Below are 85,247 nucleotides of genomic sequence, written 5' to 3'. Positions count from 1 at the left end.
GCGCACCTCGGGCGCGGGCCGTCGCACACCTCGGGCGCGGGCCTCCGCGCGCCTCAGGCGCGGGCCGCCGTACGAAACCCCCGCCCCCGTCTGCGACGATCCCTCCGTGGACTACCCGAACGACCAGGCCCCCGGCGCCCCCGTCCGCTCCGGCATCCCCGAGCACGGGCGCATCCCTAAGTACTACGCGGTCAAGGCGCGCATCGCCGGACTGCTGGAGGAGCTGGGGGAGGGCAGCCTCATCCCCACCGAGCGTGATCTCGCCGAGCGGTACGACGTCGCCCGCGAGACCGTACGGCAGGCCGTGCGGGAGCTGGTGCTGGAGGGGCGGCTCCAGCGGCGGGGCCGGGGGACCGTCGTCGCCGGGCCCAAGCTGGCCCAGCCGCTGTCCCTCGCGAGCTACACCGAGGGCGTGCGCCGCCAGGGCCGTACGCCCGGACGTACGCTCGTCACCCTCGACCGCTTCCCGTGCCCGGAGCCGCTCGCCGCCGAGACCGGGCTCACCCGGGGCGAACCCGTCTGGCACCTGGAGCGCGTGCTGCTCGCCGACGACGAGCGGGTCGGCCTGGAGAGCACCTACGTCGCCGTCGAGCGGGTCCCCGACCTCGACTCCCGCTTCGACCCCGACTCCTCCTTCTACGCCTTCCTCAAAGCCCAGGGCATCGAGTTCGGCGACGCCGACGAGCGCATCGAGACAGTGCTGGCCACCCCCCGTGAGGCCCTGCTCATCGGCACCCCGCCCGCCCTGCCCATGCTGCTGATCCACCGCGTGTCCCGGGACACGGAGGGACGCCCGCTGGAGCGCGTGCGCACCCTGTACCGCGGTGACCGGTTCTCCTTCACCGCACATCTGAACGGCTGAAAACCGCCCAAAATCACCCACCGCCTCCTCCTCTATTATCACGAGAAGATAACGGGTCTAGCCCAAACGTGATGGGTCGTTCACGCTCTCGTTGTCAGCCGGACCCTTCCGGTTACCCGTTCACGAGGAGCGTTGCCGCCGTGAGAGTGACAGTCGTCGGAGCAGGCGTGGTGGGCACCATGCACGCCTGGCAAGCAGTGGAGCGCGGCCATCAGGTCGTCCAGATCGAGCGTGAGGCGGAGGCGCGCGGCGCCTCGCTGCGCAACTTCGGGCAGATCTGGGTCAGCGGGCGCGCCGGTGGAGAAGAACTGGAGACCGCGCTGCGGGCGCGGGAGCTGTGGGAGGGGATCGGCGGGCGCGTGCCCGGGCTCGGCTTCCGGGCCAACGGGTCGCTCACCCCGGTGCGCGGCCCCCTCGAACTCGCCGTCGCCGAGGCCGCCGTGGCCCGCCCGGACGCCGCCGCCCGCGGCTACAAGCTGCTGACCCCCGGCGAGGCGCGGGCCCTCAACCCCGCCCTGCGCGGCGAGTTCACCGCCGCCCTCTACTGCGAGCGCGACGCCGCCGTCGAACCGCGCACCGCCCAACTCGCCCTGCGCGCGGAGCTGCTGAAGTCCCCGAACTACACCTTCCTGCCGGGGCGCGAGGTCCGCGAGGTGGTCGGTGCCGGGGCCGTCCGGGACGACCACGGCGACGTGCACCACGCCGACGCCGTCGTGCTGTGCACCGGCGCCTGGCTCGGCGGACTGGTACGGGAACTGGCCGGGCCCGACCTGCCCGTGCGCCGCGTCCGCCTCCAGATGATGCAGACCGACCCGCTCGGCGAACCGCTCACCACCTCGGTCGCGGACGCCGACAGCTTCCGGTACTACCCGGCCTACGCCTCCTCGGCACTGGACGAGCTGAACGCCCGCCAACCGCAGCCGGAGACCGCCGCCGCGCACAGGATGCAGCTGCTCATGGTGCAGCGCGCCGACGGCGGCCTGACCATCGGCGACACCCACGAGTACGAGCACCCCTTCGCCTTCGACACCGTCGAGGACCCCTACGACCACCTCACCGGCGTGGTCGAGTCCCTGCTCGGCCGCCCGCTGCCGAAGATCCGGCGCCGCTGGGCCGGCGTGTACGCGCAGTGCACCGACACCGGCCGGGTCGTCCACCGGCAGCAGGTGGGCGACGGGGTGTGGCTGGTCACCGGGCCCGGCGGGCGCGGCATGACCTGCTCCCCGGCGATAGCCGAAACAACCGCGAACGAACTGGGCTGGTGAGTACCCCCATGACCGACATCCGACTCGTCGTCCTCGACATGGCCGGCACCACCGTCGCCGACGGCGGCCTCGTCGAGCGCGCCTTCGCCGCCGCCGCTGCCGAACTGGGCGTCGAGCCCGGCTCCGCCGACCACGCCGAGAAGCTCGCCTACGTCCGCGCCACCATGGGCGAGTCCAAGATCTCCGTCTTCCGGCACCTGTTCGGGGACGAGGATCTCGCCCAGCGCGCCAACACCGCCTTCGAGAAGGCGTACGGCGACCTCGTCGACGCAGGGCTCATCGCCCCGATCCCCGGCGCCCGCGAGGCCATCGAGGAACTCGCCGGCAGCGGTCGTACCGTCGTCCTGACCACCGGCTTCGCCCGCGTCACCCAGGACGCCATCCTGGCCGCCCTCGGCTGGCCGGACCTCGTACCGCTCACCCTCTGCCCGGCCGACGCGGGCGGGCGCGGGCGGCCCTTCCCGGACATGGTCCTGGAGGCCTTCGTGCGGACCAAGGCCGCCGAGGACGTCCGGCAGGTCGCCGTCGTCGGCGACACGTCGTACGACGTGCTCAGCGGCGTACGGGCGGGTGCGGGACTGGTCGCAGGCGTCCGCACCGGCGCCCATGGCGACGCCGAGTTCCGGGCCGCCGGCGCCACCCACGTCCTCGACTCCGTCGCCGCCCTGCCCGCCCTGCTCACGGGAGCCCGGTGAGATGGGCATCCGCTTCGACTCCGTCACGGTCGCCTACGACGGCAACGTCGTCCTCGACTCCCTCGACCTGACCGTCGAGCCCGGCGAGGTCATGGCGCTGCTCGGGCCGTCCGGCTCCGGCAAGACCACCGCGCTGCGGGCGGTCGCCGGGTTCGTACGGCCCGCCTCCGGGCGCGTGTTCCTCGGCGACCGGGACGTGACGGACCTGCCGCCGTACCGGCGCGGCATCGGCATGGTGGTCCAGCAGTACGCCCTCTTCCCGCACCTGCGGGTGGACGAGAACGTGGCGTTCGGACTCCGGGCACGGAAGACGCCCAAGGGCGAGATACGGGGGCGGGTCGCCGAGGCGCTGGAGATGACCGGCATGGCCGCCTACGCCCGCCGCTTCCCAAGGGAGCTGTCCGGCGGACAGCAGCAGCGCGTCGCCATCGCCCGCGCGCTCGCCATCCGGCCGGACGTACTGCTCCTGGACGAGCCGCTGTCCGCGCTGGACGCCCAGCTGCGGTCCGGGATGCTGGCCGAACTGGCCCGGCTGCACCGGGAGTTGCCGGACGTGTCGATGCTGTACGTGACCCACGACCAGGTCGAGGCGCTGACGCTGGCGGACCGGATCGCGGTGATGGACGCTGCGAAGCTGCGCGCATGCGGGACGCCGAGGCAGTTGTACCGGGCGCCCACTGACGAGTTCACGGCGTCTTTCGTGGGCGGTGCGAATCTGGTGCCGGTGACCGTGGGGACCGGGGGTGTCTTCTTCGCGGGGACCGAGGTGAAGGTCGACACGGACGGCGTGATCCCCGGTGCATGGGCCACTTTGTGCGTACGGCCGCATCTGGTCGGGCTCGGGGAAGGGCCCAACCAGTTCATCGGCACGGTCACCGAGATTCAATGGCGGGGGGCCACCCATCGGCTGTACGTCAATGTCGACGGGCACACGGTCATGGCCGACCTGCGCGAGCTGAAGAATCCACCTGGCCTCGGTGACTCCGTGAGCCTGCACTTCGCGTCCGAGGACGCGGTGTTGCTGCCCGCAGGAGTCAGCCATGGCTGAGGCCGTACAGAAAGCTCGCGTCGTCCGTGGCCGGTCGCGCAGTTCCCCGCGCCCCTTTGGGGCGCTTGTCTGGGCCCTACCTCCCATAGCCGCCCTAATCCTCTTCTTCCTCTACCCGCTTGCCCTAGTCGTCCAGCAGTCCTTCCACCCCGACACCGGCGGCACCTCCCTCCAGCCCTACGCCGACGTCTTCGCCTCCGAGGGCTTCCGGCACGCGCTGTGGACCACCGTCTGGCTGGCGCTGGCCTCCACGGCCGGCTGTCTGGTCCTCGGGTTCCTGCTGGCGCTGGTCATCGCGTTCGTACCGTTTCCCGGGGCGAAGGCGGTGGCGCGGTTCATCGACGTGTACCTGTCCTTCCCGTCCTTCCTCATCACGCTGGCGCTGCTGTTCATCTACGGCACCACGGGCATCGTCGGTTCCTTCCAGTTCCTGACCACGCCCTGGGGCGTGCTGCTGGCGGAGGTCACCTACTTCACGCCGTTCGTGATGCGGCCGCTGCTCGCCGCCTTCTCCCAGCTCGACACCGCACAGCTGGAGGCGGCCAGTTCGCTCGGTGCCCGCGCGCCGCGGATCGTACGGCGGGTGATCCTGCCGGAGGCGCTGCCCGCGCTCGCGGCCGGCGGGAGCCTCGTCCTGGTGCTGTGCCTCAACGAGTTCGGGATCGTGCTGTTCACCGGTGCGAAAGGGGTCACGACCCTGCCGATGCTCGTCTACAGCAAGGCGATCCTGGAGTCCGACTATCCGGGCGCGTGCGTGGTCGCCGTCGTCAACGTCCTGATCTCCGTGGGGCTGTACGGCCTCTACCGGGTGGTGAGCCGTCGTGCTGGTGCATAGCCGCAAGGCCAAGTGGGCCGTATGGGCGGTGTTCCTGCTGCTCTTCCTGCCCCTCTTCGCCCTGCCCCTCCTCGTCGTCCTCGGCGCCTCCTTCGCCACCCACTGGTCCGGCGTCCTGCCCTCGGGGCTGACCACGGCCCACTACCGCTCCGCCACCCGCGGCGAGGCCCTCCAGGCCCTGACCACCAGCCTGGTCACCGCCGTCACCGCGAGCCTGCTCGCCCTGGCCACCGGCACCTGGGCCGCGCTCGCCGGGGCGGCCCTGAAGAAGCGCCACCGCCGGGTGCTGGACGCGCTGTTCGTGCTGCCGGTCGCCGTGCCCTCGGTCGTGGTGGGACTGTCGGTCCTGGTGGCCTTCTCCCAGCCGCCGCTGCTGCTCAACGGCACCCGGTGGATCGTGATCATCGCCCACACCGTCCTGGTGACCGCCTTCGCCCACCAGTCCGTGTCGGCCGCGATCACCCGCCTCGACCCGGCCTACGAACAGGCCGCCGCCTCCCTCGGCGCCCGCCCCGCCTACGTCCTGTGGCGGGTCCGGCTCCCCCTCCTGCTGCCCTCCCTGACCGCCGCCGCCGGCCTCTGCTTCGCCCTGTCCATGGGCGAGCTGAGCGCCACCATGATGCTCTATCCGCCCGACTGGACCCCGCTTCCCGTCCTGATCTACGCGGCCACCGACCGCGGCGCCCTGTTCACGGGCTCCGCCGTCGCGGTGGTGCTGATGGCCGCGACCCTGCTCGTCCTGTTCGTCGTCTCCCGGGTCCGCACCCGGGCGTCGTACCGCTGATCCGCCCTCCCAACCCGCTTATCCCCGCAAGGAGTTCGCCTCGCCATGCCCAGAAACAGCGTCACGCTCGCCGTAGCCCTCACCCTCCTCGCCACCCCGCTGCTGTCCGCCTGCGGCGGCTCCTCCGCCGCCTCCGACGAGAAGGTCGTCACCGTCTACAGCGCCGACGGCCTCAAGGGCGAGAACGGCGACGGCTGGTACGACAAGGTCTTCGCGGACTTCGAGAAGCAGACCGGGATCAAGGTCAAGTACGTCGAGGGCGGCTCCGGCGAGATGGTGCAGCGCGCCGTCCGCGAGAAGAGCAACCCGCAGGCCGACGTGCTGGTCACCCTCCCGCCGTTCATCCAGCAGGCCGACGGCAAGGGCCTGCTGCAGAAGTACGAGCCGAAGGACTCCGAGCTGGTCAGCGGCGCCGACAAGGCCGTCGACGGCACCTGGACCTCGGTCGTCAACAACTACTTCGGCTTCGTCTACAACAAGAAGGAGCTGAAGCAGGCGCCCAGGACCTGGGACGAGCTGCTCGACGGCAAGTACAAGAACAAGCTCCAGTACTCCACCCCGGGCGTCGCCGGTGACGGCACCGCCGTGCTCATCAAGGCCATCCACGACTTCGGCGGCAAGGAAGCGGCCCTCGCCTACCTGAAGAAGCTCCAGGCCAACAACGTCGGCCCGTCCGCCTCCACCGGCAAGCTCGCCCCCAAGGTCGACAAGGGCGAACTCCTCGTCGCCAACGGGGACGTGCAGATGAACTACGCCCAGTCCAAGGACATGCCCAACCTCGGCATCTGGTTCCCGGCCGGGAAGGACGGCAAGCCCACCACCTTCGCCCTGCCCTACGCGGCCGGCCTGGTCACCAAGGCCCCGCACAGCGAGAACGGCAAGAAGCTGCTCGACTTCATGCTCGCGCAGAAGCAGCAGCAGGAGGTCAGCGAGATCGGCGGCGGCTTCGCCGCCCGCAAGGACGTCAAGGCCACCGACGCCAACGCCGTCGCCCTCGCCAAGCTGATGAACGGCGTGGACTTCTTCCAGCCGGACTGGAACGACATCGACAAGAACCTCACGGCCTACGTCGAGGACTGGAAGTCCGCGACGGGCAGCTGACACACCGCCGTCTCTGGCCGACTGACGAGACGAGAAATGCGAACGCCTGTCCAGTGGTTCGCTGGTCGTGGTGATCGCCGGTCGAATCGTGATCGTGTGTGCGGTGGTCGTACTAAATTCCGATGTCATGAAGCTGGTGGTGCAGGTGAAGCTGCTGCCGACGCCCGTGCAGACGTTGGCACTGGAGGCGACCCTGCGCACCTGCAACCGGGCCGCTACCCACGCCTCGCAGGTTGCCTTCGCCAAGAACCTCAAGGACCGCAACGGCTTGCAGAAGGAGGTGTACGCGGATCTGAAGGCCACCTACGGGCTGTCGGCGCAGCCAGCAGTGCGGGCGGTTAAGAAGGTCGTCGACGCCTACGCCACGCTGAAGGCCAACCTGCGGGCCGGAAACCTGGGCCCGCCCAACTCCAAGCGGTACCGAAAGGCGCTCAGCACGCCGGTCGTCTTCCGCCCGGAGGCGGCCCAGCCGTTCGACGACCGATGCTTGTCATGGCAGTACGACGCACGCACAGTGTCGATCTGGACGGTGGACGGGCGGATGAAGGGGATCCGGTTCGCCTGCTCACCCGGCCAGCTCAAGACCCTCGTGCAGTACCGCAAGGGTGAGAGTGACCTCGTGTGCAGGGGTGGCAAGTGGTTCCTGATCGCCACCTGTGACATCCCCGATCCTGAGGCGTATGAGCCGGCTGACTGGATCGGGGTGGACCGTGGCATCGTCAACCTTGCTACGACCAGTGACGGCACCAACCATCAGGGCCGACGCCTGGGCCGCTATCGGCGCTGGCAGGCTCGCAAACGCTCCGAACTCCAGGCCAAGCAGACCCGCTCGGCCACCCGCCGTCTGGCCCGCCGCGCGAAAAGGGAGAAGCGCCATGCCACGCACGTGAACCACAAGATCAGCAAGGAGATCGTGTCCGTCGCGCAACGCACCGCGCGCGGCATCGCCGTCGAGGCACTCGGCGGGATCCGTGAGCGGGTACGGCTACGCCGCGACCAGCGGGGCACCCTCTCCTCGTGGCCCTTTCACCAGCTTGGACAGCACCTCGCCTACAAAGCCAGGCGGGCTGGAGTGCCGTTCCTGGAGGTGGACGCGCGCCATACCTCGCAGCGATGTCCGCGCTGCGGGCATACCGAGCGGGCCAACCGGTCTGACCGGGACCACTTCTGTTGTCGTCGGTGCGGGCTCGCTGGCCCGGCCGACGTCGTCGCCGGGGTCAACGTGCGCAGCCGTGCACGCTCGGCGTGGGTGTTTGTCACCGCACCCGCACCCGCTCCCTGATACCTGCTGGGGGCTGGGTGGATGCGACCCGTGACCGTCCTGTCGTAGGGGGCAGTCGGGAGCGCGACGAGGTGTTAACGGCCGAGCGGACAGGCTCGGCCGTTCACGGCCGAGAAGGTGACCACCGACGAGTTCTGGACCCAGCGCGACCAGAACCGCGAGTGCAACGTCCGCGCCCGGAACGTGTTCGCGGTCGCCGACGGCGACGAGTGGAGCGACAAGGCCCTCACCGGCACCTTCGACTCCACGCTCGTCAGCCCCGCGTACCCGCTCACCGGCGGCGGCACCGCCACCTTGACCTACACCACCTACTACCGGCAGGAGCCCCCGCAGAAGGGGCCAGTGATCAGTCACTCCTGACCAGGGTCAGGATCAGGCCTTCCTGATTAGGCTGGGGGCGTCGGTACGCCGTGGTTCCGGCGCCCCCGCTTCTTGACCGTACGCACGCAGGAGACGCAAGCACATGGCAGACCGCAAGCCCATCGAGTCGTGGCTCACCGACATGGACGGCGTCCTGATCCACGAAGGGGTGCCGATCCCCGGCGCCGACGCCTTCCTGAAGAAGCTGCGCGAATCCGGGCGGCCCTTCCTGGTGCTGACCAACAACTCCATCTACACCGCCCGTGACCTGCACGCCCGGCTGCGCCGGATGGGCCTGGACGTGCCGGTGGAGAACATCTGGACCTCCGCCCTGGCCACCGCCCAGTTCCTGGACGACCAGCGGCCCGGCGGCAGCGCCTACGTCATCGGCGAGGCGGGCCTGACCACGGCACTGCACGACATCGGCTACATCCTCACCGACCACGAGCCCGACTTCGTGATCCTCGGCGAGACCCGCACCTACTCCTTCGAGGCCCTGACGAAGGCCGTGCGGCTCATCAACGGCGGAGCCCGGTTCATCGCGACCAACCCCGACAACGTAGGCCCCTCCACCGAGGGCGACCTGCCCGCCACCGGCTCGGTCGCCGCCCTGATCACCGCCGCGACCGGCAAGAAGCCGTACTTCGTCGGCAAGCCCAACCCGCTGATGATGCGGGCCGGGCTCAACGCGATCGGCGCCCACTCCGAGACCTCCGCGATGATCGGCGACCGGATGGACACCGACGTCCTCGCGGGCCTGGAGGCCGGGATGCGCACCTTCCTGGTGCTGACCGGCGTCACTCAGCCCGACGACGTCGACCGCTACCCCTTCCGCCCCTCCCAGGTCGTCGACTCCATCGCGGACCTCGTAGACCTCGTCTGAGCAGGGACTTCCAAACCCGGCACCCACCCTGTCCCACCCGTATGGAGCAATCGCGTGCCTCCCCGGGATGCGGAGGCGCGCCGTACGGGGGAGCCTCCCACTGTCTGGAGGTTCACGATGGGCTCAGTTCGCCTCACTCTCTGTACAGGACTCCTGGCCGTCGCCGCCCTGACCCCGGTGGCGTACGCGGCCGACGACGGCCCAGGAGTCACGGTGACCCCGGCCGCCCCGGCCCCGGGCGGCGACGTGTCCCTACGGGTACGCGGCTGCACCGGGGCGCAGGGCACCGCCGCCTCCGCCGCGTTCGTCTCCGACGCCCGGCTGACCGGCAGCCAGGGCACGCTGGCCGGGGAGACCCGCATCCGCACCTCACTGGAGCCGGGCGGCTACGAGGTGCGGATCAGCTGTTCCGGCACGGTCGTCACCGGCCGGATCACCGTCGTGGAGACCTCCTCGGGCCGGGACGGGCTGCCGTCCGACGCCCTCGCCTCGCCTGTCGCCCCGGTCCACGCGGGCGGCGGCGGCACCGCGCACTTCGCCACGGTGGCCACCAGCGGGTCCGCTCCCGGCACCGGCCAGGCGGTGACCGGCCTGGCCCTCGCCGGGGTCGCGGCGGCCGCCGTCGGGCTGCTCAGGGCCCGCCGGAGCCGCGGCACGGACTGAGGGCGTACGGCCGCCATGTCCGACGACCCCGGGCGCACCACCGGCACCGCGCGCCTGCTCACCGCCCTGGCCTGGACGCTCCTGCTGCTCGGGCTGTGGCTGTGGGGCCGGGGCGTGACCGACGTAGCCGAGAGCCCGTCCGGCCCGGGTGACGTGGCCGGACTCGGCACCGAGCGGGTCCGGCTGCCGCCCGCGGCCAAGCCGCTCGGCCCCGCGACCCCGCAGCGCATCGACATCCCCGAACTGGGCGTGCAGGCCCCCGTGACGGCCCGCGGCCTGGACAGCCGGGGCGCCGTCGACCCGCCGCCGTTCGACCAGCCGGGAGTCGTCGGCTGGTACGGCTCCGGGACCGCGCCCGGCGCGGCAGGGGCCGCGCTCATGGTGGGCCACGTCGACACCGAGACCCGGCCCGCCGTCTTCTACAAGCTCAGCACCCTGAAGCCGGGCGAGACGATCCGCGTGGTCCGCTCGGACGGCAAGGTCGCCCACTTCACCATCGACGGCATCCGCGTCCTGGCCCGCGACGACTTCGACGCCCGGCAGGCCTACGGCCCCCACCAGCCGGGCCGCGCCGAACTCCGCCTGATCACCTGCGGCGGCACCTTCGACCGCATCAGCCGCAGCTACACGGCCAACGTGGTGGTCTCCGCGTACCTCACGGGCACCGGTCCCTGACCCTCTGCGCGACCTCGTGAGCGGCGCGGCCGGTATGCCACGATTGGTACGCGGTCGACCAGGCCGGAACGATGCGCCCAGGGGGGAAACGCATGTACGACACCAGGGGGGCCCGCACTTCGGCACGGGCACGGGCGTCCGCGGCGGTGCTGGGGGCGGCACTGCTGCTCGCCGGGTGCTCCTCGTCGGACGGGGACCAGGCCGCCGATCCGGGCGCCGGGATCACTCAACAGCCCAAGTCCGCCGACCCGTTCTGGGTGAACCCGGACGGCACCGCGGCCCGCCAGCTCGCCGCCTACGAGAAGGCCGGCAAGAAGACCGACGCCGCGCAGATCCGCAAGATCGCCGAGCAGCCGGTGGGGGAGTGGATCGGCCCGGAGAACCCCGAGCAGGAGGCCCGCGGCTTCACCGAGGCCGCCGAGAAGTCCGACCGCACGGCCCTGCTCGTCCTCTACGACATCCCGCACCGCGACTGCGGCCAGTACTCCCAGGGCGGCGCGGCCGACGGCGACGCCTACCGCGCCTGGATCGACGGCGTCGCCCGGGGCATCGGCGACCGTCCCGCCACCGTCATCCTCGAACCCGACGCCGTACTCCACCTCGTCGACGGCTGCACCCCGGGCGAGTTCCACGAGGAGCGCTACGACCTCCTGCGGGGCGCCGTCGACAAGCTCAAGTCCCTGAAGAACACGAAGGTCTACCTGGACGCCGGCAACGCCGGCTGGGGCCACCCCGACCAGATCTTCCAGCCCCTCCAGCAGGCCGGCGTCGACCGCGCCGACGGCTTCGCCGTCAACGTCTCCAACTTCTACTCCACCCAGGACTCCATCGCCTACGGCAAACAGCTCTCCGCCAAGGTGGGCGGCAAACACTTCGTCATCGACACCAGCCGCAACGGCAACGGCCCGTACACCGAGGGCGACCCGGCCCAGAAGTGGTGCAACCCGCCCGGCCGGGCGCTGGGCGAGACCCCGACGACAAAGACGGCGGACCCCCTTGTGGACGCCTACCTGTGGGTCAAGCGCCCGGGAGAGTCGGACGGCACGTGCAAGGGGGGCCCGAAGGCGGGGCAGTGGTGGGCGAGTTACGCACTCGCCCTTGCCGGGAACAGCAAATAGCTACGGAACTTTGACCCACTGAGCCTTGGACGGCGTCCCCTGGTCGTCGTCCACGAACAGCATGTACCACCCCGACTGCACCAGATTCCGGCTCTTCGGCACCGTGACCGTGATCTTGTCACCGGACGTCGTGAAGTCCAGGGCGATCGACCGCTGATCCACGTCCGTCACATGGGTCGACGCGCTCGGCCGGATCAGCCGCACCTTCTTGATGCTCGAGGCGTGCTTCGAGGTGAACGTCCCCGAAGCACCCCGGGCGATCGTCTGCGGCCCCCCGCTGAGCGACGGCCGGGAGTCCCGGTACAGATAGGGAGGCGTGTAGATCTCGATCCGCTGCTCGAACTTCCCCGGCTTCGTGTTCGCCTTGTCCGCGTACAGCGAGTCGGACCCGAAGAACATCACCCGCCCGTCCGGCAGCAGGATCGACCCGGAGTGGTAGTTCCGCCCGACCAGCGGATCGGCGACCTGGGTGAAGCTGTTGCTGTCCGGGTGGTACATCCGGGCCTGCAGGATGTTGGAGGCGCCGCGCCCCCGGTAGTCCTCGGAACCCCCCGACACCAGCACGGTGTCGTCGGGCAGGATCGAGGACTGCGGATACCGGGTCCCCTTCTCCAGCTGGGGCCCGTCGACGAAGTGCGGGTTCTGCGCCTTCAGGTCGATGAGCCGCGTCTTCTTGCTGGACAGCTTGGACTCGCCGACCCCGCCGCCGCCGATCACCATGAACTTCTCGTCCTGCGCCGGAGGCAGCAGCACCGTCCCGGCCGTCTCCATCATGTTCGGGTCGCTGAGCCCGGGCAGCTTGGTGAACTTGTTGGTGCCGACGTCCCAGATGCCGGGAACACGGCCCACGTTGTCCGGTCCGTACCCCGCGTTGGCACCCGAGTAGAAGATCTTCCCGTTCTGCATCAGGAACAGCGCCGGGTACGTCGGGAACTGCCGGATCTTCTGGGTGTACGTCCACTTCTTGGTCTTGGGGTCGAAGATCTCGTTCTTCCCCGGGACCAGCTGGCCGATGTCGTCGAGACCGGAGACGCTGAGGATCTTCCCGTCCGACAGGGTCGTGAGCGTCGGGTACCAGCGGGCCTCGTTCATCGGGTCGACCTTGATGTACCGCTCGGCGACCGGGTCGAACTCGTAGGCGTCGCGGATGCCCTGGAAGTCCTTCTTGTCGAGGGCGAGCTTCTGCGCGATGCCGTACGTGTTGCGCGCGTCGGCGCCGGTCAGGCCCTGGATCCGGTAGTTGTCCTGGGTGCCGGTCTCGTACTGGGTGCCGCTGCGCTGCGCCTCGACGTAGATACGGCCGAGCCCGGGGTCGTTGCGCAGGAACGCGCCGGTCTTCGGGTCGAAGACCTTCTTCGCGCGCGGTACGAGCACCGGGTCCTTCGACACGAAGGTCTTGCCGTTCTCCTTGCCGGTGAACTTGGTGCCCGCGGGCAGCGTCATCGGCTTGTCGGGGTTCTCGTTGTGCACGACCATCAGGCCGCCGGCCTTGGTGACGTCGCCCTTGAGCTTCTCGTAGCGCTTCGTCCCGCCCGCGATCAGCAGGTTGCCGTTGGCCAGCTGGGTGTGGCCGGTGCAGAACAGGTCGGCGGGCGTCGGCACCTTCTTGATCGTGCCCTTGACCGGGTCCCAGATCCGGGTGTCGAACTTCTTCTTGTCGAAGTTGTCCTGGTTGTTGCCCGAGCCGGCCACCAGCAGCACCTTGCCGGTGTGCAGGAGCGCCGCGTGGATGGTGTCCTGGCGGTACTCCTCGGGGAAGTCGACGATGTCCCAGTGGCCGTTCGCGGCCTTGTACTCGGGCTTGTTGATCTTGTACTGGTGGTACTGCTCGGTTCCGAAGCGGTAGAGCCACGGCCCGTTCATCCCGGCCAGCGCGAGTACCACCGCCGTGCCTATCGCGAGTCGACGAGCACGACGGCGGCCGGCCTGGTCCTTCATTCCTTACGTCCCCCAAGTCCGCCGAGCGCGATCTGCATGGTCTGTTCGTTGTCCCCCGCGGGGTCACCGCCCGGTCCCCGGGGTGAGGCGGCCCAACTGGGCCGCTGCTGCGGGGCGTGGCCGTGCGGCGCGTGGGCCGCGTACCCGGCGGGCACCGCGTCCTGCGGCTCCGCCGCCGGCCCGGGTGCCGGCGCCCCGGCAGCCGTACCCGCACCGGAAGCCGCCGCCTGCCGGGGCTTCTTCTTCTCCTGCCGCAGTGCGTGCCGCCAGACGAAGATCGGCGAGGCGGTGATCAGCATGGCGAAGACCGCCCACGTGATCATCGCCGGGTGGGAGTGCCCGAACACGAAGCCCGCGGCGAGCGAACCACCGAAGACCAGGATGAAGAACCAGTGGATCCGGAAGGTCCCGAACAGCGTGTCCGGGCTGGCCGAGTCGCCCTTCGGGGTCACGACGAACTTGCTCTTGCGGCGCAGCACCGCGTCCATCAGCGAGCGGGCGTAGATCGGCGCGGACAGCGCCGACATCATCATGCCCGCGACACCGCCGGAGCCCTCCGGCTCGTGCGGGGAGACGTTGTGCCGCCGGTTCCAGATGTACAGGCCGATCTGGAGCGCGGAGGCGTTGCCGTACAGCATCAGCCACACGGTCGGGTCGATGTTCACACCCGAGGCGCCCAGGCCCAGGAACAGCGCGCAACTCAGCGCCGCCAGGATCCAGTTGAGGGCGGACATCGGGTAGAAGATGATCATCATCGTGTAGTTGAAGAGCTTGCCGGGCGGCAGCGACCAGAAGCCCTTCCAGTACTGCTTGAGGATCGTCTCGTACGTTCCCCGGGACCAGCGCATCTGCTGGGTGAAGAAGTCCGTCCAGGCGTTCGGGCCCTCGCCGACGGCGAGGACGTCCGGGGTGTAGACCGACTTCCACTTCCGGCCCGTGGCCGGGTTCTTGGCGCGGTGCATCTCGAACCCGGTGGCCATGTCCTCGGTGATCGAGTCGTACAGCCCGCCGATCTGCTTGATCGCGCTGATCCGCACGGCGTTCGACGTGCCCACGAACATCGGGGCGCCGTAGCGGTTGCCGGCGCGCTGGATGAGGGCGTGGAAGAGGAACTGCTGCGACTCGGCGGCCTTGGTGACGAACGTGTCGAAGTTGCCGTAGACCTGCGGGCCGATGACGAAGCCGACGTCCGGGTCGCGGAAGTAACCGAGCATCCGCTCCAGGTAGTTGGGCAGCGGCACGTGGTCGGTGTCGACGGAGGCGAAGAAGTCGTACTCGCCGCCGTGCGCCTCGAGCCAGGCGTTGTAGTTGCCGTGCTTGGTCTTGGCGCGGTGCGGGCCCTTGGGCTGGTTCCACCGGGCGACGCCCTTGCGGGAGAAGTGGTGGACGCCGAGCCGGGCGCAGACCTCCTTGACGGCGGGGTCGTCGCCCTCGTCCAGCAGCCACACGTGCATCAGGCCCCGGTGGCGCAGCTTGACCGCGGCCTCCAGGGTCTTGGTCACCATCTCCAGCGGCTCCTTGCCGGGCACGAAGGAGGTGAGGAAGGCGACGCGGGTGCCGGTCTCCGGCACGACCGGGACCGGGTCCCGGGCGACCAGCGTGGCGTGCGCGTTCGACAGCACGTTCATGCAGCGGAAGAACTCGATCAGACCGATCGAGACGAGCATGACGATGTCGAGCGCCGGCAGGAAGTCGTAGGCCGGGTAGTCCCGTTCGGTCCAGTGCTCGGGCTGCATGAGCCAGAACAGCAGGACCAGGGAGAGTACCGGGGCCGCGCCCAGCATGAGCGCGGCGCGTATCCGGTGCGGCTCCTGCGAGAGCAGCGAGCGGTACTGCACCTTGTAGGGCTTGCCCGGGTCGGGCTGGGTGAGGGGACCCGCCAGCCGGCTGTAGTGCTCGTAGTCGTATCTCGGCAGGCTCTTCCTGATGCGGCGGAACTGGCCCGTCCGGTGCCCGATCGCACGGAGCTGGGTGGTTTGTGACGGATCGTTGTTCTGTTCGTGGCTCTGCCGGGCGCCCGTCGGCGTCGACGTCATGAGTCATTCCCCCCACACGCAGGTCACCGCGTGTTCGTCGGTCCTTCCGCCGGATCGGGGTCCCCTCGGCCGTCACAGGCGGTTCCATGGTGAGTCACCGTCACCACGTCTTGCTCACCCTATAGACACGGGACCGCGACCTTCCGGTTGCATGATGCCCCCCTCGGCACCGATTCATGAGCGGGGCCCCCTCCCCGCCGGTACGCAACCGCTTTCCCCCCAAGTGCCGCGAATCCGCGGCGTCATGAACAACCAGGGTTCTACGGCGCTCAGCATGATCGCAAGACGCGAAACGCGGTGTTTACCGGTCAAACCCGTTCATTGTGGCGCGCGTGTGGCTCGGGAGGCTCCGGTGCGCCCGTGGGGGAGAGGCGGGCACGGATGTTGCCGAAGTGATCTCTTATGGCCTCCTCCGCCCGTATGGAATCGCCGGACCGGACCGCGTCGAGGATCTCCCGGTGCTGACGGCAGGTGACCCGTGGGTCCTGCGGTACGTCCACCAGATCCCGCTGGACCCGGTGGAACGCGTCCCAGAACGCCTCCAGCACCTCGCTCAGCAGCACGTTGTCCAGCCCCCGGTAGAGGGTGGCGTGAAACGCGCGGTCGGTTTCGGCGAGGCCGCGGCCTTCGGCGGCCTCCCGTTCCATACGGTTCACGAGGCCGTCCAGTTCAACGAGGTCGGACTCCGGCAGCCGCCCGGCCAGCCGCGAGACCAGTCCCGTCTCGACGGCCTCGCGCAGCTCCAGCAGCTGCAGCAGGGAGTCCTCGCCCCGGTAGTGCCCGGCGACCGTACGGAAGGCGAGCCCCTCGATCATCGGGGCGAGCGACATCGGGCCGACGTACGTCCCGAACCCGTGCCGGATCTCCACGATCCCCATCGCCTGGAGCGCCTTCAGCGCCTCCCGTACCGAGTTCCGGCTCGCCCCGAGGAACTCCATCAGCTCGGGCTCGGTCGGTAGCGGGGCGCCCGAGGGCAGCCGCCGGTCGATGATGAGCTTCTTGATCCGCTCCTGGAGGTCACGCGCTGCCATGGCCAGAGGGTAACCGGCCAAACAGCAACAGGCCCCCCGTTCGCACGGGGGGCCTGTTGTCGTCTGTGCGCCGCCAGGGACTCGAACCCCGGACCCGCTGATTAAGAGTCAGCTGCTCTAACCAACTGAGCTAGCGGCGCCTGCTGACGAGAGAACTCTACCTGACCTGGAGGGGTGCTCCCGACCGCGTTCCGATGTCCGGGGGGCGTGGTCGTACGAGCTGTACATCATTCGGACCGTCAACATGCGCACCCGGGCGACAGTTGTGAAACTGATCAACGTGCACATCCGCGGACAAATCCACCCCGAATGTGAGGCAGATCGCATGACCGCTCCGGTGTTCGAGGAAGTCGACCCCGTGAGCGACTGCGGCTGCCCCGGCTGCCTCCGTCACCGGGCGAGTCCCCGCCCGCCCGGCGGCTTCGGCCGTCACCCGGCCGCCCGAGGAGTCGTGGTCGTGGCCGCCGCCGCGTCCGCCCTCGGCGCGGTCCCGCCGGCCGCCGCCCTCGCCGCCCCCCACTCCCCGCCCCGCCCCGGCACCCCCGCGGCGGACGACGGGCCCGACACCCCGCAGGGCCCCAGGGCCCCGCTGCACGGCCCGGCCGGCAAGCCGGTCGAGCCCGGACTCGCCCCGACTCCCGCCACCACCCGGACCAAGATCATCAACCGGGCCAAGATCTGGGTCACCGCGCAGGTGCCGTACAGCATGGACGACTACTGGTCCGACGGTTACCGGCAGGACTGCTCGGGCTATGTCTCCATGGCCTGGGGCCTGACCACCAACGAGTGGACCGGCAGCCTCGACCAGTTCGGGGTGAAGATCACCAAGGAGGAGCTGCAGCCCGGCGACATCCTCCTCTTCCACAACCCGGACAACCCCGAGAAGGGCTCCCACGTCGTGATCTTCGGCGGCTGGTCGGACCACACGCACACCAACTACCTGGTCTACGAGCAGACACCCCCGCACACCCGCCGCCAGCCCACCCCGTACCCCTACTGGACCCACGCCGACAAGTACGTCCCCTACCGCTACAAGGGCGTGACCACCGGCACCGCGGGCGCCGGCAGCAAGACACCGTCGCCCTTCCCGGGCGCCGGGTTCTTCGGCCCCGGCACGCACAACAAGTACGTCACCCAGCTCGGCCGGCTGCTGGCGGCCCGCGGCGCCGGCTCCTACTACCGAGAGGGCCCGGGCCCGGTCTGGGGCGAGGCGGACCGGCAGGCGACCCGGGCGTTCCAGCTGGCCCAGGGCTGGACGGGTGCGGACGCCGACGGGCTGCCCGGCCCCCGCACCTGGAAGCTGCTCGTCTCCGGGCAGGGCAGGAACGTCACCTCCAAAGCGGCCGGATCCACCCGGCCCGCCTCGCACGGGGTGGCCGGCTATCCCGGCCGGAACCTCTTCCGCCCGGGCGCGGAGAACGAGTACGTCACCCAGCTGGGGAAGCAGCTGGTGAAGAAAGGGTTCGGCAGCTTCTACGCCGACGGGCCCGGTCCGAGCTGGAGCGAGGCGGACCGGCGGGCCGTGGAGGCGTTCCAGCGCAGCCAGGGCTGGCGGGGCGGCGCGGCGGACGGCTATCCGGGCCCGGAGACCTGGCGCCGCCTGTTCGCCTAGGCGGGCACCCCGGATCCCACCCCCATCTCATCTCTCTCATTTCTCACTGTCATGACGCATCTGGCGCGGAGGCTGGAGGCACGCATGAGTACGACCACGTCACACACGTCCGAGTCCGAAGAGCAGCCGGAGACCGCCGTGGGCGCGGGAGGCATGGCCACCCGTCCGGCCCGGCTGATCCAGAACGAGGCGACCACCGAGATCCCCGTCCACCTGCTCTTCCGCGACGAGCCCGACCCCGAGTCGGTGCCGGTGCCGCTGAAGCCCGCCGTCGTGGGCCGCCGGCAGGGCACCGGAGAGCAGCCCCGCCTCCGGCGGCCGGTCCCGGCCCGCAGCCGGACGCTGCCGCAGGTCGACCCGGAGCTGGTGGAGCGTCCGGCGCGGGTGCTGCCCGGCCTGGCCGGGGTGCTGGCCGGGACGGGTGGCATCGCGGGGTGCCTGGCCACCTCGTGGTGGGCGGGTGTGCTGCCGCCGCTCGCGGTGGCGGCGCTGCGCCTGCCCGCCTGCACGGGTGCGGGTCTCGGGCCGGCGCAGTGGGCCGCGTACACCGGGGCCGGGGCGCTCGGCGTGCTCGGCTTCGGCGGGCTCGCCCGCGGCCGGACCGGGCAGGCCCGGCTGCTCGGGCTGTTCGGCCGCTACCGCGGGACGGTCCGGCGCACCGGCCTGCTCTGGGTGAACCCGCTGCTGGTCCGCCGCCGGGTGGACGTACGGCTGCGGCACTGGCGCAGCGAGGCGATGCCGGCGGCGGACGCCAACGGGGTGGCGCTGCGGGTCGTCGTCCAGGTGGTGTGGCGGGTGCGGGACACCGCGCGGGCCGTGCTCGGCATCGAGGACCACGAGACCTATCTGCAGGAGTGCGTGGAGGCGGCGCTGGCCCGGGTGCCGGTGGACCTGCCGGGCTCGGCGCGGGGCGGGGTGGCCGCGGCGGGGGAGGCGCTGACCCGGCTGGTGGCGGCGGAGGCGGGGCCGATCGGCCTGGAGGTGTTCTCGGTGCAGCCGCTGCGGGTGGAGTACGCGCCCGAGATCGCCGCGGCGATGCACCGGCGCACCATCGCCGCGCTGGACGCCCGGCAGCGGGCCAGCATGCTCAACTCGGTCGTGGACTCGGTGGAGGACACGGTGACCCGGCTGACCATGCGCGGTCTCGTCGAACTGGACGACTACGAGCGCAAGGTGCTCGTCCGGGATCTGACGGTGGCGTTCTGCTCGGGCCGCAGGGAGCCGATGTGATGGGTATGGACACGTCTTGATATAGACACGGCCAACTAACGGCAATAATCTGAGACTTGGTCTAGACCTACTGCACGGCTCAGCTCAGCTCAGTGAACCTCCCCCACGTTCTCCAGGAGCGGCAGCATGCGCACGAAGACCAGATTCTCGGCGTTATCCGCAGTCGTGCTGGGTGTGGTGACCGCCGGAGCCTTCGCGCTCTCCACCGGCGGTGCCAGCGGGCACGGCTACACCGACCTCCCCATCAGCAGGCAGAAGCTCTGCCAGAACGGCACCGTGACGAACTGCGGCGACATCCAGTGGGAGCCGCAGAGCGTCGAGGGCCCCAAGGGCTTCCCGGCCGCCGGACCCGCCGACGGCCAGATCTGCAACGGCGGCCTGAGCCGCTTCGCCCAGCTCAGCTCGCCGACGGCACCGTCCGGCGCGGCCTGGCCCACCACGAAGGTGACCGGCGGTCAGTCGTACACCTTCCGCTGGCAGTTCACTGCCATGCACGCCACGACGGACTTCAAGTACTACGTCACCAAGCAGGGCTGGAACCAGAACCACGCTCTCGCCCGCTCGGACCTCACCACCACCCCGTTCCTCACCGTCCCCTACAACGGCCAGCGTCCGCCGGCCACCCTCAGCCACAGCGGCACCCTGCCGACCGGGCTGAGCGGCCACCACGTCATCCTCGCGGTGTGGACGATCGCCGACACGGGCAACGCGTTCTACGCCTGCTCCGACGTCACCTTCTGACCCCCGTTCCGTCACGGCACCGAAACTGAGGTTCCCTTGAGGTCAACGGCCCGTCCCGCCGGATAGGTTCCCGCCACGCCGATCGATCGGAGCGGCACATCGACCTCGGGGGAACCTCATGTTCGAACTGTTCTTCTACGCCGTCCCCACCCTCATCATCGCGGGCTGTACGTTCGCCGCGTACCTGCTGGTCCGCCGCGCCCGGAGGCTCGGCAGGACGTGGGCGCAGGGGCTGACGGCCGAGGCGCGCTGCCTGCGGATGTACACCACGACCAGCGGGGGTGGTGGGGACACCTCCGTGCGGACGACCGTGCACCACGTCTACGAGTTCACGACCCGCGAAGGCCGCACGGTCCGATTCGAGGAGGCGGACGGTCCCGCGACCGTGCTCGAGGGCGACTTCGTCACCGTGCGATACCTCCCGGAGCAGCCGCAGCAGGCCACCGCCCTCCCGCCGTCCCGCGGCAAGCTGGCCTTCAGCACCGGCTTCGGGCTGACCTTCCTCGGCGTGGTCACCACCTTCTGCATCGGCTTCATCGTCGTGGCCCACGCGATGTTCTCGGAGTCGGCGGGCCTGCTGCCGTAGCGGCCTCCACATCTGACGCTACGTCAATTACCCTGCGCCCCCATGGAGTCCAGGATGCGCACGGTGGCCGAGCTGGTCGCAGCCCGCTGGGGAGATCACCGGCCGGGACTGTGGTGCGAGGAGCGGGTGCTGACCCACCACGAGGTGGCCGCGGGGGCGGCGGCCCGGGCCGCGCTGCTCGCCGACCTCCTGCCACCAGGCGCCGTCCCGCACATCGGCGTGCTGCTCGACAACACCGAGGAGTTCCCGCTGTGGCTCGGGGCCGCCGCCCTGGCCGGTGCGGCCGTCGCCGGGATCAATCCCACCCGCCGGGGTGCCGAGCTGGCCCGGGACATCCGGCACGTCGAGTGCCCGGTGCTGGTCACCGAGCGGGCTCATCTGCCGTTGCTGGCGGGGCTGGATCTGCCGGGCGTGCGGGTTCTCGTCACTGACGACGACGCGTACGCCGCCCTCCTCGCCCCCTACGCCGACGCCGTACCCGACCCCGCCCGGGCCGCCCCGACCGACCGGATGCTGCTCTACTTCACCTCCGGCTCCACCGGCGCCCCCAAGGCCGCCCTCTGTTCCCAGGGGCGGCTGGCCGCCGCGGGGTATGCGCTGACCGCACAGTTCGGGGTGCGCGCGGGCGACGTGCACTACGTCTGTATGCCGATGTTCCACGGCAACGCGGTGATCGCGGACTGGGCGCCCGCGCTGGCCGCCGGGGCGGGGGTGGCGCTGCGGCGACGGTTCTCGGCGTCCGGGTTTCTGGCGGACGTGCGGCGGTACGAGGCGACGTACTTCACCTATGTCGGGCGGGCGATCCAGTACATCCTCGCCACCGAGGCGCGGCCCGGCGACCGGGACAACCCGTTGCGGATGGGGTTCGGGACGGAGGCCGGGGCGGTGGACGCGGCCGCGTTCGAGCGGCGGTTCGGGGTGCGGCTGGTCGAGGGGTACGGGTCGTCCGAGGGCGGGGCGGCGATCCAGTGGGCGCCGGGGACTCCGGTGGGGGCGGTGGGGCCGGCGGGGCCCGGTCTGGTGGTGCTCGATCCGGGTACGGGGCTGGAGTGTCCGGTGGCCGTCTTCGATGGCGCCGGGCAGCTCCGCAACGGTGACGAGGCCATCGGGGAGCTGGTGAACCAGGGGCGCAATCCCTTCGAGGGGTACTGGCGGAATCCCGCCGCCGAGGCCGAGCGGCGGCGGGGTGGGGCGTACTGGACCGGGGATCTCTTCTATCGGGATGCCGAGGGGTACCTGTACTTCGCCGGCCGCACCGATGATCGGATCCGGGTCGACGGGGAGAATCTGGCCGCCGCGATGATCGAGAACATCCTCGCCCGGTACGAGGGTGCGGTGGCCGTCGCCGTGTACGGGGTGCCTGATCCGGTCACCGGGGATCAGGTCATGGCGACCCTCGCCGGGCGGTTCGATCCGGTCGCCTTCGCTGCGTTCCTGCGAGCCCAGCCCGACCTCGGGACGAAGATGGCGCCCCGGTTCGTGCGGGTGGTGGAGCGGATGCCGGTGACGGCCACCAACAAGATCGAGCGGGCGCGGCTGCGGCGCGAGGGGTTCCGGTGTGCCGACCCGGTGTGGTGGCGGCCGCCGGGGGAGGGCACGTACCGGCGACTGACCAGGGAAGACGTCGAAGGGCCCCTCGCTTCCGCGAAGGGCCCCTCATCTGTGCGCCGCCAGGGACTCGAACCCCGGACCCGCTGATTAAGAGTCAGCTGCTCTAACCAACTGAGCTAGCGGCGCATGACTCTCGCCTTCCGCTCTTCGCGGCCGGCGACGAAGAAAATACTACCTGGTCCGCGGGGGTGGTCGTGACCACCCCGAGGGGCCGCCTAGATCGTCAGGGACAGCAGGACTGGCGCCGCGTTCCGGTTGAGGGCGTCCGCGGCCTGGCGCAGGCGGTGGGCGTGCTCCACCGGCAGGGACAGGGCCAGGCAGCCGACCGACGAGCCCGCGGTGATCGGGACGGCCGCGCAGACCGTGCCGATCGCGTACTCCTGGAGGTCCAGGATCGGCACCGTCGGCGGCTGGGACTCCAGGCGGGAGAGCAGCAGCTTGTCGCTGGTGATGGTGCGCGAGGTGAGGCGGGCCATCTTGTGCCGGGAGAGGTGGTCGCGGCGGCCGTTGTGGTCCAGCTGGGTCAGCAGGCTCTTGCCGACGGCGGTGGCGTGGGCGGAGAAGCGGAAGTCGACCCACTCGTTGACCGCCGGGGTGCTCGGCCCGGCGGCGTACTGGGTGACCTTGACCTCGCCGTCCACGTACCGGCTCATGTACACGGCCGCGCCGACGGAGTCCCGCAGCCGGTCCAGGGTGTGCTGGAGCTTCTCGCGCAGGGCCCGCTCGCGGTCGTGCGCCGAGGTGAGGCGGCGCAGGGTGTCGCCGGTGACGTACGCCCCGTCGGTGATCTGCTCGACGTAGCCCTCGCGGCGCAGCATGCGCAGCAGGGTGGTCAGCCGCTCGGGGCCCAGGCCGGTGCGGCGGGCCAGCTCGGTGTCGGTGACGCCGGCGGGGTGACGCGCCACGGTCTCCAGCACGCGCAGCGCGTCCTGGGCGGAGTGGTATGGGGCGGTCGGCTCGTGCATCAGCGCCACGGTGTTTCCCCCTGCGCTCGCCTGTCTGTGGCCGCTCAGTCCGGTCGGCGGATCGCTACCACGATAACGGGCAAAGGCCCGTTGGGGAGAGGGTGTTGGCGAGATTGTGCCGCACGCCCCCCTCTCCCAACTGCGGTGCAGACCCTCTGGCATATGCCAGGGTCATCACCCAGCGCCCGGACCTCGGCTCTTCCCGATTTCACGCCGTGTAGTCACAACACCGCGCTGAGGAATTCCCGGGTCCGGTCCCGCTCCGGATCGCTGAAGATCTTCTCCGGCGGGCCCGACTCGATCACGCGCCCCGCGTCGAACATCAGTACCTGGTCGGAGATGTCCCGGGCGAAACCCATCTCGTGGGTCACGCAGAGCATGGTGATGTCGGTGGTGCGGGCGATGTCCCTGAGCAGATCAAGGACGCCCGCGACCAGCTCGGGGTCGAGCGCCGAGGTCACCTCGTCCAGCAGCAGCACCCGTGGCCGCATCGCCAGCGCCCGGGCGATCGCCACCCGCTGCTGCTGGCCGCCGGAGAGCCGGGTGGGCCGTGCGTCGCACTTGTCGGCCAGCCCCACCAGGTCCAGCAGCTCCCGTGCCCGCGCCTCGGCCTCGTCCCGGGACATGCCGAGCACCTGCACCGGTGCCTCGGTGATGTTCCGCAGCACGGACATGTTCGGGAACAGGTTGAACTGCTGGAACACCATCCCGATCTTCTTGCGGACCTCCCGGACCTGCTTCTCCGGGGCCGGGAACAGCCGTTCCCCGTCGACGGTGATCGTGCCGTCGTCCGGCTTGGTGAGGGTCATCAGCAGGCGCAGGATCGTCGTCTTGCCGGAGCCGGACGGGCCGATCAGGGTCACATGCCGGCCCGCCTCCACGGAGAGGTCGAGCCCGTCGAGGACCGTGTTGTCCCCGAACCGCTTGGTCACCCCCTCCAGGCGGACCAGCTCGGTCGGATGCGTGTCGGTGACGGTGGGCTGTTTGCTGGTCTCAACGGACAAGGCGTCGCTCCAGGGCTCGCAGAAGAAGGGAGGCCAGGTAGGAGATGAGGACGAAGGCCACACCGATCACGGTGAGCGGCTCGGTGAACTGGAAGTGCTGCTGGGAGAAGAGCCGGGCCCGCCCGAGCATCTCCAGCACGGTGATCACCATCAGCATCGGCGTGTCCTTGAGCATGGCGATCACGTAGTTGCCGAGGGCCGGGACCACCCGGCGGATCGCCTGCGGAAGGATCACCGCGGTCCAGGTCCGGCGCAGGGGCAGGTTCAGCGCCGTCGCCGCCTCCCACTGGCCGGCCGGCACCGCCTCGATACCGGCCCGGTAGACCTGCATCGTGTAGGTCGAGTAGTGCAGGCCGATCGCGAAGACGCCGGTGGCCAGCGCCGAGAAGGTCAGGCCCCACTCGGGCAGCACATAGAACAGGAAGAACAGCTGCACCAGCAGCGGGGTGTTGCGCACGAACTCCGTCACCACCCCGACCGGCCAGCGCACCCACCGGCTCGGCGTCCGCATCAGCAGCGCCCACACCAGGCCGAGGGTGAAGGACAGCAGCGAGCCGAGGGCCAGGGCCTCAAGGGTGACCAGCAGGCCGTCCCAGAAGCGCGGCATGAACTCGCTGACGGCGTTCCAGTCCCACTTCATGCGACTCGACCCCCCACTCCGGTCGTCTGCGCCCGCTTCAGCTCACGCGCCGCCGACTCCGTGCCGGCGTCCTTGCCGACCCCGGCCTTGAGCCGCTTCTCCAGAGAGCGCATCAGGCGGGTCAGCACGAAGGCGATCACGAAGTAGATCAGCAGCACGTACGTGTAGATCTCCGCGCTCTGCTGCAGCGCCAGCCGCACCAGGTTGGCGCTGAAGGTCAGATCGCCCATGCCCATGACCGACACCAGCGCGGTGCCCTTGAGCAGCTCGATCAGCAGGTTGCAGAACGACGGGATCATCTCCGGCACCGCCTGCGGCAGCAGGACCAGCCTGAGCCGCTGCCAGGGCGTGAAGCTCAGCGCGATCCCGCCCTCCTGCTGCGCCGGGTCGACCGCGTTCAGCGCGCCGCGCACGATCTCCGAGCCGTACGCGCCGTACGTCAGCCCGAGCGCCAGCGTGCCCGCCCACATCGGCACCAGCTGCCAGCCGAACGCGACCGGCAGCACGAAGAACACCCAGAAGATCATCACCAGCGCCGAGGTGCCGCGGAACACCTCGGTGTAGAAGCCGGCGAGGAAGCGCACGATCCACAGCCGGTGGGTGCGCGCGACACCGACGACGAAGGACACCGCGCCGGCCAGCAGCGCGCTGAAGACCAGCAGCTGGACGGTGGTCCAGACGCCCTTCAGTACGAGTTCCCAGAGCCCCGAGGTCATCCGCCGCACAGCTCCTTCGCGGTGAGGTCCGTCAGCTCGGCCTTGGTGAAGCCGAAGGGCCGCAGGATGCGGAACAGCTCCCCGCTCTGCCTCAGCTTGCGCAGCTCGACGTTGAAGGCGTCACGCAGCCTCGTCTCGGTGGGCCGGAACGCGAACGCGCCCCCGTCGACGTGCGGTTTGCCCTTGACCAGCGGCGCGAAGGGCTTCGTGGCCTCCGCCTTGGCGGACTTCTTCACCACCTCGCGGGCGGTGAGCGCCGTACCGGCGAAGGCGTCGACGCGCCCGGCCTCGACGGCGTTGAGCCCGGCCACCTGGTCCGGGACGATCAGGATGTCGCTCTCCTTGTACCCGGCCTCCACCGCGTACTGGATCTCGGCGTACCCGGTCCCGGTCGCGAACCTCGCCTTCTTCGCCACCACGTCCCGGTAGGAGTGCAGCCCCTTCGGATTCCCTTTCCGGACGATGAACGAGTCCAGCATCTGGTAGTCCGGGTCGGCGAAGATCACCTGCTGGCAGCGCTCGGGATTGACGTACATCCCGGCGGCCACGACATCGAACTGCTGGGAGTTCAGCCCGGGGATGAGCGAACCGAACTCGGTCGGCACCGGCTGCACCCGGTCCACACCGAGCCGCTTGAAGATCACCTTCGCCAGCTCGGGCGCCTCCCCGGTGAGATGCCCGTTCCGGTCGATGTACCCGAAGGGGATCTCACCGGCGATCCCGAGCCGTACGACCCCCTGCGCGCGCAGCCGGTCGAGCAGGTCGCCGCCCCTGGTGCCGGACGCCGAGGCCACCCGCGTACAGGCCGCGGCACCCAGCACGCCGGCTGCCGTGAGGCCGGCGAGCACCGAGCGCCTGCTGTGTCTGTGTTCCGACCGGATCGTGTGTACGTCGTTCCCAAGTGGTGGAGCCATGGCGGCGCGGCTACCCAAGCGCATCCGTCCTATGCACTCTGGATCCCATGGCCGATCGATTCGTCACCGTCTCGCTCGACAAGCGGGACGCGCACTGCACCGCACGACTGCTGGACGACCGCGCACCCCTGACCTGCGCCGCAGTGTGGGAGGCGCTGCCGCTCGCGGGGGACGTCTTTCACGCCAAGTACGCGCGCAACGAGATCTACGCCCTCTTCCCGCCCTTCGCCTCCACGGAACCCCCACTGGAGAACCCGACGGTCACTCCGATCCCCGGCGACCTCTGCTACTTCTCCTTCGCCGGCACCGAACTGGGCACGAAGGCCTACGGCTACGACCGCGAGGTCCGCCCCGATGCCACCGTCGTCGACCTGGCCCTGTTCTACGAGCGCAACAACCTGCTGCTCAACGGCGACGTGGGCTGGGTGCCCGGGATCGTCTGGGGCCAGGTCGTGACGGGACTGGAGGAGATGGCCGCGGCCTGCAACGACCTGTGGCGCAGCGGGGCGGCGGGGGAGACGCTCAGCTTCCGGAGAGGGTGAGGTCCGCCTCGTACAGGGCGTGGGAGGCCCGGAGCACCAGGTCGTCGCGGTGCCGGGCGGCCACGATCTGCAGCCCGGCCGGCAGCCCGTCGCCGTCGGTGCCCACGGGGACCGTCGCCGCGGGCTGCTGGGTGAGGTTGAAGGGGTAGGTGAACGGCGTCCAGCCGGTCCAGCGCCGGTGGCCGGACCCCTGGGGCACCTCCTCGCCCGCCTCGAACGCCGTGACGGGCAGGGTGGGCGTGACCAGCAGGTCGTACCGCTCGTGGAAGCGGCCCATCCGGCGGCCGAGGTCCATGCGGACGTCCACGGCGGCCAGGTAGTCCAGTGCGCTCGCCTTCGCACCCTGGGCGCAGATCTCGCGCAGGCCGGGGTCGAGCAGCTGCCGCCGGTGCGGCGAGAAGCTCTGGGTGAGCCGGGCCGCGCCGCTGAACCACAGGGTGTGGAAGGCGTGCACCGGGTCGCTGAAGTCCGGGTCGGTCTCCTCGACATAGGCGCCGAGGTCCGCGAGGTGGGCCACCGCCCGCCGCACGGCCGCCGCGACCGCCGGGCGGACGGCCACCTGCCCGCCCAGGGTGGGCGAGTACGCCACCCGGAGCCCGCGCACGCCCCGGTCCAAGGCCGCGGTGAACGACTCCGGGGGCGTGGGCAGCGCCGACCAGTCGCGCGGATCGGGCGTGCCGATGACGTCCAGCATCAGCGCCGCGTCCGCCGCGTCCCGGGTCATCGGGCCGACGTGCGACAGCGTGCCGAACGCGCTCGCCGGATACAGCGGCACCCTGCCGTACGTCGGCTTCAGCCCGAAGATCCCGCAGAACGCGGCCGGGATGCGGATGCTGCCGCCGCCGTCCGTGCCCAGCGACAGCGGGCCCGCGCCGAGCGCGACGGCCGCCGCGCTGCCGCCGCTGGAGCCGCCCGCGGTGCGCGAGGGGTCGTACGGGTTGCGGGTCACGCCGGTCAGCGGGGAGTCGGTGACGCCCTTCCAGCCGTACTCGGGTGTCGTGGTCTTGCCGAGGAAGACCGCGCCGTGCTCACGCAGCCGGGCGACCGAGGGCGCGTCCTCGTCCCAACGGCCCTGCTCGGACACGGTCCTCGAGCCGCGCAGGGTGGGGTGGCCGCGCAGCAGCAGGATGTCCTTCACCGTCACCGGCACCCCGTCCAGCAGTCCGGTGGGCCGGCCGCGCCGCCAGCGCTCCGCCGACTCCCGCGCCCGCGCCAGCGCGTCCTCCTCGGTGAGGCGCACGAACGCGTTCACCTCCGGCTGGATCCGCCGCGCCCGCTCCAGGGCCTGTTCGGTCGCCTCCACGGGACTGAACTCGCCCTTGCGGTAGCCGTCGAGGAGTTGTACGGCGGTCAGGTCGGTGAGCTGCATGCACCCTCCTGGTGGTTCAGTGACCGGGGACGTAGCCGCGCTTCTTGTCGACCACGTTCACCAGTGATCTGCCCGCCGCCCACCGCTCGTACAACTCCACGAACTGAAGGCCGAGTTCATCCCGCCACCCGACCGTGTCGCCGCTCATGTGCGGGGAGACGATCAGCCCCGGCAGCCCCCACAACGGGCTGTCCTCGGGCAGGGGCTCGGCGGTGAAGACGTCCAGGGCCGCGCCGGCGATCCAGCGCCTGCGCAGCGCCTCGGCGAGCGCGTCCTCGTCGACCAGCTGACCGCGGCCGACGTTCACGAAGACCGCCGAGGGCTGCATCACGCCGAACCGGCGGGTGTCGAACATGCCGTACGTCTGCTCGGTCAGCGGTGCGGCGGCGATCACCCAGTCCGCGCGGGCGACCAGCCGGTCGAGATCGCCCGGGCCGTGGATGCCGGTCCGCGGGACCCGCCCGACCAGCGCCGTCGTCACGTCCAGGGCCTTCAGGGTGCGGGCGATGGCCCGGCCGATCGGCCCGGAGCCGACCACGCACGCGCGCGTGCCCGCCACCCGCCGGGTCTCCCGGTGCCGCCAGGTCCGCTCCCGCTGCAGTTCCAGCGTGCGCGGCAGATCCTTGGCGACCGCCAGCACCAGGGCGGCCACGTACTCGGCGATCGGCTGGTCGAAGATCCCGCGCGCGTTGGTCACCACCGTCTCGGAGGCGGCCAGTTCCGGGCACATCAGATGGTCCACGCCCGCGCTCGCCGTGTGCACCCAGCGCGGCCGCGGCCCCGCCCCGGGCCAGGCCTCCCGTACGGCGTGCGAGGTGAAGTCCCACACCAGCAGCACGTCCGCCTCCGGCAGCCGCTCGGCCAGACCGGCCGCGTCGGTGTGCACGATCCGGGCACGGCCGGTGAGGCGGCCGAGCCGGGGTGGCGGGTCGGCGTCCAGGACGAGGAGGGTGGGCTGGGTCAGCGTCATTCGGGGCCGCTCCGGGCGTCTGACATGCGCGGATTGACCACGCTCGCACCGGAACCTACCTTCGTCAACACGGGCGTACCCACCGACCGTTCCTCCGTCGTCTCTCAGCATGAGGACGGTGCCCCTGCCATGGACATCTCCTTTCTCGGCGGCCCCCGCCCCCAGCGCGGTGTCGGAGTGGTCGCCCCCTTCGACTTCGCCCTCGACCGCGAGCTGTGGCGCTGGGTGCCCGACGAGGTGTCGCTGCACCTGACCCGCACCCCGTTCGTGCCGGTCGAGGTCAGCCTGGACCTGGCCCGGCTGGTCAGCGAGCACGAGACCCTCGGCGAGGCGGTGCGCGCGCTGACCGCCGTCGCCCCCGAGGTCGTCGCCTACGCCTGCACCTCGGGCAGCTTCGTCGACGGGATCGCCGGCGAACGGGCGATGTGCGCGGCGATGACCAGAGCCGGCGCGCTGCCCTCGGTGACCACCTCGGGCGCCCTGCTGGAGGCCCTGGCGGAGCTGCGGGTCCGCCGGGTCGCCCTCGTCACCCCGTACACCGTCTCCGTCACCCGGGCCCTCCAGGAGTTCGTCGCCGAGGCCGGCGTGCGGGTCACCGGCTGCGCCTTCATGGGGCTGACCCGGCACATCTGGCAGGTGCCGTACCGGGACGTGGTCGCGATGGCCCGCACCGCGGTCCGCCCCGGCGGCGCCGACGCGCTCTTCATCTCCTGCACCAACCTTCCGACGTACGACGTCATCCCGCAGCTGGAGGCCGAGCTGCGCATCCCCGTGCTGTCGGCCAACCAGGTCACGATGTGGGCGGCGCTGCGCCGGCTGGGTACCCGAGCCGTGGGGCCCTATCAGGCGCTGCTGGACGAGGCCGCGCGGGAATGGCCCGTACTGCCGGAAGAAACGCAGGAACACCAAGAAGGGCCGTCATGACTGCACTCGGACTCCTCTACCCCGGCCACTCCGGCGAGGACGACTACCCACGCATCGAGCAGCTCCTGGGCAGCGACATCCGGGTGGACCTGGTCCACACCGACATCGGCGTGGACGCACACCGGGTGGACGCGCTGCGCGAGATGGGCTCGGCCGAGCGGCTCGCCGCCGGCGTGGCGGAGCTGCGGCTCACCGGCGCGGAGACGGTGGTGTGGGCGTGCACCAGCGGCAGCTTCGTGTACGGCTGGGAGGGCGCCCAGGAGCAGGTGCGGGCGCTGGCCCGGCAGGCCGGGATGCCGGCCTCCTCGACGTCCTTCGCCTTCGTGCACGCGGCCCGGGAGCTGGGGGTACGACGGGTCGCCGTGGGCGCGACCTACCCGGAGGAGGTGACCGCGCTGTTCGCGGACTTCCTGCGGGCCGGGGGGCTCGACGTGGTCGCGGTGCGGTCGTCGGGGATCGTCACGGCGGCGGAGGTCGGGACCTGGGGGGAGGAGGAGGTGCTGACGCTGGCGCGGGCGGCGGACACCTCCGGTGCGCAGGCCGTGTTGCTGCCGGACACGGCGTTGCACACGGCCGCGCACATCGGTCTGCTGGAGAAGGCGTTGTCCAAGCCGGTGCTCACGGCGAACCAGGTGTCGGTGTGGGAGGGGCTGAGGCTGGCGGACCGCCGGGTGAACGCGCCGCGCCTGGGGACGCTGTTCACCAGGGAACCGATCGTGCAGGTCTGACCCGGTCGATCGAGAAGGAATAAGCGGAGACAGCCTCCTGTTATCGCCGAGAACGACAGCTCACGGCCACAACAGGAGGCTCACACCGTGTCGGCAGACGAGATCCGGGGCACGACGCACGGGACCGCCCCCGTCCCCCTCTCCGTACTGGACCTGGTGACCGTCGGTGCGGGCAGTACCGCCACCGACGCGCTGCGCACCAGCGTGGAGCTGTCCCGGTTCGCCGAGTCGCGCGGCTTCCACCGGTACTGGGTGGCCGAGCACCACTCCATACCCGGCGTCGCCTCCTCCTCGCCCGCCGTGATCCTCGCCCACCTCGCCGCCCACACCGACCGCATCCGGCTCGGCTCGGGCGGCGTCATGCTGCCCAACCACGCACCCCTGGTGATCGCCGAGCAGTTCGGCACGCTGGAGGCGATGGCGCCGGGGCGGATCGACCTGGGCCTCGGACGGGCGCCGGGCACGGACGGGGCCACCGCGGCCGCGCTGCGTCGCAGCGACACCCTCAACGAGGGCGCCGACGACTTCCCGGAGCAGCTGGCCGAGCTCACCCGCTTCCTGGACGACGACTTCCCGGACGGGCACCCCTACCGGCGCATCCACGCCATCCCCGGCCCCATCCAGGGGACCAGCCCCGGTGGCGTCCAGTCGCCGCACCGCCCGCCCGTCTGGCTGCTCGGCTCCTCCGGCTTCAGCGCCCGCCTCGCCGGTCTCCTCGGTCTGCCCTTCGCCTTCGCGCACCACTTCTCCGCGCAGAACACCATCCCGGCCCTCGACCTGTACCGGCAGACCTTCCGGCCCTCCGCGGTGCTGGCCGAGCCGTACGCCCTCATCGGCGTCTCCGCCCTCGCCACGGACGACGAGCGGGAGGCCGGCCGGCAGGTGCGGGCGGCCGCGCTGAACATGCTCCGGCTGCGCACCGGCCGCCCGGGCCTGTTCCCCGACCCGGGCGACGCCGAGAAGCACGAGTTCAGCCCGATGGAGGAGGACTTCGTCGCCTCCTGGACCGGCAACATCGTGCACGGCACGGCGGACGAGGTCCGCTCCGGCCTGGACGATCTCCAGAAGCGCACCGGCGCCGACGAGTTGATGCTCACCTCGCACGCCCACCGCGGCGAGCTGCGGCTGCGCTCCTACGAACTGATCGCCGACGCCTACGGCTTGCCCACCACGTAGGCCTGCTCGCCCAGCAGCTCGGAGATACGATCCGGCGGCACCGGACGGGAGTACAGCCAGCCCTGCCCGGTGTCGCAGCCGATCCGGCGCAGCCGCGTGGCCTGCGCCGAGGTCTCCACGCACTCCGCGGTGACGGTCAGGCCGAGGCGGTGGGCCAGCTGGATCATCGCCTCCACGATCACCTCGTCGGCCGGGTTGGGCGGCACGGCCACCGTGCTCTTGTCGCCCTCGTACTGGAAGCCGCGCACGAAGGAGCCGTCCAGCTTCAGCACCGACACCGGCAGCCGGCTCAGATAGGCCAGGTTCGAGTAGCCGGTGCCGAAGTCGTCGATGGCGATGCGGACGCCCATGTCGCTGAGTGCCTGGAGGGCCTGCAGCGGGCGGCCCGCCGAGCCCATCACGGCCGACTCGGTCAGCTCCAGCTGGAGCAGGTGCGGGGCGAGCCCGGTCTCGGCGAGCGTCTCCGCCACGTCCGCCACCAGGTCGGAGTCCCACACCTGGCGTACGGCCACGTTCACGCTGACGAAGATGGGCGGCTCGCCGGGGTGGTCCAGCTGCCAGCGGCGGGCCTGCCGGCAGGCGGTCGCCAGAGCCCAGCGGCCGAGCTGAACGATCGAACCGTCCTCCTCGGCCAATCCGATGAACCGATTCGGCGCCAGTGTGCCGAACTGAGGATGATTCCAGCGGATCAACGCCTCGACCCCGCTCAGTCGTCCGTCCTCCATGCCCACCAACGGCTGGTACTCCAGGGCGAACTCGCCCCGCTCGATGGCCGGGCGGAGGGTGGAGGAGAGGGCCTGACGGGTCACCAGGTGCGCGTTGCGCTCGGGGTCGAACAGGGTCCAGCGGGCCTTGCCGTCCGCCTTCGCCCAGTACAGCGTCGTGTCGGCCGCCTGCATCAGCCCCGTGGCGGTCGTACCGGCCGCGTGCCGTTCCACGACCCCGACGGACGCGGTCAGCGACAGCCGCTGTCCGGCCAGGTCGAAGGGTGCCTCCAGGGCCTTCAGCGCGGACTCGGCGAGGTCGGCGAGCTGCTCGGTGCCGGTGGAGTCCTCGACCAGCAGGGCGAATTCATCGCCGCCGAGCCGGGCCACCAGGGGGGTGCCGGCCCGGGCGTACCCGGTCTCGTCGGCGACCCGGGTCAGCCGCTCGGCGACGGCCGCGAGCAGCCGGTCGCCGACGCGGTGGCCGAGGGTGTCGTTGACGGCCTTGAAGCCGTCCAGGTCCAGGTAGCACAGGCCGATGCGGCCGGTGCCGCTCTGCTCGTACGACTCCGCCTCCAGCGCGGCGGTCAGGCGCTCGAAGAACAGGGTGCGGTTGGGCAGCCGGGTCACCGGGTCGTGCATCTGCAAGTGGCGCAACCGCGCCTGGAGTTCGCGGCGGGCGCCGATGTCGGCGACCGACACGAGGACGCCGGGCCCGCCGTCGGCCAGCGGGGCGACGGTGACCTGCGCCCACACCGAGTGCCCCTCGGGATGCTTCAGCCGGCGGGTGCAGCGCAGCCTGGCCTGCCGGCCGCGCAGGACCTCGCGGTAGGCGTGCCAGGTACGGGCGTCCGAGGCCAGGTCCACCAGATCGGCGGCGACCCGTCCGGTCAGCCCGTCCGGGTCGCCGCCGAGCAGGTCGCCGAAGGCCGCGTTGGCGCTGACGACGAGCCCCTCGCGATCGACGACGGCCATGGAGAGCGGGGCCGCCGCGAAGACACGGTGGTAGATGCCGTGGTCACTGTCTGTGACGGCTGACCGGTCGAGGTCTGCCGCGGGCGTCGGCCCTTCGGAGGTTCCGCTCACCGCTCGCTCCCGCAGTGCACTCGATCTGTGTCCGTGCCGGAAAGTGTGCCGATCATAGAGGCTGGCCCTGGGGCCTTCCAGCCACTCTCCAGTCTCCCGGACAGACCACAGGTTCTGACAGATCGTTTCTGCCCGCACCTGGACGGGTTCTTCAGGCCCCCGACCAGTTGTGACGTTCCGTGAGTGTTTCGGGGTGTCGGCTCTAGGTGCACGCCGGAGCCCAAACGGGCGCACTCACCCTTCTGGTTCAGGCAAACAGGACGAACATCAATGAACTACCACAGTCTGGATTCGGTGTCCCGCGAACCGAATCCGGAGGTCCTTTCGTGCCCAAGCTGCGCAGCACCGCCGCCGTGTTCACCACGATGTCGGCGCTCGCCGCGACCTCGATCCTCACCGGCCCGTCGGTCGCCGAACCCTTCTCGACGGCGCCCTGCGCCCTGCACCGCAGCGAGGCCCACCACTCGGAGGGCGTGGACACCTGGAACCCCGACTACACCCGCCCGACCGGCACGCTCGACGCCGTCATGATCTTCCTGTCCTTCCCGGACGCCACCCCGCGCACCACCCCCGCCGAGCTGGCCGCCGACCACTTCCCGGCCACCAGCCGCTTCTTCGAACAGGCCTCGTACGGCCGGTTCACGCTGCGCCCGCACCCGCTCGGCCACTGGCTGCGCATGCCGCGGCCGTCCGTCTCGTACGCCATGAAGCGCGACTGGAGCCCCGAGAACCGCGCCGCCTATCTGCGCGACGCGTTCGCCGCGGCCGACCGGGAGGTCGACTTCTCCCGCTACGACGTCGTCTACTTCGTCGCCGACCCGGACGCGCCCGGCGTCGACTCGGACGCGACGAAGGTCGTCAACCTCGACACCCCCATGCACGTGGACGGCACGGACGTACGGCGGGTCGTCACGGTCTTCGAGAAGCACCCGCCCGACCGGCTGGTTCTCGCCCATGAGACCGGCCATGTCTTCGACCTCCCCGACCTCTACCACCGCCCGGTCGACGGCAAGGGCGACTGGGACACCTACGTCGGCGACTGGGACCTGATGGGCAGCCAGTTCGGACTGTCCCCGGACCTGTTCGCCTGGCACAAGTGGAAGCTGGGCTGGCTGGATCCGCGCCAGGTGGTGTGCGTGCGGGGTGCGGGGCCGACCCGGCTGACCCTGGAGCCGCTGGCCGCGGGCCCCGGCGTCCCGGTGCAGGGCGCGGCCGGTGCCCCGGCCTTCGGCCTCGGCCATGGCGCGAAGCTGGCGGTCGTGCGCACCGGCGCCGACAGCGTCCTGGCCTTCGAGGCGCGCGGTCCGGTGGGCAACGACCGCGCGGGCTGCCGGCAGGGGGTCCTGGTCTACCGGGTGCGCGGTGGCGCGGAGTCCGGCGGCGGCCCGATCGAGGTGGTGGATGCCCACCCGCACACCGAGGCGTGCTGGGAGAACTCGGTCTACCCGCCCCTGGCCGATGCCCCGGTCTCCCTCGGGGAGAGCTTCACGGTGCCCGGGGAGGGCGTGAAGGTGGAGGTGGAGGGGCGGACGGCGTCCGGCGCCTGGACGGTGAAGATCACGCCGGGGGTGACGGGCTGAGCGCGCGCCTTGCAGGAGCTTTGGTATACGAAAAACGGCGGGCCGGATTCTTTCGAACCGACCCGCCGTCGTCATGTGCGCCGCCAGGGACTCGAACCCCGGACCCGCTGATTAAGAGTCAGCTGCTCTAACCAACTGAGCTAGCGGCGCCTGCTGACGTCGTAGACCTTAGCATCCTGGTCGGCGGGAGGAAAAATCGATATCCGTACGGCCGCACGGGCCGCTCGTACGGCCGCCCAGAGCAGGACCTCGGGGCCCGGCAGCCAGGGATGACGCGTGTCCGGGGCGACCAGCCAGCGGGAGCCGCCCGGGGTGGGGGACTCGTCGCCGGACAGGGACGGGACGGTCACGGCGTCTCCCGTGCCGTGGCAGAGCAGCGGCGGAACCGCCTCCGTGCGGTGGGACCCCCACTCCTCCCAGCTCAGCAGCGAGGGCAGCCGATGGGCCGTGCCAGGGGCGGTGAACAGCAGCATGCGGCCCCGGAACACCGCGACCGGCCCGGACCCCGGACCCTCGTCCCATAAGCGGTCCAGCATGCGGCGCCCGAAGATCGCCGGGGCGCTCACCACGTCGAAGACGGAGCCGCAGGGGAGGACCAGCGGGGCGTCGGGTCGCTCCCGCCACAGGGCGAGCGTGCTTCGCGGATACGTTCCTGCCGAGGCGAGCCACGCGGCTCCGTCGGCGGTGGCACAGGTGACATGCGGTGTGCAGCTCATGACGACTACATGTACCGGCCGTGAGCACGCGGCTCTTCTGGGTTGCGGAAAACCGGGACAGGGGCGGGCGGGGAGGAGTATCTTGCCCGCCTGGCATATGCCAAGCGGGTGACGCGTGGGCTAGACGGGGTCGACGGGGCTCCGGCCCTCGGTGTCGACTCCGCGCAGCAGATCCCGGCCGAACTCCACCATCTTCTTGGCGTAGTCCTCGGTCCACTCCGCCCGCTCGGCGATGTCTGCCGGGGTCAGCCGGTCGAACCGGCGCGGGTCGGCGAGCTGGGCCGCCGCGATGGCCTGGAACTCCACGGCCCGGTCGGCCGCCGCCTGGAAGGCCAGGGCCAGCTCCGTCGCCCGCGCCAGCAGCGCCTGTGGATCCTCCATCGACTCCAGGTCGAAGAAGTGCTCGGGATCGGAGGCCGCCTCCGCGGGCTCGAAGATCAGGGGCGCGGGGCGTAGCCGCGGTTCATGCCGACGCGGCGTGGGCTCCGCCATGTCTCGTCTCCTCCTCGTACGGTCCGGTGGGCGCCGCCTTCAGGTGGTCCACCCTCCATTGTCTCGCGCGGGCGCAAGGGGACCTCGGGTCTGCCCGAAGTCCCGCGTACACACCAAGAAACTCAAGGCCGCCAGCTCACCCGATGTTCCGCCAGATGAGCCAACACCGCGTGATTCGCCTCCCAACCGTCAGGGCTGTATCCATTGGCCGCCTCCGGCGGCGTGCCGGACTCCGTCCGGCGGATGGACGGTGCTGGTTCGTGGCTTGTCGGCCCGGCGCCGTGGGTCCGGTCATGGGCGCCAGCCGACGCGGTGCTCTGCCAGGTGCGCCAACACCGCGTGATTCGCCTCCCAACCGTCAGGAAACTTCACCAGCGTCCCCAGCTGGACCGGCTCTGTGGAGGGGTAGTCGTCCAGGAGGTCGCCTACGCCGGCGCGGCAGACGACGATGCAGGCGTGGCGGTGGCGGGAGGCCAGGACGCACAGGCGGCCGGTCTCCAGGTGGAAGGCGGTGGCGTCGGGGCGGCCGGAGAGCGGGTGGAGGACGACCGTGACGTCGTACTCGCGGCCCTGGAGGCGGTTGGCCGTGTCGACGGTGACATCCGTGACGCCCAGCTCCGCGAGCGCCGAGCGGACCGCCGCCGCCTGGTCGCGGTGGGCCGTGCCGACGGCGATGCGGTCGGGGGTGAGCGGGGAGGGGGCCGGGGAGCGTTCCGAGACGGCGGCGCCTTCGCGGTCCAGCAGGCGCCGTACGACCGTGGCCACCGCCCGGACCGCCTCCGGGTCCGTGCGCGGGGTGTGCCGGCCGGGCAGCTCCAGCAGGCCCCAGCCGGATTCCGCCGCCTCGTCGATCACCCGGTCCGGGCCCGAGCCGTCGGAGGGGACGGCGAAGGCGAGGCGGCGGTCGTCGGGGCCGGTGCCGCTGCGGAACGGGGTGTAGGGGTAGAAGGCGTCCGAGACCAGCGGGGCCGCGGAGGCCGGGAGGCGCCAGGAGACGGGCAGGCGATGCTGGGGCAGGCCCGGGTTGTGCGCCAGGAGGGTGGTGACCGCCGAGGCCGAGGGGTCGTACGACAGGCCCGCCCACTGCTCGCTGCCCACGATCGCGAACGGGTCCAGCTGGCCCGGGTCACCCACGAACAGCGCCCGCTCGAACAGGCCTGCCACGGCCAGCAGGGAGTCCGAGCGCATCTGGTACGCCTCGTCGACGATCGCGTGCCGCCACGGCTCGTCCACCTTGACGTGCGCCCACTTCGCGGCCGTGGACAGGACGACCGGGAGGCCGGCCAGGTCCGCCGCCTTCGCCGACGTGCGGACCTGCGGGAGGTCGTCCAGCGCCTTGTCGTAGGCGTCCGTGTCGCTGCTGTGCAGGCGGCCGACGGGCAGGTCCGGGTTCTTCTCGGCGAGGCGGAGGACGAGGTCGTCCACCTGGGCGTTCGTCTGTGCCACCACCATCAACGGGCGGCCCGCCTCGGCCAGTTCGAGGGCCGCACGGACCACCAGGGTGGACTTGCCGGCGCCGGGCGGGGAGTCGACGACCACACCCCGATCGGTGCCCTGCAGGGTGTCGTGGAGGATCGCGGCCGTGGCGCGGGCGGCAGCGGCTCCGGGGTCGAAGTCGACCGTCGTCACAGCACGTCCTCCTCGGTCGTCGTGTCGGGCGCTTCCGGTACGGCTTCGCCCGGCGGGCCGCCGTGCGTCCACGGGGTCTCCTCCGGGTCGGGCAGCTTCGCGCCGCCGCGCTGCTCGTGCTCGAAGAGGGTGAAGCAGACCGCGTCGCCCTTCTCCGGCACCGAACCGGGCTCGGGCTCCTTGCCCCGGCCCATCTTGTCCACGATCCGGAGGACGAGGACTCCCTCGTCAGGAGAGCCGTCGTATCCGACGAACTCCGCCGCCTGCGGCTTGCCGCCCAGCGAGCGGAAGACCTTCGCGCGCTCCGCCAGATGCGGCCGGTCGTCCGTGCGCACCGTCACCAGCGGGCGCGGGCTGGGCCGCTTGCCCTCGCTGTACGCCAGGACGACATCGGTCACCTCGCCCGCGAAGGCCTCCCCGGCCAGCCGCCGCCCGGCCAGCACCAGCGGGTCGTCCAGCGCCTCCTGCGCCTCCAGCCGGGCCTGCTCGCGCTCGCGCGTGGCCAGCTTGTTCGCCGCCGTCACCGCGTCGTCGCGGCGCGGCTGCGGGGGTTCACCGGCAAGGACCCGGTCGCGGTGGCCGGTGAACGACCAGCGGTCCCGGGTCCACCGCTCCTCGACACGCGCCCCCTCCGGCAGCGCCCGCAGCAGGTCCAGGCCCCGCCAGACCGCGTCCCAGGTGGGCCGGGTGCGGCTTTCGACCAGGTTGCGGATCTCCCGCTCGGCCGCGGTGAGCGCGGCCAGCCGGTCGTCCGCCTGCAGGGCGTCCTCGGCGGCGGCCAGCGCGCCGCGTGCGCGGTCGTAGCGCTCGATGGCCGGGGCCAGGAGCTTGTTGTCGAACGCCGGGTCGGTGGCCGGGCCGGCCGGCGGGCACAGCAGCTGGCCGTCGGCGTCGCGCGCGAGTTCGGCCCGGCGGGCGGCCTCGGCGCCGGTGCTGTCCGAGGCAGGGTCGATCCAGGCGAGCAGCGCGCCCAGGTGCTGGTCCTCCAGGCTGGACTGGCCGGTCGCCCAGTGCCGGGACAGCACGTCGGTCAGGGCCAGGAGCAGCGAGGAACCGGGTACGCGGGCCCGCTCGCCGTAGTGGGTGAGCCAGCGGCCCAGCAGGGGGATGCGGGGCGGCGCGGGGTGGGGCGTCTCCGGGTCCTGTTCGGCGGTGCGGCGGAAGCGCATGGAGCGGCCGAGCAGCCGTACGAAGTCCAGGCCCGCGCGGCTCGGCACGATCAGCTGGGGCGCGTCCGTGCACAGCTCGACCTCGACCTTGACCCGCTTGCCGGACTCCGGGTCGGTCTCCGTGCGCTCGGCCGCCTCGACGGCCTGCGCGTAGGAGTCGAGGTACGGCAGGACGACATCGGCCAGCTCGGCGAGGAACGCGAACCGCAGGTCACGGTCGCGGGGCTGGGGTACGACCAGCAGCCGTGGCGCGTCCCGGTCGGTGCCCACCAGAGCACCGAGCGGGGCGCCTGCCTCGCCGGCGGTGGTGAGCGGCACGAACACCAGGGGGTGCTCGGACAGGTGCCGGTGGCGGACGGTCGCGGCCGGCTGGGCACGTCCGGTGCTGACGGCCTCCAGCCGGGCCAGGGTGGCGATCAGGGACACGGGGCCACCGCCCGGCCGGCCGTGGCGAGTGCCTCCGCGCGCAGGGCCGCCGCCCGGCGCAGCGCGGCCACCGTCGGGTCGTCGGGGTCGCCGCTGTCGCCGCGGGCCGCCGCGAGGACGTCCTCGACCGTGGTCAGGCCGCCCAGCTCGGCCCGCAGGGGGCGGCCGAGGCGGGTCACGGCGTCCGCCGCGCCGGCGCGTTCCCGGCAGTGGAAGGCCAGTTCGCAGGCCGACAGGCACTCGGGCGCGTATGTCGCCGGGACCGTCTCGACGGCCGCCGTCAGCTCCTCGGCCGGGCGGTCCGGTGCGAAGCACACGCCCTCGGGCAGGGCGTCGGCGATCTCCTCGATGCGGGTGAGCCGGGCCAGCTGGCGGGCGGTGACAGCGCGCTGCTTGCGCACGTCCACGGCGGAGGCGGTGGCCAGGTTGGAGAAGTCCTTCGGGCACACCAGCAGCACCCGGTGCCGTACCCGGGGAGCGGGGTGGTCGAGACGGGCCGCGACCTCCTCCAGGGCCAGCACGTACACCGCCGCCTGCCGGGCGGCCGCGCCCACCTTCGCCGGGTCGGCCGAACCGTCCAGCATCGGGAAGGACTTGATCTCCACGACCGTCCAGCTGCCGTCCGGGTGCACCACCACCGCGTCCGGCTCCAGGAACGCGAGCGAGCCCGCCACGTCCAGCGCCAGCATCGGGTGGTCCAGCAGCGTCCAGCCGCCCGCGGCCACGGCCTCACGCAGCGCCAGCGCCGTACGGGCCGTCCGGCCCTCGGGGCCGAGCGCGGACAGGTCGGGGACGGCCGCTCCGGCGGGCGGTTCCGCGCCCGGGTCGAGCCGTGTGTGGACCAGCCGCAGCAGTTCGGCGCCGCCGTCCGCCTTCACCCGTGCCTCGAACGCGTTGCCCCGGGTCAGCGCGAACTGCGACTGCCCGAAGCCGGAGGGCGCGCCCAGCGCGCCGGCCAGCGCCGCCTTGTCCACTCCGGCGCCGTCCAGGATCGCCCGCCTGCGGCACCCGGGGTTCGCGGCGAGCGCCGCGAGGGCGCGCGCGTCCAGGGCCTTGGCCGGTACGTCGGGACCGCGCAGCTCAGCGAGCCGCTGCCGGAGCCTCTTCCCCTGCGTCGCTGGGGGAGCCGTCCGGTTCGGCTGCGGATGCGAGCTGCGACTCGCGCTGCCGTGGAATTCGCTCACCCGCGGAAGTCTGGCATCCGCCACTGACAATCGGGGAACCCGTGCCCGAAGGGACCGCTGGGGTACGGCGCTCGAAGCGGGCCCGCAGCAGATCCGCACCGCGCAGCACGCGCGGCGCGAGCAGCAGGCCCACGCCCATCACCGCGACACCGGCGACCGCGTCCAGGGAGTAGTGGTTGGCGGTGCCCATGACGACGATCGCGGTCACCAGCGGGTAGGCGACGCCGAGGGCCTTCGTGAGGCGGGTGCCGCCGTACCGCCACAGCATGACCCCGCACCACAGCGCCCAGCCGACATGCAGGCTCGGCATCGCCGCGTACTGGTTGGTCATGCCGCCCATGCCGCGCGGCGCGCTGGCCTCGCCGCCCCACCAGCCGTACGAGCTGTACTGGGCCATCGTGTCGACGAAGCCGTGGCCGTCGGCGAGCAGACGAGGCGGGCAGGTGGGCAGCAGGGTGAAGCCGATCAGGCCGATGAACGTGGACGTCATCAGCCAGGTGCGGGCCGCCCGGTAGTGCTCGGCGCGGGCCCGGAACAGCCAGACGAGGATGACGGGCGTGACCAGGTAGTGCAGGGAGGCGTACCAGAAGTCGGCCGGTACGCCGAGCCACGCCTCGCGCGTGAACAGCCGGTTGAGCGGGTGCTCGGCGTTGAGGTACAGGGCCTTCTCGATGCGCAGGATGGCCAGGCCGTGGTCGACGGCGGTGGAGACGTCACCCCGCGCGAGGAGGCGGCCGGCCGAGTAGCAGCCGTAGACCAGCAGGATCAGGGGCAGCTCGGTCCACCACCGCAGCCGGGTTCGCGGGGCCACCTCGGTGCCCGGTGTCTCGGTCTGCGGCATCCGATCGCCCTCCCCCTTCTGCCTGGTGCGCCCCGACGGGCGACCGTGCCACTTTACGGTGTCCATATCCCGGCCATGCGGGCGCTTCAGCCCTCAAAGACGCCGAGATCGCGCGGTGGGTTGCCCCTGCGATGATGGAGGGACCCCTCCCTGCTTCTGGAAAGGTCCCCCATGGCACCGCGCATCCTGCTGGCCCGGCACGGACAGACGGCATGGTCGCTGTCCGGCAAGCACACCGGCAGGACCGATGTGCCGCTCCTGGAGGAGGGCCGGCGCGGGGCCAAGCTGCTCGGCGAGCGGCTGCATCGCCCTCCGCTGGACGGGCTGCCGGGTGTCGAGGTGCGGACCAGTCCGCTGGCACGCGCGCGTGAGACGTGCGAGCTGGCCGGGTTCGGTGAGCGTGCCGAGTCCTGGGACACGCTCATGGAATGGGACTACGGCGCGTACGAGGGCATGACGCCCGCCGAGATCCAGGCCGTGCGGCCGGGGTGGCTGATCTGGCGGGACGGCGTCCCCGAGGGCGAGACCATCGCCGAGGTCACCGCGCGCGCGGACGAGGTCGTGGCCTGGGCCCGCTCGGCCGACCGTGACGTACTGGTCTTCGCCCACGGGCACATCCTGCGGTCCATCGGCGCACGGTGGCTCGGCCTGCCCCTGGACTTCGCGGCCCGCATACGCCTGAACCCGACCTCCCTTTCGATACTGGGCTGGGCCTACGGCGAGCCGGCGATCGAGAGCTGGAACGACTTGGGGCACTTGGCGGGGTAGCCGGTACAGCCCCCGCTCCTACCCCCGCCCGGCCCGCGGCAGCGAAGCATGGCGGTCCAGGAAGTCCGACACCCCCGAAGCCCGCCGATGCGGCAGCAACACCCGTGCCGTCCCCGCCAGCATCGTCTGGATGCGGGAGGACTGGACCTGGTCCAGCAGGGACAGGACGTGCAGCGCGGCGGCGGCCGCCTCGTCGGGGCGGCCCTCGCGGGCCAGGTCGTCGGCGAGTTCGGCGGTGTAGAGGGCGATGTTGCGGGTGAAGTGCGGGTCCTGGAGGTCCGCCGCACGGCGCGCGTGCCGGGACGCGCGCCGCCAGTCGCCCAGCGTCGACCAGCACTGCGCCTCAAGACCCTCCAGCTCGGCCTCTCCGTAGAAGCTCATCCACTCGGCGTCGGCGTCCGAGTGGCCCCGCTCGAAGAGGGCCTGGGCCCGGGCCAGTGCCTGTTCGCAGCCGGTGCGGTCGGCGAGCCCCGCCCAGCCGCCCGCCTCGCGCAGGGCGAGCAGGGACATCAGACGGGGGGAGCCCAGCGGGCGGGCGACGCGCTGGGCGGCCTGCGCGGCGCGCACCGCCTCGCGGGGGCGTCCGGCGTCGCGGGCCAGGAACGCCGTGTTGCAGAACGCGTGGGCCTCCAGACCGGGGTCGCCGGTCATCCGGGCGGTCGCGAGCGCCTCCGCGTAGTGCGAGCGGGCGTCGTCGAAGCGCCCGGAGTCGTGGGCCAGCCAGCCCACGGAGATGGCGAGTTCACCGGCGCCCGAGTGTAGTCGCTCGGCGGTCGTCTGCCGGGTCGCTCCGGCGTCCAGGAGCGCGTAGGCGGCGCGCAGTGGCGCTGCCGCGCGCCGGTACAGGCCGTCCGCGCCGTGCCGGTCGTCGAGCAGCCGGATGCGGCGGACGGCCTCCTCCAGGGCGGCCGCCTCGGGGGTTCCGGCGCGGCGTGGCGGCCGGGCCGCCGCCACGGCGTCGGTGGTGAGCCCCAACGGGCTCAGCGTGGCGGCGGCAACCGTGGCGCCTCCGCCGGTCATGAATGCGCGACGCAGCACGTCGCTCTCCTCGTGGTCCAAGTGGTCGTTCTCGTACGGCTCGTGCGGGTCGTACGGGTTCTGCGGGTCGTACCGGTCCGGTGTGTCATACGGCTCGCACGCCCCCCGCGTCTCAGCGGTGCCGAGCGCCGGGGGCGCCTCCCCGGGCGGACGCGCCGCGCGTCCGCGGACGGAGGAGCGCGGCGCGAAGCCGAGGTCGGTGAGCGTGCGGCCGGGGAACATGTGCAGGAACACCCGTTCGTACGCGTAGTTGGGACAGCGGATCTCACCCGCCTCGACCCTGCCGATGTAGCGCGCGTCACAGCTCACCCGCTCACCGATCTCGCGGGCGGCCCGCCGCACCAGTGCCGCGAACTCGGCCGGTGAGCGCCGGCCGCGCAGCTGCCGGAAGGCGAGGTTCGGCCGGGGTGGCCGTTCGGGCTGTGACGAGGTCTCGGTTGACGACGCCATGGCCGGGTCCTCTCGTGCGAACCGTCGAACCATGCCGGATCCGGAGTGGATTCGGGCTGAGTTGTCCTGTGACACCCTGGTTCCGGCGAGCAAGAACGTACCTGCTGTGTCGGACCCGCCACGCTTTGTTTAGCTACAAACCGGATATCTCATCCATGATCTGCCATGAACTGCCATCCTTTGCGGCGCACTTGCGCCGTAGCCGTTGACGCGCTCGCGCGTTGGACTCCGTGGACTGCAACAGGGCGGCGTGGTGGAGGCCGGCATGGAGACCAGCCAGAGCAACGATCCTTGTATGCCGGATACGCCGGTCGCGACGCCGCCGATGACGGCGGGCGACGCGGCCTGCGACCTCGTCACGGTGCCGACCCGGCAGGGGCTGGAGGCGGTCGACATCCTGCGGCGGGGGGCCGGGGAGGCCGTGGGGCCCGTCCTGCACGACGACGGATGCGACACCCTCGGCTTCCTGGTGCCGGCGGGCACCGCCGCCTGCTGGGACGTACCGGGCAGCACCTGCACCGAGACCGACGGGCGGGGGCTGCGGCTGACCCCGGAGCCGCCGGTGGAGGGCTCGGACTGGCTGGTGCCGCCCGGCGAGTCCGACCTCGCGACCGACCCGGTGGTGCTGCGCCGGGCCCTCGGGGAGGCGGCCCGGCTGATCAAGGCGGCCGACAGCTGCCGGTGAAGCGGGCACCCGCGGCAGCTGCGAAAATGGACCGATGGGCAGGTCCAGGAACAACCGGCGCAGGTCGGCCGCCGTCGAGGCCGTGGTGGAGACGGTCGACGGCGGGCTCGCGCAGCTCATACCCGACCCGGACCGCGCCCGGGCCTGGACGCTGCTGATCGACGGGGCGCCCCAGTCGCACGTCGACCTGGACGACCCGGAGTACCTCTCCTTCGAGTACCAGCGCCGCCTCGGCCATGTCATCGACCTCGTCGCCCCGCCCGGAAAGCCGGTGCAGGCGGTGCACCTCGGCGGCGGCGCCCTCACCCTCGCCCGGTACGTCGCCGCCACCCGCCCCCGCTCCACCCAGCAGGTCGTCGAGCGGGACGCGGCCCTGGTCCAACTGGTCCGCCGCGAGCTGCCGCTGGACCCGAACGCCCGGATACGGGTGCGGGCGGCGGACGCCCGCGAAGGTCTTGCCAAGGTGCCGGACGGCTGGGCCGACCTGGTCATCGCCGATGTCTTCAGCGGCGCCCGGACCCCCGCCCACCTCACCTCCACCGAGTTCCTGGACGAGGTCCGCCGGGCCCTGAAGCCCACCGGTGTCTACGCCGCCAACCTCGCCGACGGCCCGCCGCTCGCCCATCTGCGCGGCCAGATAGCCACCGCCGCCGCCCGCTTCCCGGAACTCGCGCTGATCGCGGACCCGGCCGTGCTGCGCGGCAAGCGCTTCGGCAACGCCATCCTGGCCGCCTGCGACCTCCCGCTCCCGCTCGCCGAACTCACCCGCCGCGCCGCCTCCGACCCGCACCCCGCCCGGGTCGAACACGGCAAGCAGCTCCTCGACTTCACCGGCGGCGCCGCACCCGTGACGGACGCGGCGGCGGTGGCCTCCCCGGCCCCGCCGCCCTCGGTGTTCCGTTAGCGCCGACGGCTCAGTAGGTGCCGACCTCCACATGCGGCGGCCCGTCGTGCCAGGTGCAGAACACCGACACCCGGTCCGCGCCGCTGCTGAACTCCACCCGGATCCACGTCTCCGTCTTCCACACCTGCATCGACCAGCCGGTCCCCGGGGTCGCCGAGACGAGCGTGGCGCTCGTCGGCCCCAGGTCGAAGACCGCCCGGCCCCCGTCGGTGTCGTAGGCCTTGACCCGGCCGGAGGCGGTGGCCGTGGGGGAGGGGCTGGTGCTGGGGGTCCGCGTCCGGGACGCTGTGGGCGACGGCGGCTCGGACGACGGGCTCCTCGACGGGGCCGGCCGCGCGGTCGGCGTGTCCGGCGGCTTCGAGCGCTGCGTGGTCGCGTCCGTCGCCGTGATCGGCAGGGCGCGCGGCGGGTCGTACGCCGTCCCGGCCATCACCGTGTGCACGCCCCACCACGACAGCGTGACCGCCGCGCCCGTAGCGAGCAGCCACGCCATTACGTGTACGAGTCCTCTGCGCATCGCGGGCCATACTGCCTCAGGGTTACCGCCGTGCGCACTTGCCCCGAGTTATCCACGGCGCCGGACCTCCCCCACGCTCGGCTTCGCTCGCGCGGGGGGACCCCCAGCACCGCATGGCGTACGGTGCGGCGCATGGCAAGTGTGCTCGTGGTCGAGGACGACCAGTTCGTACGCTCGGCGCTCATCCGGCATCTGACCGACGCCTCGCACACCGTGCGCAGCGTCGGTACGGCACTGGAGGCGCTGCGCGAGGTCGCCCATCTCCGTTTCGACGTCGTCATCCTGGACCTCGGACTGCCCGACCTGGACGGCTCCGAGGCCCTGAAGATGCTGCGCGGCATCACCGACGTGCCCGTCATCATCGCCACCGCGCGGGACGACGAGACGGAGATCGTGCGGCTGTTGAACGCGGGGGCGGACGACTATCTGACCAAGCCGTTCTCGGTCGAGCACCTGTCGGCGCGGATCGCGGCCGTGCTGCGCCGGGCTCGCTCCGCCGGCCGGGAGGCCCCGCCCTCGCCCGTCATCCGGGTCGGCGGGCTGACCGTCGATCCGCTGCGCCGCCAGGCCGAACTGGACGGCGTCCGGCTCGACCTGACCCGCCGCGAGTTCGACCTGCTCGCCTTCCTCGCCGGCCGCCCCGGTGTCGTCGTGGCCCGCAAGGAACTCCTCGCCGAGGTCTGGCAACAGTCCTACGGCGACGACCAGACCATCGACGTGCATCTGTCCTGGTTGCGCCGGAAGTTGGGGGAGACGGCCGCCCGACCGCGCTATCTGCACACCCTCCGGGGGGTCGGCGTGAAGCTGGAGCCGCCCGTGCTCGCCGACGGGGAAGGGGAGCCGCCGCGATGAGATGGGCCCTGGTCAAGGTGTGCCTGGCGGTCACCACGATGGTCGTGGTCGCCTTCGCCGTCCCCCTCGGTCTCGTCGTCAAGGAGATGGCCCGCGACCGCGCGTTCTCCAACGCCGAGCGGGAGGCCGCCGCGGTCGCCCCCGCACTGTCCATCACCACCGACCGGGACAAGCTGGAGCGGGTGGTGGCCTCGGCCGGCGCCGACTCCGGGATGGCCGTGCACCTGCCCGCCGCCGACGGCCAGGCCGCGCTCGACCTCGGCCGCAAACGCGCCGCCGACCGGGACATCGAGGCCGTACGGAAGCTGGGCCGCGCTTCCACCACCTCGGTCACCGGCGGCTCCACGCTGCTGCAGCCGGTCGCGCTCGGCTCCACCGCGATCGCGGTCGTCGAGGTGTACGTCCCCGAGTCCGAGATGAGCAACGGCGTCGGCACGGCCTGGGCGGTGCTCGCCGGCGTCGGACTCGCGCTGATCGTCGGCTCGGTCGCGGTCGCCGACCGGCTCGGGGTGCGCATGGTGCGGCCCGCGCAGCGGCTGGTCGAGGGTGCGCACGAGCTGGGCGAGGGCAAGCTGGGCGCCCGGGTGCCGGAGGAGGGCCCGACCGAACTCAGGCTCGCGGCGGTCGCGTTCAACTCCATGGCCGACCAGGTCGTACAGCTCCTCGCGAACGAGAGAGAGCTGGCGGCGGATCTCTCCCATCGCCTGCGCACCCCGCTGACCGTGCTCCGGCTCAACGCGGCCTCCCTCGGCGGCGGTCCGGCCGCCGAGCAGACCCGGACGGCCGTCGCCCAGCTGGAGCGGGAGGTCGACACCATCATCCGCACGGCCCGGGAGGCCAAGCCGCAGACCGCGGCGGCCGGGCCCGGCGCCGGGTGCGACGCGGCCGAAGTGGTCCGCGAGCGCATGGAGTTCTGGTCCGCGCTCGCCGAGGACGAGGGCCGCAAGTGGCGGGTGGCCGGAGTGGAGCGGCCGGTGCGCATACCCGTGGCCCGGGCCGACCTGGCCGCCGCGCTCGACGCGCTGCTCGGCAACGTCTTCCGGCACACCGCCGAGGGCACCGCCTTCGCGGTCGACGTGCACAACGGCGAGGACGCGGTGATCGTGCTGGTCTCCGACGCGGGGGCGGGCATACCCGACCCCGAGGCGGCGATGGCCCGCGGCCGCGGCTCCGGCAGCGCGGGCTCGACCGGTCTCGGCCTCGATATCGTGCGCCGGCTCGCGGAGGCCACCGGCGGCGACGTCCGCATCGGCTCCTCGGTGCTGGGCGGCACCGAGGTGCGGATCTGGTTCCAGCTGGACGGGCGGGGGCCGGAGGACAGAGGGCGCCGGGGAGCGGTGCGGAGGCGCCGGCCGCGCAAATTGGTCTCGACCTTTAACCGTCCCCGATCCCTTCCTTAAGCGCACCATAAGATCCCCAACAGCCGCCCGTATCAAGCCGTTTGTCCGATTCTCGCTCGCTAGCGTGCTGCCGCACCTCACCTCCCCGTGAACAGCGAAAGCAGGCACGCGCATGAGCATGCACCGGCGCAGGATCAGTGGCAGGAACAAGGCGATCGGCGGCCTGGTCGCCGCGGCCGTGGTCGGCGGCGGCGCGGTCCTGCTGACCGGCACCGCGAACGCGGCCGGCGTGAACGCCGCGTACACCAAGACCAGCGACTGGTCGACGGGCTACACCGCGCAGTACGTCGTCACCAACAACAGCGGCCAGGCGGAGAAGACCTGGACGCTGGAGTTCGACCTCCCCGCGGGCGCGAAGCTCAGCTCGCTGTGGAACGGCGAGTCGAGCGTGAGCGGTCAGCACGTCACCGTGAAGCAGGCCAAGTGGGACACCGAGGGCCTCGCGCCCGGCAAGTCGGTCACCGTCGGCTTCGTCGTCAACGGCGCCGGTGATCCCACCGGTTGTCGGATCGACAACGCGAGCTGTTCCGCGGACGGCGGCGCGACCCCCGAGCCGAGCGGCCGCCCGACGCAGACCCAGTCGCCGGCCCCGACCCCCACCCAGACCGCGACCCCCACCCAGACCGCGACCCCGACCCAGAGCGCCACCCCCACCCAGAGCGCGACGCCCACGCCGACCGGAAGCACCGGCAGCGGCACCACCGCCTCCGCCGGCTTCGCGCCCTACGTCGACACCTCCCTCTACCCGGCCTTCGACCTCCTCGCCGCGGCCGACGCGACCGGCGTGAAGAACTTCAACCTCGCCTTCATCACCGACGGCGGCGGCTGCACCCCCAAGTGGGGCGGCGTCACGGACGTCACCAGCGACGGCGTGGCCGCGCAGATCGGCTCCCTGCGCGCCAAGGGCGGTGACGTCCGAGTCTCCTTCGGCGGCGCCTCCGGCTCCGAGCTGGCCACCACCTGCTCCTCCGCGGACGCGCTGGCCGCCGCCTACGGCAAGGTCGTCGACGCCTTCAAGCTGACCAAGGTCGACTTCGACGTCGAGGGCGGCGCGCTGCCGAACACGGCCGCCAACACCCGCCGCGCCCAGGCCATAGCCAAGCTCCAGGCCCAGCACCCGGGCCTGGACGTCTCCTACACCCTCCCGGTGATGCCCGAGGGCCTGACCCAGGACGGCGTGAACCTGCTCTCCAACGCCAAGTCCAACGGCGTGAAGATCGACACCGTCAACATCATGGCGATGGACTACGGCCCCTCCTACAGCGGCGACATGGGCACCTATGCCGAGCAGGCGGCGACCGCCACCCAGGCCCAGGTCAAGAGCGTGCTGGGGCTGTCCGACTCCGCCGCCTGGAAGACGGTCGCGGTCACCCCGATGCTCGGCGTCAACGACGTCTCCTCCGAGGTCTTCAAGGTCGACGACGCCACCCAGCTGGTGAACTTCGCCAAGTCCAAGGGCCTCGGCTGGCTCTCCATGTGGTCCGCGACCCGCGACAAGCAGTGCGACGGCGGCACCAAGCCCACCGCCGATGCCACGTGCAGCTCGATCACCCAGGACAAGTTCGCGTTCTCGAAGGCGTTCGGCGCCTTCAAGTGACCGAGCCGTACGGCTCCTGACCGGCGAGGCGCGGCACCCCTCCCCCCGAGGGGTGCCGCGCCCCTTGCCGCTAGGCGGCCGACACCCCCGGCAGCGCCCCCGTCCGTGCCGCCTCCCCGTACCACCGCGCGCTCGACTTCGGGGTCCGCTCCAGGGTCGCGTAGTCCACGTACACCGCGCCGAAGCGCTTGCCGTAGCCGTACGCCCACTCGAAGTTGTCCAGCAGGGACCACAGGTAGTAGCCGCGTACGTCCGCGCCGTCGGTGAGGGCGCGGCGGACCGCCGAGAGGTGGGAGTGGAGGTAGGCGATGCGCTCGGGGTCGTGGACGTTGCCGTCCGGGTCGGGCTTGTCGTCGTAGGCCGCGCCGTTCTCGGTGATGTACAGCGGCAGGCCGGGGGCCTCCCGTGAGTAGCGCATGATCAGCTCGTGCAGGCCCGTCGGGTCGATCGTCCAGCCCATCTCCGTGCGCTCGCCCGGGGTCTGGTGGAACAGCACACCGTCCGCGGCCGGCCAGGGGGAGTGGTCGCTGGCGCCGTGGCCGTCGGCCCGCGGGCCCCGGACCGTGTCGGGGGCTGCCGAGACGAGGGTCGGCGTGTAGTAGTTCAGGCCGAGCGCGTCCAGCGGCGCGTTGATCGTGCGGACGTCGCCGTCGAGGACGTACGACCAGTCGGTGACCGAAGCCGTCGCCGGGAAGAGGGTCTCGGGGTACGCCCCGTGCAGCATCGGCCCGTGGAAGATCCCGTTGGCCAGGTCGTCGATGCGGCGGGCCGCCGCCAGGTCGGCCGGGTCCTGCGAAAGGGGTCGTACCACCGAGGAGTTGAGGCTGATGGCGATCTGGTTGCGGGCCGGCATCACCGAGCGCAGGGCCGCCGTACCCAGGCCGTGGGCCAGGTTGAGGTGGTGGGCCGCGCGCAGGGAGGCAGCCGGGTCGGTGCGCCCGGGGGCGTGGACGCCGGAGCCGTAGCCCAGGAAGGCGCTGCACCAGGGCTCGTTGAGGGTGATCCAGTGCTCCACCCGGTCGCCCAGCGCCTCGCCGACCAGCTGCGCGTACTCGGCGAACCGGAGCGCGGTGTCCCGCTCCGGCCAGCCGCCCGCGTCCTCCAGCTCCTGCGGCAGGTCCCAGTGGTAGAGGGTGACCGCCGGCTTGATGCCGCGCGCGAGCAGCTCGTCCACCAGGCGGCGGTAGAAGTCCAGGCCCACCTGGACCGCCGGGCCCCGCCCGGTCGGCTGCACCCGGGACCAGGAGACCGAGAAGCGGTAGGCGTTCAGGCCCAGGTCCGCCATGAGCGCCACGTCGTCGCGGTAGCGGTGGTAGTGGTCGACGGCGATGTCACCGGTCTCGCCGCCGGCCGTCCTGCCCGGCGTATGGCTGAAGGTGTCCCAGATCGAGGGGGTGCGGCCGTCCTCCCGCACCGCCCCCTCGATCTGGTACGCGGAGGTCGCGGCGCCCCAGAGGAAGGCGGGAGGAAAGGTCACGGAGGTAACGGGTTCAGGCATGGAAGCGCTCCCATTGAGGTCGTAGGAGACCGACGAAGTGGGTGGGGAGGTGGGGGAGGAAGGGGCCGGGGCGGCGGTGGCCCGGCCCCCTTGCCGGAGGGTGTCAGCCCTTGATCGCGCCCTGCATGATCCCGCCCACGATCTGCTTGCCGAACAGCAGGAAGGCGATCAGCAGCGGCAGCGTGCCGAGCAGCGCACCCGCCATGATCACCGCCTGGTCCGGGACATAGCCGGTGCCGAGCGAGTTCAGGGCCACCTGCACGGTCGGGTTCTGCTGGTTCAGGGCGATGATCGGCCACAGGAAGTCGTTCCAGGCGAACACGAAGGTCAGCAGGCCGAGCACGGCCATCGCGGGCCGGGCGGCCGGGAACACCACGTGCCACACGATCCGGATGCTGCTCGCCCCGTCCACCCGGGCCGCCTCGATCAGCTCCGACGGCAGCGCCTGCACCAGGTACTGCCGCATGAAGAACGTGCCGAACGCCGTCACCAGGCTCGGCAGGATCACCGTCTGCAGCTGGTTGGACCAGCCGAAGTTCGACATCCACAGGTACAGCGGTACGACGGCCAGCTGCGGCGGGATCATCATCGTGCCGATGGTCAGCAGCAACAGCAGGCCGGAGAACCGGAACCGCAGCTTGGCGAAGGCGAAGCCGGCCAGCGTGGCGAACAGCACCGTGCTCACCGTGATCGTGCCCGCCACGATCACCGAGTTGAACATCGCCGTACCGAGCCCCGCCTGGTCCCAGGCGGCCTGCATGTTCTTGAACAGGTTGCCGCCGAACCACAGTGGCGGCGGAGTCTGGGCGAGCCGCCGGTCGGTGCGCGAGGCCGCGATCGCCGTCCACACCAGCGGGGCCAGCGAGACGAGAGCGAAGATCGTCAGGACGACGTACGTCACCGGGCCCGCGTGCAGCTGCTTGCCCGCGCCCATCACCCGGCGACGCTTCACCTTCGTCGCCTTCGCCGCGGGCAGCGTCAGTTCACTGGTCGTCATTGGGACTTCCTCAGCCGTCGGGTGAGCAGCAGATTGACCGCGGCGACGATCAACAGGATCAGGAACATCGACCAGGCGATCGCGGACGCCTTGCCGAGGTTGCCGATGATCCAGCCCTGGTCGTACATGTACAGACCGAGCGTCTGGTACTGGTGCTCGGAGCCGCCCTTGGACCCGCTGACCCCGCCGAACAGCAGGACCTCGCCGAAGAGCTGGGTCGCGCCGATGGTGGAGACGACGATCGTGAACAGGATCGTGGGCCGCAGCTGCGGGATCGTCACATGCCGGAACTGCTGCCAGCGGTTCGCGCCGTCGAGCGCCGCCGACTCGTACAGATCCGTCGGGATCGCCTGCATCGCCGCCAGGTAGATCAGCGCGTTGTAGCCAGTCCAGCGCCAGATCACGATCGACGACACCGCGAACTGCGAACCCCAGTCCGACTCACGCCAGTTGACGGGATCGACCCCGACGAAGTGGAGAATCCAGTTGATCATGCCGCCGTCCCACGAGTACAGCAGCGTGAACACCAGGGTCGCGGCGGCCACCGAGGTGGCGTACGGGGTCAGCATCACGACCCGCCACACGGTCGAGCCGCGCAGCCTGTAGTTCAGCAGATGGGCGAGGCCGAGCGCGGCCAGCAGCTGCGGAACCGTGGAGATCAGCCCGATGGTGAACGTGTTCTTCAGGGCGTTCCAGAAGAAGTCCGAGGACAACAGGTTCCGGTAGTTGTCCAGGCCCGCCCAGGTCTGGTGGTCCAGCGCCGACAGCTGGACGTTGTGCAGCGAGTACCAGGCCGTGTAGAGCAGCGGGACCAGCGTGAAGGCCCCGAACAGGACGAAGAAGGGGGCGACGAACGCGTACGGCGACGCCTTCATGTCCCAGCGGTACAGCCGGCTGCGCCAGGAGTCGGTGCCCGCCGGCGTACCGCGACCGTGAGCGCCCCGGGCCGCGCCCGGCGGGGTGCCGGGCGCGGCCTCGGCGCTCGACGCGGGGTGCGCGAGAGCCTGCTTGGAGCTGGTCACTGGCCGAGCACGTCCTTGATCTCCTTGGACGCGGCGTCCCAGCCCTGCGCGGGGGACTTGCCCTTCTGCTCGACCTGGAGGATGCCGACGTCGGTGATCGCGGTGTTGATCGGCTGGTCCTTCGTGCCGAAGTACTGCGTCGGGATGGTCTTCGCCGAGTCGGAGAAGATCTGCGTGATCGGCGCGTTCGAGAAGTACGCCGTGGTGTCGGCGGCCGGCTTCAGGCTCGCGTACGCCGACGGGGTCGACGGGAAGCTCGCCTGCTTGGCGAAGACCTTGGCCTGCTGCTCGGGCGCGGTCAGCCACTTGGCCAGCTCGACGGCCTCCTTCTGGTGCTTGCTCGCCGTCGGCACACCGAGGAAGGAGCCGCCCCAGTTGGCCGCGGTCGGGGCCGCCGCCACGTCCCACTTGCCCTTGCCGGAGTCACCGGACTTCTGCTCGATGTAGCCGATCATCCAGGCCGGGCAGGCCACCGTGGCGAAGGTGCCGTTGGCGTACCCCTGGTCCCAGGTCGGGTCGAACTGCTTCAGCTTCGCCGACATGTTGCTGGTCGCGACGGACATTGCCACGTCCCAGGCCGTCTTCACACCGCTGGACTTGTCCCAGACGACGTTGCCGTCCTTGTCGTAGTACCGCTGGTCGCCGCCGCCCAGGGCCGCGTTGTAGACGGAGGACGCGGAGTCCACGAACTTGGTGCCCTTGGGCGCCTTCTTCATGTACTGCTTGCCGACGTCGACGTACTTGGCCCAGTCGCCCTTCCACTGTGCGGCGAGCTTGGTCCGGTCGGTCTCCAGGCCGGCCTGCTTGAACAGGTCCTGGCGGTAGCAGATGGCCATCGGCCCGATGTCGGTCCCGAGCCCGATGAGCTTGCCGTCCTTGGTGGTGGCCTGGGCGTTCTTCCAGTCCAGCCACTGCGACTTGTCGACGTCCTTGCCGAGGTCGACGAACTTGTTCCCCTGCGTCTGGACGGCCTCGGTGATGTTGCCGACCTCGATGGCCTGGATGTCGTCGGTGCCGGAGCCGGCCTGGAGGCGGGTGAGCACCTTCGGCCAGTAGACGTCGGTACGAGTGGTGACGTTCTCCTTGATGTTGATGTTCGGATGGAGCTTCATGTACTCGTCGTAGAGGCCGGCCTGCTTGTAGCCGAAGACGCCGAAGGTCCCGATGGTCAGCGTGATCTTGCCCTTGCCACTGCCGTTGCTGCCGCCGTCCGCGTTCGACGAGCCGTCGTCCGAGTCGTTGGCGCAGCCGGCCAGCAGCCCTGTGGTCAGCGCGGCGACGGCCACGAAGGCCCCCAGCCTGCGGGACCGGCGGATGCTCGTGCGCATTGCGTCCTCCTGTTGCCTGACGTGCCGACCCCCCGGCCAACTGCATGGTTGGGCCCGTTCGTACTCGCTGCGGCTCGGGCGGGGAACGTGCGGGATGTGTATGTGTCAGGTACTGTGGGAGCGCTCCCACCAGTGATGTGTTGAAGAGTCGTCGGTTCGCGGCGGGGTGTCAAGGGAGCGGACGCGGAGGGATGCGTTCAGTTATCCGAGCGTTAACTGGCCTTCCCCGGACGTCCGCTGCCGCTCGCCGCTCTGGCCAGGACTGTTAGATTCCAGCCAGCCAGGATGTTGGTGTGAGGGAGGCGGATCCCATGGCAAGCCACGGAGCGCGGGGCCGGAGCGGGGGGCGTCCCACGCTCGAGGAGGTTGCCGCCCGGGCCGGGGTCGGCCGGGGCACGGTCTCGCGGGTGATCAACGGCTCGCCCCGGGTCAGCGACGCGACCCGCGCGGCGGTCGAGGCGGCGGTCGCCGAACTCGGCTACGTCCCGAACACGGCGGCCCGCGCCCTCGCGGCCAACCGCACCGACGCCATCGCGCTGGTCGTCCCCGAGCCCGAGACCCGCTTCTTCGCGGAGCCGTACTTCTCGGACATGCTGCGCGGCGTGGGCGCCGAACTCTCCGACACGGAGATGCAGCTACTGCTGATCTTCGCGGGCAGCGACCGGGAGCGGCAGCGCCTCGCCCAGTACCTGGCGGCCCACCGCGTGGACGGCGTCCTCCTGGTCTCGGTCCACGCCGACGACCCCCTCCCGGATCTGCTGGCCCAGCTGGAGATCCCGGCGGTGATCAGCGGCCCGCGCTCGGCCACGGAGACGCTCACCTCGGTGGACTCGGACAACTACGGCGGCGGCCGCTCGGCCGTGGAGCACCTGCTCTCCCGGGGCCGCCGCAAGATCGCCCACATCACCGGCCGCCTCGACGTCTACGGCGCCCAGCGCCGCGTCGACGGCTACCGCGACGCCCTGCGGGACGCGGGCCGTCAGGTGGACGAACTCCTCATCGAACCCGGGGACTTCACCGAGGAGGGCGGCCGCCGCGCGATGACCACGCTGCTCGCCCGCCACCCCGACCTGGACGCGGTCTTCGCCGGCTCCGACGTCATGGCGGCGGGCGCCCGCCAGGTCCTGCGCGAGGCGGGCGTGCGGATCCCGGACGACGTGGCGCTGGTCGGTTACGACGACTCGGCCATCGCCCGCCACATGGACCCACCACTGACCAGCGTCCGCCAGCCCATCGAGGAGATGGGCCGCGCGATGATCGACCTCCTGCTCACGGAGATAGCCGACCGCCGCCCGGCCATGTCCCGGGGGCTGGAGCGGCGGCATGCAGTGTTGTCCACGGAGCTGGAGGTGCGGGCTTCGTCTTGAGCGGGGCGGGTGACCGCCGGAGCGAGTTCTACTGCACCGGGTCGGGGTGCGGTGGGACGCGCGGAGCCGTCGGCGTACGAGCCAGGAGTGGAGGGCGTCAGGCGCGAAAACGAATCAGCCGGTGACCCGTCTCTCGACGGAGTCACCGGCTGATCACTCAGGGTGAGTGACGGGACTCGAACCCGCGGCATCCTGGACCACAACCAGGTGCTCTACCAGCTGAGCTACACCCACCATGACCGGTGGTGGAACTTGTCGTTTCCCCGACCGGCCGAGAAGAAGTCTACAGGGTCCGAAGGGGTGCTCGCGCACAGGTTTTCGCGGGGGCTTCCGACGGGGTTCTACTGGGCCGGCAGGACGTGCTTGGCGGCGATCGACTTGGCGGTGTCGGAGTCCGGGCCGGGCTGCGGGACGAAGACGGCCTCGCGGTAGTAGCGCAGCTCGGCGATCGACTCGCGGATGTCGGCGAGGGCGCGGTGGTTGCCGTTCTTCTCCGGGCTGTTGAAGTAGGCCCGGGGGTACCAGCGGCGGGCCAGCTCCTTGATCGACGAGACGTCGACGATCCGGTAGTGGAGGTAGTCCTCCAGGGTCGGCATGTCCCGCAGCAGGAAGCCGCGGTCGGTGCCGACGGAGTTGCCGCACAGCGGGGCCTTGCCGGGCTCCTTCACCCACTCCCGTACATACGCCAGCACCTGCTCCTCGGCGTCGGCCAGCGTCGTGCCCCCGGCCAGCTCGTCGAGGAGCCCGGACGCGGTGTGCATCTGACGCACCACCTCCGGCATCGTCTCCAGCGCCGAGTCCGGCGGACGGATGACGATGTCCACCCCCTCGCCGAGTACGTTCAGCTCGGAGTCGGTGACGAGGGCGGCCACCTCGATGAGAGCGTCGTCGGACAGCGAGAGGCCGGTCATCTCGCAGTCGATCCACACCATGCGATCGTTCATGTGTCTCACCTTACGGCGCGAGGTCGCTCCGCGGGTCTGCCGTGCACGGGGTGATCTCGCCGCTGGAGGTATAGAGGAGAGGGGGCGGGTGTGTGCCCGCCCCCTCTCCTCTGTACGCCTCGCTCAGCTGCCGCTGCGCGGTCCCGGCAGCAGGCTCACCGGCTGGCGGCGGCTCTGCATCGGGACCCCGCTCTCCCGGTCCGGGTGCAGGACCGGGGGCGTGTGGCCCAGCGGTCCGGGACCGGGCAGGCCGGGCGCGCCCGACAGTCCTGGCTGCGCCACCTGCGCCTCCGTGTCAGCGTGCCGCTCGCCCTGCGGCCGTCGGGCCCGGTAGGCGGCCCGGTAGGCGGCGGGGGACGAGCCGAGCTGGCGGCGGAAGTGCCCGCGCAGCGCGACCGGTGAGCGGAAGCCGCAGCGGCCCGCCACCTCGTCCACGGAGTAGTCCGACGTCTCCAGCAGCCGCTGCGCCTGCAGCACCCGCTGGGTGATCAGCCACTGCAGCGGGGCGCTGCCGGTGAGCGAGCGGAACCGGCGGTCGAACGTACGTCGGCTCATGTAGGCGCGTGCCGCCAGCGTCTCCACGTCGAACTGCTCGTGGAGGTGTTCCAGCGCCCAGGCGACGACCTCGGCGAGCGGGTCGGCGCCGATCTCCTCTGGTAAAGACCTGTCGAGATAGCGCTCCTGGCCGCCGCTGCGGCGCGGCGGGACCACCAGCCGGCGGGCCAGCGCGCCGGCCGCCTCGTTGCCGTGGTCCGTCCGCACGATGTGCAGACACAGGTCGATCCCCGCCGCCGTACCGGCGGAGGTCAGTACGTCTCCGTCGTCGACGAACAGTTCGCGCGGATCCACGTGCACCGACGGATAGCGCTTGGCCAGCGTCGGCGCGTACATCCAGTGTGTGGTCGCCGGGCGGCCGTCCAGCAGTCCGGCCGCGGCCAGGACGAAGGCCCCGGTACACAGCCCGACGATACGGGCGCCCTCCTCGTGCGCACGGCGCAGTGCGTCGAGCGCCTCCTCCGGCGGCGGTGAGGTGATCGAGCGCCAGGCCGGTACGACGACCGTACCCGCGCGCGAGATCGCCTCGAGCCCATGCGGTGCGGTGAGTTCCAGGCCCCCTGTGGTCCGCAGTGGGCCTTCCTCGCCGGCGCACACCAGCAGTCGGTAGCGCGGCACGCCGGCGTCCTGGCGGTCGATCCCGAACACCGACAGCGGAATGGAACTCTCGAAGATGGGGCCGCCGCTGAACAGCAGCACCGCGACGATTTCCTTGCGGCGTCGCCCGGAGAGTTTCCGGGCCGCGGCTTCCGGCGCGGCAGTGGAGTCGTGGCTCATCCTGCTAAGCCCCCCTCGGTGGTCGCGGCTCCTCGGTTGTGTCGCTCCTGCACGTTTCCCCTCGGTCCTGCACGAGTCCCCCGCCGTAATCAAGATCGAATCTACTGGCTACCGCGGTCTCACGGTGGCCGGTTAGACACGCCGGACATTGTCGACATGACAACTTGGCGTGAAGCATTCGATCACGAAGGGTTGCACTCGTGGGCCGTGCAGGGAAGTGCGCCTTGTCGCAGTGGCCAAACCGCGTAGGGTGCGCGGGTCCGCTCAGACCCTTTCCGTGCAGGTGGAACGGGGGTTGGGGGGTGGGTACGACCCCTCCGGAACGGTATCCAGAAGTTGGCCGAAAAGAAGCGTTCCTAGGCGCAAAAACCGGTCAGTCGACCGGTGTCTTCTCCTTGGTGTGACGTCCGCCTCTTTGCGCGGCGCAACGCTCGGACCGCCGCAGCAGGACGCGGCAGGCGGCCGTGACGGCGGCGAGGCCGAGGGCGGTGCCGGCGGCACCGGCGAGCGAGGTGCCGTACCAGACGAGGACCACGGGTACGAGGACGCAGCTGAAGGCCGCCCAGCGGATCACGTCGCTCGTGGTGTCCGGGGCGGGGTGCGGGTCGGAGGTGGAGCGGGGTCCGGACATCTCGTACTCCCTGTGGCGATGGCTCACCGGGGTTCAACGCCTGTTCGATCGGTCGGTCACCGGCCGTCGCCCCGGGATCCTGTGCAAACCGCCTGTACGGGGCAGCAACCATTGCGTTACGGGCGCTGCTCGTGCATGCTCCGGGGAACCCCTACGGACACCGGGGGGCCGCTTACGGAGCGTGTGCGCGATCTGGGCAGAGGAGGCGTGCCGCCGTACCCTTGGGGGTATGGGGTTGGGAAGACGAATCCCGGACACAGCACCGCCACCCGATGTCACCCCCCACCCACAAAGGATCACAACGCCGAGACAGCCATGGCCGGTCACGAATTCTTCGAACCCGCGGACCGCAAGCGGCCCGTCGCCGATCCCACGGCGGCCGAGCCCCTGGCGGCGGAAGAGTCAAGCCCTTCCTGCGACCCCGCCTTCAAGCACGGTGTGGTCGTCGGCTTCGACGGCTCGACGTCCAGCGAGCGCGCCCTCGCCTACGCCATCGGCATGGCCCACCGCTCCGGCTCGGGCCTGATCATCGTCCACGTGGCCAACCGGCTGCCCACCACGGTGTGGGCCGGCTGTGAGCCGCCCGTCTTCGTCGACGTGCCGGACCACCGCACCGAGGTGCTGGGTCTGGAGTTGGCGTGCGCGGACTATCTGGCCGAGGTGCCCTGGATCCTGGTCGAGCGCGGCGGTGACATCTGCCACGAACTCGAAGAGGTGGGGCGGGAGTACGAGGCCGACGCGATCGTGGTCGGCTCGACGCACGGCATCGTGGGCCGGATCTTCGGCTCCGTGGCCGGGCGGCTCGCCAAGCGTGCACAGCGGCCCGTGATCGTCATTCCCTGAGCTTCCGACACTCTGTCAACTCCCTTTGTGCAGCCTGAAACTACTCGCGCGTAGAGGTGTTTGTGCCCTTGTGAAGGGCATATATCGGTCACCGCGCAACTGCACATGCATGAAGGGAGCCCGCCGTGGACAACGACGTCTCAGCGGGAAGTGGAAACACCACCGTGGTCGGCCGACTCGCCCTGGGTATCACCCTGTTGGCGTTCGGGCTCGGCACAACCGGCGTGATCGACGGCGTAGGGGCATCCGACGCCGTGTCACTCGCTCACTACGTGGGCGGCATCGCCCTGTTCCTCGTCGGCCTGCTGGCCTTCCGTGCCGGTGACAGCGGCTCCGGCACCGGCTTCGTGGCCCTCGGCGCTCTCTGGTTCACCTGGGCCGTCGCGGGTCAGATGTCGGCCAACGCGACCGGCCTGTTCCTGCTGCTGTTCGCCCTCGTGGCCCTCACGCTGACCCTGGCGGGCGGCGACAGCCTCGGTCAGCTCGTCCACGGGCTCCTGTTCCTGGCGATGCTGCTGCTCGCCGTCGCGGCCTTCGCCGACAGCTCCTCTCTCGCGAAGGTCGGCGGCTGGGTGGCCGCGGTCTCCGGTGCGGTTGCCTGGTACGCGGCGACGGCGGCGCTCGCGCACTGGCCGACGGCGCTTCCCGGACGTGCCGCCCGCCGGGGGGTGACGGCCACCGGCTGATGTGCGGCGGCACGGAGAGGACCCCCACGTGATCGGTGGCACACGTGGGGGTCCGTTCTGTTCGTCGCGCCTGTGCGGGTGCGTGGGGGCTGGTCGCGCAGTTCCCCGCGCCCCTAGGGAGTTACTCCACTGTCACTGACTTCGCGAGGTTCCTGGGCTTGTCGATGTCGCGCCCGAGGACCTTCGCCGTGTGGTACGACAGCAGCTGGAGCGGGATGCCCATGAGGATCGGGTCGAGTTCGTCCTCGTTCTTCGGGACCACGATCGTCTCGTCGGCCTTCTCCTGGACCTGGTGGGCCACCGCGAGGATCTTGCCGCTGCGGGCCTTGATCTCCTCCAGGGCCGCGCGGTTCTTCTCCAGGAGGTCGTCGTCGGGGACGATCGCCACCGTCGGCAAGGCCGGCTCGATGAGGGCCAGCGGGCCGTGCTTCAGCTCGGAGGCGGGGTAGGCCTCGGCGTGGATGTAGGAGACCTCCTTGAGCTTCAGGGAGGCCTCGCGGGCCACCGGGTAGCCCCGCACACGGCCGATGAAGAGCATCGAGCGGGCCTCGGCGTACTGCTCCGCCAGCTTCTTGATCTCCTCCTCCTGGTCGAGGATCTCGGAGATCTGCGCGGGCAGCTTGCGCAGGCCCTCGATGATGCGCTTGCCGTCGCGGACCGAGAGGTCACGGGTGCGGCCGAGGTGCAGGGCCAGCAGCGCGAAGGCGACCGTGGTGTTGGTGAAGCACTTGGTGGAGACCACGCAGACCTCGGGGCCGGCGTGCACATAGATGCCGCCGTCGGCCTCGCGGGCGATCGCCGAGCCGACGACGTTCACCACGCCGAGGACGCGGGCGCCCTTGCGCTTCAGCTCCTGGACGGCGGCGAGGACGTCGTACGTCTCACCGGACTGGGACACGGCCACGTACAGGGTGTCGGGGTCCACGACCGCGTTGCGGTAGCGGAACTCGGAGGCCGGCTCGGCGTCGGCGGGGATGCGGGCCAGCTCCTCGATCATCTGGGCGCCGATCATGCCCGCGTGGTACGAGGTGCCGCAGCCGAGGATCTTCACCCGGCGGATCTTGCGCGCCTCGCGGGCGTCCAGGTTCAGACCGCCGAGGTGCACGGTGGAGAAGCGGTCGTCGATGCGGCCGCGCAGCACGCGGTCCACGGCGTCGGCCTGCTCGTGGATCTCCTTGTGCATGTACGTGTCGTGGCCGCCCATGTCGTACGACGCCGCCTCCCACTCCACGGTGGTCGGTTCGGCCGTCGTACGGGTGCCCTCGGTGGTGTACGTGCGGAAGTCGTCGGCCTTGAGGGTGGCCATCTCGCCGTCGTCCAGCGTCACTATCTGCCGGGTGTGGGCGACCAGGGCGGCGATGTCGGAGGCGACGAACATCTCCTTCTCACCGATGCCGAGGACCACCGGGGAGCCGTTGCGGGCCACCACGATGCGGTCGGAGAAGTCGGCGTGCATCACCGCGATGCCGTAGGTGCCCTCGACCACGCGCAGGGCCTGGCGGACCTTCTCCTCCAGGGTCTCGGCCTGGGAGCGGGCGATCAGGTGGACGAGGACCTCGGTGTCGGTCTCGGAGAGGAACTCGACGCCGTCCGCCTCCAGCTTGCGGCGCAGGTCGGAGGCGTTGTCGATGATGCCGTTGTGCACGACGGCGACCTTCTGGTCGGCCGACATGTGCGGGTGGGCGTTCACGTCGGAGGGGGCGCCGTGGGTGGCCCAGCGGGTGTGGGCGATACCGGTGGTGCCCTTGAAGCGCGCGGGGACCTTGGCCTCCAGGTCGCGCACCCGGCCCTTGGCCTTGACCATCTTCAGGCCGGCCGTCTTCGGGGAGGTGACGACGATGCCCGCCGAGTCGTAGCCGCGGTACTCCAGGCGCTGCAGGCCCTCCAGGAGGAGGGGCGCCACGTCACGCTTCCCGATGTATCCGACAATTCCGCACATATATAGGTATTCCTCAGTCCGTGGTTCCGACTGGTTCTCAGCCGTAGACCATGCGGCGCAGCTGCCTGAGCGTCAGCTCCGGCGGCGCCACCGCCCGGTATTTCAGGTCCGCCTCGATCCGTTCGAAGATCTCCGTGTTCTGCAGGCCCTGGGCCTGCAGTTCGCGGTGGCGGCGACGGACGTAGTCCTGCGTCGTCTCGTCGAAGAAGGCGAGCACGTCCTGGACCACCCGCAGCGCCTCGCCCCGGTTCAGGGGCGTGGACCGCGTCAGATGATCGACAAGTTCCTCGTGCACCCGGTAGATCCTGGGGTACCGGCGCGAGTTTCGCAAGAATCGTGCCCGATTCCGGGCAAGCGCCTGTTGAAACTCTTATGGGGCTCTGTTCGCAAGCTGTCCATCCTGCGTCTTGTGCCGCGTCGCCCGGACCCACGAGTTTCAGACGCCATGGACATTCCTCGTATGGGAGTACCCGAGAAGCTGGCCGAGCGCATGAGCATGGCCGAGCAGCATGAGTACCTGCGCGCCAGATTCTCGCGGCGCACCATGATCAGAGGCGGTGCCGTCACTCTGGGCGCCGTCACGGGCGGCGCGTTCATACCGGGCGGCACCGCCCAGGCCGCCGTACCGACCCAGCGCACCGCCCCCGCCACCGAGCAGGTCGACGGCGCCTATGTCGCCCCCTTCGGCCGCCACCTGGCCTGGGGCAACGACCCGCGCACCGAGATCACTGTCTCCTGGCAGGTCCCGGTCGCGGTGAAGGACCCGTTCATCCGCATCGGCGGCCACCCGTGCGACCTCTCCCGCAAGATCCCCGCCGAGGTCCGCACCCTCTACACCCCGGCCGGCGTCGGCGCGAGCGGCGACCACACCCAGTACTACATCCACGCCAAGCTCACCCACCTGCGCCCGGGCAGGACCTACTACTACGGCGTGGGCCACCAGGGCTTCGACCCGGCCGAGCCGCACCTGCTGGGCACCCTGGGCACCTTCACCACCGCCCCCGCCCACAAGGCGCCGTTCACCTTCACGGCCTTCGGCGACCAGGGCGTCAGCTACCACGCCCTGGCCAACGACAGCCTGATCCTCGGCCAGGACCCGGCCTTCCACCTGCACGCCGGTGACATCGCCTACGGCGACCCGGCGGGCCAGGGCAAGACCACCGACACCGGCTTCGACTCGCGCACCTGGGACCAGTTCCTGTACCAGACCGAGTCGGTCGCCAAGCAGGTCCCGTGGATGGTCTCGTACGGCAACCACGACATGGAGGCCTGGTACTCGCCGAACGGCTACGGCGGCGAGGAGGCCCGCTGGAGCCTCCCCGACAACGGCCCGGACGCGAAGAACCTCCCGGGTGTCTACTCCTTCGTCTACGGCAACACGGCGATCATCTCGCTGGACCCGAACGACGTCTCCTTCGAGATCCCGGCGAACCTGGGCATCTCCGGCGGAACCCAGACGAAGTGGTTCGAGGATCAGCTGAAGAAGTTCCGCGCCTCGGACGACATCGACTTCGTCATCGTGTTCTTCCACCACTGCGCGTACTGCACCTCCACCGCGCACGCCTCGGAGGGGGGCGTGCGCCAGGAGTGGGTGCCGCTGTTCGACAAGTACCAGGTGGACCTGGTCATCAACGGCCACAACCACCAGTACGAGCGCACCGACGTCATCAAGGGCAACCAGGTCGTCAAGAAGCTGCCGATCGGCGAGACGGCATACTCCGACACCGAGGGCGTGGTGTACGTCACGGCCGGTGCGGCGGGCCGCAGCCTCTACGCCTTCACCGCCCCGGACTCGTACGAGGGTCACGAGCACGAGGTCGACTCCGTGGCCTCCTTCGTCAACCTCAAGGACGGCAAGCAGAACGAGACCGTCACCTGGTCGCGCGTCCGCTACCTGAACTACTCCTTCCTGCGCGTGGACGTCACCCCCGCGCCGAAGGGCCGCTACACCACCCTGAAGGTCCAGGGCATCGCCGAGACCGGTGACCGGATCGACCACTTCACGGTGGCACGCAAGGCCAAGTAGGCCTGCTGAGAGCAGGCGGTCCTCTGCGTGCGTCTACATGCGCCTCAGGACCGCCTGTTTCGCCAGGGCGAACTCCTCGTCCGTCAGCACCCCCGAGCGGTGCAGCTCGCCCAGCTCGCGCAGCCGTCGCAGCAGTGCGTCGTGGTCGTCCTCGGCGGGGGGCGCGTTCGTGAGCTGCGCCGGCCCGGGTCGTACGGCCGTCTCGGCGGGCGGGGCCGACGGGTGCGGCAGCCGGGCCTGTACGGCGGCCGCGATCAGGGCCATCAGCGGGTCCCGCTTGAAGCCCCACAGCTCGACCGCGTTGGGGTCGTACTTCGGCGGTGCGGTGGCGGGCACGCTGCGCACGGTGAAGCGCAGATGGCCGTTCTCCAGCCCCGCCGCCGGCTGCCACTCCACGGCCGTGATCTCGGTGAGCGCGATCGTCCGGGGACCGGTGGCGGCCTTCGCGTCCTCCGTCTTCCAGTTCCACTCCAGACGCACCCGCTCGCCGTCGAAGCCCGCCGTGCCGTCCCCGGCCGAGACGGACAGCGGCACGGACGGCCCCGGCAGCAGGTACCCGGCGACCGGATCCGGGGAAACCCCGTCCAGCAGCAGGGCGTTGCGGACCTCGTCCGCGAAGTACTCGGCGACGCCGTACCGGTCGGACTCCACGGTCAGCTGGTACGGGTCGTGCGGCTCGGTGAGCCGGCCGCCGGTGGCGTGCAGCAGCGGGTCGGCGCCGTCGCGCAGCCGCAGCCTCAGCCGCCCCGACTTCTTCCCCTGCTCGAAGGAGACGCCCGCCAACGCGCCCAGCGGTACGACGAGTTCACCCAGCGTGCCGCGCAGCAGACCGACGTTCTTGTCCCGCCCGGGGGTCAGCCTGAGGGCGTCGCCGTCGAAGGCCCAGGTGCCGTCCTTCTGGATGATTTCCGCCATGCGGGGATTGTTTCACCGGATCTGCGGGAGAGTGGTCTTTACCACTCGTGAAGGGAGCGCATGTGAGACCGAACCACAGCACGACTCCCCGACTGACCCGGATCCTCGGGTCACTGCTGCTTCTGGCGGCGGCAGGCGTGTTCACCGTCGGCGCGGCACCCGTCCCGAGCGCGGCCGCGACGACCCCGCTCGACCGGGTCGTCCCCGCGCCCGCCTCGGTCAGGCCCGCCGGATCCCCGTACCGCATCACCCGCGCCACCCGCCTCGTCGTCGACGGCTCGGCCGAGGTCCGCCGGATCGGCGCGTACCTCGCCGGCATCCTGCGCCCGTCCACCGGCTACCCGCTGCCGCTCACGGAGCAGGGTGGCGGCGGCATCCGACTCCACCTGACCGACGGGCCGTTCGGCGCCGAAGGCTACCGCCTCGGCAGCGGACCCCACGGCGTCTCCCTCACCGCGAGCACCCCCGCAGGGCTCTTCCACGGCGTCCAGACCCTGCGTCAGCTGCTCCCGGCCTCGATCGAGAAGAAGACCGTCCAGCCCGGCCCCTGGCGGATCGCCGGCGGCACCATCGAGGACCGCCCGCGCTACGGCTACCGCGGCGCCATGCTGGACGTCTCCCGGCACTTCTTCACGGTCGCCCAGGTCAAGCGCTACATCGACCAGATGGCCCTGTACAAGATCAACACCCTGCATCTGCACCTCAGCGACGACCAGGGCTGGCGCATCGCCGTCGACTCCTGGCCGCGGCTGGCCACCTACGGCGGCTCCACCCAGGTCGGCGGCGGCCACGGCGGCTACTTCACCAAGGCCGACTACCAGGAGATCGTCCGCTACGCCGGTTCCCGCTATCTGGAGGTCGTCCCCGAGATCGACCTGCCCGGCCACACCAACGCGGCCCTCGCCTCCTACGCCGACCTCAACTGCGACGGCGTCGCACCCCCGCTGTACACCGGCACCAAGGTCGGCTTCAGCTCGCTGTGCGTGCCCAAGGAGGTGACGTACACCTTCGTGGACGACGTCATCCGCGAGCTGGCCGCGCTCACCCCCGGCCGCTACCTGCACATCGGCGGCGACGAGGCGCACTCCACCAGCCACGCCGACTACGTGAAGTTCATGGACCGGGTGCAGCCGATCGTCGCCAAGTACGGCAAGACGGTCGTCGGCTGGCACCAGCTGACCGGCGCCACGCCCGCCCAGGGCGCCCTCGCCCAGTACTGGGGCGTGGACGGCACCAGCGCGGCGGAGAAGGCCCAGGTGGCCAAGGCGGCCCAGAACGGCACCGGGCTGATCCTGTCGCCGGCCGACCGGCTCTACCTCGACATGAAGTACACCCGGAACACCAGGCTCGGCACGAAGTGGGCGGGCTACGTGGAGGTGAAGCGCTCCTACGACTGGAACCCGGGCGCCTACCTCCCCGGAGCACCCGCCTCGGCCGTCAAGGGCGTCGAGGCGCCCCTGTGGTCCGAGACCCTCACCAAGTCCGCCGACATCGAGTACATGGCCTTCCCGCGCCTCGCGGGAGCGGCCGAGCTGGGCTGGTCCCCGGCGGCCACCCATGACTGGGCCCGCTACCGGGTCCGCCTCGCGGCCCAGGGCCCGCGCTGGAAGGCCCTCGGGATCACGTACTACCGGTCGCCGCAGGTGCCCTGGCCGGCGAGCTGAGCACACGCTGACGGACGGGCACCCCCAAGGACCGTAATCCGGGGTGCCCGTCCGTCCGTGTGAGCCGTCAGAAGCCGGCGATCGGGTTCTTCAGGGTCCCCACCAGCTGGAGCGCGCCCGACGGATCGGCGAGGTCCACCATCTGCCGGTTGTTGCGCAGCTGGAGCCGGTTCAGGCAGGACAGCGCGAACTCCGGCGCGAACATGTCGTACTGCGCGAACCTGTCGGCGAGTTCCGGCGCCGACTCCTGGTACGCACGGGTGACCTCCGCGACCGTGCGCCAGAAGCCGTCCTCCTCCAGGATCCCCTCGGCGGCGAGGTTCGCCGCGAGGAACCGGAAGAAGCAGTCGAAGACGTCCGTGAAGATCGACAGCAGCTTCTTGTCCTCGGGCACCTCGACCCGGATCCGCCGCACCTCCGGCGGCAGGATCGCGTCCGGGTCCATGACGGCGATCTCCTCGGCGATGTCCTTGTAGATCGCGCGCTGCACGACCCCGTCCTTCAGCACCAGGATCACGTTCTCGCCGTGCGGCATGAAGACCAGGTCGTAGGCGTAGAAGCTGTGCAGCAGCGGGGTGAAGTAGGCCCGCAGGTACTGCCGCAGCCACTCGGCGGGTGCCAGGCCCGACCGCTCGATCAGTGCGCCCGCGAACGAGGCGCCCTCGTGGTCCACGTGCAGCAGGGACGCCATGGTCGCGAGGGACTCGCCCTCGCGCAGCGACGGCACCGGGCTCTCCCGCCACAGCGCGGCCAGCATCTTGCGGTACGGCGAGTAGCGGTCGGTGGCCTGCTCGTACTCCAGATGCCGGTAGCCGACGGCCGCCCGCTCCCGGATGATCGACAGGCCGGTCGACTTCAGCACGCTGTCGTTCTCGACGAGCTGGGCGAGCCAGTCGTTGATCGCCGGCGTCGCCTCCATGTAGGCGGCCGAGAGCCCGCGCATGAAGCCCATGTTGATGACGGACAGGGCCGTCTTCACATAGTGCTTGTGCGGGTCGGAGGCGTTGAAGAAGGTCCGTATGGACTGCTGGGCCAGGTACTCGTCGTCGCCCTCGCCCAGGCACACCAGGTGCCGGCGGGCCACCTCGGCGGCGAAGGTGACGCTGAGCTTGTTCCACCACTGCCAGGGGTGGACCGGGATGAGCAGGTAGTCGGCCGGGTCGAGACCCTGGTCGGTGAGGGTGGCGCGGAAACGGTTCAGCGTCCGCTCACCGAGTTCCTCCCGCAGGAAGGACTCGTACTCGATCCCGACCCCCGCCGTGAACGCGGCCCGCGACCGGTGCGCGGCCAGCCACACCAGCCGCACGGGGCTCGCGGTCTCCGGCGCGTACGACAGGTACTCGTGGATGCCGAAGCCGAGCCGCCCGTTGTTGGCGACGAAGCAGGGGTGGCCCTCGGTCATCCCGGTCTCGATCGCCTGGAAGCCGCTGCGCGTCAGCTCGGCGGAGGTGACTTTCGGCTTGGTGAGCTTGTAGCAGGTGCCGGAGAGGGTGGAGGAGATCTCCTCCAGGTAGACGGGCAGGATCTCGTCGCTCAGCCCCAGCGCCTGCCGCAGCTCGATGAAGAAGTCCAGGGCGGCCAGGGGGAGTTCGGTACCGGCGCGATGACGGGTGATCGAGCCGGCGTCGACCGCCCAGTGGTCGAGGCCGCGCAGGGTGGCCGCGAACCGGTAGGCGGTGAGCCCGTCGTCGCTGCGGACGACGTACCCGTCGCCCTCCGGCTCGGGCGTGATCAGCCGCTCATGGGCGAACTCGGCGAGCGCCTTGCGGACGAGGAGGCGGTTGGCGGTGTCCCAGCGTTCCGGGGACAGATGGGCCACGGCGTCGGCGAGACTCATGCGGCCACCCCCGTCGCCGCGACGAACCGCTCCCGCGTGCAGAAACTCAGCAACGCCTGCTTCTCCGGCTTCCGTATCTCCCGCTCGGGCACGAACCCGACGGCTTCGTTGAGGGCGTGCACGGCCTTGTTGCGGACGTCCGGCTCGACGACGACCCTGCGCGTGGCCGGGTCCTCGAAGAGGTGGGCCATGACGGCGGTGATGACGGCCTTGGTGAATCCGTGTACGGGGGTGTCGGTGGCCGGGGTCAGGAAGTGCATCCCGACGTCACCGGGCTCGGGCTCGTACAGCCCGACCAGCTCCCGGTGGGCGGGGTCGTACTTCTCCATCAGGAAGGCGGGCACGCCGTCCCGCAGCCCGAGCAGGGCGTCGTGGTGCTCGTCGGCCGCGATCTCCATGTAGGCGCGCTCGACGTCCTCCAGCTTCGCGTCCTGCATCATCCAGAAGGCGGCCTTGGGGTGGGTGACCCAGCCGTGCAGCAGCTCGGCGTCCTTCAGGGGGTCGAGGGGGCGGAACGTGAAGGTCATGTCCGTGCTGGTCATACGGCGAACTCCTGGAAGGCGATGGTCTTCTCGACCGGGTAGTACTCGGTGCCCAGCAGCTCGCGGATGATGTACGAGTTCCGGTACGCGCCCATGCCCAGGTCGGGGCTGGTGATGCTGTGGGTGTGGACGCCGGCGTTCTGGAGGAAGACGCCCCGGCCCGTCACATCGATCGCGTAGTTGCGGGCGACGTCGAAGCGGCCGTGGCCGTCGAAGCGGAGGCGGTCGCGGATCGGGTCGAGGAAGACCGGGGGCTCGTAGTGGTAGCCGGTGGCCAGCACCAGGCCCTCGGTGTGGATCTCGAAGTCCTTGTCCTGCTCGTCCTGGTGGGAGCCGAGTGTGTACGAGCCGTCCTCGTAACGGGCGCTCGTCAGCGACGAGTTGGTGAGCAGGCGGGTGGGGACCGGGCGATCGCCGCTTTCGACGTTCTTCTGGTAGAGCAGGTCGAAGATCGAGTCGATCAGCTCCGAGTTGATGCCCTTGAACAGGCCCTTCTGCTGCTTCTCCAGCCGGTAGCGGGTCTCCTCGGGGAGCGCGCGGAAGTAGTCGATGTAGTCCGGAGAGGTCATCTCCAGGGTCAGCTTGGTGTATTCGAGGGGGAAGAAACGGGGGGACCGGGTGACCCAGTTGAGGTCGTAGCCGTGGACGTCGATCTCGGAGAGCAGCTCGTAATAGATCTCCGCCGCGCTCTGGCCGCTGCCGACGATCGTGATGGACTTCTTCGACTGCAACTCCGCCTTGCGGTGCATGTACTGCGCGTTGTGCAGGAAGTCGCCGCCGAGGCCCTGGCACGCCTGCGGAACATAGGGGACCGTTCCCGTGCCGAGGACGAGGTGGCGGGCGCGAAACGTTTCCCCGCTCTGGGTGCGGACGACGTACCGGTCGTCCTCGTACGTCACCTCGGTGACCGTGGTGCTGAAGCGGACGTTGGTGAGTTTGTTCGCCGCCCAGCGGCAGTAGTCGTCGTACTCGACGCGCAGGGGATAGAAGTTCTCGCGGATGTAGAACGAGTAGAGTCTGCCTTTCTCCTTCAGGTAGGTGAGGAAGGAGTACGGCGAGGTCGGGTCGGCCAGGGTGACCAGGTCCGACATGAACGGGGTCTGCAGATGGGCGCCGTCCAGGAACATGCCCGCGTGCCACTCGAAGTCGGGCTTGGAGTCCAGGAAGACTCCGTCCAGTTCGGCGATGGGCTCGGTGAGGCAGGCGAGGCCGAGGTTGAAGGGGCCGAGCCCGATCCCCACGAAGTCGTAGGTCTTGGTCGGGGCTTCAGGACGCGCGGTCAAGGGACTCTCCCAGGTACTGCTCGGCGTGGCCGGCGATCAGGTCGAGGACGGCGGCGATGTCGGCCGGCGTCGTCTCGGGGTTGAGCAGGGTGAACTTCAGGTAGTGGCGGCCGCCGACCTTGGTGCCCGCGACCACGGCGTCGCCGGAGGCGAACAGGGCCTTGCGGGCGTACAGGTTGGCGCGGTCGATCTCGGCCGGGTCGGTGACGGCCGCCGGGATGTAGCGGAAGACGAGGGTGGACAGCGAAGGCTCCACGACGACGTCGTAACGGGGGTCGGCGGCGAGCAGCCGCCAGCCCTCCTGGGCCAGCTCGCAGACCTGGTCGAAGAGTTCGCCGATGCCCTCGGCGCCCATCACCCGCAGCGTCATCCACAGCTTGAGGGCGTCGAAGCGGCGGGTGGTCTGCAGGGACTTGTCGACCTGGTTGGGGATGCGCTCCTGCACCATGCGGCGCGGGTTGAGGTACTCCGCGTGGTAGGTGGCGTGGCGCAGGGTGGCCGCGTCCCGGACCAGCACGGCGGAGGAACTCACGGGCTGGAAGAAGGACTTGTGGTAGTCGACGGTGACCGAGTCGGCGCGCTCGATGCCGTCGATACGGAACCGGTGCTTCAGGGAGGCGAGCAGCCCGCAGCCGTAGGCCGCGTCCACGTGCATCCAGGCGCCGAACTGGGCGCACAGTTCGGCGATCTCCGGCAGCGGGTCGATGGAGCCGAAGTCGGTGGTGCCGGCGGTGGCGACGACGGCCATGGGGACGAGGCTGTCCCTCTTGCAGCGCTCCAGCTCGTGGGCGAGGGCGACGGTCTGCATCCGCTTGTCGTGGTCGACGGGGATGGCGACCACGGCGTCCGGGCTCAGCCCGAGGAGCTTGGCGGACTTCTTGACGCTGAAGTGGCTGACCTCGGAGGCGAAGATGCGCAGGTCGGCGAGACTGTCGGCCTTGGCTTCCTCGCGGGCGAGCAGCAATGCCTGGAGGTTGGACTGGGTGCCGCCGGAGGTGAACACGCCGTCGGCGGCCGGACCGAGGCCGATCCGCTCGGCCGTCCAGTCGATCAGTTTCCGCTCGATGAGGGTGCCGCCGGCCGACTGGTCCCAGGTGTCCAGGGAGGAGTTGACCGCGGAGAGCACGGCCTCGCCGAGCACCGCCGGGATGACCACGGGGCAGTTGAGGTGGGCGAGGTAGCGGGGGTGGTGGAAGTAGATCGCGTCGCGGAGGTAGAGGTCCTCCAGCTCGTCCAGGACCGCGGCGGAGTCGCCGAGTGGCCGGTCGAGGTCGATCTCGTCGATGCGGGGGGTGAGGGCGTCCACGGTGACGCCGGTGAACGGACGGTCGGTGGTGGCGAGTTTGGCCGCCACCCGCTCGACTCCTTCGGTCACGGAGCGGCGGTAGTGCTCCGCTGTGAGGCCATTGAGCAGGTGCGAGCGCATGTGGGGGTCCTCCGAGGGGACTGTCCGTGCGGGGAGACAGGGGGAGATGCCGGGAGAGGCCGAGAGATGAACTTAGGTTAGCCTAACCTAAGTTTCTTGGATCGAGGCATGCCTCTCCCGTGACTGGGGTCACTTCAGGGGGAGTTACTCGGCCACGCGGAGCTGTTCCTCCGTCATGCCCTTCCGCCAGTACCCGACGAAGGTGACGCGCCGCCGGTCGATCCCGCGCTCACCGACGAAGTGCCGGCGCAGCTCCTTCACCCGGCCGGACTCGCCGGCGATCCACACGTACGGCGCTTCAGCGGCCGGAAGTTGAGCGGCCCGTACGGCGTCGACGGCCATGCGGGACCCGTCGTGCCGTACGAGCCACGTGATCTCCGCGTCCGCCTCGGTCGCCACGTCCTGGATGTCACCGGCGTGCGGTACTTCGAGCCAGGCGCGCACGCGGGTGCCGGCCGGCAGGGACTCCAGGATGGCGGTGGCGGCGGGCACGGCGCTCTCGTCACCCCAGAGGACGACGAGGTCGGTGTCGGCCGGCGGCCGGAACCGGATGGCCCGGTTGTCGGCGATCGCCGGCCCGAGCAGCAGGACACGGTCACCGGCGGCGGCCCGGGAGGCCCAGCGGGAGGCGGGTCCGGCGGGGGTGTGCAGGGCGAAGTCGATGTCGATCTCGTCGGGGTTCCGGCGCAGCGCCCTCAGGGTGTACGAGCGCATCACCGCCCGTATGTCGTCGGGCAGTTCACGCCAGCCCTGCCACCAGCCGTCCCCCAGGTCCAGCGGGACGACGGGCTCGCTCTGCCCCGGATGCGGCAGGAACAGCGACAGGGACTGGTCACGCCCGTCGGAGTGGAAGGCGTACAGGTCGTCACCGCTGAAGGTGACCCGGACCAGGGACGGCCCGAGCCGCCTCGTCCGTACGACCTGAAGGGAGAAGAAACGGAACGGGGCGGCTACGGCCGTCGTCATGGGGACTCCTGAGGCTGGGGTTCAGGAAGGGATGTGAGCGGGGTTCAGCTGACCTTCTTGGCCTTCTCCAAGGCCTCCGCCAGGTTCGTCAGCAGCGGAACGCACTTGTCGTACGACAGGATCGGCTCGGGCGACCGCGCGATGACCTGCCCCGCCTTGACCGCGGGCAGCTTCTTCCACGTCGCCTTGGTGATGTCGGCGGGCTGAATCGCCGAGGACCGGTCGTCCATCATGATGATGTCGGCCTGGTACTTGTCGACGTTCTCCCAGCTCAGCGACTCGTACCAGCCGCCGCCCTGCTTCTTCGCGCTCTCGGGGGGCTCCACGAAGTTCACGCCGAGGGCCTTGAAGTACTCCAGGTCGATGGAGAGGTTGGTGCCGGAGACGTAGAAGAGCTGGTCGCTCGCGGAACCGGCCATCACCTTGATGCCGGGCTTGGCCTTGGCCGCGGCGCGCAGCCGGGCGGCGGCGTCCTCGAACCGCTTCTTCGCGTCGGTGACGGCGGCCGCCTTCATGTCGGCGCCCAGCGACTCGGCCAGCTCCCACATACGCTGCAACGGCTGTGTGAGCTGGCGGTCGTAGACGGAGATGCCGACGCTGGGGGCCAACTGGGCGATCTTCTTCTTCGACTCGTCGGGGACGTACCAGAGGGTGCCGGTGGCGTCGAACATCGTCGTGATGAGCACGTCGGGCGCGAGGGCCGCGTACTTCTCGATGTTGAACTGGCCCCAGGTGTTGCCGAGGACCGTCACCTTGCTGACGTCCATGTCGCCGGCCTGGACGTCGGCCTTGCCCGCGGTGGTCTTCGTCGGGCCGAAGACGCCCTTGACCTGGATGCCGTAGTCGTACAGCGCGGCACCGACACCGGTGAACGCGACGATGTTCGCCGGGACCTTGTCCAGCTTCACGGTCGTACCGCGGTCGTCCTTGAAGCTCCAGGGGCCGGACTTGCCGCTCTTGGCCGCCTTCCCGGAGTCCGCGTCTTTCCCCTTGTCGTCCCCGCAGGCGGCGAGCGCCGCACCGAGTCCGAGGGCGCCGCCCGCGGCGAGCAGGCCGCGGCGAGTGAAGTGGGTGGCACGGGCATGGGACATGGGTATGACTGCTTTCGAACGGGGCGAGGCGCCCGCCGGACAAGTTCGAAGGTAGGTTAGCCTAACCTCACTCGATGTCCAGTGGGTGGGGCGCCTCGCGCCCGAACCTGTGTGCGACCTGTGGGCCGCCGGAGCTATGTCAGCTCACCAGCCCCAACTCCCGTGCGATCAGCATCCGCTGGACCTCGCTGGTGCCCTCGCCGATCTCCAGGATCTTGGAGTCGCGCCACATGCGGGCCACCGGATACTCGTTCATGAAGCCGTAGCCGCCGTGGATCTGGGTGGCCTCGCGGGCGTTGTCCACGGCGACCGTGGAGGAGTACAGCTTGGCCAGGGCCGCCTCCTTCTTGAAGGGCTCGCCCGAGACCAGGCGGCTGGCCGCGTCGCGCCAGGCGAGGCGGGCCGTGTGGGCCTTCATCTCCATGTCCGCGATCTTGAACTGGATGGCCTGGTTGGCGCCGATGGGCCGGCCGAAGGCGTGCCGTTCCTTGGCGTACTTGACCGACTCGTCGACGCAGCCCTGGGCCAGGCCCGTCGCCAGGGCCGCGATGGCGATGCGGCCCTCGTCGAGGATGCGCAGGAACTGGGCGTAGCCCCGGCCCTCCTCGCCGAGCAGGTTGGCGGCGGGTACGCGGACATCCTGGAAGGACAGTTCGCGGGTGTCGGAGGCGTTCCAGCCGACCTTCGAGTAGGGGGCGGCGACCGTGAAGCCCGGCGTGCCCGACGGGACGATGATCGACGAGATCTGCGGCTTGCCGTCCGGCTTGCGGCCGGTCACGGCGGTGACCGTCACCAAACCCGTGATGTCCGTGCCCGAGTTGGTGATGAAGCACTTCGTGCCGTTGATGACCCATTCGTTCGTGTCCGGGTCCAGGCGGGCCGTGGTGCGGGTGGCCCCGGCATCCGAGCCGCCGTCCGGTTCGGTGAGGCCGAACGCGCCGAGGATCTCGCCCGTGCACAGGCGGGGGAGCCACTCGCGCTTCTGCTCCTCCGTGCCGAACAGGTGCAGGGGCATGGCGCCCAGCGAGACACCGGCCTCCAGGGTGATGGCCACGGACGAGTCGACCCGGGCCAGCTCCTCCAGGGCGATACCGAGGGCCAGATAGTCGCCGCCCATGCCGCCGTACTCCTCCGGGAACGGCAGCCCGAACAGGCCCATGCGGCCCATCTCGCGGACGATCTCGTACGGGAACTCGTGCCGCTCGTAGAAGTCGCCGATCTTCGGCGCCACGACATCGTGCGCGAACTCCTCCACCGTACGGCGGAGTTCCTCCAGCTCGGGGGAGAGGCGGTGGTCCATCGTGATCACTGCTCCTTGTGGGACAGGGCTCGGACGGTGCGGGACGGGCTGGGTCGGCCCAGGTGGGCGGCCATCCACACGCTGGTGGCGACGAGACGGCCGAGGTCGACTCCGGTGTCGATGCCGAGGCCCTGCAGCATCCACACGAGGTCTTCGGTGGCGAGGTTGCCGGTCGCGGACTTGGCGTAGGGGCAGCCGCCGAGACCCCCGGCGGAGGCGTCGATCGTCGTGACCCCGTGTTCCAGTGCCGCGTAGGTGTTGGCCAGTGCCTGGCCGTAGGTGTCGTGGAAGTGCACGCCGATGACGTTGGTCGGCACGCCCTCCTCGTTGAGCAGCGAGAGGAGTTCGAGGACGTGGCCCGGGGTCGCGACCCCGATGGTGTCCCCGAGGCTCAGTTCGTCGCAGCCCATGTCCAGCAGCGCCTTGCAGACGCGGGCCACCTGGTGGAGGGGGACCGCCCCCTCCCAGGGGTCGCCGAAGCACATGGACACATAGCCGCGCACATGCCCGCCGGCGTCCTTCGCCTGCCGCACCACCGGGTCGAACACGGCCAGCGACTCGTCGACCGTCCGGTTGAGGTTGGCCTTCGCGAAGGACTCGGTGGCGCTGGCGAACACCGCGATCCGGCGGGCGCCGAGCGCCAGCGCCCGGTCCAGGCCGCGCTGGTTGGGCACCAGCACGGGGAGTTCGACGTCGAGGTCGCCGAGGAGCGGGAACAGCTGCTCGGCGTCGGCCAGTTGGGGCACCCACTTGGGGTGCACGAAGCTCGTCGCCTCGATGGTCGTCAGGCCCGCGCCGGCCAGCCGGCGGATGAACTCCGCCTTGACCTCCGTCGGCACGGTCATCTTCTCGTTCTGCAGCCCGTCCCGCGCGCCGACCTCGTGGATCCGCACCCGCGCGGGCAGGTCCTGGGCCGGTACGACCATGGGCAGTCCGTCGGCGCTCATTCCGCCACCGCGCCTTCCTTGTCGTGGGGTGCGATCACGGCGAGGACCTGGTCCATGGCCACCGTCGTGCCCGGGGTCACGTCGATCTCGGCGACCGTGCCGGCGTGCGGGGCGGAGATGACGTGCTCCATCTTCATCGCCTCGACCACCAGCAGGCTCTGGCCCGCTGCCACTTCGTCGCCGACGGCGACCTTCACCACGGTCACCGTGCCGGGCATGGGCGCGGTCAGCGAGTCGGCGCCCGCGTGCCCGGCACCCGTGAGGGAGGCGGCCACCGGGTCGTGGTCGCGCACCTGCCAGGCGTCGCCGTCCCGGCCGATCCAGTCACCGGCCCGGTGGAAGGAGTGCCGGACACCGTCGAGGGTGACGGACACCCGGTCGTCGGTGACGGCGTGGGCGCCTCGGGGGGCGTACGTGACCGGATCGGCCACGCGCAGGTCGAAGGCGGGCTGCTTCGGGGTCCCGCCCAGTCGCCAGCCGCTCGGCACCGAGAAGGGGTCGGTCCAGCCTTCGGAGCGCGGCCGCAGTGCCTCCAGCCGGGCGGCCGCCGCCGCCTCGTACACCTCGTCCGGTACGTCGGTGGAGACCAGCTCGTCCACCACCCGCTCGACCAGACCCGTGTCCAACTCGCCCGACACCACGGCCGGATGGGCCAGCAGCCGACGCAGGAACCCCGCGTTGGTCTGCACGCCCAGCGTGACCGTCTCCGCGAGGGCCGACCGGAGCTTGCGCAGCGCCGTCGCGCGGTCGGGGCCGTACGTGATGACCTTGGACAGCATCGGGTCGTACAGGCTGCCCACCTCGGTGCCCTCGCTGAGCCCGGAGTCGGTGCGGACGCCGTCGCCCTGGGGCTCGTGCAGGAGCTGCACCGTTCCGCCGGAGGGAAGGAACCCACGCGCTGGGTCCTCGGCGCAGATCCGCGCCTCGACCGCGTGCCCGGTCAGCGTCACGTCCTCCTGGGCGAAGCCCAGCCGCTCGCCGGCCGCCACCCGCAGCTGCCACTCGACCAGGTCCAGGCCGGTGATCAGCTCGGTGACCGGGTGCTCCACCTGGAGGCGGGTGTTCATCTCCATGAAGTAGTACGAGGACGGGTCGCCGCCCGGCACGATGAACTCCACCGTGCCCGCGCCCCGGTACCCGCACGAGCGTGCCGCCTGGACGGCCGCCTCGCCCATCGCGGCCCGGGTCTCCTCGTCGAGGAGCACGCTCGGCGCCTCCTCGATGATCTTCTGGTGCCGCCGCTGCAGCGAGCACTCGCGCTCGCCGAGGTGGACCACGTTCCCGTGGCCGTCCGCCAGCACCTGGATCTCGATGTGCCGGGGCCGGTCCACCCACCGCTCCACCAGGAGCGTGTCGTCACCGAAGGAGGCGCGGGCCTCACGGCGGGCGGCCGCGATCTCCTCCTCCAGCCGGGTCACGTCCCGGACCAGGCGCATGCCCTTGCCGCCACCGCCGGCGCTCGGCTTCAGCAGCACGGGGGTCCCGATCTCGCGGGCGGCTTCGGCCAGTCGGTCGTCGGAGAGCCCGCTGCCACTGGAACCCGGCACGACCGGCACCCCGGCCGCCTTCACCGTCTCCTTGGCGCGGATCTTGTCGCCCATCAACGCGATGGCGTCGGCCGACGGGCCGATGAAGACCAGCCCCGCCTCCTCGCACGCGCGCGCGAAGCCCGCGTTCTCGGCGAGGAAGCCGTACCCGGGATGCACCGCTTGGGCGCCGGTGCGGGCGGCGGCCTCAAGGAGCCGCTCCACCGACAGATAGCTCTCGGCGGCCGGCGCCGGACCGATCCGTACCGCCGTGTCGGCCTCCCGTACGTGCCGCGCGTCCGCGTCGGCGTCGGAGAAGACCGCCACCGAGCGCACGCCCAGCGAGCGGAGCGTACGGATGACGCGTACGGCGATCTCGCCCCGGTTGGCCACCAGCACTGTGTCGAACACGGTTCCCCTCCTCACATCCGGAAGACGCCGAACTGGGGGTCTCCCAGGGGCGCGTTGGCACAGGCGGTCAGGGCGAGGCCCAGCACCTGACGGGTCTCCAGCGGGTCGATCACGCCGTCGTCCCAGAGCCGGGCGGTGGCGTAGTAGGCGTTGCCCTGGCGCTCGTACTGCGCGCGGATGGGTGCCTTGAAGGACTCCTCGTCCTCGGCCGGCCAGTCCTCGCCGCGCCCCTCCAGCTGGTCGCGCTTGACCGTGGCGAGGACGGAGGCGGCCTGCTCGCCGCCCATGACCGAGATCTTGGCGTTGGGCCACATCCACAGGAAGCGCGGGGAGTAGGCCCGGCCGCACATCGAGTAGTTGCCGGCGCCGTACGAGCCGCCGACGACCACGGTCAGCTTGGGGACCCTGGTGCACGCCACGGCCGTCACCATCTTGGCGCCGTGCTTGGCGATGCCACCCGCCTCGTAGTCCCGGCCGACCATGAAGCCGGAGATGTTCTGCAGGAACACCAGCGGGATGCCGCGCTGGTCGCACAGCTCGATGAAGTGGGCGCCCTTCTGGGCGGACTCGGAGAACAGGATGCCGTTGTTGGCGACGATCCCGACCGGGTGGCCGTGGATCCGGGCGAAGCCGGTGACCAGGGTCTGCCCGAACTCGGACTTGAACTCGGCGAAGCGGGAGCCGTCCACCACGCGCGCGATGATCTCGCGTACGTCGTAGGGGGTACGGGAGTCCACCGGGACCGCGCCGTAGAGCCCGTACGGGTCCACCTTCGGCTCCGCGACCGGCGTGACCTCCCAGGGGAGGGACTGCCGGGCGGGCAGGGTGGCGACGATGTTCCGCACGATGCGCAGGGCGTGCGGGTCGTCCTCGGCGAGGTGGTCGGTGACGCCGGAGATCCGGGAGTGGACCTCGCCGCCGCCCAGCTCCTCCGCGGTGACGACCTCACCGGTGGCCGCCTTCACCAGTGGCGGGCCGCCGAGGAAGATCGTGCCCTGGTTACGGACGATCACGGCCTCGTCGCTCATGGCGGGCACGTACGCCCCACCCGCCGTGCACGACCCGAGGACCGCCGCGATCTGCGGGATCCCGGCGCCGGACATCCGCGCCTGGTTGTAGAAGATCCGCCCGAAGTGCTCCCGGTCGGGGAAGACCTCGTCCTGCATGGGCAGGAAGGCGCCCCCGGAGTCGACCAGGTAGAGGCAGGGCAGCCGGTTCTCCAGGGCGACCTCCTGCGCCCGCAGATGCTTCTTCACCGTCATCGGGTAGTACGTGCCGCCCTTGACGGTGGCGTCGTTGGCGACGATCACGCACTCGCGCCCGCTGACCCGCCCGATCCCGGCGATCACACCGGCGGCCGGTGCCTGCCCGTCGTACATCCCGTCGGCCGCGAGCGGGGCCAGCTCCAGGAAGGGCGACCCGGGGTCGAGCAGCGTGTCCACCCGGTCCCTCGGCAGCAGCTTGCCGCGCGCGGTGTGCCGGGCGCGGGCCTTCTCGCCGCCGCCGAGGGCCGCGGCGGCCAGCTTGCCGCGCAGCTCCTCGACGAGTGCGAGATGGGCCTGTTCATTGGCCCGCCAGGCCTCCGACGCGGGATCTGCCGCGCTCGTCAGCTCCGGTGCCTCCTGCATCCTGCGGTCCCCTCACCCAGTGGTCGTACTGTTAATGAGCGTTAACCATTTCCTCCAGGTTAACGACCGCTAACCTCGCTGTCTAGAATTGCTGGCATGGTCACCAGAACCGACGCCCCCACCCGTCGCGAGCAGATCCTCAAGGAGGCCGCCCGGCTCTTCGCCGAGCGCGGCTTCCACGGCGTCGGTGTCGACGAGATAGGCGCCGCGGTCGGCATCAGCGGCCCCGGTCTGTACCGGCACTTCCCGGGCAAGGACGCGATGCTCGCGGAGCTGCTGGTGGGTATCAGCGGCCAGCTGCTGACGGGGGCCAAGCGGCGCCTGGCGGAGGCCGACGGGCAGACCGGCGCCGAGGCGGTCCTGGACTCGCTCATCGAGGGCCACATCGACTTCGCCCTGGACGACCGCCCCCTGATCACCCTCCACGACCGCGAGCTGGACCGCCTCCGCGACAGCGACCGCAAGCTGGTGCGCCAGCTGCAACGGCAGTACGTGGAGCTGTGGGTGGAGGTGGTCCGCGAGGTGTACCCGGCCCTGTCGGAGCCGTCGGCCCGCTCCGCCGTCCACTCGGTCTTCGGCCTGCTGAACTCCACCCCCCACCTCGGCCGCGCCGGCACCCTGCCCGGCCGCGGGGCCACGGCGGAGCTGCTGCACCGGATGGCGCGGGGGGCGTTCGCGGCGGCGGGCAGCGACTGAGCCGCGGGCCTCGCCCCCGGCGGCCTCCCACAAGTGACGAGCGTTACCCCCGTTCAACCCTGGACCACTCCGCGTACTCACCGGTACGGTTGGTTCTGAGCAAGCGCTTAGACATGCCGAAGTTCGTGGAGGTGGCGGAGTGCGCCGCACGCTGTTCAACGAGGATCACGAGGCGTTCCGGGAGACCATCCGCGCCTTCATCGAGGCCGAGGTCGTGCCCGTCTACGACGAGTGGTTCGCCGCCGGGCAGGCCCCGCGCGAGTTCTACTACAAGCTCGCCGAGCTGGGCGTCTTCGGTATCCGGGTCGACGAGGAGTACGGCGGCGCCGGCATCGACTCGTACAAGTTCGAGGCCGTCCTGTACGAGGAGACCGCCCGCGCGGGTGTCTCCTTCGGCGGCTCCGGCGTGCACGTGCTGCTCGGCCTGCCGTACATCAAGCTGCTCGCCTCCGACGAGCAGAAGAAGCGGTACCTGCCGAAGTTCGTCTCCGGTGAGGAGATGTGGGCGATCGCGATGACCGAGCCGGGCACCGGCTCCGACCTCGCGGGCATGAAGACCACCGCCAAGCTCTCCGAGGACGGCACGCACTACGTCCTCAACGGCGCCAAGACCTTCATCACCGGCGGCGTGCACGCCGACCGCATGATCGTCTGCGCCCGCACCGCCGCGCCCACCAAGGAGGACCGCCGCCACGGCATCTCCCTGTTCGTGGTGGACACCAAGGCCGAGGGCTACTCGGTCGGCCGCAAGCTCGACAAGCTCGGCCTGAAGACCTCCGACACCGCCGAGCTGGCGTTCGTCGACGTGAAGGTCCCGGTCGAGGACCTCCTCGGCGAGGAGAACAAGGGCTTCTACTACCTCGGCCACAACCTGGCCTCCGAGCGCTGGGGCATCGCCTTCGGCGCCTACGCGCAGGCCAAGGCCGCCGTCCGGTTCGCCAAGCAGTACGTCCAGGACCGCGTCGTCTTCGGCCAGCCCGTCGCCGCCTTCCAGAACACCAAGTTCGAGCTGGCCTCCTGCCAGGCCGAGGTCGACGCCGCCGAGGCCGTCGCCGACCGCGCCACGGAGGCCCTGGACGCCGGCGAGCTGACCCCGGCCGAGGCCGCCTCCGCGAAGCTCTTCTGCACCGAGGTCGCCCACCGCGTCATCGACCGCTGCCTCCAGTTGCACGGCGGCTACGGCTTCATGAACGAGTACCCGATCGCCCGCCTGTACGCGGACAACCGCGTCAACCGCATCTACGGCGGCACCAGCGAGATCATGAAGACGATCATCGCCAAGGACATGGGTCTGTAAGGTCCCCGCAATCACTGGCCGGTACAACTAACGCCATGAGCCAGGCACTCCAGGACCTCCTTGAGCTGCTCGATCTCGAGCAGCTCGAGGAGGACATCTTCCGCGGCCAGTCCCGCTCCGCCGTCGTCCCGCGCGTCTTCGGCGGGCAGGTCGCGGCGCAGGCGCTGGTCGCCGCCGGGCGGACGGTCCCCGCGGACCGGCTCGCCCACTCCCTGCACGCGTACTTCCTGCGCCCGGGCGACCCCGGCGCGCCGATCGTCTACAGCGTCGACCGCATCCGCGACGGACGGTCCTTCACCACCCGCCGCGTGGTCGCCGTCCAGCACGGCAAGCCGATCTTCCATCTCTCGGCGTCCTTCCAGACGTACGAGGAAGGCCTCGACCACCAGGCCCCCATGCCGCCCGCCCCCGACCCGGAGACCCTGCCCACCTCCCAGGAGCGGCTGCGCGGCTACGACCACCTGGACCCGGCGGTCGTGGAGAGGTTCCTGGAGGCCCGCGAGGCGATCGACCTGCGCTATGTGGACGAGCCGCCGTACGGGAAGTTCGGCGAACCGCGCGAGCCGCACAGCCAGGTGTGGTTCCGGGCCAACGGCAAGCTCGACGACGACCCGCTGCTCCATGTCGTCCTCGCCACCTACGTCTCCGACATGACCCTCCTCGACGCCGTGCTGCTCGCGCACGGGCGCGGCGGCTGGGCCGTCGGGGACGTCGTCGGCGCGTCCCTGGACCACGCGATGTGGTTCCACCGGCCCTTCCGCGCCGACGAATGGCTGCTGTACGACCAGGAGTCGCCGTCCGCGCACGGCGGCCGGGGCCTCGGCCAGGCCCGTATCTACACCCAGGACGGGCAGCTCGCGATCTCCGTGATCCAGGAGGGCGTGGTCCGCGTCCCGCGCTGACCCCCGCGCAGCTGTTGAACGGGCGAACACATGCGGAGCGTAACGAAGTTGACGATCCGGCTGCGGGCCGCGTGCCCGGCTGCGGGGCGGGTGTGTCCAGGGCCCGGTCCGGGGTCCTGGGCAGCGCATCGTCGCTCGAAGTGACGAGTGACGCATGGGGTACTAGGCTTTTCGAGTGAAAGCCGCAGCGCACGGTTTGCCTGGCTGGCGAGGCTCCGTACCCCTCGGACCTCAGCCGCAGCATCCGATGGCGTGACCACGCACCGGTGGCTGCAGGTGCCGACATCGTTGGCATGCACCGTGCCGCTCAACACACTGCGGCGACATCTGAAGACCGCGCCGCATCTTCCCCTTTGCCGCGGCGTCGGCCATCACCTCGCGCCCCTCTCCGGGAGCCGCGAGCGACGATGGAGATGGAAGGTATATCCCATGCGATCACAGCGCACGAGGCGTCTTGTCGCGATGTCCGCAGCCGGGGTGCTGCTGGCAGGCGGAGCCGCCATCGGCACGGCGGGCACCGCCTTCGCGGGCTCGTCCCACGATGACCACAGCTCCTACAGTAGAGGCTGTGACGACGACAACGGCGGCTACGGCGGCTACGGCGACGATGGCGGCTACGGCGGCGACCACGACAACGGTGACCACGGCGGCTACGGCGGCGACCACGACAACGGTGACCACGGCGGCTATGGCGGCGACCACGGCGGTGGAGACCACGGTGGCGGAGACCACGGCGGTGGAGACCACGGCGGCGGTGGAGGTAACGGCGGAGGAGGCCACTGACCCGACCACGAACTGAGCACGATGTGCGGCTCTGCCGGCAGAGCCGCACATCGTGGCGCCCGTCGGCGCGTTATGCCAGGCCCGCCTCCGCCAGCAGGTACGCCGTCATCGGGTCGTAGTAGCGGGGGCTCACCACATGGTCGTCGAGCGGCACCGCCACCTGGAGGGTGCCCTCGGACTCGGCGAGGAACAGCGCGGGGTCGTTGCAGTCGGCGTATCCGACGGAGTCGACGCCGTGCTGTCCGGCGTACCCGGCCCAGCCGTGGTCCGCGACCACCAGGTCCGGCAGCGGACGCCCCTCGCGCTCAAGTCCGGTCAGGATGGCCCGCATCGGCTCACCGGAGTGCGTGTGCCACAGCGTCGCGCCGTGCTCCAGGACGGCCACGTCCGCGAACTGCATGACGTACCCCTCCTCCGTCTGCAGCCCGTCCGGGATGACGACGATCTCGCAGCCGGCGGCGCGCAGCGCGGCGGCCGTGGCCCGGTGCACGTCCAGCAGGCCGCCCGGGTGGCCGGTGGCGAACAGCACCCGCTGCTGCCCGTCGGCCGCCTTGCGCAGCCGGAGCGCGAGGCGCTGCAGCGCGTCCACGGTCAGCTCGGGGTCGATGGTGTCCTGCCCGTACCGGTACTCGGGATCGTCGTTGACGCCCACCCGTTCGGCCATCACCGCGAGCACGTCCTGCTCGTCCGACCAGCGGTCACCCAGCTCCAGACCGAACCAGTAGTGCCGGTCGCCGTTGGCCAGCTTGCGGTAGTGGGAGAGGTTGTTCTCGCGGGGTGTGGCGACGTCCCCCGCGATACGGGTCCTCACCAGGTGGTCGACGAGCTGGGCGCGGCTGGGTGTCCCGGATATCGGCATGCCTCCCATTGTGGGGCAGCGGACCTGCCGAGTCGTCGGCATATCGCACCCTGGGACGTGGCTCACTCAGCCCTGGCGCAGCGCGAACCACAACTCCATCCGTACGTCCGGGTCGTCCAGGTCCGCCCCGAGCAGCGCCGCGCACCGGGCGATCCGCTGCCGCACGGTGTTGCGGTGCACATCCAGTGCCACTGCCGTACGGTCCCAACTGCCGTGCAG

At 70.9% G+C, this 85,247-nt stretch carries 78 protein-coding genes, 4 tRNA genes and 1 pseudogene; 38 read left to right on the top strand and 45 right to left on the bottom strand.

Annotated elements, in window-relative coordinates; translation table 11 throughout:
* Window positions 1-106 precede the first annotated feature (106 nt).
* The 13 genes and pseudogenes from BEK98_RS01485 to BEK98_RS01425 all read left to right on the top strand — a co-directional run bounded on the left by BEK98_RS01485 (window position 107) and on the right by BEK98_RS01425 (window position 11,571).
* Complete coding sequence (locus BEK98_RS01485) at window positions 107-862, top strand: GntR family transcriptional regulator (protein ID WP_094214480.1); 756 nt, start codon at window positions 107-109, stop codon at window positions 860-862.
* A gap of 140 nt (window positions 863-1,002) precedes the next feature.
* Window positions 1,003-2,127, top strand: coding sequence for a TIGR03364 family FAD-dependent oxidoreductase (locus tag BEK98_RS01480; RefSeq protein WP_094214479.1), 1,125 nt, complete (start codon window positions 1,003-1,005; stop codon window positions 2,125-2,127).
* An 8-nt stretch (window positions 2,128-2,135) separates the two neighbouring features.
* A complete protein-coding gene (locus BEK98_RS01475; protein ID WP_094214478.1) occupies window positions 2,136-2,822 on the top strand; it encodes a phosphonatase-like hydrolase in 687 nt (228 codons plus the stop codon).
* A 1-nt stretch (window position 2,823) separates the two neighbouring features.
* Entirely contained in the window at window positions 2,824-3,870 is a 1,047-nt protein-coding gene (locus tag BEK98_RS01470) for an ABC transporter ATP-binding protein (RefSeq protein WP_094214477.1), read from the top strand.
* Window positions 3,863-4,705 (top strand): 2-aminoethylphosphonate ABC transporter permease subunit, encoded by an 843-nt coding sequence (locus BEK98_RS01465; protein ID WP_094214476.1) that lies wholly within the window; start codon window positions 3,863-3,865, stop codon window positions 4,703-4,705. Before BEK98_RS01470 ends, BEK98_RS01465 begins: the two co-directional genes overlap by 8 nt.
* Entirely contained in the window at window positions 4,692-5,489 is a 798-nt protein-coding gene (locus BEK98_RS01460) for an ABC transporter permease (protein WP_094214475.1), read from the top strand. The genes BEK98_RS01465 and BEK98_RS01460 overlap by 14 nt, the downstream gene beginning before the upstream one ends.
* Before the next feature lie 45 nt (window positions 5,490-5,534).
* Complete coding sequence (locus tag BEK98_RS01455; RefSeq protein WP_094214474.1) at window positions 5,535-6,590, top strand: 2-aminoethylphosphonate ABC transporter substrate-binding protein; 1,056 nt, start codon at window positions 5,535-5,537, stop codon at window positions 6,588-6,590.
* A 127-nt stretch (window positions 6,591-6,717) separates the two neighbouring features.
* Window positions 6,718-7,872 (top strand): RNA-guided endonuclease InsQ/TnpB family protein, encoded by a 1,155-nt coding sequence (locus tag BEK98_RS01450; RefSeq protein ID WP_244201703.1) that lies wholly within the window; start codon window positions 6,718-6,720, stop codon window positions 7,870-7,872.
* 120 nt (window positions 7,873-7,992) lie between these two features.
* Window positions 7,993-8,220 (top strand): annotated as a pseudogene (locus BEK98_RS01445) (alkaline phosphatase family protein); the annotation flags it as partial.
* A gap of 115 nt (window positions 8,221-8,335) precedes the next feature.
* Complete coding sequence (locus BEK98_RS01440) at window positions 8,336-9,115, top strand: HAD-IIA family hydrolase (RefSeq protein ID WP_094214473.1); 780 nt, start codon at window positions 8,336-8,338, stop codon at window positions 9,113-9,115.
* A gap of 117 nt (window positions 9,116-9,232) precedes the next feature.
* Window positions 9,233-9,778 carry a hypothetical protein gene (locus BEK98_RS01435; protein WP_094214472.1) on the top strand — a complete coding sequence of 182 codons (546 nt, stop codon included), beginning with the start codon at window positions 9,233-9,235 and terminating at the stop codon, window positions 9,776-9,778.
* 15 nt (window positions 9,779-9,793) lie between these two features.
* Window positions 9,794-10,453, top strand: coding sequence for a class F sortase (locus tag BEK98_RS01430; protein WP_094214471.1), 660 nt, complete (start codon window positions 9,794-9,796; stop codon window positions 10,451-10,453).
* A gap of 92 nt (window positions 10,454-10,545) precedes the next feature.
* Window positions 10,546-11,571 carry a glycoside hydrolase family 6 protein gene (locus BEK98_RS01425; RefSeq protein ID WP_094214470.1) on the top strand — a complete coding sequence of 342 codons (1,026 nt, stop codon included), beginning with the start codon at window positions 10,546-10,548 and terminating at the stop codon, window positions 11,569-11,571.
* On the opposite strand, the gene glxA is transcribed toward BEK98_RS01425, so the two are convergent.
* The 4 genes from glxA to BEK98_RS01405 form a co-directional block, all read right to left on the bottom strand.
* Complete coding sequence (gene glxA, locus BEK98_RS01420; protein ID WP_094214469.1) at window positions 11,572-13,509, bottom strand: radical copper oxidase GlxA; 1,938 nt, start codon at window positions 13,507-13,509, stop codon at window positions 11,572-11,574. It abuts the gene before it with no gap.
* Entirely contained in the window at window positions 13,506-15,545 is a 2,040-nt protein-coding gene (locus tag BEK98_RS01415; protein ID WP_094214468.1) for a glycosyltransferase family 2 protein, read from the bottom strand. The genes glxA and BEK98_RS01415 overlap by 4 nt, the downstream gene beginning before the upstream one ends.
* A gap of 308 nt (window positions 15,546-15,853) precedes the next feature.
* Window positions 15,854-16,576, bottom strand: coding sequence for a FadR/GntR family transcriptional regulator (locus BEK98_RS01410; protein WP_094214467.1), 723 nt, complete (start codon window positions 16,574-16,576; stop codon window positions 15,854-15,856).
* A gap of 66 nt (window positions 16,577-16,642) precedes the next feature.
* A tRNA-Lys gene (locus BEK98_RS01405) sits at window positions 16,643-16,716 on the bottom strand.
* 185 nt (window positions 16,717-16,901) lie between these two features.
* Between BEK98_RS01405 and BEK98_RS01400 the strand changes: the two genes are divergently transcribed.
* The 5 genes from BEK98_RS01400 to BEK98_RS01380 all read left to right on the top strand — a co-directional run bounded on the left by BEK98_RS01400 (window position 16,902) and on the right by BEK98_RS01380 (window position 22,443).
* On the top strand, window positions 16,902-18,188 hold the full coding sequence (locus tag BEK98_RS01400) for a peptidoglycan-binding protein (RefSeq protein ID WP_094214466.1): 1,287 nt from the start codon (window positions 16,902-16,904) through the stop codon (window positions 18,186-18,188).
* Window positions 18,189-18,272: 84 nt separating this feature from the next.
* A complete protein-coding gene (locus BEK98_RS01395; protein WP_094214465.1) occupies window positions 18,273-19,418 on the top strand; it encodes an SPFH domain-containing protein in 1,146 nt (381 codons plus the stop codon).
* A 126-nt stretch (window positions 19,419-19,544) separates the two neighbouring features.
* Window positions 19,545-20,159 carry a lytic polysaccharide monooxygenase auxiliary activity family 9 protein gene (locus BEK98_RS01390; protein WP_094214464.1) on the top strand — a complete coding sequence of 205 codons (615 nt, stop codon included), beginning with the start codon at window positions 19,545-19,547 and terminating at the stop codon, window positions 20,157-20,159.
* Window positions 20,160-20,277: 118 nt separating this feature from the next.
* On the top strand, window positions 20,278-20,745 hold the full coding sequence (locus tag BEK98_RS01385; RefSeq protein WP_094214463.1) for a DUF3592 domain-containing protein: 468 nt from the start codon (window positions 20,278-20,280) through the stop codon (window positions 20,743-20,745).
* A 42-nt stretch (window positions 20,746-20,787) separates the two neighbouring features.
* Window positions 20,788-22,443: an AMP-binding protein gene (locus BEK98_RS01380; protein ID WP_094214462.1), complete on the top strand. Its 1,656-nt coding sequence runs from the start codon at window positions 20,788-20,790 to the stop codon at window positions 22,441-22,443.
* Here BEK98_RS01380 and BEK98_RS01375 read toward each other — a convergent pair.
* The 6 genes from BEK98_RS01375 to ehuB form a co-directional block, all read right to left on the bottom strand.
* Window positions 22,409-22,482 (bottom strand) — tRNA-Lys (locus tag BEK98_RS01375). The genes BEK98_RS01380 and BEK98_RS01375 overlap by 35 nt on opposite strands.
* Window positions 22,483-22,571: 89 nt before the next feature.
* On the bottom strand, window positions 22,572-23,330 hold the full coding sequence (locus BEK98_RS01370; RefSeq protein WP_107428243.1) for an IclR family transcriptional regulator: 759 nt from the start codon (window positions 23,328-23,330) through the stop codon (window positions 22,572-22,574).
* Between the two features lie 212 nt (window positions 23,331-23,542).
* Window positions 23,543-24,325, bottom strand: coding sequence for an ectoine/hydroxyectoine ABC transporter ATP-binding protein EhuA (ehuA, locus tag BEK98_RS01365; RefSeq protein ID WP_094214461.1), 783 nt, complete (start codon window positions 24,323-24,325; stop codon window positions 23,543-23,545).
* Window positions 24,315-24,965 (bottom strand): ectoine/hydroxyectoine ABC transporter permease subunit EhuD, encoded by a 651-nt coding sequence (ehuD, locus tag BEK98_RS01360; protein ID WP_094214460.1) that lies wholly within the window; start codon window positions 24,963-24,965, stop codon window positions 24,315-24,317. Before ehuD ends, ehuA begins: the two co-directional genes overlap by 11 nt.
* A complete protein-coding gene (ehuC, locus tag BEK98_RS01355) occupies window positions 24,962-25,681 on the bottom strand; it encodes an ectoine/hydroxyectoine ABC transporter permease subunit EhuC (protein WP_094214459.1) in 720 nt (239 codons plus the stop codon). The genes ehuD and ehuC overlap by 4 nt, the downstream gene beginning before the upstream one ends.
* Window positions 25,678-26,595 carry an ectoine/hydroxyectoine ABC transporter substrate-binding protein EhuB gene (gene ehuB, locus BEK98_RS01350; RefSeq protein ID WP_094214458.1) on the bottom strand — a complete coding sequence of 306 codons (918 nt, stop codon included), beginning with the start codon at window positions 26,593-26,595 and terminating at the stop codon, window positions 25,678-25,680. The genes ehuC and ehuB overlap by 4 nt, the downstream gene beginning before the upstream one ends.
* Before the next feature lie 47 nt (window positions 26,596-26,642).
* Here ehuB and BEK98_RS01345 point away from each other — a divergent pair, with 47 nt between their 5' ends.
* The gene (locus BEK98_RS01345) at window positions 26,643-27,137 is read left to right on the top strand and encodes a DUF3830 family protein (protein ID WP_167444068.1); all 495 of its coding nucleotides are present in this window, start codon (window positions 26,643-26,645) and stop codon (window positions 27,135-27,137) included.
* Here BEK98_RS01345 and BEK98_RS01340 read toward each other — a convergent pair.
* Window positions 27,118-28,506, bottom strand: coding sequence for an amidase (locus BEK98_RS01340; protein ID WP_094214457.1), 1,389 nt, complete (start codon window positions 28,504-28,506; stop codon window positions 27,118-27,120). The genes BEK98_RS01345 and BEK98_RS01340 overlap by 20 nt on opposite strands.
* Window positions 28,507-28,522: 16 nt before the next feature.
* Window positions 28,523-29,476 carry a D-2-hydroxyacid dehydrogenase gene (locus BEK98_RS01335; RefSeq protein ID WP_094214456.1) on the bottom strand — a complete coding sequence of 318 codons (954 nt, stop codon included), beginning with the start codon at window positions 29,474-29,476 and terminating at the stop codon, window positions 28,523-28,525.
* Between the two features lie 129 nt (window positions 29,477-29,605).
* Here BEK98_RS01335 and BEK98_RS01330 point away from each other — a divergent pair, with 129 nt between their 5' ends.
* The 3 genes from BEK98_RS01330 (at window position 29,606) to BEK98_RS01320 (ending at window position 32,304) form a co-directional block, all read left to right on the top strand.
* Window positions 29,606-30,400, top strand: a complete 795-nt coding sequence (locus tag BEK98_RS01330; RefSeq protein WP_094214455.1) for a maleate cis-trans isomerase family protein — start codon at window positions 29,606-29,608, stop codon at window positions 30,398-30,400.
* Window positions 30,397-31,128 carry a maleate cis-trans isomerase family protein gene (locus BEK98_RS01325; RefSeq protein WP_094214454.1) on the top strand — a complete coding sequence of 244 codons (732 nt, stop codon included), beginning with the start codon at window positions 30,397-30,399 and terminating at the stop codon, window positions 31,126-31,128. Before BEK98_RS01330 ends, BEK98_RS01325 begins: the two co-directional genes overlap by 4 nt.
* An 87-nt stretch (window positions 31,129-31,215) precedes the next feature.
* The gene (locus BEK98_RS01320) at window positions 31,216-32,304 is read left to right on the top strand and encodes an LLM class flavin-dependent oxidoreductase (RefSeq protein WP_094214453.1); all 1,089 of its coding nucleotides are present in this window, start codon (window positions 31,216-31,218) and stop codon (window positions 32,302-32,304) included.
* Here BEK98_RS01320 and BEK98_RS01315 read toward each other — a convergent pair.
* Window positions 32,283-34,094, bottom strand: coding sequence for a putative bifunctional diguanylate cyclase/phosphodiesterase (locus BEK98_RS01315; RefSeq protein WP_094214452.1), 1,812 nt, complete (start codon window positions 34,092-34,094; stop codon window positions 32,283-32,285). The genes BEK98_RS01320 and BEK98_RS01315 overlap by 22 nt on opposite strands.
* Window positions 34,095-34,459: 365 nt before the next feature.
* Between BEK98_RS01315 and BEK98_RS01310 the strand changes: the two genes are divergently transcribed.
* Window positions 34,460-35,674 (top strand): M6 family metalloprotease domain-containing protein, encoded by a 1,215-nt coding sequence (locus BEK98_RS01310; protein ID WP_094214485.1) that lies wholly within the window; start codon window positions 34,460-34,462, stop codon window positions 35,672-35,674.
* Window positions 35,675-35,750: 76 nt separating this feature from the next.
* Here the strand turns inward: BEK98_RS01310 and BEK98_RS01305 are convergent.
* From BEK98_RS01305 to BEK98_RS01275, 7 genes are all read right to left on the bottom strand, one after another.
* Window positions 35,751-35,824: transfer RNA gene (locus tag BEK98_RS01305), tRNA-Lys, on the bottom strand.
* Window positions 35,815-36,390, bottom strand: a complete 576-nt coding sequence (locus BEK98_RS01300) for a bifunctional DNA primase/polymerase (RefSeq protein WP_094214451.1) — start codon at window positions 36,388-36,390, stop codon at window positions 35,815-35,817. The genes BEK98_RS01305 and BEK98_RS01300 overlap by 10 nt, the downstream gene beginning before the upstream one ends.
* A 120-nt stretch (window positions 36,391-36,510) precedes the next feature.
* Window positions 36,511-36,882 (bottom strand): hypothetical protein, encoded by a 372-nt coding sequence (locus tag BEK98_RS01295; protein WP_094214450.1) that lies wholly within the window; start codon window positions 36,880-36,882, stop codon window positions 36,511-36,513.
* A 291-nt stretch (window positions 36,883-37,173) separates the two neighbouring features.
* Window positions 37,174-38,511 (bottom strand): AAA domain-containing protein, encoded by a 1,338-nt coding sequence (locus BEK98_RS01290; RefSeq protein ID WP_094214449.1) that lies wholly within the window; start codon window positions 38,509-38,511, stop codon window positions 37,174-37,176.
* Entirely contained in the window at window positions 38,508-40,106 is a 1,599-nt protein-coding gene (locus BEK98_RS01285) for a hypothetical protein (protein ID WP_094214448.1), read from the bottom strand. The genes BEK98_RS01290 and BEK98_RS01285 overlap by 4 nt, the downstream gene beginning before the upstream one ends.
* Window positions 40,097-41,185 (bottom strand): hypothetical protein, encoded by a 1,089-nt coding sequence (locus BEK98_RS01280; RefSeq protein ID WP_094214484.1) that lies wholly within the window; start codon window positions 41,183-41,185, stop codon window positions 40,097-40,099. The genes BEK98_RS01285 and BEK98_RS01280 overlap by 10 nt, the downstream gene beginning before the upstream one ends.
* A 1-nt stretch (window position 41,186) precedes the next feature.
* Window positions 41,187-42,131, bottom strand: a complete 945-nt coding sequence (locus BEK98_RS01275; RefSeq protein ID WP_094214447.1) for a phosphatase PAP2 family protein — start codon at window positions 42,129-42,131, stop codon at window positions 41,187-41,189.
* A gap of 171 nt (window positions 42,132-42,302) precedes the next feature.
* Here BEK98_RS01275 and BEK98_RS01270 point away from each other — a divergent pair, with 171 nt between their 5' ends.
* Window positions 42,303-42,899 (top strand): histidine phosphatase family protein, encoded by a 597-nt coding sequence (locus BEK98_RS01270; RefSeq protein ID WP_094214446.1) that lies wholly within the window; start codon window positions 42,303-42,305, stop codon window positions 42,897-42,899.
* A gap of 18 nt (window positions 42,900-42,917) precedes the next feature.
* Here BEK98_RS01270 and BEK98_RS01265 read toward each other — a convergent pair whose 3' ends face one another.
* On the bottom strand, window positions 42,918-44,387 hold the full coding sequence (locus BEK98_RS01265; protein WP_094214445.1) for an NsdA family TPR-like regulatory protein: 1,470 nt from the start codon (window positions 44,385-44,387) through the stop codon (window positions 42,918-42,920).
* Window positions 44,388-44,652: 265 nt separating this feature from the next.
* Between BEK98_RS01265 and BEK98_RS01260 the strand changes: the two genes are divergently transcribed.
* Both BEK98_RS01260 and BEK98_RS01255 read left to right on the top strand, forming a co-directional pair.
* Window positions 44,653-45,072 (top strand): hypothetical protein, encoded by a 420-nt coding sequence (locus BEK98_RS01260; RefSeq protein WP_244201702.1) that lies wholly within the window; start codon window positions 44,653-44,655, stop codon window positions 45,070-45,072.
* 34 nt (window positions 45,073-45,106) lie between these two features.
* Complete coding sequence (locus BEK98_RS01255; RefSeq protein WP_094214443.1) at window positions 45,107-45,976, top strand: spermidine synthase; 870 nt, start codon at window positions 45,107-45,109, stop codon at window positions 45,974-45,976.
* A 10-nt stretch (window positions 45,977-45,986) separates the two neighbouring features.
* On the opposite strand, the gene BEK98_RS01250 is transcribed toward BEK98_RS01255, so the two are convergent.
* The gene (locus BEK98_RS01250; RefSeq protein WP_094214442.1) at window positions 45,987-46,493 is read right to left on the bottom strand and encodes a hypothetical protein; all 507 of its coding nucleotides are present in this window, start codon (window positions 46,491-46,493) and stop codon (window positions 45,987-45,989) included.
* Between the two features lie 132 nt (window positions 46,494-46,625).
* Here BEK98_RS01250 and BEK98_RS01245 point away from each other — a divergent pair, with 132 nt between their 5' ends.
* From BEK98_RS01245 to BEK98_RS01235, 3 genes are all read left to right on the top strand, one after another.
* A complete protein-coding gene (locus tag BEK98_RS01245; RefSeq protein WP_094214441.1) occupies window positions 46,626-47,345 on the top strand; it encodes a response regulator transcription factor in 720 nt (239 codons plus the stop codon).
* Window positions 47,342-48,745 carry a sensor histidine kinase gene (locus tag BEK98_RS01240; protein ID WP_094214440.1) on the top strand — a complete coding sequence of 468 codons (1,404 nt, stop codon included), beginning with the start codon at window positions 47,342-47,344 and terminating at the stop codon, window positions 48,743-48,745. The genes BEK98_RS01245 and BEK98_RS01240 overlap by 4 nt, the downstream gene beginning before the upstream one ends.
* A 112-nt stretch (window positions 48,746-48,857) precedes the next feature.
* Window positions 48,858-50,342, top strand: a complete 1,485-nt coding sequence (locus tag BEK98_RS01235) for a glycoside hydrolase family 18 protein (protein WP_094214439.1) — start codon at window positions 48,858-48,860, stop codon at window positions 50,340-50,342.
* Between the two features lie 70 nt (window positions 50,343-50,412).
* On the opposite strand, the gene BEK98_RS01230 is transcribed toward BEK98_RS01235, so the two are convergent.
* The 4 genes from BEK98_RS01230 to BEK98_RS01215 all read right to left on the bottom strand — a co-directional run bounded on the left by BEK98_RS01230 (window position 50,413) and on the right by BEK98_RS01215 (window position 55,187).
* Window positions 50,413-51,840, bottom strand: coding sequence for a GH1 family beta-glucosidase (locus BEK98_RS01230; RefSeq protein ID WP_094214438.1), 1,428 nt, complete (start codon window positions 51,838-51,840; stop codon window positions 50,413-50,415).
* Between the two features lie 103 nt (window positions 51,841-51,943).
* Entirely contained in the window at window positions 51,944-52,837 is an 894-nt protein-coding gene (locus BEK98_RS01225; protein WP_208642974.1) for a carbohydrate ABC transporter permease, read from the bottom strand.
* Window positions 52,834-53,859 carry a carbohydrate ABC transporter permease gene (locus BEK98_RS01220; protein ID WP_094214437.1) on the bottom strand — a complete coding sequence of 342 codons (1,026 nt, stop codon included), beginning with the start codon at window positions 53,857-53,859 and terminating at the stop codon, window positions 52,834-52,836. Before BEK98_RS01220 ends, BEK98_RS01225 begins: the two co-directional genes overlap by 4 nt.
* Entirely contained in the window at window positions 53,856-55,187 is a 1,332-nt protein-coding gene (locus tag BEK98_RS01215; RefSeq protein WP_094214436.1) for an ABC transporter substrate-binding protein, read from the bottom strand. Before BEK98_RS01215 ends, BEK98_RS01220 begins: the two co-directional genes overlap by 4 nt.
* A 311-nt stretch (window positions 55,188-55,498) precedes the next feature.
* Between BEK98_RS01215 and BEK98_RS01210 the strand changes: the two genes are divergently transcribed.
* On the top strand, window positions 55,499-56,554 hold the full coding sequence (locus BEK98_RS01210) for a LacI family DNA-binding transcriptional regulator (protein WP_094214435.1): 1,056 nt from the start codon (window positions 55,499-55,501) through the stop codon (window positions 56,552-56,554).
* A 161-nt stretch (window positions 56,555-56,715) separates the two neighbouring features.
* Here the strand turns inward: BEK98_RS01210 and BEK98_RS01205 are convergent.
* The 4 genes from BEK98_RS01205 to BEK98_RS01190 form a co-directional block, all read right to left on the bottom strand.
* A tRNA-His gene (locus BEK98_RS01205) sits at window positions 56,716-56,788 on the bottom strand.
* Between the two features lie 107 nt (window positions 56,789-56,895).
* On the bottom strand, window positions 56,896-57,498 hold the full coding sequence (orn, locus tag BEK98_RS01200; protein ID WP_094214434.1) for an oligoribonuclease: 603 nt from the start codon (window positions 57,496-57,498) through the stop codon (window positions 56,896-56,898).
* 123 nt (window positions 57,499-57,621) lie between these two features.
* Entirely contained in the window at window positions 57,622-58,830 is a 1,209-nt protein-coding gene (locus BEK98_RS01195) for a helix-turn-helix domain-containing protein (RefSeq protein ID WP_094214433.1), read from the bottom strand.
* A 373-nt stretch (window positions 58,831-59,203) separates the two neighbouring features.
* The gene (locus tag BEK98_RS01190) at window positions 59,204-59,461 is read right to left on the bottom strand and encodes a hypothetical protein (protein WP_208642973.1); all 258 of its coding nucleotides are present in this window, start codon (window positions 59,459-59,461) and stop codon (window positions 59,204-59,206) included.
* A 315-nt stretch (window positions 59,462-59,776) separates the two neighbouring features.
* Here BEK98_RS01190 and BEK98_RS01185 point away from each other — a divergent pair, with 315 nt between their 5' ends.
* Together BEK98_RS01185 and BEK98_RS01180 are read left to right on the top strand one after the other, a co-directional pair.
* The gene (locus tag BEK98_RS01185; protein WP_094214432.1) at window positions 59,777-60,304 is read left to right on the top strand and encodes a universal stress protein; all 528 of its coding nucleotides are present in this window, start codon (window positions 59,777-59,779) and stop codon (window positions 60,302-60,304) included.
* Between the two features lie 125 nt (window positions 60,305-60,429).
* The gene (locus BEK98_RS01180) at window positions 60,430-60,990 is read left to right on the top strand and encodes a GPR1/FUN34/YaaH family transporter (protein ID WP_094214431.1); all 561 of its coding nucleotides are present in this window, start codon (window positions 60,430-60,432) and stop codon (window positions 60,988-60,990) included.
* A 121-nt stretch (window positions 60,991-61,111) separates the two neighbouring features.
* On the opposite strand, the gene glmS is transcribed toward BEK98_RS01180, so the two are convergent.
* Both glmS and BEK98_RS01170 read right to left on the bottom strand, forming a co-directional pair.
* A complete protein-coding gene (gene glmS / locus BEK98_RS01175) occupies window positions 61,112-62,929 on the bottom strand; it encodes a glutamine--fructose-6-phosphate transaminase (isomerizing) (protein ID WP_094214430.1) in 1,818 nt (605 codons plus the stop codon).
* A gap of 37 nt (window positions 62,930-62,966) precedes the next feature.
* Entirely contained in the window at window positions 62,967-63,224 is a 258-nt protein-coding gene (locus BEK98_RS01170; RefSeq protein ID WP_094214429.1) for a hypothetical protein, read from the bottom strand.
* A 165-nt stretch (window positions 63,225-63,389) separates the two neighbouring features.
* On the opposite strand from BEK98_RS01170, the gene BEK98_RS01165 reads away from it, so the two are divergent.
* On the top strand, window positions 63,390-64,955 hold the full coding sequence (locus BEK98_RS01165; RefSeq protein WP_094214428.1) for a purple acid phosphatase family protein: 1,566 nt from the start codon (window positions 63,390-63,392) through the stop codon (window positions 64,953-64,955).
* A 33-nt stretch (window positions 64,956-64,988) separates the two neighbouring features.
* Here the strand turns inward: BEK98_RS01165 and BEK98_RS01160 are convergent, their stop codons facing one another.
* Window positions 64,989-65,870 carry a DUF4429 domain-containing protein gene (locus BEK98_RS01160; protein ID WP_094214427.1) on the bottom strand — a complete coding sequence of 294 codons (882 nt, stop codon included), beginning with the start codon at window positions 65,868-65,870 and terminating at the stop codon, window positions 64,989-64,991.
* Between the two features lie 62 nt (window positions 65,871-65,932).
* On the opposite strand from BEK98_RS01160, the gene BEK98_RS01155 reads away from it, so the two are divergent.
* Window positions 65,933-67,534 (top strand): beta-N-acetylhexosaminidase, encoded by a 1,602-nt coding sequence (locus tag BEK98_RS01155; RefSeq protein WP_094214426.1) that lies wholly within the window; start codon window positions 65,933-65,935, stop codon window positions 67,532-67,534.
* Window positions 67,535-67,601: 67 nt separating this feature from the next.
* On the opposite strand, the gene BEK98_RS01150 is transcribed toward BEK98_RS01155, so the two are convergent.
* The 10 genes from BEK98_RS01150 to BEK98_RS01105 all read right to left on the bottom strand — a co-directional run bounded on the left by BEK98_RS01150 (window position 67,602) and on the right by BEK98_RS01105 (window position 80,491).
* Window positions 67,602-69,371: an IucA/IucC family protein gene (locus tag BEK98_RS01150; protein WP_094214425.1), complete on the bottom strand. Its 1,770-nt coding sequence runs from the start codon at window positions 69,369-69,371 to the stop codon at window positions 67,602-67,604.
* Window positions 69,368-69,913, bottom strand: a complete 546-nt coding sequence (locus BEK98_RS01145; protein ID WP_094214424.1) for a GNAT family N-acetyltransferase — start codon at window positions 69,911-69,913, stop codon at window positions 69,368-69,370. The genes BEK98_RS01150 and BEK98_RS01145 overlap by 4 nt, the downstream gene beginning before the upstream one ends.
* On the bottom strand, window positions 69,910-71,196 hold the full coding sequence (locus BEK98_RS01140; protein WP_094214423.1) for a lysine N(6)-hydroxylase/L-ornithine N(5)-oxygenase family protein: 1,287 nt from the start codon (window positions 71,194-71,196) through the stop codon (window positions 69,910-69,912). Before BEK98_RS01140 ends, BEK98_RS01145 begins: the two co-directional genes overlap by 4 nt.
* Window positions 71,180-72,622 carry a lysine decarboxylase DesA gene (gene desA, locus BEK98_RS01135; RefSeq protein WP_094214422.1) on the bottom strand — a complete coding sequence of 481 codons (1,443 nt, stop codon included), beginning with the start codon at window positions 72,620-72,622 and terminating at the stop codon, window positions 71,180-71,182. Before desA ends, BEK98_RS01140 begins: the two co-directional genes overlap by 17 nt.
* A gap of 144 nt (window positions 72,623-72,766) precedes the next feature.
* Entirely contained in the window at window positions 72,767-73,588 is an 822-nt protein-coding gene (locus tag BEK98_RS01130) for a siderophore-interacting protein (RefSeq protein ID WP_094214421.1), read from the bottom strand.
* Window positions 73,589-73,632: 44 nt separating this feature from the next.
* Window positions 73,633-74,679: an ABC transporter substrate-binding protein gene (locus tag BEK98_RS01125; protein WP_094214420.1), complete on the bottom strand. Its 1,047-nt coding sequence runs from the start codon at window positions 74,677-74,679 to the stop codon at window positions 73,633-73,635.
* Between the two features lie 139 nt (window positions 74,680-74,818).
* A complete protein-coding gene (locus BEK98_RS01120; protein WP_094214481.1) occupies window positions 74,819-75,979 on the bottom strand; it encodes an acyl-CoA dehydrogenase family protein in 1,161 nt (386 codons plus the stop codon).
* A gap of 5 nt (window positions 75,980-75,984) precedes the next feature.
* Window positions 75,985-76,926 carry a hydroxymethylglutaryl-CoA lyase gene (locus BEK98_RS01115; RefSeq protein WP_094214419.1) on the bottom strand — a complete coding sequence of 314 codons (942 nt, stop codon included), beginning with the start codon at window positions 76,924-76,926 and terminating at the stop codon, window positions 75,985-75,987.
* Window positions 76,923-78,863, bottom strand: a complete 1,941-nt coding sequence (locus BEK98_RS01110; protein WP_094214418.1) for an acetyl-CoA carboxylase biotin carboxylase subunit — start codon at window positions 78,861-78,863, stop codon at window positions 76,923-76,925. The genes BEK98_RS01115 and BEK98_RS01110 overlap by 4 nt, the downstream gene beginning before the upstream one ends.
* An 11-nt stretch (window positions 78,864-78,874) precedes the next feature.
* On the bottom strand, window positions 78,875-80,491 hold the full coding sequence (locus BEK98_RS01105) for a carboxyl transferase domain-containing protein (protein WP_094214417.1): 1,617 nt from the start codon (window positions 80,489-80,491) through the stop codon (window positions 78,875-78,877).
* A 96-nt stretch (window positions 80,492-80,587) separates the two neighbouring features.
* Here BEK98_RS01105 and BEK98_RS01100 point away from each other — a divergent pair, with 96 nt between their 5' ends.
* From BEK98_RS01100 to BEK98_RS49510, 4 genes are all read left to right on the top strand, one after another.
* Window positions 80,588-81,187, top strand: coding sequence for an SACE_7040 family transcriptional regulator (locus BEK98_RS01100; RefSeq protein ID WP_094214416.1), 600 nt, complete (start codon window positions 80,588-80,590; stop codon window positions 81,185-81,187).
* 139 nt (window positions 81,188-81,326) lie between these two features.
* The gene (locus BEK98_RS01095; RefSeq protein ID WP_094214415.1) at window positions 81,327-82,484 is read left to right on the top strand and encodes an acyl-CoA dehydrogenase family protein; all 1,158 of its coding nucleotides are present in this window, start codon (window positions 81,327-81,329) and stop codon (window positions 82,482-82,484) included.
* 35 nt (window positions 82,485-82,519) lie between these two features.
* Window positions 82,520-83,386, top strand: a complete 867-nt coding sequence (gene tesB / locus BEK98_RS01090; RefSeq protein WP_094214414.1) for an acyl-CoA thioesterase II — start codon at window positions 82,520-82,522, stop codon at window positions 83,384-83,386.
* 429 nt (window positions 83,387-83,815) lie between these two features.
* Window positions 83,816-84,169 (top strand): hypothetical protein, encoded by a 354-nt coding sequence (locus tag BEK98_RS49510; protein ID WP_208642972.1) that lies wholly within the window; start codon window positions 83,816-83,818, stop codon window positions 84,167-84,169.
* A gap of 70 nt (window positions 84,170-84,239) precedes the next feature.
* Here the strand turns inward: BEK98_RS49510 and BEK98_RS01080 are convergent, their stop codons facing one another.
* Entirely contained in the window at window positions 84,240-85,028 is a 789-nt protein-coding gene (locus tag BEK98_RS01080) for a phosphatase (protein WP_094214413.1), read from the bottom strand.
* Window positions 85,029-85,094: 66 nt separating this feature from the next.
* A partial coding sequence (locus BEK98_RS01075) for a helix-turn-helix domain-containing protein (RefSeq protein ID WP_143684063.1) occupies window positions 85,095-85,247 on the bottom strand: 153 nt, incomplete at its 5' end.

Source organism: Streptomyces diastatochromogenes (assembly GCF_002242805.1).
Taxonomy (GTDB): domain Bacteria; phylum Actinomycetota; class Actinomycetes; order Streptomycetales; family Streptomycetaceae; genus Streptomyces; species Streptomyces diastatochromogenes.
The sequence above is the reverse complement of the archived record's forward strand: the minus strand, read 5'-3'. Positions and strand labels throughout refer to the sequence as shown.

Coding starts and splice junctions, on each gene's coding strand:
- BEK98_RS01475 (WP_094214478.1), top strand. CDS start 2,136: ATGACCGACATCCGACTCGTCGTCCTCGACATGGCCGGCACCACCGTC.
- BEK98_RS01470 (WP_094214477.1), top strand. CDS start 2,824: ATGGGCATCCGCTTCGACTCCGTCACGGTCGCCTACGACGGCAACGTC.
- BEK98_RS01465 (WP_094214476.1), top strand. CDS start 3,863: ATGGCTGAGGCCGTACAGAAAGCTCGCGTCGTCCGTGGCCGGTCGCGC.
- BEK98_RS01455 (WP_094214474.1), top strand. CDS start 5,535: ATGCCCAGAAACAGCGTCACGCTCGCCGTAGCCCTCACCCTCCTCGCC.
- BEK98_RS01450 (WP_244201703.1), top strand. CDS start 6,718: ATGAAGCTGGTGGTGCAGGTGAAGCTGCTGCCGACGCCCGTGCAGACG.
- BEK98_RS01440 (WP_094214473.1), top strand. CDS start 8,336: ATGGCAGACCGCAAGCCCATCGAGTCGTGGCTCACCGACATGGACGGC.
- BEK98_RS01435 (WP_094214472.1), top strand. CDS start 9,233: ATGGGCTCAGTTCGCCTCACTCTCTGTACAGGACTCCTGGCCGTCGCC.
- BEK98_RS01430 (WP_094214471.1), top strand. CDS start 9,794: ATGTCCGACGACCCCGGGCGCACCACCGGCACCGCGCGCCTGCTCACC.
- BEK98_RS01425 (WP_094214470.1), top strand. CDS start 10,546: ATGTACGACACCAGGGGGGCCCGCACTTCGGCACGGGCACGGGCGTCC.
- glxA (WP_094214469.1), bottom strand. CDS start 13,509: ATGAAGGACCAGGCCGGCCGCCGTCGTGCTCGTCGACTCGCGATAGGC.
- BEK98_RS01415 (WP_094214468.1), bottom strand. CDS start 15,545: ATGACGTCGACGCCGACGGGCGCCCGGCAGAGCCACGAACAGAACAAC.
- BEK98_RS01410 (WP_094214467.1), bottom strand. CDS start 16,576: ATGGCAGCGCGTGACCTCCAGGAGCGGATCAAGAAGCTCATCATCGAC.
- BEK98_RS01400 (WP_094214466.1), top strand. CDS start 16,902: ATGACCGCTCCGGTGTTCGAGGAAGTCGACCCCGTGAGCGACTGCGGC.
- BEK98_RS01395 (WP_094214465.1), top strand. CDS start 18,273: ATGAGTACGACCACGTCACACACGTCCGAGTCCGAAGAGCAGCCGGAG.
- BEK98_RS01390 (WP_094214464.1), top strand. CDS start 19,545: ATGCGCACGAAGACCAGATTCTCGGCGTTATCCGCAGTCGTGCTGGGT.
- BEK98_RS01385 (WP_094214463.1), top strand. CDS start 20,278: ATGTTCGAACTGTTCTTCTACGCCGTCCCCACCCTCATCATCGCGGGC.
- BEK98_RS01380 (WP_094214462.1), top strand. CDS start 20,788: ATGGAGTCCAGGATGCGCACGGTGGCCGAGCTGGTCGCAGCCCGCTGG.
- ehuD (WP_094214460.1), bottom strand. CDS start 24,965: ATGAAGTGGGACTGGAACGCCGTCAGCGAGTTCATGCCGCGCTTCTGG.
- ehuC (WP_094214459.1), bottom strand. CDS start 25,681: ATGACCTCGGGGCTCTGGGAACTCGTACTGAAGGGCGTCTGGACCACC.
- ehuB (WP_094214458.1), bottom strand. CDS start 26,595: ATGGCTCCACCACTTGGGAACGACGTACACACGATCCGGTCGGAACAC.
- BEK98_RS01345 (WP_167444068.1), top strand. CDS start 26,643: ATGGCCGATCGATTCGTCACCGTCTCGCTCGACAAGCGGGACGCGCAC.
- BEK98_RS01340 (WP_094214457.1), bottom strand. CDS start 28,506: ATGCAGCTCACCGACCTGACCGCCGTACAACTCCTCGACGGCTACCGC.
- BEK98_RS01335 (WP_094214456.1), bottom strand. CDS start 29,476: ATGACGCTGACCCAGCCCACCCTCCTCGTCCTGGACGCCGACCCGCCA.
- BEK98_RS01330 (WP_094214455.1), top strand. CDS start 29,606: ATGGACATCTCCTTTCTCGGCGGCCCCCGCCCCCAGCGCGGTGTCGGA.
- BEK98_RS01325 (WP_094214454.1), top strand. CDS start 30,397: ATGACTGCACTCGGACTCCTCTACCCCGGCCACTCCGGCGAGGACGAC.
- BEK98_RS01310 (WP_094214485.1), top strand. CDS start 34,460: ATGTCGGCGCTCGCCGCGACCTCGATCCTCACCGGCCCGTCGGTCGCC.
- BEK98_RS01300 (WP_094214451.1), bottom strand. CDS start 36,390: ATGAGCTGCACACCGCATGTCACCTGTGCCACCGCCGACGGAGCCGCG.
- BEK98_RS01295 (WP_094214450.1), bottom strand. CDS start 36,882: ATGGCGGAGCCCACGCCGCGTCGGCATGAACCGCGGCTACGCCCCGCG.
- BEK98_RS01275 (WP_094214447.1), bottom strand. CDS start 42,131: ATGCCGCAGACCGAGACACCGGGCACCGAGGTGGCCCCGCGAACCCGG.
- BEK98_RS01270 (WP_094214446.1), top strand. CDS start 42,303: ATGGCACCGCGCATCCTGCTGGCCCGGCACGGACAGACGGCATGGTCG.
- BEK98_RS01265 (WP_094214445.1), bottom strand. CDS start 44,387: ATGGCGTCGTCAACCGAGACCTCGTCACAGCCCGAACGGCCACCCCGG.
- BEK98_RS01260 (WP_244201702.1), top strand. CDS start 44,653: ATGGAGACCAGCCAGAGCAACGATCCTTGTATGCCGGATACGCCGGTC.
- BEK98_RS01255 (WP_094214443.1), top strand. CDS start 45,107: ATGGGCAGGTCCAGGAACAACCGGCGCAGGTCGGCCGCCGTCGAGGCC.
- BEK98_RS01250 (WP_094214442.1), bottom strand. CDS start 46,493: ATGCGCAGAGGACTCGTACACGTAATGGCGTGGCTGCTCGCTACGGGC.
- BEK98_RS01245 (WP_094214441.1), top strand. CDS start 46,626: ATGGCAAGTGTGCTCGTGGTCGAGGACGACCAGTTCGTACGCTCGGCG.
- BEK98_RS01240 (WP_094214440.1), top strand. CDS start 47,342: ATGAGATGGGCCCTGGTCAAGGTGTGCCTGGCGGTCACCACGATGGTC.
- BEK98_RS01235 (WP_094214439.1), top strand. CDS start 48,858: ATGAGCATGCACCGGCGCAGGATCAGTGGCAGGAACAAGGCGATCGGC.
- BEK98_RS01230 (WP_094214438.1), bottom strand. CDS start 51,840: ATGCCTGAACCCGTTACCTCCGTGACCTTTCCTCCCGCCTTCCTCTGG.
- BEK98_RS01225 (WP_208642974.1), bottom strand. CDS start 52,837: ATGACGACCAGTGAACTGACGCTGCCCGCGGCGAAGGCGACGAAGGTG.
- BEK98_RS01215 (WP_094214436.1), bottom strand. CDS start 55,187: ATGCGCACGAGCATCCGCCGGTCCCGCAGGCTGGGGGCCTTCGTGGCC.
- BEK98_RS01210 (WP_094214435.1), top strand. CDS start 55,499: ATGGCAAGCCACGGAGCGCGGGGCCGGAGCGGGGGGCGTCCCACGCTC.
- orn (WP_094214434.1), bottom strand. CDS start 57,498: ATGAACGATCGCATGGTGTGGATCGACTGCGAGATGACCGGCCTCTCG.
- BEK98_RS01195 (WP_094214433.1), bottom strand. CDS start 58,830: ATGAGCCACGACTCCACTGCCGCGCCGGAAGCCGCGGCCCGGAAACTC.
- BEK98_RS01190 (WP_208642973.1), bottom strand. CDS start 59,461: ATGTCCGGACCCCGCTCCACCTCCGACCCGCACCCCGCCCCGGACACC.
- BEK98_RS01185 (WP_094214432.1), top strand. CDS start 59,777: ATGGCCGGTCACGAATTCTTCGAACCCGCGGACCGCAAGCGGCCCGTC.
- glmS (WP_094214430.1), bottom strand. CDS start 62,929: ATGTGCGGAATTGTCGGATACATCGGGAAGCGTGACGTGGCGCCCCTC.
- BEK98_RS01165 (WP_094214428.1), top strand. CDS start 63,390: ATGGGAGTACCCGAGAAGCTGGCCGAGCGCATGAGCATGGCCGAGCAG.
- BEK98_RS01160 (WP_094214427.1), bottom strand. CDS start 65,870: ATGGCGGAAATCATCCAGAAGGACGGCACCTGGGCCTTCGACGGCGAC.
- BEK98_RS01150 (WP_094214425.1), bottom strand. CDS start 69,371: ATGAGTCTCGCCGACGCCGTGGCCCATCTGTCCCCGGAACGCTGGGAC.
- BEK98_RS01145 (WP_094214424.1), bottom strand. CDS start 69,913: ATGACCAGCACGGACATGACCTTCACGTTCCGCCCCCTCGACCCCCTG.
- desA (WP_094214422.1), bottom strand. CDS start 72,622: ATGCGCTCGCACCTGCTCAATGGCCTCACAGCGGAGCACTACCGCCGC.
- BEK98_RS01130 (WP_094214421.1), bottom strand. CDS start 73,588: ATGACGACGGCCGTAGCCGCCCCGTTCCGTTTCTTCTCCCTTCAGGTC.
- BEK98_RS01125 (WP_094214420.1), bottom strand. CDS start 74,679: ATGTCCCATGCCCGTGCCACCCACTTCACTCGCCGCGGCCTGCTCGCC.
- BEK98_RS01120 (WP_094214481.1), bottom strand. CDS start 75,979: ATGGACCACCGCCTCTCCCCCGAGCTGGAGGAACTCCGCCGTACGGTG.
- BEK98_RS01115 (WP_094214419.1), bottom strand. CDS start 76,926: ATGAGCGCCGACGGACTGCCCATGGTCGTACCGGCCCAGGACCTGCCC.
- BEK98_RS01105 (WP_094214417.1), bottom strand. CDS start 80,491: ATGCAGGAGGCACCGGAGCTGACGAGCGCGGCAGATCCCGCGTCGGAG.
- BEK98_RS01100 (WP_094214416.1), top strand. CDS start 80,588: ATGGTCACCAGAACCGACGCCCCCACCCGTCGCGAGCAGATCCTCAAG.
- tesB (WP_094214414.1), top strand. CDS start 82,520: ATGAGCCAGGCACTCCAGGACCTCCTTGAGCTGCTCGATCTCGAGCAG.
- BEK98_RS49510 (WP_208642972.1), top strand. CDS start 83,816: ATGCGATCACAGCGCACGAGGCGTCTTGTCGCGATGTCCGCAGCCGGG.
- BEK98_RS01080 (WP_094214413.1), bottom strand. CDS start 85,028: ATGCCGATATCCGGGACACCCAGCCGCGCCCAGCTCGTCGACCACCTG.